The organism is Halomarina salina (genome assembly GCF_023074835.1).
Classification (GTDB): domain Archaea; phylum Halobacteriota; class Halobacteria; order Halobacteriales; family Haloarculaceae; genus Halomarina; species Halomarina salina.
This window is the reverse complement of the sequence record NZ_JALLGW010000005.1, coordinates 1-115,343: the sequence shown is the minus strand read 5'-3', so window position 1 is coordinate 115,343 and position 115,343 is coordinate 1. Positions and strand designations below refer to the sequence as shown.

The 115,343-nt window shown below is 61.3% G+C and carries 104 protein-coding genes and 2 pseudogenes (1 of these 106 running past the window's edge); 30 read left to right on the top strand and 76 right to left on the bottom strand.

Translation table 11 applies throughout. The features are described from left to right. Positions 1-346 carry the beginning of a hypothetical protein gene (locus MX571_RS21510; RefSeq protein ID WP_247421550.1) on the bottom strand. Its footprint begins 1,562 nt before the window's first position, so only the first 346 of its 1,908 coding nucleotides appear in the window; the start codon lies at positions 344-346; its stop codon lies beyond the left edge, outside the window. Positions 347-626: 280 nt separating this feature from the next. Here MX571_RS21510 and MX571_RS21505 point away from each other — a divergent pair, with 280 nt between their 5' ends. Continuing rightward, positions 627-1,067 carry a winged helix-turn-helix transcriptional regulator gene (locus tag MX571_RS21505; RefSeq protein ID WP_162498094.1) on the top strand — a complete coding sequence of 147 codons (441 nt, stop codon included), beginning with the start codon at positions 627-629 and terminating at the stop codon, positions 1,065-1,067. Between the two features lie 9 nt (positions 1,068-1,076). Here MX571_RS21505 and MX571_RS21500 read toward each other — a convergent pair whose 3' ends face one another. From MX571_RS21500 to MX571_RS21490, 3 genes are all read right to left on the bottom strand, one after another. Beyond that, entirely contained in the window at positions 1,077-3,446 is a 2,370-nt protein-coding gene (locus tag MX571_RS21500; RefSeq protein WP_247421548.1) for a heavy metal translocating P-type ATPase, read from the bottom strand. A 59-nt stretch (positions 3,447-3,505) separates the two neighbouring features. Next, entirely contained in the window at positions 3,506-4,255 is a 750-nt protein-coding gene (locus MX571_RS21495; RefSeq protein WP_092817285.1) for a helix-turn-helix domain-containing protein, read from the bottom strand. Positions 4,256-4,320: 65 nt separating this feature from the next. After that, entirely contained in the window at positions 4,321-4,608 is a 288-nt protein-coding gene (locus tag MX571_RS21490) for a DUF7967 family protein (protein WP_092817284.1), read from the bottom strand. Positions 4,609-5,095: 487 nt separating this feature from the next. Here MX571_RS21490 and MX571_RS21485 point away from each other — a divergent pair, with 487 nt between their 5' ends. Then, on the top strand, positions 5,096-6,322 hold the full coding sequence (locus MX571_RS21485; protein ID WP_247421545.1) for a tyrosine-type recombinase/integrase: 1,227 nt from the start codon (positions 5,096-5,098) through the stop codon (positions 6,320-6,322). A gap of 94 nt (positions 6,323-6,416) precedes the next feature. Here MX571_RS21485 and MX571_RS21480 read toward each other — a convergent pair whose 3' ends face one another. After that, complete coding sequence (locus MX571_RS21480) at positions 6,417-6,902, bottom strand: DUF8160 family protein (RefSeq protein WP_247421542.1); 486 nt, start codon at positions 6,900-6,902, stop codon at positions 6,417-6,419. After that, positions 6,899-7,705, bottom strand: coding sequence for a ParA family protein (locus MX571_RS21475; RefSeq protein WP_247421539.1), 807 nt, complete (start codon positions 7,703-7,705; stop codon positions 6,899-6,901). Before MX571_RS21475 ends, MX571_RS21480 begins: the two co-directional genes overlap by 4 nt. A 677-nt stretch (positions 7,706-8,382) precedes the next feature. Here MX571_RS21475 and MX571_RS21470 point away from each other — a divergent pair. After that, the gene (locus MX571_RS21470) at positions 8,383-9,576 is read left to right on the top strand and encodes a hypothetical protein (protein ID WP_247421536.1); all 1,194 of its coding nucleotides are present in this window, start codon (positions 8,383-8,385) and stop codon (positions 9,574-9,576) included. A 35-nt stretch (positions 9,577-9,611) separates the two neighbouring features. On the opposite strand, the gene MX571_RS21465 is transcribed toward MX571_RS21470, so the two are convergent. Both MX571_RS21465 and MX571_RS21460 read right to left on the bottom strand, forming a co-directional pair. After that, the gene (locus MX571_RS21465) at positions 9,612-10,040 is read right to left on the bottom strand and encodes a DUF8129 domain-containing protein (protein WP_247421533.1); all 429 of its coding nucleotides are present in this window, start codon (positions 10,038-10,040) and stop codon (positions 9,612-9,614) included. A 4-nt stretch (positions 10,041-10,044) separates the two neighbouring features. Further along, complete coding sequence (locus MX571_RS21460) at positions 10,045-10,455, bottom strand: hypothetical protein (RefSeq protein WP_247421529.1); 411 nt, start codon at positions 10,453-10,455, stop codon at positions 10,045-10,047. A gap of 102 nt (positions 10,456-10,557) precedes the next feature. Between MX571_RS21460 and MX571_RS21455 the strand changes: the two genes are divergently transcribed. Beyond that, positions 10,558-11,043, top strand: a complete 486-nt coding sequence (locus MX571_RS21455) for a hypothetical protein (protein ID WP_247421526.1) — start codon at positions 10,558-10,560, stop codon at positions 11,041-11,043. Positions 11,044-11,137: 94 nt separating this feature from the next. Here the strand turns inward: MX571_RS21455 and MX571_RS21450 are convergent, their stop codons facing one another. Both MX571_RS21450 and MX571_RS21445 read right to left on the bottom strand, forming a co-directional pair. Further along, complete coding sequence (locus tag MX571_RS21450) at positions 11,138-11,722, bottom strand: DUF7995 family protein (protein ID WP_247421523.1); 585 nt, start codon at positions 11,720-11,722, stop codon at positions 11,138-11,140. Positions 11,723-11,758: 36 nt separating this feature from the next. Continuing rightward, complete coding sequence (locus MX571_RS21445; protein ID WP_247421520.1) at positions 11,759-11,992, bottom strand: hypothetical protein; 234 nt, start codon at positions 11,990-11,992, stop codon at positions 11,759-11,761. A gap of 248 nt (positions 11,993-12,240) precedes the next feature. Here MX571_RS21445 and MX571_RS21440 point away from each other — a divergent pair, with 248 nt between their 5' ends. Beyond that, complete coding sequence (locus tag MX571_RS21440) at positions 12,241-12,777, top strand: MarR family transcriptional regulator (protein ID WP_247421517.1); 537 nt, start codon at positions 12,241-12,243, stop codon at positions 12,775-12,777. Then, positions 12,774-13,307 carry a PIN domain-containing protein gene (locus MX571_RS21435; protein WP_247421514.1) on the top strand — a complete coding sequence of 178 codons (534 nt, stop codon included), beginning with the start codon at positions 12,774-12,776 and terminating at the stop codon, positions 13,305-13,307. The genes MX571_RS21440 and MX571_RS21435 overlap by 4 nt, the downstream gene beginning before the upstream one ends. A gap of 18 nt (positions 13,308-13,325) precedes the next feature. Here the strand turns inward: MX571_RS21435 and MX571_RS21430 are convergent, their stop codons facing one another. From MX571_RS21430 to MX571_RS21355, 17 genes are all read right to left on the bottom strand, one after another. Continuing rightward, the gene (locus tag MX571_RS21430; protein WP_247421511.1) at positions 13,326-14,384 is read right to left on the bottom strand and encodes a DUF6610 family protein; all 1,059 of its coding nucleotides are present in this window, start codon (positions 14,382-14,384) and stop codon (positions 13,326-13,328) included. 77 nt (positions 14,385-14,461) lie between these two features. Further along, the gene (locus MX571_RS21425; RefSeq protein ID WP_247421506.1) at positions 14,462-15,865 is read right to left on the bottom strand and encodes an XF1762 family protein; all 1,404 of its coding nucleotides are present in this window, start codon (positions 15,863-15,865) and stop codon (positions 14,462-14,464) included. A 46-nt stretch (positions 15,866-15,911) separates the two neighbouring features. Then, entirely contained in the window at positions 15,912-16,208 is a 297-nt protein-coding gene (locus MX571_RS21420) for a hypothetical protein (RefSeq protein WP_247421504.1), read from the bottom strand. Beyond that, complete coding sequence (locus MX571_RS21415; RefSeq protein ID WP_247421501.1) at positions 16,208-16,672, bottom strand: hypothetical protein; 465 nt, start codon at positions 16,670-16,672, stop codon at positions 16,208-16,210. Before MX571_RS21415 ends, MX571_RS21420 begins: the two co-directional genes overlap by 1 nt. Before the next feature lie 172 nt (positions 16,673-16,844). After that, the gene (locus MX571_RS21410; RefSeq protein WP_247421498.1) at positions 16,845-17,153 is read right to left on the bottom strand and encodes a hypothetical protein; all 309 of its coding nucleotides are present in this window, start codon (positions 17,151-17,153) and stop codon (positions 16,845-16,847) included. Positions 17,154-17,225: 72 nt separating this feature from the next. Next, positions 17,226-17,975, bottom strand: coding sequence for a hypothetical protein (locus MX571_RS21405; RefSeq protein WP_247421493.1), 750 nt, complete (start codon positions 17,973-17,975; stop codon positions 17,226-17,228). 54 nt (positions 17,976-18,029) lie between these two features. After that, on the bottom strand, positions 18,030-18,494 hold the full coding sequence (locus MX571_RS21400) for a hypothetical protein (RefSeq protein ID WP_247421491.1): 465 nt from the start codon (positions 18,492-18,494) through the stop codon (positions 18,030-18,032). 143 nt (positions 18,495-18,637) lie between these two features. After that, entirely contained in the window at positions 18,638-19,579 is a 942-nt protein-coding gene (locus MX571_RS21395) for a hypothetical protein (RefSeq protein WP_247421474.1), read from the bottom strand. 63 nt (positions 19,580-19,642) lie between these two features. Then, complete coding sequence (locus MX571_RS21390; protein ID WP_247421471.1) at positions 19,643-20,002, bottom strand: hypothetical protein; 360 nt, start codon at positions 20,000-20,002, stop codon at positions 19,643-19,645. Positions 20,003-20,709: 707 nt separating this feature from the next. After that, positions 20,710-21,012 carry a hypothetical protein gene (locus MX571_RS21385; protein ID WP_247421468.1) on the bottom strand — a complete coding sequence of 101 codons (303 nt, stop codon included), beginning with the start codon at positions 21,010-21,012 and terminating at the stop codon, positions 20,710-20,712. Positions 21,013-21,014: 2 nt separating this feature from the next. After that, positions 21,015-21,362 (bottom strand): hypothetical protein, encoded by a 348-nt coding sequence (locus tag MX571_RS21380; RefSeq protein ID WP_247421465.1) that lies wholly within the window; start codon positions 21,360-21,362, stop codon positions 21,015-21,017. A 121-nt stretch (positions 21,363-21,483) separates the two neighbouring features. Then, positions 21,484-21,849 carry a zinc finger domain-containing protein gene (locus tag MX571_RS22945; RefSeq protein WP_438267252.1) on the bottom strand — a complete coding sequence of 122 codons (366 nt, stop codon included), beginning with the start codon at positions 21,847-21,849 and terminating at the stop codon, positions 21,484-21,486. A gap of 7 nt (positions 21,850-21,856) precedes the next feature. Continuing rightward, entirely contained in the window at positions 21,857-22,426 is a 570-nt protein-coding gene (locus MX571_RS21375; RefSeq protein WP_247421463.1) for an N-6 DNA methylase, read from the bottom strand. Next, positions 22,405-22,710: a hypothetical protein gene (locus MX571_RS21370; RefSeq protein WP_247421460.1), complete on the bottom strand. Its 306-nt coding sequence runs from the start codon at positions 22,708-22,710 to the stop codon at positions 22,405-22,407. The genes MX571_RS21375 and MX571_RS21370 overlap by 22 nt, the downstream gene beginning before the upstream one ends. Further along, positions 22,707-23,681, bottom strand: coding sequence for a hypothetical protein (locus MX571_RS21365; RefSeq protein WP_247421457.1), 975 nt, complete (start codon positions 23,679-23,681; stop codon positions 22,707-22,709). The genes MX571_RS21370 and MX571_RS21365 overlap by 4 nt, the downstream gene beginning before the upstream one ends. Positions 23,682-23,794: 113 nt before the next feature. Beyond that, positions 23,795-26,740, bottom strand: a complete 2,946-nt coding sequence (locus tag MX571_RS21360; protein ID WP_247421454.1) for a vWA domain-containing protein — start codon at positions 26,738-26,740, stop codon at positions 23,795-23,797. A gap of 649 nt (positions 26,741-27,389) precedes the next feature. Then, positions 27,390-27,737 (bottom strand): winged helix-turn-helix transcriptional regulator, encoded by a 348-nt coding sequence (locus MX571_RS21355; RefSeq protein WP_247421451.1) that lies wholly within the window; start codon positions 27,735-27,737, stop codon positions 27,390-27,392. A gap of 78 nt (positions 27,738-27,815) precedes the next feature. Here MX571_RS21355 and MX571_RS21350 point away from each other — a divergent pair, with 78 nt between their 5' ends. Then, positions 27,816-29,315, top strand: coding sequence for an FAD-dependent oxidoreductase (locus MX571_RS21350; RefSeq protein ID WP_247421449.1), 1,500 nt, complete (start codon positions 27,816-27,818; stop codon positions 29,313-29,315). Positions 29,316-29,318: 3 nt separating this feature from the next. On the opposite strand, the gene MX571_RS21345 is transcribed toward MX571_RS21350, so the two are convergent. Continuing rightward, positions 29,319-29,873 carry a helix-turn-helix domain-containing protein gene (locus MX571_RS21345; RefSeq protein ID WP_247421447.1) on the bottom strand — a complete coding sequence of 185 codons (555 nt, stop codon included), beginning with the start codon at positions 29,871-29,873 and terminating at the stop codon, positions 29,319-29,321. 133 nt (positions 29,874-30,006) lie between these two features. Here MX571_RS21345 and MX571_RS21340 point away from each other — a divergent pair, with 133 nt between their 5' ends. After that, on the top strand, positions 30,007-32,298 hold the full coding sequence (locus tag MX571_RS21340; RefSeq protein ID WP_247421445.1) for a heavy metal translocating P-type ATPase: 2,292 nt from the start codon (positions 30,007-30,009) through the stop codon (positions 32,296-32,298). Here MX571_RS21340 and MX571_RS21335 read toward each other — a convergent pair. From MX571_RS21335 to MX571_RS21255, 18 genes are all read right to left on the bottom strand, one after another. After that, entirely contained in the window at positions 32,280-32,486 is a 207-nt protein-coding gene (locus MX571_RS21335; RefSeq protein ID WP_247421442.1) for a heavy-metal-associated domain-containing protein, read from the bottom strand. The two genes, MX571_RS21340 and MX571_RS21335, sit on opposite strands and share 19 nt — an antisense overlap. A gap of 1,027 nt (positions 32,487-33,513) precedes the next feature. After that, on the bottom strand, positions 33,514-34,017 hold the full coding sequence (locus MX571_RS21330) for a GNAT family N-acetyltransferase (RefSeq protein WP_247421440.1): 504 nt from the start codon (positions 34,015-34,017) through the stop codon (positions 33,514-33,516). A 48-nt stretch (positions 34,018-34,065) separates the two neighbouring features. Further along, positions 34,066-34,698 (bottom strand): organomercurial lyase, encoded by a 633-nt coding sequence (merB, locus tag MX571_RS21325; protein ID WP_247421438.1) that lies wholly within the window; start codon positions 34,696-34,698, stop codon positions 34,066-34,068. 75 nt (positions 34,699-34,773) lie between these two features. Beyond that, positions 34,774-35,412, bottom strand: coding sequence for a helix-turn-helix domain-containing protein (locus MX571_RS21320; RefSeq protein ID WP_247421436.1), 639 nt, complete (start codon positions 35,410-35,412; stop codon positions 34,774-34,776). 6 nt (positions 35,413-35,418) lie between these two features. After that, a complete protein-coding gene (locus tag MX571_RS21315; protein WP_247421433.1) occupies positions 35,419-36,345 on the bottom strand; it encodes an ArsR/SmtB family transcription factor in 927 nt (308 codons plus the stop codon). 78 nt (positions 36,346-36,423) lie between these two features. Further along, positions 36,424-37,308, bottom strand: coding sequence for a CPBP family intramembrane glutamic endopeptidase (locus MX571_RS21310; protein WP_247421431.1), 885 nt, complete (start codon positions 37,306-37,308; stop codon positions 36,424-36,426). Next, complete coding sequence (locus MX571_RS22580; RefSeq protein WP_282594764.1) at positions 37,305-37,427, bottom strand: hypothetical protein; 123 nt, start codon at positions 37,425-37,427, stop codon at positions 37,305-37,307. Before MX571_RS22580 ends, MX571_RS21310 begins: the two co-directional genes overlap by 4 nt. A gap of 42 nt (positions 37,428-37,469) precedes the next feature. Next, positions 37,470-38,162: a class I SAM-dependent methyltransferase gene (locus MX571_RS21305; protein WP_247421429.1), complete on the bottom strand. Its 693-nt coding sequence runs from the start codon at positions 38,160-38,162 to the stop codon at positions 37,470-37,472. 31 nt (positions 38,163-38,193) lie between these two features. After that, positions 38,194-39,924, bottom strand: coding sequence for a S9 family peptidase (locus tag MX571_RS21300; RefSeq protein WP_247421427.1), 1,731 nt, complete (start codon positions 39,922-39,924; stop codon positions 38,194-38,196). A 369-nt stretch (positions 39,925-40,293) separates the two neighbouring features. After that, on the bottom strand, positions 40,294-41,466 hold the full coding sequence (locus MX571_RS21295) for an FAD-dependent oxidoreductase (RefSeq protein ID WP_247421425.1): 1,173 nt from the start codon (positions 41,464-41,466) through the stop codon (positions 40,294-40,296). Between the two features lie 197 nt (positions 41,467-41,663). Further along, on the bottom strand, positions 41,664-43,277 hold the full coding sequence (locus MX571_RS21290; RefSeq protein ID WP_247421422.1) for an AAA family ATPase: 1,614 nt from the start codon (positions 43,275-43,277) through the stop codon (positions 41,664-41,666). 178 nt (positions 43,278-43,455) lie between these two features. Then, positions 43,456-44,910: a hypothetical protein gene (locus MX571_RS21285; RefSeq protein WP_247421402.1), complete on the bottom strand. Its 1,455-nt coding sequence runs from the start codon at positions 44,908-44,910 to the stop codon at positions 43,456-43,458. Between the two features lie 668 nt (positions 44,911-45,578). Beyond that, positions 45,579-46,454 carry a DUF6166 domain-containing protein gene (locus MX571_RS21280; protein ID WP_247421399.1) on the bottom strand — a complete coding sequence of 292 codons (876 nt, stop codon included), beginning with the start codon at positions 46,452-46,454 and terminating at the stop codon, positions 45,579-45,581. 17 nt (positions 46,455-46,471) lie between these two features. Next, a complete protein-coding gene (locus tag MX571_RS21275; protein WP_247421398.1) occupies positions 46,472-46,726 on the bottom strand; it encodes a hypothetical protein in 255 nt (84 codons plus the stop codon). 1 nt (position 46,727) lies between these two features. Continuing rightward, positions 46,728-46,976, bottom strand: a complete 249-nt coding sequence (locus MX571_RS21270) for a hypothetical protein (RefSeq protein ID WP_247421397.1) — start codon at positions 46,974-46,976, stop codon at positions 46,728-46,730. A 64-nt stretch (positions 46,977-47,040) separates the two neighbouring features. Beyond that, positions 47,041-48,045, bottom strand: a complete 1,005-nt coding sequence (locus MX571_RS21265) for a DNA polymerase sliding clamp (protein ID WP_247421394.1) — start codon at positions 48,043-48,045, stop codon at positions 47,041-47,043. Positions 48,046-48,355: 310 nt separating this feature from the next. Next, entirely contained in the window at positions 48,356-48,610 is a 255-nt protein-coding gene (locus MX571_RS21260) for a hypothetical protein (RefSeq protein ID WP_247421391.1), read from the bottom strand. Between the two features lie 140 nt (positions 48,611-48,750). Next, positions 48,751-49,857, bottom strand: coding sequence for a transcription initiation factor IIB (locus MX571_RS21255; protein ID WP_282594763.1), 1,107 nt, complete (start codon positions 49,855-49,857; stop codon positions 48,751-48,753). Between the two features lie 116 nt (positions 49,858-49,973). Between MX571_RS21255 and MX571_RS21250 the strand changes: the two genes are divergently transcribed. Then, positions 49,974-50,597, top strand: a complete 624-nt coding sequence (locus MX571_RS21250; RefSeq protein WP_247421372.1) for a hypothetical protein — start codon at positions 49,974-49,976, stop codon at positions 50,595-50,597. Positions 50,598-50,778: 181 nt separating this feature from the next. Beyond that, the gene (locus tag MX571_RS21245) at positions 50,779-51,345 is read left to right on the top strand and encodes a hypothetical protein (RefSeq protein ID WP_247421370.1); all 567 of its coding nucleotides are present in this window, start codon (positions 50,779-50,781) and stop codon (positions 51,343-51,345) included. Positions 51,346-51,461: 116 nt separating this feature from the next. Here the strand turns inward: MX571_RS21245 and MX571_RS21240 are convergent, their stop codons facing one another. From MX571_RS21240 to MX571_RS21220, 5 genes are all read right to left on the bottom strand, one after another. Continuing rightward, positions 51,462-51,995: a hypothetical protein gene (locus tag MX571_RS21240; RefSeq protein WP_247421367.1), complete on the bottom strand. Its 534-nt coding sequence runs from the start codon at positions 51,993-51,995 to the stop codon at positions 51,462-51,464. 240 nt (positions 51,996-52,235) lie between these two features. Continuing rightward, entirely contained in the window at positions 52,236-53,162 is a 927-nt protein-coding gene (locus MX571_RS21235; protein ID WP_247421365.1) for an RPA family protein, read from the bottom strand. Further along, complete coding sequence (locus tag MX571_RS21230) at positions 53,140-54,093, bottom strand: replication factor A (protein ID WP_247421362.1); 954 nt, start codon at positions 54,091-54,093, stop codon at positions 53,140-53,142. Before MX571_RS21230 ends, MX571_RS21235 begins: the two co-directional genes overlap by 23 nt. A 215-nt stretch (positions 54,094-54,308) precedes the next feature. Further along, positions 54,309-54,590: a hypothetical protein gene (locus tag MX571_RS21225; RefSeq protein ID WP_247421359.1), complete on the bottom strand. Its 282-nt coding sequence runs from the start codon at positions 54,588-54,590 to the stop codon at positions 54,309-54,311. A 105-nt stretch (positions 54,591-54,695) separates the two neighbouring features. Continuing rightward, complete coding sequence (locus MX571_RS21220; protein ID WP_247421356.1) at positions 54,696-56,426, bottom strand: hypothetical protein; 1,731 nt, start codon at positions 56,424-56,426, stop codon at positions 54,696-54,698. Between the two features lie 296 nt (positions 56,427-56,722). On the opposite strand from MX571_RS21220, the gene MX571_RS21215 reads away from it, so the two are divergent. The 4 genes from MX571_RS21215 to MX571_RS21200 all read left to right on the top strand — a co-directional run bounded on the left by MX571_RS21215 (position 56,723) and on the right by MX571_RS21200 (position 61,284). Continuing rightward, the gene (locus MX571_RS21215; RefSeq protein WP_247421355.1) at positions 56,723-57,310 is read left to right on the top strand and encodes a DUF7342 family protein; all 588 of its coding nucleotides are present in this window, start codon (positions 56,723-56,725) and stop codon (positions 57,308-57,310) included. A gap of 3 nt (positions 57,311-57,313) precedes the next feature. Beyond that, the gene (locus MX571_RS21210) at positions 57,314-57,796 is read left to right on the top strand and encodes a toxin-antitoxin system TumE family protein (protein WP_247421353.1); all 483 of its coding nucleotides are present in this window, start codon (positions 57,314-57,316) and stop codon (positions 57,794-57,796) included. Between the two features lie 352 nt (positions 57,797-58,148). Then, entirely contained in the window at positions 58,149-60,410 is a 2,262-nt protein-coding gene (locus tag MX571_RS21205; RefSeq protein WP_247421352.1) for a hypothetical protein, read from the top strand. A gap of 352 nt (positions 60,411-60,762) precedes the next feature. Further along, entirely contained in the window at positions 60,763-61,284 is a 522-nt protein-coding gene (locus tag MX571_RS21200; protein WP_247421350.1) for a DUF555 domain-containing protein, read from the top strand. A gap of 607 nt (positions 61,285-61,891) precedes the next feature. Here MX571_RS21200 and gdhB read toward each other — a convergent pair. From gdhB to MX571_RS21185, 3 genes are all read right to left on the bottom strand, one after another. After that, the gene (gene gdhB, locus MX571_RS21195) at positions 61,892-63,190 is read right to left on the bottom strand and encodes a glutamate dehydrogenase GdhB (RefSeq protein WP_247421349.1); all 1,299 of its coding nucleotides are present in this window, start codon (positions 63,188-63,190) and stop codon (positions 61,892-61,894) included. A gap of 2 nt (positions 63,191-63,192) precedes the next feature. Then, positions 63,193-63,336, bottom strand: coding sequence for a rubrerythrin-like domain-containing protein (locus tag MX571_RS21190; protein ID WP_247421348.1), 144 nt, complete (start codon positions 63,334-63,336; stop codon positions 63,193-63,195). Positions 63,337-63,447: 111 nt separating this feature from the next. Further along, positions 63,448-66,327: a bacterio-opsin activator domain-containing protein gene (locus tag MX571_RS21185; RefSeq protein ID WP_247421559.1), complete on the bottom strand. Its 2,880-nt coding sequence runs from the start codon at positions 66,325-66,327 to the stop codon at positions 63,448-63,450. A 262-nt stretch (positions 66,328-66,589) separates the two neighbouring features. Here MX571_RS21185 and MX571_RS21180 point away from each other — a divergent pair, with 262 nt between their 5' ends. Beyond that, positions 66,590-67,828 carry an MFS transporter gene (locus MX571_RS21180; RefSeq protein WP_247421346.1) on the top strand — a complete coding sequence of 413 codons (1,239 nt, stop codon included), beginning with the start codon at positions 66,590-66,592 and terminating at the stop codon, positions 67,826-67,828. A 727-nt stretch (positions 67,829-68,555) separates the two neighbouring features. Here MX571_RS21180 and MX571_RS21175 read toward each other — a convergent pair. From MX571_RS21175 to MX571_RS21150, 6 genes are all read right to left on the bottom strand, one after another. After that, positions 68,556-68,783 (bottom strand): hypothetical protein, encoded by a 228-nt coding sequence (locus MX571_RS21175; protein WP_247421345.1) that lies wholly within the window; start codon positions 68,781-68,783, stop codon positions 68,556-68,558. A 404-nt stretch (positions 68,784-69,187) separates the two neighbouring features. Further along, positions 69,188-70,783 carry a hypothetical protein gene (locus MX571_RS21170; protein ID WP_247421343.1) on the bottom strand — a complete coding sequence of 532 codons (1,596 nt, stop codon included), beginning with the start codon at positions 70,781-70,783 and terminating at the stop codon, positions 69,188-69,190. A 428-nt stretch (positions 70,784-71,211) separates the two neighbouring features. Further along, positions 71,212-71,517, bottom strand: coding sequence for a hypothetical protein (locus tag MX571_RS21165; RefSeq protein ID WP_247421340.1), 306 nt, complete (start codon positions 71,515-71,517; stop codon positions 71,212-71,214). A gap of 166 nt (positions 71,518-71,683) precedes the next feature. Continuing rightward, a complete protein-coding gene (locus MX571_RS21160) occupies positions 71,684-73,891 on the bottom strand; it encodes a phage NrS-1 polymerase family protein (RefSeq protein WP_247421337.1) in 2,208 nt (735 codons plus the stop codon). 522 nt (positions 73,892-74,413) lie between these two features. After that, positions 74,414-78,775, bottom strand: coding sequence for an ATP-binding protein (locus MX571_RS21155; RefSeq protein WP_247421334.1), 4,362 nt, complete (start codon positions 78,773-78,775; stop codon positions 74,414-74,416). Positions 78,776-79,055: 280 nt separating this feature from the next. Beyond that, positions 79,056-79,397, bottom strand: coding sequence for a TrbC/VirB2 family protein (locus MX571_RS21150; RefSeq protein WP_128081500.1), 342 nt, complete (start codon positions 79,395-79,397; stop codon positions 79,056-79,058). A gap of 392 nt (positions 79,398-79,789) precedes the next feature. Here MX571_RS21150 and MX571_RS21145 point away from each other — a divergent pair, with 392 nt between their 5' ends. After that, positions 79,790-79,960, top strand: a complete 171-nt coding sequence (locus tag MX571_RS21145; protein ID WP_157837765.1) for a hypothetical protein — start codon at positions 79,790-79,792, stop codon at positions 79,958-79,960. A 185-nt stretch (positions 79,961-80,145) separates the two neighbouring features. Here the strand turns inward: MX571_RS21145 and MX571_RS21140 are convergent, their stop codons facing one another. From MX571_RS21140 to MX571_RS21125, 4 genes are all read right to left on the bottom strand, one after another. Then, positions 80,146-80,706 (bottom strand): hypothetical protein, encoded by a 561-nt coding sequence (locus MX571_RS21140; protein ID WP_247421333.1) that lies wholly within the window; start codon positions 80,704-80,706, stop codon positions 80,146-80,148. 99 nt (positions 80,707-80,805) lie between these two features. Further along, positions 80,806-81,378, bottom strand: a complete 573-nt coding sequence (locus MX571_RS21135) for an MFS transporter (RefSeq protein ID WP_247421331.1) — start codon at positions 81,376-81,378, stop codon at positions 80,806-80,808. A 451-nt stretch (positions 81,379-81,829) separates the two neighbouring features. Then, a complete protein-coding gene (locus MX571_RS21130) occupies positions 81,830-82,351 on the bottom strand; it encodes a DUF192 domain-containing protein (protein WP_247421329.1) in 522 nt (173 codons plus the stop codon). Positions 82,352-82,378: 27 nt separating this feature from the next. Next, a complete protein-coding gene (locus tag MX571_RS21125; RefSeq protein WP_247421327.1) occupies positions 82,379-83,638 on the bottom strand; it encodes an RNA-guided endonuclease InsQ/TnpB family protein in 1,260 nt (419 codons plus the stop codon). Between the two features lie 169 nt (positions 83,639-83,807). On the opposite strand from MX571_RS21125, the gene MX571_RS21120 reads away from it, so the two are divergent. Beyond that, positions 83,808-85,046, top strand: a complete 1,239-nt coding sequence (locus tag MX571_RS21120; protein ID WP_247421326.1) for an RNA-guided endonuclease InsQ/TnpB family protein — start codon at positions 83,808-83,810, stop codon at positions 85,044-85,046. A gap of 140 nt (positions 85,047-85,186) precedes the next feature. Here MX571_RS21120 and MX571_RS21115 read toward each other — a convergent pair whose 3' ends face one another. From MX571_RS21115 to MX571_RS21105, 3 genes are read right to left on the bottom strand one after another with little or no spacing between them, the layout of a single operon-like run. Beyond that, entirely contained in the window at positions 85,187-85,690 is a 504-nt protein-coding gene (locus MX571_RS21115; RefSeq protein ID WP_247421323.1) for a hypothetical protein, read from the bottom strand. Beyond that, complete coding sequence (locus MX571_RS21110; RefSeq protein WP_247421321.1) at positions 85,687-88,236, bottom strand: hypothetical protein; 2,550 nt, start codon at positions 88,234-88,236, stop codon at positions 85,687-85,689. Before MX571_RS21110 ends, MX571_RS21115 begins: the two co-directional genes overlap by 4 nt. After that, entirely contained in the window at positions 88,220-88,759 is a 540-nt protein-coding gene (locus MX571_RS21105; RefSeq protein WP_247421320.1) for a hypothetical protein, read from the bottom strand. Before MX571_RS21105 ends, MX571_RS21110 begins: the two co-directional genes overlap by 17 nt. Before the next feature lie 355 nt (positions 88,760-89,114). On the opposite strand from MX571_RS21105, the gene MX571_RS21100 reads away from it, so the two are divergent. The 10 genes from MX571_RS21100 to MX571_RS22865 all read left to right on the top strand — a co-directional run bounded on the left by MX571_RS21100 (position 89,115) and on the right by MX571_RS22865 (position 100,871). Beyond that, the gene (locus MX571_RS21100) at positions 89,115-89,720 is read left to right on the top strand and encodes a hypothetical protein (RefSeq protein WP_247421318.1); all 606 of its coding nucleotides are present in this window, start codon (positions 89,115-89,117) and stop codon (positions 89,718-89,720) included. After that, positions 89,720-89,974 carry a hypothetical protein gene (locus MX571_RS21095; RefSeq protein ID WP_042665991.1) on the top strand — a complete coding sequence of 85 codons (255 nt, stop codon included), beginning with the start codon at positions 89,720-89,722 and terminating at the stop codon, positions 89,972-89,974. The genes MX571_RS21100 and MX571_RS21095 overlap by 1 nt, the downstream gene beginning before the upstream one ends. Beyond that, positions 89,971-90,492: a hypothetical protein gene (locus tag MX571_RS21090; RefSeq protein ID WP_247421316.1), complete on the top strand. Its 522-nt coding sequence runs from the start codon at positions 89,971-89,973 to the stop codon at positions 90,490-90,492. The genes MX571_RS21095 and MX571_RS21090 overlap by 4 nt, the downstream gene beginning before the upstream one ends. Next, entirely contained in the window at positions 90,485-92,062 is a 1,578-nt protein-coding gene (locus tag MX571_RS21085) for a cell division protein CdpA domain-containing protein (protein ID WP_247421314.1), read from the top strand. Before MX571_RS21090 ends, MX571_RS21085 begins: the two co-directional genes overlap by 8 nt. After that, positions 92,059-94,380, top strand: coding sequence for a VirB4 family type IV secretion system protein (locus MX571_RS21080; protein ID WP_247421312.1), 2,322 nt, complete (start codon positions 92,059-92,061; stop codon positions 94,378-94,380). The genes MX571_RS21085 and MX571_RS21080 overlap by 4 nt, the downstream gene beginning before the upstream one ends. After that, positions 94,380-96,245, top strand: a complete 1,866-nt coding sequence (locus MX571_RS21075) for a TrbL/VirB6 family protein (RefSeq protein WP_247421309.1) — start codon at positions 94,380-94,382, stop codon at positions 96,243-96,245. Before MX571_RS21080 ends, MX571_RS21075 begins: the two co-directional genes overlap by 1 nt. 305 nt (positions 96,246-96,550) lie before the next feature. Further along, complete coding sequence (locus tag MX571_RS21070) at positions 96,551-98,146, top strand: ATP-binding protein (protein WP_247421306.1); 1,596 nt, start codon at positions 96,551-96,553, stop codon at positions 98,144-98,146. A 459-nt stretch (positions 98,147-98,605) separates the two neighbouring features. After that, positions 98,606-99,688: a replication factor A gene (locus MX571_RS21065; RefSeq protein ID WP_247421303.1), complete on the top strand. Its 1,083-nt coding sequence runs from the start codon at positions 98,606-98,608 to the stop codon at positions 99,686-99,688. Positions 99,689-99,693: 5 nt separating this feature from the next. Continuing rightward, positions 99,694-100,491, top strand: coding sequence for a DNA-binding protein (locus tag MX571_RS21060; RefSeq protein ID WP_247421300.1), 798 nt, complete (start codon positions 99,694-99,696; stop codon positions 100,489-100,491). A 176-nt stretch (positions 100,492-100,667) separates the two neighbouring features. Beyond that, entirely contained in the window at positions 100,668-100,871 is a 204-nt protein-coding gene (locus MX571_RS22865) for an HNH endonuclease (protein ID WP_368409090.1), read from the top strand. Between the two features lie 307 nt (positions 100,872-101,178). Here the strand turns inward: MX571_RS22865 and MX571_RS21055 are convergent, their stop codons facing one another. After that, positions 101,179-101,973, bottom strand: coding sequence for a hypothetical protein (locus MX571_RS21055; RefSeq protein ID WP_247421298.1), 795 nt, complete (start codon positions 101,971-101,973; stop codon positions 101,179-101,181). Positions 101,974-102,972: 999 nt separating this feature from the next. Between MX571_RS21055 and MX571_RS21050 the strand changes: the two genes are divergently transcribed. Beyond that, positions 102,973-104,259 (top strand): Cdc6/Cdc18 family protein, encoded by a 1,287-nt coding sequence (locus MX571_RS21050; RefSeq protein ID WP_247421295.1) that lies wholly within the window; start codon positions 102,973-102,975, stop codon positions 104,257-104,259. Positions 104,260-104,664: 405 nt separating this feature from the next. Here MX571_RS21050 and MX571_RS21045 read toward each other — a convergent pair. Continuing rightward, a pseudogene (locus tag MX571_RS21045) lies at positions 104,665-105,675 on the bottom strand (DNA polymerase domain-containing protein); the annotation flags it as partial. Between MX571_RS21045 and MX571_RS22860 the strand changes: the two are divergent. After that, a pseudogene (locus MX571_RS22860) lies at positions 105,664-105,870 on the top strand (SOS response-associated peptidase family protein); the annotation flags it as partial. The pseudogenes MX571_RS21045 and MX571_RS22860 overlap by 12 nt on opposite strands. Positions 105,871-106,059: 189 nt before the next feature. Here the strand turns inward: MX571_RS22860 and MX571_RS21040 are convergent. From MX571_RS21040 to MX571_RS21020, 6 genes are all read right to left on the bottom strand, one after another. Continuing rightward, positions 106,060-107,460, bottom strand: a complete 1,401-nt coding sequence (locus tag MX571_RS21040) for a hypothetical protein (protein WP_247421292.1) — start codon at positions 107,458-107,460, stop codon at positions 106,060-106,062. Between the two features lie 22 nt (positions 107,461-107,482). Continuing rightward, the gene (locus tag MX571_RS22575) at positions 107,483-107,605 is read right to left on the bottom strand and encodes a hypothetical protein (protein ID WP_008528531.1); all 123 of its coding nucleotides are present in this window, start codon (positions 107,603-107,605) and stop codon (positions 107,483-107,485) included. 153 nt (positions 107,606-107,758) lie between these two features. Continuing rightward, on the bottom strand, positions 107,759-109,006 hold the full coding sequence (locus MX571_RS21035; protein ID WP_247421290.1) for an SAVED domain-containing protein: 1,248 nt from the start codon (positions 109,004-109,006) through the stop codon (positions 107,759-107,761). After that, the gene (locus tag MX571_RS21030; protein WP_247421286.1) at positions 109,003-111,339 is read right to left on the bottom strand and encodes a ThiF family adenylyltransferase; all 2,337 of its coding nucleotides are present in this window, start codon (positions 111,337-111,339) and stop codon (positions 109,003-109,005) included. The genes MX571_RS21035 and MX571_RS21030 overlap by 4 nt, the downstream gene beginning before the upstream one ends. Positions 111,340-111,347: 8 nt before the next feature. Continuing rightward, positions 111,348-112,472: an SMODS domain-containing nucleotidyltransferase gene (locus tag MX571_RS21025; RefSeq protein ID WP_247421279.1), complete on the bottom strand. Its 1,125-nt coding sequence runs from the start codon at positions 112,470-112,472 to the stop codon at positions 111,348-111,350. Positions 112,473-112,496: 24 nt separating this feature from the next. Then, positions 112,497-113,525 carry a Cdc6/Cdc18 family protein gene (locus MX571_RS21020; protein ID WP_247421275.1) on the bottom strand — a complete coding sequence of 343 codons (1,029 nt, stop codon included), beginning with the start codon at positions 113,523-113,525 and terminating at the stop codon, positions 112,497-112,499. Positions 113,526-113,906: 381 nt separating this feature from the next. Between MX571_RS21020 and MX571_RS21015 the strand changes: the two genes are divergently transcribed. Beyond that, positions 113,907-115,055, top strand: a complete 1,149-nt coding sequence (locus MX571_RS21015; protein ID WP_247421272.1) for a hypothetical protein — start codon at positions 113,907-113,909, stop codon at positions 115,053-115,055. A gap of 55 nt (positions 115,056-115,110) precedes the next feature. On the opposite strand, the gene MX571_RS21010 is transcribed toward MX571_RS21015, so the two are convergent. After that, on the bottom strand, positions 115,111-115,343 hold a 233-nt coding region (locus MX571_RS21010), incomplete at its 5' end, for a hypothetical protein (protein WP_247421268.1).

Sequence of the window (115,343 nt, the reverse complement as noted above, 5' to 3'; positions counted from 1 at the left end):
GGCGCGTGTCCAGATCCTCGAACCGGTGTCGCTTCGTGTAGGAGATGGTCTCCTGCGACGGGGCACCGTCCAAGCCGAACCGCTGCTGGAGGTAGGGCCAGTTTTCGAGCTGGTCGGAGATGGCCTCCTGACTCATTCCGGTCACGCGCCTGTAGATGGCCAGTTTGAGCATCCCCTCGAAGTCGAAGGGGGTGTTGGTCTGGTGGTCGTGTCCGTCCGCGAGGAGGTGGGTCGGGAGGACGATCTTTCCGATGACGTACGTGAGATTGCCGTGTTCGGGGAAGAGTTCCTCCGCCTGCAGCCGCACGTCGTTCACGGCGTCTCGGAGGGAGTCGTCCAGCGGCATCTATGGAGGGTTCGAGACGGTGACGACTCGGTGTCTCCTCGGGTCGGCTGTCGCCGCGTCCGCCGCGTTCGCGAGCATCATTTTGCCGATCAATGGTATGATTTGTACTAAACTGAGGGCGTGTCGTTTCCGTGTTTCCGGGAAGCAGACCCCGTCGGTGACTGATGCCTGTGAAGTGGCGGGACGCGTAAACGCGTGTCGGTATTCTATCCGCTCTGCACCGTTCAGCGGCGGCACAATCCCCAAGTATTAGTATAGTATGTACTGTACTATTGGTGCCATGAGTGGTGAAGACGGCTCGGACGCACCCCTGTCGGCCTACCTCGAGGCCAAGGGCGCGGTCGAACTGCTCTGTGAAATCGAACCAAACGGGAGCCAGTTCACACGGTTAGTGGAGGAATCGACGGTCAGCCGGTCGACGGTCTCGACCCGCCTGCGGGAGGGCGAGGAACTCGGACTGTACGAGCGCCGAGAAATCGAGGGGCGCGGCACCTCCCACGCATACCGCCTGACCGAGGCGGGCGCAAAGCTCCGCCTCTACCTCGACCACACAGGTCTCACGGAGCGGTACCGCACGATCAAAGCGTTACGCCGGCACTTCGACGAAGACGTCGGGGAGCTGACGGAGTGGGCACGAGAGAACGAGGGAGAGTTCGATCCTCCAGTCGAGGAAGACGGCCTCCGGGAACAGCTCCGGGAGTACAGCAGACTTGGAGAGTGAAGGAGGCCGTCAGGTGTCGGAGAACCGGTCGGGCTCGATCCGTGACAGCCGCATCGCGTTCCCGGTGACGCCGAGACTCATCCCCATGTCGCCGACGACGACAGCGACGGCGACGCTGACGAGCCCAATCGGCACGCCGACGGCAAGCAGCGCCTTCACGCCGAGGCTCGTCCAGATGTTCTGCCGGATGACGCCGTTGGCCGTGTGCGACAGTTCGTAGAGGTACGGCAGCTTCCCGACGTCGTCGCCCATCAGCGCGATGTCGGCGGTCTCGAGCGCGGTGTCGGTGCCGGCGGCTCCCATCGCAATACCGACCTCCGCGGTGGCGAGCGCGGGCGCGTCGTTGATGCCATCGCCGACCATCGCCACCTCGCCGTACTCCGCCTGCAACTCCTCGACGGCGTCGACCTTCTCCTCCGGCAAGAGTTCGGCGCGGTACTCGTCGACGTCGACCTGCTCGGCGATGGCGCGGGCGGTGCCCTCGTTGTCGCCCGTCAGCATCACGACGCGCTCGACACCAAGCTCCTGCAGGCGCTGGACGGCCCGCTTCGAGGCCGGGCGCACCTCGTCGGCGATGGCGATGGCACCCAGCAACTCCGACTCCGTTCCGACGATAACGACCGTCTTGCCCTCCCGCTCCAGCGCGGCGAGCGCGTCCTCGGCGAACGGCCCGTCGTCGGACTCGGCCGCCTCTTCCGCCACGACGCCGCCGTCCGTCTCGCGGCGTGCCCGAGCGAGGTCGAAGCCCAACTCCTCGAAGAGTGCGGGCTTGCCCGCGTAGTACGTCTCGCCGTCGATCTCCCCGCGGATGCCCTTCCCGGTGAGGCTCTCGAAGCCAGTCGGGTCGGGCAGGTTGCCCACGCCCGCCTCGTCGGCACGGGCGAGAATCGCTGCGGCGATGGGATGCTCACTGCGCCGCTCCAGCCCGGCGGCGCGACGGAGCAGATCGTCCTCAGTGGTGTCGCCGACCGGGACGACGTCGGTGACGGCGAGTTCGCCCTTCGTGAGCGTCCCCGTCTTGTCGAGCGCGACGGCATCGACTTCGCCCATCGCTTCGAGGTAGTTGCCGCCCTTGATCAGCACGCCGTTCTTCGCGGCGCTGGTGATCCCCGACACCACGGAGACGGGCGTCGAGATGACGAACGCGCACGGGCAGGCAATCACCAGCAGGGTGAGTCCGCGGATGAACCACGTCTGCCAGTCGCCGGCGAAGGTGAACCCGTACCCGGCCACGTCCACCGAGACGGGGTCGGCGATGACCAACGGTGGAATGGCGGCGGTCAGGATTGCCAACACGACCACGACCGGCGTGTAGTAGCCCGAGAAGCGGTCGACGAACTGCTCGGTGTCGGTCTTCTTCGCCTGTGCGCCCTGCACCATCTCGATGATGCGCGAGAGCGTCGAGTCGCCCGCCGTCGACGTGACTTCGACTTCGAGGTAGCCCTCCTCGTTGATCGCGCCCGCGTACACCTCGTCGCCGGCGGTCTTGTCGACGGGGACGCTCTCGCCGGTAATCGGCGACTGGTCGACCGCGCTCTCGCCCTCGACGACCGTGCCGTCCAACGGAATCTTGTCACCGGGGCGAACGACCACGGTCTCACCCACCTCCACTTCGTCGGCGGGCACCGTGACTTCCTCGCCGTCGCGCACGACGGTGGCCTCGTCGGGCGAGAGTTCCATCAGCTCGCGCAGGGAGTCCCGCGCCCTGTCCATCGCGTAATCCTCGAGCAGCTCGGCGATGCTGAACAGGACGGCCAGCGTCGCCGCCTCGACGAAGTAGCCGATACCGGTCGCCGCGATGATCGCCGTCCCCATCAGCAGGTCGATGTCGAGGCTTCGGTTCTTCGCGGAGTAGTACCCGCTGCGGACGACGGGGATGCCGCTGGCGGCGACAGCGCCGAGGAACAGGACGTCGGCGATGTGGAGCGGGTACTCGAGGACGCTCGCCACCGTGACGTTCTGCCCGGTGAGGAGGAACTCGAAGAGGAGGCCGAGCGTGACGAACGCCGCGCCGAGCCACGTCTTCTTCGCGCGAGGACTCGTCCAGACCTCCGACGGTGGCGCGATGTCGGCGCCACCGGCCGCATCCTCTGACTCATCGTGGTCGGAATCCGACTCTCTGACGACCTCGTAGCCGGCGCCTTCGATTGCGTCGACCACATCGGCCTCGCTGATGCGGTCTGAGTCGTACGTGACGTTGGCCGTACCGGTGGTCGGCTGGAGCGTGGCGTCAACGACGCCGTCGACGCGCTGGAGGCTCTTGTCGACTTTCTGGGCGCAGGACGGACAGTCCATCTCGGGGACGACGAGGCGGGCGGTCAGCTCCCGTCGCTGCCCGCCCCCGCTCGTCTCCCCCGCTGCGTCCGGATTCTCTGTCATCACCTCACAGTAGGGGCGTCAGTTCGATAAGCCTTTGTTGGAATATTCCAAATCGAGGTTCAGCGTGTTGCCGGGGGATCTTCGGGCAACCGTTCGTCGGCGACGTGCTGCTTCGCCAAGTGTTCCTCCGCCCGGCGGAGTCGGTAGGTGAGCGTCGACCGCGGCACGTCGAGATGCTCGGCCAGTTCGCCGACGTCGACTTCGCGTGGGGACTCGTAGTACCCGTGTTCGACGGCTGCCCGGAGTGCGGCCTCCTGCTCCGGCGACAGACCACTTTGCGTCTCGTCGCTTCCCCCCACCGACGCAGTCGTGTCCGCGGTTCGGAGCATCTCCATCCGGGCGCAGTCCCCGACGGCGACTTCGAGGGCGTCGAAGAACGCGGCCACGTCGCCCTCTCCGGAGTGGATGAGTCGCCACGTGTAGTGGCGGCCCTCGTGACGGGTCTCGAACAACACGCTCTTGCCGAGATGGTCGCGGGCGATGTGGGGGACGGACGCGCAGGAGGGGGTGCGCTCCCAGTCGGAGTACAGGACGAGCGTGTCGTCCGTGCGGTCGAGGACGCGAGTGGTCTGTGTGGCGCCGCAGTCCTCGGTAGCCAGACAGTCGGCGTAGTAGTCGCTGGTGAGAAAGGCGTCCTCGATGGCGTCGAGTGCGTCCGGAATGCCGGTCGCGTGGTCGACTCGCCAGAGCTGCTCCGCAGTGGCGTGCAGCGAGAGCGAGCGGACGCGGGCGTCGGGGTGGTCAGCGAGGGCGTCCGCCACCCTGTTACACCCCGGCTCGTATTCGAGGGCGAAGACGAGTTCGCGCATACCCACGCGTAGAGGGCGGCTGGATATAACACGTGGGCTCGGTGCTGCCATCGTGTCGACTGGAGTCAGATCACGTCGTCGGGGTCGTGTTCCTCCCGCATTCGCTGGGCCTCGGCGGCGTACTGCTCCTGCAGATCGGCGTCATTGACCGAGCCGAGATTGTCCGGGTCGGCGTCGACGGCGGCCGTCGTGTCGCGGACGTCGGTGAAGGAAGTGAGCGCCCGTTCTTTCCGGAAGTATCGTTCACCGTCTGGGGTTGCATAGGTGAGGATGATGAGATTCTGCTCGTCGTCGGAGTACGTCCGCTCGACGAGCCAGACGCGGACACCGTTCGAGTCGGAATCGCTGGGCATGGCTGTTCGTTCTCTTCCGGGTCGGAAAGGGGTAGTGTTGGAAATGTGGTCGACAGTGACTCGCTTGCTGAAAATCCCATATCTTTGTCATAGACGCGACTCCCTCATATTGTCCCGAATACAGGCGTCAGATCAAGTATGAAAAGTGCCGAACAGAGACGAGAGGATGGATTCGAGCCGATAGAGGTGGAAACCAAGCGATTGGTAGCGTTCTACTTTCCGATACTGTGGGACCTCAGGAGAGTCAGAAATCATATAGCAATATATGATTTATGGATTTTTTGAAGTCGGATATTCGCGGTTTTCAGGGCTTCTACTTGTCTAATTGGGTTGTCTGGTGGCATCGTACAGCCGCTTACGTTTAGCGCGATAAACGTAAACAGATTCAAGGAGATGGCCGCCGTCTGCCACAGCCAACACCATGTCGCCGCCCAAACCCCGGGATACAGACCCTCAAGACACCACTCAAGAGTCACGGTGGGACGCGGTGGCCGTCCTCGACGTCCTCGAGGACTACCTAACTGACAAAGGGAAAGGGCGAGATGGCGAGAGCGGACAGTATCGACGACACGCCGACCGCGAAGTGAATCGTTTCGTCGAGTTCCTCGCCGGCGACCGATCGACGTCGTCGGTGACCTTCGAGGAGCTGACCGTCGAATCCCTCCGGGAGTACGCTCGCTACCTCTCTCGACAGGGCTGGACTGAGGGCACAGTCCGGAACTACTACGCCCACGTCTCCGGGTTCTGTGGGTGGGCGGCACGTGAGGGCTATCTGTCGGGGAATCCCGCCCAACGCCGTCGTGCGAAAGAGCCACTTCCCGAGGACACCGGGCGAAAGAGCGGGGAACAGCAGGCGTGGACGGCCGAGCAGCGCGAGCAACTCCTCTCGTACGTCGACGAACGAGCACACGAGGCAATTGACGACGTCGCGAGCGACCGCCAGGCCGCAATCAAAGCCTGTCGCGACCGGGCGCTCGTCTACGTCCTCTGCTTTACCGGGGTTCGGGGCGCGGAGATACTGGCCGACGACGGTGATGATCGACGCGGTCGGGATGGTCTCCGCTGGGCGGACGTCGCCCTCGAGGACAACAGTATCCAGGTCCTTGGGAAGAGCGGGAAGTGGGACGATAGACCGCTTCCTGAGCCAGCAGTACCCTCGATTGAGCGCGTTCGGAGTGTGCTCGCTCCTTCGAGTGAGGACTGGCCGGTGTTTCCGACGCTCGATTACCCGACGCTCGTACAGACGTTCACACAGGCGATGACTAGTCGGGGATACGACATCGGGGAGGTCGAGAACCTCCGCCGAGAGCAGGTGAACGACGGTGAGGCGTCCGTTATCGAACTCCTCGCGGACTATGATATCGCACCACCGGCGTTGACGACCCATGGCGCTCGGACGGTTCTGAAGCGTCTCACGGACGAGGCGGGCATCGAACTGGACGACAAGCACGGGTATCTCGCGCCGCACGGAGCCCGCCGTGGTGTCGGTGAAGTCCTCGTCAGGGCGTATGGCCACGCTGAGGCGGCTCGCTATCTCGACAATTCCGAGGAGATCGTTCGCGAACACTACTCACATATCGAGGCCGGAGAGCTGGCCGACCGCGCTGAAGCTGCCTTCGCCGAACACCGTGAGAAACAACGACCCCCCGTTAAGGAGGGAGATGAGGAACACACAGAGGACGGTGGGGTGGATACAGAGTCGGAGACAGGGTAGGACATCTCATAATTCCCTCTCAACCGTGTGCAACGGTCGGTAGCCGTTTCCCCGTTCTTTGGATCAGGATTTCCCGCGCGTTCCGTTGTTCGTCTCAGTAGCGCTCGAGCAGTTCTTCGATGTACGCGTCGAGGTCGTCGTGGTTGAGTCCGGCTCTCATGACTGCTTCGAGGAAGTGCTTGTGTTTCTCGATCTCCCCCTTGTCTTCCATGACTCGTTGGGCATTCGCTTTCGTGTATGCCTGGTTGAGCTCCTCTTGGAACTCTTCAGTGAGGTACACAGCGTACTTCGTCCGGGTTCTGCGGGTGCTGTTCGGGTCGGGGTCAGGGCCGCGAGTCTTCTCAGTAGAACTTGTCTCACCCTCGGAACTTGTCGAACTCGCGGAACTCGTAGAACCCGTATCACCCGTGTTACCTGTCTCATTTCCATCTCCTTCATCACCGGCTTCATCATCGGTCTCCTGGGGCCGCTTCCCGACTCGACCACTGAGAGCGTTGCCGAGAGCGTCATCAAAATCTCCGCCGGACGGTGGATCAGCGTCTTCGGATTCGGTTTCGTCTTCGGGTTCTCCGTCAGTCATGCGAAGTAATCCTCCACGGCACGTGCGAGGCCGTTGTAGGTCTCACGGACTTCCTCGGCCTTCTGTTCCCGATGGCGATTCTCCGGTTCATAGGTGTAGATACTGTGGTTTTGAGCAAACGCGCCTTCGATGGCGACTGTCTCTGGTATGGTGAACGTGTGCTCTTCTCCGATGTTCTTGTGGAACCACTCGAGGCGGTCCTCGCTGATGTTGTTCCGGGTTACAGCATTGACCACCGCTCCCACAATCCCGATATCTGTTTGGAACTCGCGTTCGAGTTGGTTGATCTCCTGTGTAAGGAGATTCATCGAGAACGTCGCGATTGGGTCTGCACGTGAGACAAACAGGACGTTACGGGCGGCTAACAACGCGCCGTCTGCGAGTGGTCCCATGTTGGGTGGTGAATCAATGAGCACATAGTCGTAGTCGTGCTCAATCCGGTCGAGTACCATCCCCAGGCGCTCCTGGGTCCTGCTGAGTGACCAGAGCTCACGTTCGAGCTGGAAATTGCTCCCGTGGGCTGGTAGGACGTCGAACTCGCTGTGTGAGACGATGAGGTCATTTACCTCGTCGAATCGATCAATATCTGTCATAATGTCGTAGAGGGACCGATCCTCACTCACGTAGTATTCGCGCAGACCCAGCGTGATGGTGATGAATCCCTGGGGGTCTGCATCGACGACGAGCACGTCGCTATCCTCATCAAGTCCCTCAGAGACGGCGAGCGCTCCTGCGAGATTGATCGTCGTCGTACTCTTTCCGACACCGCCTTTTTGCATCGAGATCGAGAGTCGATGTGTCATGGGTATCTCGTGTTATCTGTAGAACCTGTGTGATACGGGTACTGCCAGTTCTACAGGTTATGTGGCGAGGTACTCGTAGAACGCGTATAAATCTACGTCAGACACGTTCTTTGGGTTATATGAGTTATACAGGTTCTACGGGTTTTACGAGTTATACGCTAAGATTCGTGTTCCTCCTTGGCCCTACTACCGTGGTACAAAGGTTCCACACAGAACCTGTGTTCTACAGGTTCTTCGACCAGATGCGTTTCTGCTGGCTCATGGGCCGAGTGGCTAAACGAATGTAGCGTAGTCCGTCGATCTACCCCATCACCGAAATGATATACGGCCTGAGTCCCTATTTCGATTGGCCAAGACTTCGACACCCGGATAGGAGCGTCTGTGCGGACAGGTGACGAGGCAGAGATTGCCCCAACATACGGGGTGACCTCCCGCTGTCACGCTGACATCTTTAGGAGGGTGTTCCAGTGGAATCTCACGGGTGGTGCCGTGGGAAGCCACTCCGTTGCAGATGCCCCGGTAAGTGCCGTAGTCTGACCATCCCCCAGCGCGTCTCGCCGTGAATACGCGGTTTTGTGGGGGGAGAGAGCGTGAGGGTCCAAATCCCTTTTTGTCGCCTCGTCGCGTAGAGCATCTGAGCGGCACGCGACCGCCGCCCCCCTCCGAAAACCTCCACCATGCCTTACCTCGCGATGCGTCCGAACGGCGACCGGGTTCTTCCTCTGGACGTCGGAGACGACGACACGATTCTGTGCCCACTTTGCGAAGAGTCACTCGGCGTTCGCCGGTCGCACTACAACCGGGGGTGCTTTGTCTCGAAGCATTTCGTGCATCCGCGAGGGTCGGAGTGTCCGGGCGAGTCGAATCTCCACGCCAAACTCAAGACCATCGCGGCGATGAAGCTGCGTGAGGTGTTCGAGACGGCGTCCGTAGATCACGAGCGGCAAATCCCCGGGACAAATCGGATTGCGGATGTCGTCGCGACGTTCTCCACCGAGTTGTACCCCTTTGGGAAGGGGCTCATCGTCGAGATTCAGCACAAGCACGCCGAGAAAGAGATTGGCCCGATCACTGGGGAGTATCTAAACGCGGGCTACTCGGTGTTCTGGGCGTACCAGTCTGATTTCGAGGGCCACGACATGGCGTTCGCCGAACACCGCGTCAAGCGGCCGTGGCCTCACGCGGTCCCTCTCGTCGGGGGAGTGGACGGCTATCCTGACCCCGTGCAACGATTGTTGGACCCCGAACCGGCTGAGGAAGTGCGCCTGGAGGTGCCGTTCCCGACGGAGTATCTACGGGCCCACGCGCTCGAGGTCATCCCGCCGCTGCGCGGTCACTACGATGAGGGGCGGTCTCAGGAGGGCTGGGAGCGAATCGACACAGTCTCGCTCCACGGCAAGGGCCGCGAGCGAGCGTGGGTGAACGTCCTGCGCTCGCCGTCGAATCACATCTTCCTTGAGTTCTGGAAGAAGGATACCAAAGACGGCGAGTCGGAGTATCTCATCACCCACATCGGCAGTGAGTTCCCTGAGCGGTTCGAGGAGTTCATGGAGGATGCCAGGACGTGGTTTTCATCGGAGGACGTCGACCAGCAGGTTGCACACTGGGTGGGTGGTGCGTCGTTGAGTTTCCGAGGGACGGCGTTGTGCGAGTCGTGGTTGTCGCTGGTGAAGGTCCCGTTCGGCCCGGTGAAGTTCGTGGTCGCCCGCCGAGACACGAAGGGGAACACGCGGACGTGGGCGGTGAACTACCGGAGCGGCGATCTCGGTCGCTTGGCGGCGTTGCGGCATCCGATTCGGCGCTTGTTCGGAGACATCACGGACACGGGCGCTGCTGTGACGGAGACGGGGGAATCGACGGTGGCTCGCTAATGGATGCCAGGCAATTCGCCAGACGTAGTTCACGACTAGAGCTCGTCCCAGGCCGGTGGTTCGGATGACCCGGCGACACCTGTTGGCCTGTGTTCGTGGACGAGTGCGAGGGCATCTGTCGATGGCGACGGTGAGATGCCCGACGCACGCAATTCCGTTTCCGTCTGCGTCTGCGCGTCGGACTTGATGTGAATCTGGACCGGGGGTTCGTCCGGATTCTCGGTCGGGATCTCGACGTCGACTGGTAGCGTCTCCCCGCGCTCCTCGTAGATGGTGTCGCGGCGCTCGGTGAGTCGGCGGATAATGCCCCCCCGATTTCGATTCGCTCGTTCGTACTCGAGGTACTGTTCGACGGTTTCCACTTCCCCCATCATCGTGATTGCTGGGGTGATGACGCGATAATTCGATGTATCGAGAAGTTTCTGTGGCGGGAGCTGTTCAAGGACTGCGGCGTCGTGGCTCATCGCGTCACACCTGTATCCGCTCGTGTTCGCCGTGGGTGTTCGCGTTCTCTGGTCCGAAGCGTCCCCACGCATCGAGGTGCGAGCAGGCATCGTCGACGACGTGTTCGATTGCGCCTTTGGTCGAGTCGTCTTCAGGTGGGCGTTCGACGATACGTGCGAGTTCGAGAGCGTCCTCGAGGCGGATGTGTGGGTGTTCTCGATAGAGGGCTTCGACGACGGCCTTCGCGAGGGCTTCTAGGTCGTCTGTGTGGCGGTGTGCCTCGTCGAGGCGTGCCCTGACGACGGCACTGAGGTGTTGCACACGGCGGGTGCGGGCGATGCTGGCGTCTACGGAGTCCATGTCCGGAGTCGGGGCGGGCGGCGTCGGCTGGTGGTCGGTCGTGGTTCGGCTGGCGGTGGCGATTTCGGTATCCATCGGGCAAGTCCCTCACCGATTCCGGGGGCGACAAACGGGGCGCGAGTTCGTTTCCTACGCAACAATTATACTGAGTCCATACGTTGTGTGTTGCGTAGGAAAATGGCCTCGGACTTCTCCGACAGCACCGACGAAGATTACCCTGAGCCCCCGGATGAGCTGGCGAATTGGGTCGTGGACCCGCTTCAATCCCAGAGCATTCCGAAGCTCGAGCGCGTGATCGAGTACGCCGAGGAGTTGATTGCCCACAAGTCGCGACCCGTCTCGGTTGCGGGGGCGGACGAGAGTGAGGACGCAGACGGGACTGCTGAGGATCGGGGCGGTGAGACGGTTGATACGCTGCCACAGAAGGACCAGCCTGCTCCGGAGCGCCGTCGTCGACAGAAGGAGTTTGAGGAGATGCCGAAGTCAGAGCGGATTACACTCTCGGATGAGGAGTTGCGGCGATACGGGACGGTCGAGATACGGAAACTCGACTGTGGCCCTGGCTGCAAGCAGTGTCCACACGGCCCGTATCGCTACTGCGTCTTCAGGAATAGCAAGGGAACGGTGACCTCGAAGTACGCGGGGAAAGCGAGCGGCGAGTAGGCGCCATCTCCCCCACTCCCGAGTGTACTGATCGGTAAATCCTGAGCCATTCCTCCGAGGTCGCGGCCTTGCTTACTCGCCGGATTCGTAGAAGTCAGTAGTGGTCGTCGACGGGCGTGACGAACCACTGCTGGTCGTCGTCGCTGTCGCCGGTTGAGATGGTTTCGAGGAGATCGCGGTATTCCGAGGGGGTTCGAATGGCCGTTCCGTACTCGTCGTAGAGGTAGTACATGGGGCCGCCGTATTCCCCGACGCCGTACATCGCGTACCGGATATCGCCGGTGTACGTGTCGATGTAGTCGTCTTCGTCGGTTGCGAGCCCGAGTGGATTCCAGGGTTCGACACTGGCTTCGACGCTCGCGCCTTCGAGAATTTCTTCATCGGAGAGCTGCTCGAAGCCGGCGCGGATGACGGCGAGTTTCCGTGAGAGTTCGTTCATCGTCGAGTGCCACGCCTCCTCGATGAGTCCGTTCCCGGTGTCGCTGTCCGCGGGGACGGAGCCGATGTCTCGGAGCTCTTGGGGGAGCGAGTCGCTCCATCGACCACCGTCGATCATGAGCGTGCCGTAGTCGAATGTGGGATACAGCGGGGCGTCGTAGCCACCGAAGAGGCCACGAGCGATTCCGGTTGCGTCCTCGGTGCAGTGGGCCTGCGAGATGACGCGGATGAGCATATGCATGGGGAGCTGAAATTGGAATTGGATTTGAGAGTCGGGTCAGGGCGAGAGGAAGAACGCTTCATCGTCAACGCCGATACCGAACAGTGCGCCGGGGCCGTTTCCTTCGGGGTCCATTGAGGGATAGAGGATAGCCCCGGATTCGAGTTCGATGACAGGCGGCGAGTTCCCGCGACGAGCAGTCCAGCCTTCGCGTTCGAGTTCTGTATCGCTCATCTTGCGGATGGCGACGATTCGCTGTCCTTCGATCTGGTCGTCTGTGTTGGGTTCCATTTGGGGATGGCCTCCGCTACGCGGGGCCGGACAAATGAGCCCAAATTAGGCGTCGCCGTCGGGGAGATGCACAGTATCGTGACGGGAGCGGTTGTCTCTCTTGAGATATGGGTGTCGACCGTGAACGGGGTCGATGTGCTGTTCCACAGTATCGCTTAGGGGTCGCCAGAACCGAGTTCAGTCCGACAGTGGTTTGTGGCGTGGTTGCCGGAACCCTTATCACGAATTATCCATAATTCACAATTGAGATGGCGCACTCTCCCTCCCGATCGGGCCGACCGCCTATTCAGCAGTTGCAGACGGTCGCTGACCTTCTCGACAGCCCAGCGCTCGCCCGGCTGTATGCCCACATCTTACAATATGGCCCAATTACCGTGTCTGAGATCGTCGACACGCTCGACATCCCCCAAGGGACTGCTTACGATTACGTCCAGAACCTCGAAACCGCTGGTCTAGTGGAGAAATCCCGCGAGCAACGTCCCTATGAATACGACGCGGAGGCGATTGCACTCACACTCTCGACGGACGGAGAAACCCAGACGATTACCCCTGCCCTTATCGCAGCTGTTGCCCGCCGCGATGAGGACGAGGACATCGATGTCTACATCGAGCGACATGGCCTTGACGGCCTCGCTGCCGCCCTTGAGTACGCCTACGAGTACATAGACGGTACAGTCAATCATCGAATCGCGGCTCGGGAACTTGACCTCTCACCGCTCGAGGCCGAAATCATCCTACAGGCGCTGGAACCAGTCGCCGCTGAATATGCCGACGCGGCTGCATGACGACGGTTTATCTCGCTGATACCGGTGTGTTCGTCCGATGTGGTGGCCCGGATAACGACAAATTCCAACGGCTTCGCCGAGCCGTTCGACAGGCAGGTATCTCACTCCGTATTCCACAGCGGGTTTACGAGGAACTTGGCGGCGATCCCGCGGCGAACGAATACCCGTCAGGGAGCATTCCGTATCCGAAGGGATTCGAAGAGGGATGGATCGTTGTCGCCGATGATCTCGACTACACCAACCCACTTGTCTCGACTGTGATGGATGAGGCCCGCCGCTTCATCGCGAACGAAACCGACCGCGAGGAAGACCTCATCGAGAAAGCGGATACGGCGCTTGTTGGCCTTGCTGCCCAGATACTTGACGCTGGAGAGGTAGACCATATTGTTCTCTTGACGACCGACAAACCAGCAGGCAAGGCGGCCGAGGCGATAATCCCTCGACACGGCTTCAGCGATTGTATCGAATTTCGGTATGTTAGTGTCGAGTACCTCGAAACGCTCACTGCGGGCGAATTCCGCACGCGTTAATCCTTGCGATGGGATTAGCTACACTCGCTCTTCGACGACGCTGTCCCACAGTCCCTCGTAGTATTCGACGTGGTCACGCTCGGTTTGCGAGCGGTATGCGAGGGTCCGACCGTCGTCGTAGGAGACGACGATGGCGTGTTCGAGTGGGGAGGTTTCATCGTCATCGTAGTCGACGCGTGTCTCCCACTCGTCCGGGCCGGGGAGCGCGTCGGGTTCGTAGATGTCACCGCCCGTCGCCGCCCACACGGGGTCGTCTGGTTCTCTGACGGCGGGCCCGTAGCAGTCGCGGAGCGTGGGCATCGTGGGCCATACGCCCCGGTCTTCCCAGTAGGCTCGCATCTCTCGGAGGCTTCGACGGACGGTGCTACGAATGGAGAGTTGGTCGGCGCGTTGCCACCCGTCTCGCGACCAGGACTCGCCGTTGTAGGCGACTTTGTGCGGGCCGTTCCAGTCGAGGCCGACGATATCGGCGGGTGGATCGCCGGTCAGCGTCGGCTGGGTGAGTTGCTGGATGGCGTTCCACTGCTTGGGTGGACTCGCGCCGAGGAGATGCACACGCTGGCCGCGCCAGTTAGCGTAATCGGAGAACTCGTTCGCGAGGATATCCGAGTAACCCATCGAGTAGCCCAGGACGAGCGGGGTTCCTGGGACCTCGGCGTCCCCGATGATGGCGATTGCTTCGTGGCACTTCGGGACGATGATGAGCGTCGCGTCTGGGAAGTCGGCTTTGAGCTCGCGGGCGGCGTCGACGTAGCGATGAGCGGCGTCGGGAGTCGGTGCGTCGCCGATGACGCCGATTTCGGGTTCGTGGGTTCGGAAGGTTTCGAGATACCGCTTGAGGTCGGGGTTTTTGAAGTCGTTGTCGAGCATCCCGAGTGGGATGTCGACGTTGCGGAGGTGGTCGGTCTGGAGGCGACAGTCCTCGCGGATGCCGGTGACGAAGCCGAGTTCGTGGGCGTCGGTCGCGAAGGGGTGTCGCGAGAGGAAGGCGACGTACTCAGCACGTCGAGCAGTCTCGATATCCTGGACGTGTATCGACGAGTCGGGGCTCGTGTGCTGTGGTTGGGCGTGTGCCATATCTCGAATCTGCGGTGAGAAGGTGGTGATCGGCTAGCGGCGCACGGCGCCGCCGCGAACAAACGTGCTCCTAGTGGTCACGCCGACGAGGGGGGCGTCGGTGACGCGATTTCGATTGGCTTGGCCGAGTCTGCCCCGGCCTCGACGAGCGTGGTGAGGCCGTTGAGGGCGTTGACTGCGATGGGATTCTCGAGGCGGGTTTCGACGGTGGCGTATCCGTGGAGGGATGCCCACTCGACGGCGTCGGCGATGAGCCCACGAAGTGTGTTCACGGGGTAGGCGAGCAGCGGCGTTTGTACGGCCACAGATGCCAGCGTGACGGCCGCCGAGTTGTTGCGAGGGTTCGGCTCTCCGGAGTGATCACGGACGGCGAGCGCGGCTACCAGGGCGTCCTCGGGGGTTCGATACCCAAAGCAGGCGACGAGTGGGGCAGGGGTGGTGTCTCTAATGGCCTCGTCCACGCCGAGGCTATATTTCTCGAAGAGCGCCTGTGCGTCCGGTGAGAGACTGCCTCCTCGACGGCCGAGCGTGTCTTCTCGGGTTTGGATCAGGTCGCCCTGTGGGATGTCCTGCAGTGAGGTATCCCCGCCACCGTGTGCTGTGCCCCGGTCGGTAAGGTGGGACTGTTCGGCGTCGACACGACCGGCGGGCCGCCGGGCTTCGAGTGAGTGTTTGGAGAGGCAACGTCTGTAGCGACGTCTCCGGTAGGTTCCTCCACCGACGCGCCCGCTGCGAGAGTGCCACTCGCGCAGGTCTGTGGTGGTGGTATCGAGGTGTGTGAATCCGGCAGCTCGGTACATCGTCCCCTCGTTATCGTTTTGGACGCCTGCGTAGGTGAGGAGCCGGTCGTAGCCTTCGAGCGTGGCCCACCGGCAACACCGCGAGAGGAGCCACGACCCGGTGTTCGCGGGCCGGTTGGGATGGGCGGCAAAGCGGTACAGTTCGAGGGTCTGTCCATCGGCGTTGTGTCGTCCACTGGGGCGGCCGAGGACGGCCATCGCAACGTCTCGCCCCTCATAGACTGCGGTGAGCGCGATTCGGAACGGCTTGGTGACGGGGTCGTGCTGGTATTGGACGGTCGGATGTTTGAGGAAGCCGTTGACTCGCGAACGAGTCCCGCCTCCACGTTCGGCACGGAGTTCGAGGTGGCTGGTAGTGGGTGCTCCGCCGGGCGCGACGAGTCGGGGGTCGCAATCGCGATAGGTCCGATGGGCGTGATAGGCAGCGAGGGAGTCGAAGCCGGTCTCGACGATGACGACCTCCCCGGAGTCAACCATCGTGTCGATCTCGTCGTCGTCGGCCGTGGTGAGAGTAGCGGGATGCCCAAAACAGAGTGGGCCCCCTGGTGGGACGTACCACTCGAACATCGGAGTGGCGTCGTCGCCGACGTAGCGACCGACGGCATCGAGGTAGGGGAAGGCGACGATGTCGCCGGGACGAAGCGGCCGTATCACTCTGGAGTCGGGGTGGGGGAGATGCACAGTTCCGGGTAGGGTGGTGAGGTGTGTTGTTCGCGGGCCGGGGGCGTCAGGCGCTCGCCCAGCCGAAGAAGAGGTACGTGTTGTCGCCGAGGTAGATACACCCGGCGGGTCCCCATTTGCTGTCGATACGCGGGTCCTGGTCACGGATGAGCTGGCTGGCGTATTCGCCGGGGTCGGTATCTCCGACTTCATCGGGGGGTATCTCGGTGAACGACGTCTTCTCGGCTATCGTGCCGGTGTAGCCGGCGTGTCCGTGGCGGTATTGCGCGTCCTCGACAGCGTTCTGGAAGCCACTTTTTGCGTTTTCTCCGCTCGAACGGGTGTAGAACGTGTGTGCTCCCATTAATGGGCCTCCTCGGTATCTTCGGGAGCGGAGCCGACGAAGAGTCCGGCAGCGTCGTCGGGCGGCCAGTTGTCGCGGCGTGCTTCGCTGGTGGCCCAGAGTGCGAATTCGATGTCGGAGACGCGTTCGCTCCCAGCCATGTGATGTTCGTGGCTACGGCCTATCGTTTCGAGATCACGGCTGAGGTGGAACCAGGCGTATTCGGTGACGACCCGTTCGGGATTGTTGAGGACCGCTGGCGGGACGGCGAACGCTTCGTGGTCCCAGAAGGCCCACATCTCGTCGCCGGAGCGTATCCCGTGGTCGCCCGTTGACTGGTCGATGAGTCTGATTTCGTCGGCGGCTTCATCGACGCGGATGACGCGGAAGATGTGGCCCCCGTCTCTGGTGACGAAGAACATTCCCGGGTGGAGTTGCGCGTAAATGGGTTCCTCGTCGTCGAAGACGTGGCTGGGGCGGGTCATCAGTGGAACTCCACGTTGTGGCTTCCACACTCGTCACACCAGCAAGCTCGCGTCTCGAGTTGTTGGTGCTCTACGCTGTCCAAGTAGCCTTCCCCGTCGTAGATTCGGGTTTCGGTTCCTTCGACTTCGTGGTTGAATGCGACTGACTGCCCGCAGTCGAGACACTCAGGCATCATCGCTCCCCCGTGGTGGCGACGCGGTCCGCAAGCACAAGGTCGTCGTAGGGGCGGTCTTCGCCACACTCGACGCAGAAGACGCCGTTCTCGCCGATGTCTGACCCCGTGATGGGGCCGTCTTTGCTGGCCTCAACGTCCACGTGGCCGTTCTCGAAGCGATGCACACCGCCGAATTGGACCTGGTGGATGATCCAGGAGAAGCGCTCGCCGCCGCACTCGGGGCAGGCGAGGAAGCCACTTCCGTGTTGGTTCGTATTCGTATTTCCGATGCTGTCGCTGTGTGTCATCTCGTGGTTGTCCTCCACCGGCTACGGGGAGCCACAAACAAGCGGTGACTTCGCGGCCGGAGACGGGCAACGTGGATTCGCAGACGGGCTTCAGGACGTCACGATCGGCGTGATCGTGTAGGCGAAGCCGGGCACAATCCAGAGTTCTGGTTCTGCGCTCCCGTATTCGGGTGGCGTGTACTCCTCTGGACTGTCGGGGACGTGATACCCATCGAGGAGGTCGACAAAGTCGCTGGCCGTAGTGACTGGTGCGCCAGCTTCGTCGTTGAGATAGAACCACGGTGCGGCTGGGCGGTCCTCGAGTGGATTGTCGAGCCAGTCGGTCCGTCTCCGCGCTTTATTCAACAGGCGAAGGCCGTCTTCGCTGGCGACAGGCACGGCATCGGGGAGCGCGCCCCGTCCGACGGTGAACGGTCGGATGTCGGACTCTGGGGCTTCGTGGATGAGGAAAAACGTCCGGCCGTCGAATCCGGTCGGGAGATCGGGGATGGTCTCGCGGTCGTGGAACGCGTGAGTGGCCTTGATGATGGCCTCATAGCGCGAGCAGGCGGGGACGACGGCGAACGCAATGTCGTCGACGGTGGGTTCGTAGCCGATGGCGAGCTCGTCGAAAACGGGCGCGTAGGCGTCAGGGTGGGCGTTGGCTTCCTCGAGTTCGCGTTCGCAGTCTGCACAGAGGTCGTCGCTTGCGGTAATGGGCCGGTCGCACTCGCTACAGTCAGTCTCGGTGTTATACGGGCCCGAGTCGCTATCGGGAGTTCTGGGGCCGTAGTGTTCGTTCTCGTAGTAGGTGTCGCCGAAATCCTCGGGGCTGTAGTAGTCGCGGTCGTCGGTAGGCATAGGAGGGCGTCTCAGGGTCTATACACCACTGTCATATTTAAGAGAGGTTGGCGTTCAGGCCTCGTCGTCCTGGGGCTCCTTGCGGGAGCTTTGTCGGCGCTTCTGGATCTCGAACATGAAGCGGGCGTTGGCTTGCTCGCCGTTGAGTGTTCGTTGGTCGAGTGCGGTATCGGCGAACAGCGTCCCCTGCTGACCGGGGGCGGTCTTGAGGGGATCGGTGGTGGTCCGTCCCGAGCGGATGGCTGAGAGTGGCCGGTCGTCGATGAACTCGTCGCTCCCGCCAGTCTCGATCCGTGAGGTTCGCTGGCGGGTATCGATGTCGACGCCGTGATGGAAGAGTGTGGTCTCGAACGGTTTGTCGTCGAGCGCGAGCAGGCCGTGTTCGTCGATGGTCTTCGTGCCGGGCGTGCGGTCGGTATCACCGTCGACATCAGCGTCGGAGTCGATTACGAAAACGGATTGGTGATGGACGGTAAACGTGCGGTTCTGCGGGCTGGCGCTGGCTGTCTCGGAGTTCATGATATCGTCGGGGTTCGTGGGTGGTGGTCACGTCATCAGGGACACAACAGGACGGGAGTGCCTTTGGTGACTGATCCCGCGCTTTCGACGGGGGGCACAAACAGGGTGACAGGCGGCAACCGCGCCCCTTGAGACGTGGCCGTCTATATGTGGAAGTGCCAGTTCGCGACAGAGCGCCACGGGCCGCCCCAGTCGCCACCGGATTCATCGAGTTTGTAGGCGTGGACGCCGCTGAGGAAGGTGACGATGAGGTGGTCAGCGTCCATACTCGGATCGAGTTTCCCAGTGATGGTGATGGGCCCGTATCGTGCGCCGAGACGTCCGGGATGTTCGGGCGTACAGGTGGTCTCGTCAATGTTGTATGCGAGTGCGATGATGGCTTCGCCGTCGATCGCGTCGAGATAGTTGATGCCGTAGTAGCCACACGCATGAGCGTAGTGCATCGCGCCCGTAATGGAGAACGTCCTGTCAGATTCGATAATGGGCTCGTCGAGGTAGTCGACATCGAGGCGCGCAGGCATCGGACTGTTCTTCCGGTCGTCGTGGGGGGTATTCGTGACGGTGATGTCTTGGAGGCCGTGATTCGCGGAGGTTAGTGGTCCCACCCAGGCACGGTGGTCGGGCTCGTGGAACGATTCGGAGTCACCGCGTCCCTGTTCTGGTTCGATATCGGCGGGAAGGACACCGGGGCCGACAATCGACGTCGGTGCCTCGGCCGTCGGCGTCTGGTCGGCGTCCGGTATCGATGGCCCGTCGTGGTCTCCGTGGTCGTGGTAGTCGTCGCCGTCACTGCCTCCCACTCCCGGGCCGGTGCTTGGCGTGGGGGTTGCGGTTCCGGGAGTGGCCATCGGTTGGTCTGCGGCAACGGGTTCTGCGCCGAGGAGTCCGAGACACCCGGAGAGACTGCTTGCTGCGAGGAGGCCAGCACCGGCGAGGGCGCTTCGGCGGGTTAGGTTGCCTCTCGGCGATCGAGGTTTCTGGGGGTATCCAGCCGGAGCTGTATCTACATCGGTCGTCGATGAGATCGCCGGCGTCCTGATGTGGTCGGTCGGTGCTTCGTTGCTGGTGGTGGTTGGGTTGGTCATGGAAGGGTGTTCTCTTGGTTTTGAGGCGCGGATTTGACCCGTATCGAGGGGGGCGAAGACTGGCTAGGTCGCTCCGGTGCTGTCCTCGGTGTTCCTTCCGTCGGGCAGATCTGTCCGCTTGCGTCGGTTGGTGCGGAGCTCTCGTTCTTCGCATTCTGAGAGGGCTTCCTCGGGAACGCTGAGGTATTTGAGCGCCCACTCCTCGATTTCTGGGAGCGTCATCGGATGGGGGAGTTCGTGATGCCCGACGGGGCGGGCCAGAAAGGTTCCGTCAGCGTCGCGGAGGTCTTCGTTGAAGTACCCGAGAAAGTATCGCTCGAGGCCCTTCACACCCGGGCCATCCATGATCGTAATCATATCATATGAGTCGAGAGCCACCTCAGATTCCAAGCTGAGTGTCGGGTACGTGGAGGGAATATTCACACACGTTGTAGGTGGAGTTCAGGCATAACTACGCGCAGCCCACATTGAATGTGGAAATGTGGGGACTGTAGCCAATACACCGAGACACGGGTTGCAGAAGTATCGGGTTCTGAGCCCGAGTGAACGTTTACCGAAGAAGCGCCAATCGGCGACGTCGGCTCGGTTCCTATGTACAAGGGAGCCATCCGGATTCAATTGTTGCGTAGGATCGAAATTGCAAGCAGTTGGTTGGCCAGATACCCCCCTTTTTCGAGTTGTAACGGACTTTGGACCCCCCTATTTCGTGTTGTAACACACCCCCTTTTCGTGTTGTAAATCGCCCGAATACTGGCGAATATAGGCCTAGTGACCCGAATCCGTGGTTTCAGTCTTCTGTTTGCGACGTCGATGCTCGGCAAATACTTGGCAAAAGTATTGGCGTCGGCTCCGAAGATTCGATTGGGCGGTGCGGGCCTGGCGTGCGCGGTCGAACGCGAAGGGGTCGCGATATTGTACGTGCGTCGGGATCGACACACGGGCGAGGTCGCCACTTGTTGAGACGCCGAGTTCGCGAAGGTAGCGCCTGAGAATCGCTTCGGTGGAGTCGATTTGCGACCGGAGTGAGCGGAGTGTCCGTTCGTGGCCGGTCGGGTTCTCGTCGCGGGCTTCGTAGTCGATATCGTTGGGGTCGATGTCTTCCCAGCGGGGGATGTCGTGGGGCGGCACAGTTACCGTGGAGTGTGCTCGTTTCCGGCCTCAATCTCGGTCTCGTTGACAAGTTCGTCGATGGTCACATAGAAGAGGCCTGACCAATTCCGTGCGATGTCGGGGGCGTCGCCGCCCCGAGCGAGTTGGTCAGAGCCATCCGTATCGTCGGGGACGAGTTCGCCGTCGAGAGTGAGCGCCTGCTTGAGGGAGACGAGATATGTTTCGGTGTCGTCGCTGGTGACGGCACAGCCGTGGTGCCAAATTTGCGGGTGGAACGTCACGCGAACGTTCGTGGCGTCCGGGTGGTCCTCGAGGACACCCATCGTCAGGCTCCGGCCTCGGCGGTATCAGTGGTCACGTCGGTCGACGGGCGGGGAACAGTTGCGCCGACAGCCGGTGGGTCCGGGTCGCGGTCCTGGTCGTGGGACGTGTCGTCCCGAGCGTTAGTCGAGACCTGTTCTATCTCGTCGCTGTCGTCGTTATTGTCGTGTTCGTAGTCGTGGTAGTCGCCAGCGACGTAGAGCGCTATACGGCCGGAGATCGTACCGTCGGCGTGGGCGGTGAACAGGACGTGTTCGGTGTCGTATCCGAAGTGGTTGACAGCGAGTTCGTGGAGCTGTTCGGCTTCGTAGCGGACACGCTCGGGTGCGTCCGTCTCGATATCGAATGTCATGATTCGAGTCCCTCACCGACTCGGGGGCGACAAACCGGCGCGGGAACGTGTGTCCTACGCAACAGAGTAGAGTCAATCGACGGTTCAATCGTTGCGTAGGACAAGCCGACCTGTCCTCCGATCAAAGTTCCTCAAACGTGAGCTGGCTGGTCGAGTCTGCGGTCTTGCCTTCACGCCTGTTCTCACTCTCACTCTCATACCCGGCTTCGAGAGTGGCGTTGCTGCTCTTCGAGCCCCCGGTAGCCGCTTTACTCGGCATTTGGGCGAGTGATTCGGCGCAGATTCCCAGCGGGCAGTGGCCATAGTGTCCGTCAGCGACGGCGAGCCGGTCACGAGCGGCGTGTGGGTGGACGAAGTTCCCGCCGTGTCCGGAGGGGCGCTTGCACTTCGTGCCGATGTCGGCCCCACACGTGGGACACCGGATTTCAAGGACGGGATCGCGAGGCCACGTTCGGTCGCACGTCTTCCGATTGCAGGAGACGGTCATCGGAGCGTCACGCGAACTCGTCGAAGCCGACCTGAGCGGTGTTCTCACCGTCGAGGGCGACATCGAGGGCAGATTCAACACTCGTCGCGTGTGCCGTGGGCGGTTCGGTGACGCGCTCGTCGTCGAGTGGCACACCGAAGAAGCGAGCTAACACGCGGTCGCGCCCGTCGGCATCGAGGGCTTTCACCGGGTGGTCACCACGGGCGAGTTGGGCGACGCTGACGAACCAGACGCGGTGAGCCTCGAGTTTCAGGGCATCACCGAGCAAGACGTACCCGGTGAGGTCGTTGAGGACGAAGTTCAGAACCGCCATTTTCGCGCAGATCGGGTCTTTGTCGTAACCTAGGAAGACGGCGGGGGCCTCCGGACCGATTTCGCGGAGGTGGTTCGCGGTTTCGACGATGAGTCGGCCACTTCCACAGCCGGAGACGTCTCCGATGACGAGCGGATCTTCGGGGGTGGCGTCGCGGAGGTCCTCACCATTGGGGAGATTCATCGCTGCCATCGCGCGGCTCACCGCCCCCGGCGTGAAGTACTGGGCGAAGTGACTGCTCGTCAGGCCATAGTGTTCGTACACGCCGCCGAGGACGTCTTCGTTGGTCTGTTCATCGCGAGGACGAGTCCCCCGAGGGCGTTTGCGTGCTGAGTTGCGAGCTCTCGGACGGTGTCTTCATCGCGACCGTCGTTCGCATACCGGGTGACCGGTTGTTGATACGCGTCTTCGTCGCCGCTGAAACTGGCGAGGGCGAGGTCGATCCAATCCGAGAACACCTGATACGGCGAATCGCCGGTCTGCTGGCTGATGGCGTCGAGTGGGTCGGTGACGAGTTTCCGATGTTCGCGTTCGAGCAGCGTCGTCATCGGTGATAGCCCTCCGCTCGGGAGTGGTGTGAGACCGCGATTTCGGGGCTGACGAAGCGCCGCGCTCGGTGCGGGACGTCTATGCCCCGGGAGACGGGGAGGAAGATCGAGTCGCGGCCACCGCAGACGACGCTCGCGAGCAGTTCGTGTTTGCACATCACGCGCCACGGTGCGGACTGTTTGTACGGACAGGCGCAGGTCAGGGCGTCGCCCCACGGGATGAGCGGGTACTGGCTGGCGCTTTGGTATTCGCCGACCAGGAGCGGGGCGGGGAGGTCGATGCCGTAGTCAGCGAGTCGGACGGGGTCATCGGTCTGGGTATGCGAGAGCGCGGATTCTCGAAGGACGTACGTTGAATCGAGGGTGCGGTCGCGAGCGAAGGCGTCGGTGTCGGTGTCGTCGTCGACGAGGACCATCCCGACGAAGGCGTTATGTTCGAGCAGCCGGTCAGTGTCGGGTGCGGGCCCGATACACGCCTCGATGAGCGTGCCGTACGACGAGTCCTTGAGGACCTGACTGAGGTTGGGCCCGAGGATGAGTTCGCGATACCATTTTTCGCGGCGCTGGCGTTCCTCTTCGAGGGCCTGTTCTGGATCGGGGGTTTCGCGAGCGATTCGGAGTCGTGCTGCGAGGAATGCCGGTGCATCCTCGAGGGTGGCGTCATCGTCGACGTGGTCGTAGAATCGTTTCTCCTCGTGGATGCGAGCGGCACAGGAGGTTTCGGCGTAGGCGAGGCCGAGTGGTTTCTGCTTGACGCCCTGCCAGGGGAGGGTGGCGGGATCTGTCGGGTCGTACTTCCAGGGATTGTAGCTGCCGAGAAGCTGGTCGCGGCGGACGGGGCCACCGCGGATGAAGTCGAAGCGGATCTGGTGTTCGATTGGTTCGATATTGGCCGGATCGCGTTCGACGTCGTACTCGTATTCTCGGTCGGTGTGGGCGAGCGCCCCGGGCGGGAGGACGAGGTTGGGCACGTTGCCGTCGGCTGTATGGAGTGTTCGACAGGACATAAATCAGTGACTGGTGCGGGCGTCGGAGGGACGCCCCGCTACCGTTTCGGGGGCGACAAATTGGCCAGGAGTGACCCTCAGAGACCGGCGAGGAGACTGGCGAACTGGTCGAGTCTGTCGTCGAGACGCTCAGGCGAATAGACTGTCTCCTGACGCTCGTAGTAGGTCGCGAGTTCTGAAGCCGAGCCTGAGAGCGTGCCGGGGTCGGTATCGGTCGCGATGGTGAGTGAACATACGGGGGCGTACGCCCGGCGGATAACGTCTTTCACGGCGTCTGCCGAGGTCTGATCATCGCCAACGCTGATGATGAGCGGGTCGTCGCGCTGGGCTTCGACGAGGTCGTTCGCGAGGCCGATGGCCTCAGCGAGTGGCGTCCCGCCGCCACAGGACGTATCGAGAAGGGATGACTGGATGTGTCGCGTCTCAATGCTGAACGGCTTGATGAGGCGGGCGTTGCCGTGGATGAAGTCAATGACCGCGACGCGGATACCGAGATTCTCGGCGGCGAGGGCGAATCGAGTGAGCGCCTGGGTCGCGACCTCGATCTTCGCGGGTGACCCGCCTCGCATCGACCCCGAGCGGTCGAGGATGAGGACGAGGGCATACTGTTTTTCGTTGCCCATCGTCCGGCTCTTACAGACCCGAGGGTCACCGATGGCGAGGCGGTGGCCGGCGCGCGTGTCGTAGGCTCCGGCTGAGAGCCCGCGTCGGGTACTCTTGCGGCGGTCGAGTCGGAGGTACATTTCGAGCGTGTCGGCAACGCGGCCAGCGCCGTCTTCGATGGCGGCCCACTCATGGGGTGGGACAAGATCATCAGCCACCGGGAGGATTTCGAGGTCGGTGAGGTTCTCCGGCGAGTATCCCACCCCTCCACGCTGTCCGCTGTTCTCCTCACCGCCGGTATCGTGAGAGTGCTGTCGGTGTTGGCGTTCGAGGTGGTCGCCGAGTGCGTCGAGTTCATCTTCGAGCGCCTGTTTGTCGATTTGTTCGCGGTCGGCTTCGGTACGGGCTGCCCGCTCGTCGCCGGCGAGGGCGTCTTCGTACGCTGCCTGCTCTTCGCGCTGCGACCGTGAGGAACTCTGTGCGTGGGCTGGCCCGTCGGGGAGATCCTGCGTCTGGTCGGCCACACTACTCGCAGAACTCGTAGAACCCGTAGAACCTGTGTTCTCCATACCTTCCGTGTCTTCGGTATCCTCACCGTCATTGACCTCGACATCGCGACCGCCATCGCCACCGACGCCAGGGGAACCGCTTTCGCTCTCACTCTCTCCTTCGTTCTCACTGGACGACGGTGATTCTTCGAGGTCGTCCTTGGTGCGGGGTTGATTTTCTTCCTCGAAGTTGGCTAGTGTGAGCTGGCTACTCTGCTCTCGTGGACGGTCACCCCCAGCCGAGTCGCCCGCTACGTGTGAGTCAGTGGGAGTGGGCTGCGCTCCTGACTCGTTTCCAGCGCTGGGTTCTGTTTCTGTCTTCGTTCCGTTAGCGCCTCCCGCTTTCTCGCGTTCTCGGGTCCGCTCGGTGGCTTGGGCAATCGCCTGTACCCGAGTCGAAGATTCAGGTGCAGAATCGCCACTGGAGGGGTTGCTAGCTTCGCCGTCACCCCTCTGGTCGCCATCTCCGCTGGCGTCAGCCCCACTGTCACTGGTTCCGGGCGAGGGTGCACCGGCCTCACCGTCAGCGTCGGTGTCGCTGATGCTGTCATCCGCGTCGTCGGGGGTCGTTCTAGAGGAATAGGCGTCGATATCATCCGGATTGGGGTCGGCTGTGACTTGCGGTTGCTCGAAGATGTTCTGATGGGGGTCGTCGGTCGCCTCTCGTGAGAGCGTAACCTCTCTTGGATCGAAATCTTCGGGCAGGGATGGCTCGGCGTTCTCACCTGGCGTGGCTGAGGCGTCCTCTGTGGCGGTCTGAGGCTGTCCGTTTCCACTGGAGATGTCGCCGACACCGTCGGGGTCGGATGCCGACTCGGAGCGGCCTGTGGCGTCTCCGCTGGACTCCTGCTGTTGACTCTGCTCGTCGCCGTCACGCTCCTGAGATTGCCCCTGGCCGTCGCCCTGTGCGTGCTCGTTGTCCTGGTCCTGCTGTTGGTCTCGAGTGTCGGCCTCGAGGACGGGCTGGATATGGTCAGTCCAGGTCTGGATGACGCGACGGGCGCGACGGACGGAGGCGGTCTTATCGTGGGCGTGGGTCGTGTCGTCGCGGTCGGCACTCCGAATCGCGAGTGCGTCACGCGAGAGGGTACACAGTTCGGTGTGGATGGCCTCGAACGCGGCGCGGTCGGCCTCGCTCTTGAAGCGGACTCGGTCGTCGTCCTCGTCGAGGAGGACATCCGTGATACTCGTCGGATAGATGGCTTCGTCGTACAGACACGAGGTGACGGCGTCCCAGAATGAGTAGCGAACCTCCTGTCCGTTGGGGATGTCGTCGGGCGTCTGTGAGTGGAGTCGTCGGGTGAGTTCGAGGCGGATGCCAGCGTTGTCGCTGAAGTTCTCGCCGCGGATGGCTTCGCTTTCGATTGCGCCGTCTTCGATGATGTTGATGAGGTCGTGAACCTGCGCGTGATACTGCGAGTCGATTTCGGTATCGAGTAGCTCACCGATGGCGGTGATCGCCGTCTTGAGGATGTGGAGGAGTTCGTGGAAGGCGAGGCCGAATTGGTGGGCATGATCGGCGGTGACCTGGTCGTTGAGCGGGATTCGCGTAAGGTCGGCTTCGTTCCCGGTGACGAGCACGAGATAGTCAGCGTCGACGCCGGCGAGGAATCGTTCGGCCTGGGCGCGTTCGATGTCGGTGGCGTCTGAGGAGACGATGGCATCGACGTCGGCCGGGAGGACAGCGGCAGTCTGGACGCTGGATGTGATGACGACGTCGACGGTTACTTCACCGGGGAGATGACCGAGGATGAACTCGCGGAGTCGGTCAGCTCGCTGTGTGGAGATACGGGCTCTGGTCGCGGCCTGTGGCGTGAGGTCGTCGACGATCTGTTGGTGATTTCGGTCTCGGTGACGATGGCTGAGTAACATGGGATGTTAGGGGACGAACGCCCTCGCTGACGCGGGGCGCACAAACCGACGTGGCTCTGTTGAAATCCTCAGTAACTGATAGAACACGCTTGCGAGATACAGAGGGTGAGCCTTGTTTAGACGCTCCTGAAGGCGTCGGTTAGTGCCTCTACTGGGTGAGTAGAATCAGTCTGTGAGGGTCTCTCTACTCGATTTCGTTCTTTGAGCAAAGGCGTAGTGGACGATCTGCACCGCGTCTAAACAAGGCCCAGAGGGTGTATTCAGCACGGACTCAACCTCGCAGTCACGGCTTTACCGGGAGGGTGTAGTTAGGGTCAAGTGGACAGACTAATAATGATACCGTCAATTATTGGGCATTTTTGCTAAATCGAGCGCCATTAATCAGACAGATTATTAACGGATCGGTATCTGGTATTGGTCACGGTTCGGCCCTCCTCAATATTAGTAGAGCACCTCTGTATGCACCACGATTGCTGAGAGCTACTCAGATGCTGTCAGTAGCGGCGTGAGCGATACAGAGGGGTATATTCAGCAAACCCCCAATCCGTTCCCACCAATCGCGGTTAGTAGCCGTCACAAACTGCATCGAGTAGTTGTGAAACGCGTTTGCTCTTCATTCGAGAGTAATTGGTTCGGTTCCTCTGCTGGACTACGACTGCTCCTCGGCCCACTGGAGAAGCGGTTCTAACCGCGCACGCACTTCGTGTCCATCGTCGGTCAGCGCGTACTCCACACGCGGTGGAATCTCGTTGTACTGCGTCCGCGAGACCAGTCCAGCCGCCTCGAACTCGGACAGTCGTTTCGAGATCGTCGAGGAGCTGGCGCTCGTGAGATGCGCTTCGATTTCGCCGAAGCGAAGCGAGTCGTGCGCACCGACGATACTGACCAGTTGCATCGCGTACTTCCGGCTCAGCGTGTCGATCACGCCCGTCAGCGGACAGTAACACGTCCCGTCCACGTCGCACGTCGGTTCCGGGGGAGATGTGGCGTCTGCCATTACTTCGTGGCCTCGTACCTACTTCATCGCTTCGGACTCCACAGTACAATAGCTTCGCGTTGTAAACCGAAGGTATCGATGGTCACTGACCAATCCTACGACCTCGTGATTCTGGGCGGCGGCGCGGCAGCGTTCGCGGCCATCACAGAGGCCGACCGCCGTGACCTCTCGACCGCGCTGGTGAACACGGGACTGCCGCTCGGCGGTACGTGCGTGAACGTCGGCTGTGTCCCGAGCAAACACCTTCTGGAGGTCGGCAAGACCGCGTTCGAACCGCCGCGCAACCCCTTCGACGCCGTGGCGTACGACGACGACCAGCCGAGGACGGACTGGTCGGCGGCGATTGACCAGAAGGACAGCATCGTCACATCGCTCCGCGAACAGAACTACGTCGACGTGGCCGATCACTTCGGGACCGACATCTACGAGGGCTTCGGACACGTGGTCGAGGACACGGCAATCAGGGTCGTCGATGGCGAGGATGCCGGCACGACCATCACGGGAGAGAAGCTGCTCGTCGCGACCGGCAGCTCGCCACACATCGCGCCGATCGACGGGATCGAGAGCGTAGACTACGAGACCAGCGAGACGATTCTCGAACGCCACAATCTCCCCGAGAGCGTCGTGATGATCGGTGGTGGCTACGTCGCGCTGGAGTGGGGCCAAATTCTCCATCACATGGGTGCGGACGTGACGCTCCTCCAACGGTCGAGTCACGTGCTCTCGGGGATGGAGGGCCAACTCGGACGTGAACTCCAGCGATGCTTCGAGGATGAAGGAATCGAGGTCGTCACTGATGCCACGGTCGATCGAGTGCGCGAGGGAGATGGAGGTACGTCCTCGGGTGGGGTCTCGGTCGACGTGACCGTCGATGAGCAGTCGCGCACGTACACGGCCAGCGACCTGTTCGTCGCCACCGGGGTCAGCCCCAACACGGACGACATCGGACTGGCTGAGGTCGGCATCGAGACCGACGACTCTGGAGCCGTCGTCGTGGACGAGATGTTCCAGACGGCGACCCCCGACGTGTACGCCGCGGGCGACTGCATCGGCGAACCGATGCTGGAGACCGTCGCCGCAAAGGAAGGCAACCACGCGGTGAAGAACGCCTTCGGCAGCGCGGAGCAAAGCTCCGCAGGCCGTTCGAGCGGGCAGGGCCCGCGAGAAGAGGACGAGGGCGCGACCGTCGACTACCACGCCGTCCCGAAGGTGGTGTTCACGAGTCCCGAGGTGGCCGCGGTCGGGACGACGGAACTGGAGTACGTGGACGAACACGGCACCTGTACCTGCCGGACGGTGGAGATGGAGGACGTCCCGAAGGCGAAGGCTGTCGAGGACACGCGGGGGCTGGTGCAGGTCGTCAAGCACCACGAGACCGACGAGATCGTCGGTGTCCACATGGTCGGGGCTCGGGCAGCCGATATGATTCCCGAGGCGACGCTGGCCGTGAGGTTCGGGCTGACCGTCGACGACATCATCGACACGATCCACCCGTTCCCGACGTTCTCCGAGGCGTTCAAGCACGCCTGTCAGGCGTTCCGCCGTGATACGTCGAAAATGAGCTGTTGCGTCGAGTGACCCTCAGTCGCTCTCCGCGAACACGCCGTCGAGGACGCCGGTCTCGCCCAGGTCGATGAGGGCCCGATTCAACAGTTCACGGAGGACGAACTCCTCGTAATGCTGGGTCTCGCAGTACTCGCAGGGTTTCATCTCGCGGGCGACCGCCTCGATCTCGTCGCCGTGTTCGGCGTACAGCGCCTCGACCAGCGATTCCAACTCCTCGGTCGCCGTCGCCTGTGCCCCCGCGAGGGTCTCCTCGCTGTCCTCGGGCAAGTCGTACGAGAAGACGCGCGTGTTCGACTTGTAGTACTTCCGCGTGCCGCCGCCAGCCTCTTCGAGCCGGGCGATCTCGACCATCCCCGCGTCCTTCAGCACGTTCACGTGGTGGCGCACCGTCGTCTCGGCCTTCTCCTCGCCGCGACGCCACAGCTCCTCGTGGATCTCCTCGATGGTGTGTTCCTCGTCGGCGAGCATATCCAGGATCTTCGCCCGCACGTCGTTCTCGAGGGCCTTCGCCTTCTCGGGGTCGGTCGTGACGACCTCGCGGATCGGCACGTCGGATTCAAGCAGGGCCATTTCCTTGCCACTGGATAAGAGAACAACGATGGTAAGAGTACCGCCACATAGACGACTACGATACAAAGTATCTACAACCGCTATAATTTTCGTCGTAACGGTTATGGACGTCCCGCGACAAGGACGACCCAGGATGGGAACGACACGGAGACAGTTCAACGTCGGCGGGATGTCCTGCTCGTTCTGCGCCGAGAGCATCGAGAAGGCGTACCGCCGCACCGACGGTGTCGCCGACGTGGACGTGAGCCTCGCCCACGAGGAGGTACTCGTCCAGTACGACGACGACCGGATCAGCGAAGTCGAGGTGAAGGACACGCTCCGCGATCTCGGCTACACGATCCGCGACCCGGACAAGGAGAAGCGGTACGAACAACAGCAGGCCGAACTCGCCGATGGCAGGCGTCGCCTCCTCCTCGCAGGGAGCGCCGCCATCGTCGTCGCCGCGCTGATGGGCTGGATGATCGTCGTGATCGGTCGCTTCGAGTCGGCGTCGCTGGCGATGGATCTCTTCGCGCTCGCGCTGGCACTCGGGACGATGTTCGGCCCCGGCCGCTACATCATCGACAAGGCCTACCAGAGCCTCCGTCGCGGCATCCTCAACCAGCACGTCCTGCTGGAGGCGGGCGCGTTCGGCGGGTTGCTCGGCGGCTTCCTCGGTCTGTCCATCTTCCCAGGGTTCCCGACCGTCCACTTCTTCGCCGTCTCCGTGTTCATCACCACCTACCACATCCTCTCGGAGTACACCAGTCTCACCGTCCGGACGCGCGCGTCGCAGGCCGTCCAGAGCCTGCTCGACCTGCAACCGGACACCGCACGTCGCGTCAGCGACGACGGTGAGGTTGAGGAAGTCCCCGTCGACGACCTCGAAGTCGGCGACCGCGTCCGCATCAAGCCCGGCGAGAACGTCCCCGTCGACGGCACAATCGTCGACGGCACCTCGACAGTCGACGAGTCGGTCGCCACCGGTGAGTCCATCCCCGAGGAGAAAGCGGCGGGTGACGCGGTGATCGGTGGCAGCGTCAACGAGACGGGCACGCTCCTCGTCGAGGTGACAGCGACGGGCGAGGATGCGTTCCTGAATCAGGTCGCCCGCGAGATCGAGGAGGCGCGGGCGATGAAGCCCGGCATCATCCAGCTCGCCGACCGCGTCCTCAGGTACTTCGTCCCGGCCGTGCTGACCATCGCGGCGCTGGCCTTCGTGTTCTGGCTGGTCGCGCCGCTCGCGTGGGGTGCCGGCCCGAACGTCCAGCGCGGCGCGTTCGCGGCGCTGGCCGTTCTCGTCCTCGGGTATCCGTGTGCGCTCGGGATGGCGACGCCACTGGCACTGATTCGCGGCGGCGGGAAGGCCGCGAACCACGGCATTCTGATGCGCTCCGGGGACGCCTTCCAGATCTTCCCCGACGTCGACCGGATCGTGCTGGACAAGACCGGCACTATCACCGTCGGCGAGCCCGCCGTCAGCGAAGTCGTCGCGTTCGACGGAACGGAGGATGACGTACTGGCGGTGGCGGCGAGTGCGGAGGCGTTCTCGGAACACCCGCTCGCCGACGCCATTCTCGACCGTGCCGACGAACGCGGGGTGGCGTACGCCGACCCCGAGGCGTTCGACTCCGTCACCGGCAAGGGCGTCCGGGCGACCGTGGATGGTGACGACGTGCTGGTCGGGAAACCGGGGTGGCTCGCCGACGAGGGCATCGACCTCTCGTCCGTGGTCGACGAGATCGAGCGCCTCCAGCACCGGGGGCTCACGGTCTCGGCCGTCGTCCGGGACGGCGACCTCGTGGGCCTGATCGGCATCGGCGACGAGATCAAGGTCGACGCCGCCGCGACCGTCCGGCGAATGCACGACGCCGGCATCACGCCCGTGATGATCACCGGCGACAACGAACGCACCGCCGAAGCGGTCGCCGAGGAGGTCGGAATCGACCGCGTGATGGCCGACGTACTGCCCGACGAGAAGCGCGAGGAGATCGGTCGCTTACAGGATGAGGGCCACCGTGTGGCGATGGTCGGCGACGGCATCAACGACGCACCGGCGCTCACGCAGGCCGACATCGGGATCGCAATCGGGGCGGGAACGGACATCGCCATCGAATCCGCCGACATCGTGTTGATGGGCGACCGGCTCGGCGGCGTGATGGACGCCCACGAGATCGGCCGGGAGAGCTACCGGAAGACCCGTCAGAACCTCGGTGCGGCGTTCGCGTTCAACGGCATCGGCGTCGCGGCGGCGACGACCGGGCTCGTCCACCCCGTGTTCGCGATGATTGCGATGGTGCTGTCCGTGTCGGCGGTGCTGGCCAACAGCTTCGCCGGCCAGCTCCTCTCCGGCGAGGGCGTCAACACCGACTTCACCGTCGAAGGCAGTGACACGGACGGGATTATAGAAGAAGGAGTGACTGCCGATCAGGCCGTTACGTCGTAGCCCGCGTTTTCAATGGCGGCTTCAATGTCGTCGTCCGCGACATCGTCCTCGGCGACGAGTTCGACAGTGTCGGTCTCGTGGTCGGCTTCGATCCGGGTGACTCCTTCGAGGTTCCGAAGGGCGTTTTTCACGTTCTCCTCGCAGCCGTTGCACGACATACCGGCGACGGGGATAGTTCTGCGCTCCATACGCGAGTGTTACGGTGCCAGCGGCAAAACCATTACGACATCAATCATAGTGCTACGAGAATAGTACTGCGCTCCGTGTCGATGCCTGGTTTGGAAAGATGTTAATTCGGAATCACGAGCTTCAGTACGGTGTTTTTCTCCTCGTGAACAGAGCGGTAGACGAGGCTAGAGTTGACCCCGGAGCAATGTGAATCAATTAGTAGGCACAACAGGTGAAGACGAATTGTTATCGAACGCGTCTTTGTCGACTCGCCTTATTGCTGTACTCGCCCCCAGTATACAAAACGGGCCGCCCGAACTATTCGAGTTTCGTCAGTATTGACGTGACCGACTCAGAGGATGTAGTCACCGCTGACGAGTAATTGTTTCATTTCATTATCGATATAACCTAACACCGCCACGCTTTCACAGAGTCTATGTCAAGGAAGTCATCCAGTAAGTCTCCCAGTTCACGATGGTGGTATGGCGTCGCGTTTTTTATCGGAGTTTTAGGAGTAGTGTGGGCTTCGTACGGTATTCTTCACTTAGTTAGCGAACCACAGGCCAGTTCTCCACCAAGCCTCGTGCCTTCCGGTTCAGAGACTGGCTTAGTATTCTTGTTCTCCATACTCACGGTAGCAGCGACAGTTTTAATCGGGAGCCTCCTAGCACCACTGTACTCGTTGTGCCTCTATCTCGATGTTAGAGAACTCCGTCAGAGCAACAGCAATTGGATACCAAACCGAATGCTGTGGGGCGCTGTTGCCATACTGCACTTGGGTTCGTTTGTGTTTTCGGCTGTGCAACTGATCACGATTCCGGCAGGTGTAGTGTATCTATACAAACGCCACAAGAAAATCGGGCTAAGATAGTCATACCATCTCATCCTTGGCATGACCGACTAGCGCTCTGAGTTCAGCACGACCACGGAAACCTCACCAAACACTGTGAGAAATGGCGTGCAACACTCAGAGGGTGTATGCAGCAGAGACTCATCTTTCATTCCAGGAGGTCAACAACGAAACAGTCGTTAGTCATGGGTGCGGATCTATCGAATCGACTGTTTTTCCATCTCGACGAGTGTGATCTCGATACCGTTCTGGTACTCGTGACGATGATCCGTTACACGTTCGTAGCCCTGAGCCTCGTAGAAGGGCACCGCGTTACGTGAGGCCCACAAGCCCAACGAATCGATGTTCTGTCGAATTGCTTGTGCCTCTAACTCGGTGTAGATTCGAGACCCGACTCCATGTCGAGTGGCAGACGGGTGGATGTATATCGCCGTAATCTCCCCTTCGACTTCGGTCTGGAAGTACTCGCCCGCATCTGGTTCCATCCATCCGAATCCGATCACCGCGGTCTCGTCCTCGGCAACAACGAAATACGTGTTTTCGGAGTCGATTGGATACTCGTCTGGATCGCGGTCGTGGGCCCATGCTGCCACCTGCTCCTCGGTGTAACTCTGGCTGCCAAGCCCCTCGATCGAGGCGAGATGCACGTCACGAATCCGGTGAGCGTCTCCAGCCACTGCCTCTCGCACGGAGAATTCCATGCGGCTGTTTTCTGAGGACGGACTAATGATTGCTTGCCTGGGGAGCAATTAGCAGGAACAGTCGCCCCCAGAGGCGTTCCGTGACTCCGTGCTGTCACCGAAGGGTTCGACATCTCTTACGAGGCGAGCCTGTAGATTCAACGACTCGTCGAGGGGCTGGACGTCGGAAACTACCTCCGGGTTCGCCGCGACCCACTGTTCGTATTCCTCGTAGGACGCGAAGGCCTTGCTGTACGGACAGAAGCGTCCGTACATGGCTTCGGGCGTGACGGGGCCGTCCGGGGGGTCGACCGACCGTTCGACGCCGAACGAGAGCACGGCACCGTCCGGCGCGGAGACGACGCCGTCAGCGTCGAACTCGACGACGAGTTCCGTCTCGGAGACGGGCGAGACGGTCCGGGCAGTGACGTCCTCGTCGAGGTACATCCCGAGGAGGAACGCGTCGGTGACACACTGGTAGTAGCGGGTCTCGCCGTTCACAGTGGCCCAGTGGGGTGACTCGTCGGTCGTGCAGAGGTCTTCGACCGTCACGCCACGGTCGAGCGCATCGGCGAACGTCCGCATCATCTGCTGCCAGAACGCCTCGAACGTCTCCGGTGGGTCGTCGAACTCGAACGCTCGCGCCACGTGTGTCTGGAGCTCCTCGTCGATTCGGTGAGACTGAGTGTCGGTCTCGCTCATCGCATTCACTCATTGTACGGGACGGCCGATCGAGCTATCTCCCACATCCGTGGGTGGGTTTATATGAAGCGGTCGCTACGCCCCGTCGAGTATCTCGGTCAGAACGTTCCGCTGGGCCCGCTGGAGGTGTTCTCGAACGGTCGACGGATCGAGGTCGAGTGCTCTGGCGATGTCGTCAGTCGTTGCTTCCCTGGGCACGTCGAAGTACCCCATGCCGAAGGCCGTCTCAAGCACCTCCTGCTGGCGCGGCGTCACCGCATCGAGTGGGTTCTCCGGGCCGTCGTAATCGGTCAACGTCCGGAGAAGCGGGTCGGCACCCGTGTCACCGTATTCACGGACGCGTTCGGAGAGCGCCTCCTGGCTCCCGACCATCGTCACGTCGACACCGTCGCCAGCACTCTCGACTGCACTCTGCGAGACGCTCGTCTCGTGATGCGGAACGAATCCCTCGTCGAAGGCCGGGACTGCGAGTTTACAGAGGTACGTCACGCCGTCGTCGCGGTCGATCTGTTCCCACCACTCCAGATTCTCCAGCGTCGAGAACTGAGCGGCGGGAATCGGATCCCTGACCTCGATCGCGAGGAGGCAGCCGGGCCGCTGACACTGGAGTTCGTTGACCTGCTCCAGCCCGGCGCTCTGAATCACCGAGACGAACTCCTCGATGCCGAACGCCGCCAACTCCTCGCCGGAGAGGTGGATCGTCACTTCGCGCATACGTTCTTATCTGGATCGGCGGTCGTTCTGATCTCTCTGTTTGACGTGCTCGGTTCGCGTGACTGCAGCGTCCTCGTCGAGGTACAATCGGAGTGACGCGCTGTCACGTCGCAACTCGACCCGGTACTCGTCCGGATCGGTATCGACGCGGTCAGCGGTCCACTGCCCGTCGTGGAGGTGGTGGTGGAACTCCCACAGACCGGTGCCCATGATATCGACGCCGTGTTTCCAGTGGAAGACGACTGATTCGGGGTGGTAGGCAGCCGCGTGCGTCAGCGGGAGACTCAGAAATCGTAGACACTGCTTGCACTCGCTGCTCGTCGCAAACGACGCCGGAACCGTGTTCCCGACCGGCACCTCCCTCGCATCGAACACCTCGGTGTCGATGCGGCCGGCACAGTCCGGACAGACGCCCTGGCGCATCTTGAGCAGGTCGCCAGCTAAGTCCCCGATTACGGCATCGATCAGGGCTGGGCCGTCGTGAGCCTGCACCTGAGCTGGCGTGACGTTGTACGAGAAACTCGGTCGCTCACAGGCCGGACACTGGAGCAAAAAATACTGGTCGTGGAGCGTGGCGTGGAGGCCGGCCTCACCACAGTGCAAGCAGGTCCCGTCCGTCTCGATCGGTCCGACCGCTGCCGGGTGGCGGTAGTTCTCGGCGAGGACGAAGCGTACCAGCTGCTCACCGGCGTGGGTGAACGCGTAGCCGTTCTCGTGTTTCCTGAGGAACGTTCCGGTCAATTCCCCGAGATGGTACGACAGCTTGGAGGTGCCGTCGACGTCGACACGCTCGTAAATGTCCGAAAACGATAGCTCGGTGACTCCTGTCTCCCGGTTCTCGTGCTGTGCTCTGGCGACTGTTCGGAGGATATCGAGGCGTATCTCGTCGGACAACAGTCTGAAGACGTCGGCCGCTGTCCGCTCGGTATCCATACCTGACGTATCAGTGGCACGATTATGAAATTACGGCTGCCAGCCTGAGTTTCGACACTCTCGCGTTGAACGCGCGTATCAGACCTCCGTGCCGACTCTCTCGGGAGACTGGAACACACCGCCGTTCCACTGCCGATACAGTACCACGACGAGGCCGTACAGGATGAGAATGAGTCCCCAATTGGGCCAGGCACCCACTCCGGGATCGACGACCAGTGGCCAGAAGTTCCCGATACCGTGCAGGAAGGCGACGAGGAACAGGTTGTGCGTCAGGGCGTAGATCGTCCCGAAGGCGATACCGGAGAGTGTGAGCATCACGAGCGAGCCGACTGCCTGCCCGAGCGGTACCCCCTCGACCAGCACCAGGGTCGGGACATGCAACACGGCGAAGACGGCGGCCGTCGCCACGATGGCCACGGCGGTCCGGAACCGAGCGGAACGAGGCCCGAGGAGGTCAGTCAGTTTGTTCTGCAGGTAGCCGCGAAACGCCAGCTCCTCGACCGGGCCGACGAACACGTACTGGGCCACGCCAGCCGCCACGAGCGCAGGTACGGAGTACTCTAGGGGTGGCGACCGGTAGAGTCCGAACGGTACCACCGACAGCTGGCCGCCACCGAGGACGACGAGTCCGGCCACGGCCACGTTCACCGCGAGTACGAACCCGGCAACTGTGACGAGGGCCATTGTGAGCTGTCGTCGTCCGAGCCCGAGGTCACGAAGCCGAACCCCTTCGAACCGCAACACCAGCAGGACGAGCCCGAACTGGACCATCCCCGAGGGGAGATTCCACAGTGATTCGGCGACGACTGATGGATTCGACCCGAACACCCAGCTAAACGAGACGTTCGAGACCATCACCCACAGCGAAAACGCCACGACGAACACGAGCGGGAGCCAGCTCCGACCGTGGAACGCGGGCGGCCAGCGGACGCGCTCGTCCGAATCTGTAGTCCGGGCGGTCATTCGCTATTCGGGCTCCGCTGGTCGACTGCGTCGCGGAGTTCTCGCAGCGTTCTGATACCGTACCAGGCCAGTGCGTACCAGACGACCGTGCCGACGACGCCGAGGGCCGCCAGTACCATGGCAATCGTGGTCTCTGTAGGTGCTATCATCATCGGAAGTCCTCATCTCGGATCGATTTCGAACGTCGTGATGGTACCGAACAGCCCGGACGTCGTGTCCCGGACCGACAGGCCCGCATCTGCGACGACCGCGGTCGGTTCTTGCGTCCAGCGACAGCCCATCTTCGCGTAGTGGGCTTCGGCACGCCACTCTTGGTATCGCGCGAGCGGTCCGACGTCACTGCGCCCGTGTTCGACGAGCCGGATCGTGCCCTCGGGCTTGCAGACCCGTTCCATCTCCTGCAGCGCCGCAACGGGGTCCGGAAACGTACACGTCGACAGTGCCGAAATCACAGCATCGAAGCTGTCGTCGGGGAACGCGAGCTCCTGCGCGTCCATCCGCTGGAGCGTGCCATCTCTCTCGAGTGCGGCGAGTTGCTCCTCCGCATTCGCCAGCATCTCCGGACTGATGTCGATCCCGACGAGGTCGACGGTCTCGGGCAGATACCGGAAGTTCGTCCCCGTGCCACAGGCGACGTCCAGTACCCTGCCCGATACGTCGCCGAATCGATCACGGCGGTATCGACCCGTGACGGCCCGGTCGACGAGTTCGAACCGATGGAGCCAGTCGGCGTACTCGGCGTACGACGCCTGAATCTCCGGGATCGACATCGGTTGGTTCGCTGCCGGACCGCTCCCGCTGGACGGTTCGTCGTGGGGGGCTTGTAGCCGTTCCGTGTGATCGGTCGAAGGCATTGGTGTGGAGTCGTCTCGTTCGTATCGTGATTCAGATATGTGCGTCGAAGAACTCGACAGTCTGCGTGATGTACTCGATACGGTTCTCGGTCCGAACGACACCGTGGCCTTCGTCGGCGAAGAGTAGGTACTCGTGATCGATGTTCCGCTGGGTGAGCGAGTCGACGAGCTGTTCGGCTTCGCTCTGGGGGACTCGTGGGTCGTTCGCCCCCTGGACGACCAGCAGCGGCACGTCGATGTCGTCGACGTACGTGATCGGCGACCGCTCCTCGTAGAGTTCGGGCTTCTCGTCGGGCGTCGCACCGAGCTTCCGCATGAGGACGTCACCGAGGTACTCCCGCGCGTTCTCGACGGTGGTCTCCCAGTTGACGACACCACAGACACTCGCGCCGGCGTCGAACGCGTCGGTCGAACCGACGCCCATCAGGGTCATGTACCCGCCGTAGGAGGCACCGAGCAGCCCGACTCGCTCGCGGCCACGGTCACGGAGATACGCCGCCCCGGCGACGACGTCCGTGAGGTCGTCACCACCGAGATCGGCATCGCTCGCCTTCCGGAACTCCCGGCCGTACCCGAGACTCCCGCGGAAATCCGGGGCCAGGACCTCGAAGCCGGCGTGGACGAGCGTCTGCGTGATCATATCGAGGCGGTTGTAGTGTTGTGCCTCCGGGCCGCCGTGGGCCTTGACGAGCCCGCCGATCGGATCGCCGGCGGGCCGGTAGAGACGTGCCGCAATCTCCGTGCCGTCGAACGATTCGTACGTGACCTCCTCGGGGGCGACCGTCTGGACGTCGACCCAGCCCTCCTCGACGACGGTCGTCTCGTTCCGGCGGACGTCACCGGCAGTGGCGGGGCTCCAGTGCTTGTAGTACACGTCGCCGTCGACCGCCTGGACGTCCATGTTCATGCCAGTCCGTTCGATGATGGTGGTCTCCCCGTCGCTGAACCGACGCACCTGTCGGTCACCGCCGTGGGCCTCGAGGAAGACGATGTCCCCGTCGTCGGTCCACTGTGGGTCGTACTTGTCGCGGTTGTTCACGTACCGAAGTTCGTACTCACCCGCCGCGTCGGCGACGGCGAGTTCCCGATAGCCGGTCTCGTGGTTAGTCGTGAAGACGAGCCCCGCCTCCGACCACGCGCCAGCACCGTCGTCGGTGAAGACCAGCGACTGCTCTGAGTCGGGTTCGTCGACGAAGATGTCGTCTCTCCCGACGCTGGGGATGACGACACGGATCGTCGTATCTTCGAAGGTACCGGCCTGGTAGGCGAGGCGCTCACCGTCCGGTGACCACGCGTACCCCATGACCGGCGCCTCGGCCTCGGAGTGCTTAGTGAGCGCCCCGTCGTCGAGGTTGAGCGTGTACAGATCCAGCGACCGATCGCGGTTGGAGACGAACGCGATTCGGTCCGGCTCCGTCGGATGCTGCCGGGCCTTGAGGTTCATGAACTGGTCGTTGAGGAGCGGCGTGATGGCCCCCGTCTCCGGATCGACTTCGAGCAGGTCGTACTGTTCGTTGCCTGCCTCGTCGCGGTACGCAAGGAGTGTCCCTCGCTCCTCCAACCACTCCGGTTCGGTGATATCGCCATCGGCATCGGTCAGGCGGCCGTCAGGCGTGTACAGGTCGTAGCCTCCGTCGTCGTAGGCTGCATAGACGACGGTCCCATCCGGCGTCAGGGTGTAGCCGGACACACCGTGGGTCTCGGCGAGGCGATTCACGTAGTCAGCGAGCGATTCCGAATCGGGGTCGGTTGTCGCCGTCATGGCATACGGCCCATCTCGCTTCCCACTGATAAATATATTTCATATTTGACAATTTGTCTGGCCCATTTCAAAATCACGCTTTAGCATTAGGTCGGTAGATGGTGCTCAAATCGCCCCTGTTTCGTGCGTAGCAGCGAGAGTAAGTGGATTCACTCAACCACCATTTTGAAAGACTTCTATCAGGAATGTCGGCCCGGTAGTAACTGGGTCGCGGACGCGCTCGGTTCCCGACCCGATCGCTCCCGGACGCGTGGCCGTCGGTTCCGAGTGCGACAGCTGTTCACCGTCTCGTCGGCGCGTGATGGTCCACTGTCCATGGCCGTTCAACGTAATCTGACCGACCGGACACGGGAATCACCGGCCCGTGTCTCACCGAGTAGGTGACCGAACCGTGTTTAGCTCGGTCGCCTGTCGCTCGACGAACAGCTCGAACAGCGGCGTGTGTTCGACGAGGGCGTCGCGCAGTCGGCGGAGCCGATCGGATTCGAGGAACGTCACGGCAGCCTCGAAGCGTGCTGCCCGGCGGACGTCGGCTGCGTCCTCCCGGCGACGCTTCTCGAACCGTGCGAGTGGCCCGGATACCTCTCCGGGCAGGCCGGTCGCGAGTTCTTGGGCGAGCACGCGGGCGTCCTGCAGGGCGAGCGAGGCCCCCATCCCGGAGATGGGGTGGACGGCGTGGGCAGCGTCTCCCAGCAGGACGACTCGGTCGGTCCGCCACCGCTCGCAGGTCACGTCACGTACCCGGTCGAAGAACGGGTGGTCGTCGGTCCCGTCGAGCAGCGCCGGGAGCTGCCATCCAATCGCTTCCGCGTGGGCCCGCAACGCCTCCCGTGCCGGCGGCTCGGGCGGCTCCTCGAGCCGCGCGGCCAAGTTGAACCCGACCCGATCTCCGATTCGTGCCACGAACCCCTCGCTGCCGGGGCCCCAGACACTCACCATGTCCCGGCCCACGTCGATATCCTGGGCCGCCCAGAGCGACCAGACATACGTGTCGTACTCGCGGGGCGTCCAGTCGGTGAAACACTGCTCTCGGACCGTCGAGTGGACGCCGTCGGCCCCTACTACGAGGTCGAAAGTCTCGGTAGCCCCGTCCTCGAACGTGACGGCAACGTCGTTCGCTCGCTCCTCGATGCGTGCGGGCGCGGTGTCCATCCGAATCCACTCACTCGGGACGCGTTCACGGAGGATGGCGTGGAGGTCGGCCCGATGGATGGCGAACAGCAGCGTCCGTCTCGCAGGAAGCGTCGTTCGGGCGAGCACCCCGCCGCCACTCGTGCGTACCTCGAACCCGTCCGGGTCGGCAGCCCGGTCGCGGGCTGCGTCGAGGAGCCCCAGTTCGTCGAGGACGGCCAGCCCATCGGCCCAGAGTCCGATGCCGTAGCCGCTGGCACGCCACTCGACCGCCTGCTCGACGACGGTCGGCTCGCGGCCCTGCCGGGCGAGGTATGCGGCGAGCGTGAGGCCGCCTAAACCGCCGCCGACGATGAGGATATCCGTCTCTTCGGCACGTGTACCTTGGGTCCGGAGGTCACTACCCGTCATCGTTGGTGCCGGACTGTTCCCGCTCCATAGTGTATCTCCCAATCGAGTCAGTTTCAACTTTGCCCCGCAGGGGTTGGATACGTTCGCCCACTCTCAGCACACTCTACGATGCCCGACTCGCGCTGTGTATTCAGCATGGCTCCGACAAACTATCAACAACCGAGGATTTCAACAAGGCCACCGACGTGCAGATTCCTTCAGAGGAAATCGTTGAGCGTTTCGTAGGCGTCTTCGGGATACTGGTTCGGTTCGGCAACTGCCCAGAGCTCGTTTTTCGTCGCGGCCTTCGGCGACACTCCATCCTCGATGTGCTCGCAGAGAATGGTGAGATTCCGGGTGGACAGTGTCGGCCAGGACTCGTTCTGTCGCGTCTGATGAGCGAACTGGACGATCTTCCGGAGTGTCGGGCGGTCTACGACGACGTCCGTACTGTTGACCTGGCGGTCGAGCGTCTCGACTTCTTCCTCAACGTCCTGGATGTAGGGTTGTTCGAAGGCTCGGAAACGGCCACGGGTGGCGGAGTTCATCGGCTCGGAGTCACGGTACTCTCTGGTGGGTGGGTTCATCGTGATGACGAGGCGGGCCGAAGGGTGCGGCTCGACGAGTTCGCCGTGAGACTTGACGAGGAGCGTCCCCTCGTTCAGGAGCCGGTGGAGGGCGATGGCCGCGCCAGCCTGCATGACGGGGAACTCGTTGATTACGATGGTATCGCCGTTCAGCAGTCCTTGTTTAACGGCGCCGTTGCGGGGCACGATGACGTCGCCGTCGGGAACGAGCGGCCCGAAGAGGTCCTCGGGTTCAGTCGCTCGATCGACGTCGATGGACTGGTAGCCACGGTTCGTCTTGTGGCAGAGGTACTTAAGCAGGTAGTTCTTCCCCGATCCCCGGGGGCCAACAACTCTAACGGGGACGAGTCCTCGGGCGAGTTTCTTCGCGATGAGTTCGTCGAGCGGGAGCTGGAGGCGTGGGTCGATGGGGACGGCGGGCGGGATGACCTCGCCGTGTTCGTCGACGGGGAGGGCATCGTAGCTCGCATCGGGATGGGTCGCGGCCTTCGGGACGCTGGGATGGTCGGGGTTGTCGAGGATGTGGAGACCCGTGGGGACGGGAGTCCCGGCGTTCCGTCCGATGTTGGAGACGTACATCCCACGTTCGTCGTCGGGGTCCCAGCCTTCGGCTAAGAAGCGCGGTTCGCCGACGGATTCGGTGACGAGCGAGAGGTCGGTGACGCGGGCTTCACCGAGGCCGGTGTCTGGATTGCTCCGTTGGCTGTAGTAGGCGGCGGCTCGCTGTGCGAGGCGGTGACCGACGGGGACGTGTCGCTGGGCTTCTTTGAGGAGATTCTCTGCGCGGCTCTCGGTGAGGGTTCCGGTGAGGCCGGCGATGTCGTCGGTGCTGGCGCTCGCGAGTGCGGTGAAATCATCGTACCCGGCGTCGTGGAGGGCGTCGTTTATCGAGTCTGTGACGACGCTGATGACGCGGAAGTCTGCGCCGGTGTCGTGTTGGAGTTCGCCGAAGGCATCGGTGATGACCTGTGGTTCGGGCCCCTGTGGTGAGACGCCGACGATGGTGGCGCTCCCGCTCTGTGACCGATTCAGCGTGTAGATGCCTGCGTCTGCGCCGTCGTCGATGAGGTCGGCGGCGTCCTGGTCGGAGAGGTCGGCGTAGTCGGAGACGCGGAGGGTGACGCGTTCGACGGGGATGTTTCCGCCTTCGCGCTGTAGGAGTCGATTCACGAGGTGCGAGAGGATGACCTGCTCCTCGGGGCTGTCTGGACTGTCGGGACTACCGGATGTAGTGGTTGAGGACATGGTGTTGGGCTTGCGAAGCCGAGTCTGTTCGGCTCCTCCACGCTTCCGGGAGCGACAAACAATACTCAAATTCGCACCCGTCCATGTGCAACGGTCGGTGGCTGGGGGCGGCCTCCGGTGACTCGAGAGAGGCCATCTGCGGTACGTTCGAGACGCTTTCGGGCCCGCTGTGAGTGGGCTAGGCGTCGCCAAGCCGCTGCTGGAGTCGGTCTTGGACGCGCTGGGCCTGCTGGTCGGTGAGGTCGGCTTCGGTATCGACGCTGATGCCGGGAATATCGACGATGTCCTCGAGAGCGTCTGAGAGCGTCTGTTGACTCTCAGGGAGGACTCGTTCGGCATTCGTATCGGCTCGCCGGTCGTGTTCCTGCATCGCCAACTGAATCATCATCGCGGGCTTCCTGAACAGTTCTCCGGCGACTTCGAGGTATTCCTGGTAAGAGTTTGAGGCCATCGAGCCGTCGTATTCCTCGAGGAGTGCGATGAGCAACGAGATCTGAATGTTGAATACGGTGGGGCGGCGTGCGGGCTTGGCGATTGAGGTTGCACGCTCGGCGGCTCGTTCGGCGTATTTGAACGCGACTCCCCAGTAGGTGTAGCAGTCTTCGAGCGAGAAGGGGAGGTCGTCGAAGTCGTAAGCGATGGCGCGAGTCCGTCGGATGGCGGTATCGACTTCGACCATCCGCGTGTCGATGTCGTCGTAGATGTTCCGCCACCACTCGCTGATTGGGACGCGACCCTGTTTGCGCTCGTGGGCGGCGTTCGTCGCCTGCCCGTAGTGGCGTCGAGTGTAGCGCTCACCCATATCGGGGAGGACTGTCCCCGAGTCGGGGAAAAACAGGATGGGTCGCGCCCAGAGTGTTTGCGTGCCTCGGAAGTCGTATCCGGTCAGAAAGCCGCCGTAAACAACTGTCTCCGGGGCATCGGAGTCGGAGTCGGTCTCGGCATCACTTGTGTCACTGTCGGTCTGAGCGGCGCTGACGACGCTCGTGATACCATCTTCGTCGACGGCGTCCTCGAGGTCTGCTTCCTCACCGGAGACGACGTGGCGGAGGCTGGGACAGATGACGACCATCTTGAGTAGGCCACCCCAGTCGCGGTAGGACACCCATCCGAAGGCGTCGGTTTCGCCGCGTTGCTGGAGCGCACTGATGATGGGGAGATACGCGTCCTGTGGGTTGATGATGCTGTAGGAGTCGCTGGCGATCTGCCAGCGGAATTTGACGTCGTAGCCAAGCGCGTTCAATGCTTTCCGGCGGTCGTCGACGATATCCTTGTGATCACGGACTCGGACGACGGCGTCGGCGCTACTCCCAGCGGCGAGGTCCTCAAGTGAGCGACCAGTCGCGGCTTCGAGGGCGTCGATATCGAGGCCGTGCACATCGCGGATGGCGGTGATATCGACGCGGCCGCTCGTCTCGACGAAGTCGTTGGTCGCCCAGAGTTCACCCGGACTGGCCTTCGGCAGCACGCGAATCGCCTCTTTGAACGAGCGAGGTGAATCGGCGAGACACCGGGTTTCCGATGGGATTTCGTCGGGATACGACCCGCTGTCGGTCTCGGTGAGGCCGGCGAATTTGATGTCGGTCTCTCGGGTGAGGAGATCGGCCAGGGCAACGGCCGGGCGGTCGGTCACCCCGGACGCGTTCCCGCTGTTCGCGTGCTGGGTATCGTTCGTGTTCGTATTCTTGCCCTCGGCCGTGGCCTTGGTCTCGGTCGAGGTGGGCGATTCGGTATCGGACGTGGTGGTGGGTTCTGTGGACATTGGAGTGGAGTGTTTCCTCGTACGAAAAGTGGCAACCACCGATGGGTGGCACAGCAGTTGTCCGGAGAGACCGGAGAACGGAGGTGGAAGCACGGTCGGGGGCGGTGCAACGGTTCGAGAAGAGGTGAGCGAAGAGGGAGGTCAGGACAGGAGCCTCAGCGGAGAGGGGAGAGGAGATCAGAGTGAACGGGAAAGTGGTGCCTCTGACAAGTGGCGTGTCGGTGCGTCCTCTGTAGGGGAGAAAGAACGGAGGGTGTTCCATTCTGGGGATGGAGAGCGAATTGTGGCACGCCCACGCGGAACCGCGCTGGGCTGTTGGTGTCGACACAACGCGCTAGGAGCGCTCCGTGTGGGTGTCCGCCCTCCACCGCTCCCGGGGGAGACAAAACGAGTCCTACGCAACGGCTGGACCGACCGGCGAGTGTAGTCTGTTGCGTAGGAACAAGCAGACCGTAGGCCGCGGAGGAGAGGAAGAACTCAAGAGAACATGTAGAACCCGTGTTCTACGGGTACTGTCGAGGTGGGGGCGAGCTGTGGCGTCAGGCATCGGTGCTGTCTGCGAGGGCGCTCCGGAACGTCTGTTGGGCGCTTTCCCCGCCCGTGGCTTCCGAAAGCGTCATCTCCCGGCCTTCGTGTTCGGGGATGTACTCTTCGCCGCCGAAGTACTGGACGAGACCGGGGCGAGCGGCGGTGAGTTTCTTCGCGGTCGCTTTGCTGATGCCGTTCAACCGATCGTGGTGACGACCGAAGCAGATCCAGCCGGCAAGGTCGCCCATCGTGTCGAACTCGCGGACGAGCGTACCGCGGGCGTTCGAGGGAATGGAGAGACCCGGAACCCGATACAGAGTACTCGAGGAGACGGAGTCGGTACTCGGGTCTTCCTTACCGTTCCAGATGGCGAGGAGACGACGGAGGTTGTCGCGCCGGTTGCCGCTGGGCCAGAGGACGTCGTCGTATTTCTCTGCGAGTGCGATCTCCTCGGCGTACGTGATGGCGTCGAGGTCAACGTCCTCGAGAGCGGGCATATCCTCTGGGCTGGGGGCGGTATTCGCTGGGTAGTCGCGACCGTCGATGGCACGGACGTAGTCTGAACTGCGGAAGTCACTCCGCTTGATTTCCCAGGTGTCTTCGGTGAGTTCGCGCCGGACGAAGTTCTCGGCGAACAGGTGGTGGTGTTCGACGGCGTAGTCCACGCCTTTGTACGGGGCGAGGAGCGCGATGGCGAGTTGGCAGGCTTTCTCGTCGGAGGCGTCGGGCCCCCAATCGAAGCCGCCGGGGGCGACGCGATGGACGAACAGATGCTTATCCAGGAGGTTCTCCCCGGAGTAGACGAAGTTGCCCCCGATGGAGCGTTCGCCTCGGTACGGTTCGGTCTTCCACTTGGTCTTTCTGGAGTAGTCGGTTTTGGCTGGCATAGTGTGGGGTGAGGTGGTTAGCCGGTGGCGTGGTCGGATGCAGGCGGGCCGGTCGGTGCGGCGCCGTGGTCGCGGTCGTGATAGATGAGGTACTCGTCGCTGCGGAGGAACTCAAGGACGCAGTAGGCACATCCGGCGTGGTCGGCGGGCCAGCTGTCGAGTCGGTACAGCGTGTGCGAGTTCCACCGACAGTACGGACATTTGCGTTGGTCGCCGGACTCGGCCTCGGATTCAACGAGCGAGAGTGGCGCTGCGTAGCGGTCGAGAGCCATCTCAGCCGAGCGCCCCGGTGAGATCGGTGTTGTTCTGGGTGGATTCGCTCGGCGTCCTGGAGATGGAATCGTCGTCGAGAGTGAGGTTGAGGTGGTGTTCGCCGACGGGAGTCTCGGGCGTGTCGGGATGGAAGACGCGGATGGTGATGGCGTCCTTGCGGGCGGTGCGGTCAATGGTGACGATGAAGTTGTCCTCGAAGCGAACGTCGGCGTAGGTTTCGCCGTCGCTGAGGGTGGTGAGGGAGTTCATGAGAATTTGGGGAATGCACAGAGTGTGGTGGTTGGTGTGCGATACGACGGGATGGGCGCGTCGACTAGTCGCTCTGGATACGCGGGGCGAGCATCGCGAGGACGTCGCATTCGCCGTCGCTAAACTGGTACTCGAACATCATCGGGAAGTCGCCGCCGAAGGTGAGCGTGATCTCCGTGCTCTTAGGGAACTGTTTGGAGATGTCGTTGACGTAATCGAGGCTGTAGAGTGCGTTGCCGTCAGCGGCCGTGAGCGCGACGAGGTCGTCATCTGCGAGTTCGACACTGACGTTGTCGGTGTCGCCTTCGGCTTCGATATAAACGGTGGTCTCGGCCTCGTCACAGCGGAAGCGGATGTGGTCGGAGACCATATCGGCGGCCTTGACGCCACGCGAGATTTGTGCTTCCTCGAGCGTGAGGGAGATGGGCAGGTCCATCTCGGGGATCTCGGGCTCTTTGCGGATGCTGTCGGGGTCGATGAGGGCCATCGTGAACTCGACGCCGTCGATGTGGATGACGAGCTTGAACGACGTGGTGTTGAACGAGAGCTGGACGAGGTCGTTTTTCTTGGCGAGTTTGAGGACTTCCTCGAAGCGTTCGAGGTTGACACCGAGGACTCCCTCGGTAGCGTCGTAGGACTCGAAGGCTCCGGCGGCAAGGGTGACGTCGTACATCGCGACGTTGGCGGGGTCGACGGCTCGGGTGTGGATACCGTCTGGGCCGACGCGAATTTTCGCTTCGTCGACGATGGCGCGAAGCGTGCTGACGAACTCTTTGATCGCTCCGCCCTTGATGGCGGCCGTGAACTGCTGGGGCGGGCTCATGACGATCTCTTCTGCGTCGTCGTCACCCTCACTTTCGGGTTCGCTCTCGCTTTTGGTGTCCGTCTCGGCGTCTCCGTCGGTGTCGGTGTCGGTTTCGACGTTGGGGCCGGATTCCGGTTCGGCTTTTGTTTCGACCTCGGGTTCCGGTTGGGTGTCGATCTCGGATTCGGATTCGGCCTCAGATTCGACGTCGGGAGCGGTCGCGGGCTGTGCGTCGGCGGTGTCGGATTCGGTGTTGGTACTCATCGGTTTCGAGCGTGTTCGGGGGTTGGTCTGCGTCGGTACGGTTCTGGGTGCTCGACCGTGCTTCAGTGGTCGAACTCAGCTGCTCGTCGAGTCGGGCGAGGAGTTCGCGAGCGAGCAATGCAGTCACGGTGTGGATGATGCTCATCTCTGTCCCCTCACCGCCCTTGGGGGGCCAAAACTGAGCGTGGGTATCCAACGGGAGGGGAACCGTCGATGTTGAGGTGGTCGCGCAGGACGATACTGAGGCGCTGGTCTGGGTTGATGGCTGCGAGTTGTCGACTCTCGGGGACGGGGTGTGTCGAAGTCCTCGTCATGTTTGAGACTCGGAGGTGGAGTTCGAGTGTGACTGCGCGTTCGTCTCGGGAAAGTCGATGGCGTCGGGGTCGGTAGCGAGGGCGCGGGCGGCCCGGTCGAGTTCGACTTCGTCGATGGCGATGCTGACGAGCGCCTCGAGTGCGTCGTCGTAGGCTTGCTGGGCCACGTTCGGGTCGGATGCTGCCTCGAGACGCTGTCGGAGTGAGGTCTGGAAGCGATTCGCTGCACGTTGGTGGCTGAGTGTGCCCATTCTGGGTGTCCTCCACCGATTTCGAGGGAGACAAACGAGGCGGGGGTTACTTCTACGCAACAGAGTAAATTCGGTGGTCGGTTCAGTTGTTGCGTAGGACGACGAACCTGCGCGGAGCGATGCCGCGCCGACCGACCGGCCTACCTGAGGTAGTCGTCAAGATTGCCGTCTGGATCGGGGAGATCACCGGCATCGTCGAGCGAGAGAAGTTCCCGGCGGATGTTCCGGATGGTCGTTGGAGTGGAGAAGCCTGCGTCGCCGAGTCGCTGTTGCGTGAGCCGGAGGTTGGTGAGATCGCTCTCATCGTGAGCGTGATAGAGGCACGCGGCGGCGACGCCGGCGGGTTGTCGGCCGTTGGCGAGGACACCGACAGCGGGGGCGGTGACGAGTTGGTGGGCTCGTCGTTCGACCAGGGGGTGGGCGTCGACGGCGTTGGCGAGTCGAGGGAGGAAGTCCTGCGGGAGCGGCGGTGGCGTTGCGAGTTCGAGCTCGCGATTCAGCAGTCGATAGGCGCTTTTGATATCGGATTCGTCGACGCGGGCAACGGCGGCAAGTTCCTCGAGGAACCGTGGCAGGCGTTCGAGGCGACAGGCGGCGAAGATGCTGGCGGTCGCGATGGCTTCGATGGAGCGCCCACGGAGGAGATTACTATCCCAGGCGTCGCGAAAGAGTCTCGCAGCGCGGTCGTGGATCGGTGCGGGGAGTTCGGCCGCACTCACGAGACGGGCGATTTCGCCAAGGCCGGTACGGAGCGACTGGTCGTGAGTGGTGCTCGCCTTCGCGCGGTCGTCCCACTTCCGAAGGCGTGTGAACTGGCGCTGTGTCTTCGATGAGAGTTCGTTTCCGTAGCCGTCGCGGTAGGAGCCAATCTCGGTCGGGAGTCCCTTGTCGTGGCGTCTGATGGTCGTGGGAGCGCCGCCCCGAGCAGGTTGTCTTTCGCCATCGGCGGTTGTCTCCCACTGGAGTTCCCGATCAAGAAGGTCTCGGGCGACCACGAGGCCACACGCCTGACAGAAGGTTTCAGTCTTGTCGACGACGAGATGTTCGTCAGTCGCACACTCGGGGCAGCAGTGGTCGGGGTGTCGGTGCTGGCGTTCGGTCTCGGAGGCTGTTGGTGTTCGTTCGTCCGAGTCCGGATCGTCTTCGGGCCTCAGAGCTCGTCTGGGGCGTGGTGTGGTCGTCCGAGACGGGTGCGGGATAGTGGCGGAACTGGTGCTGGCGTCGCCGGTGAGAGTGCGCTGGGACATGGAGAGTACGGTGAGAAGGGGAACGAGACAGCCCCTCTAGCGAGGCGGGGGCGACAAACTGAGCGCCATCAATAGGCAGCGCGAACCAGTCGTCACCGAATCATCCACGGGAGTTCGTGGAGGTTGGTGAACAGGCGGATGGTCTCATCGAGGGCTTCATCCCCACCGTCTTGTGCAGCGGCGTGGGCTTTCGCCGCGTCCAGGAGTGTCTCGAACGCCGGGCGGCATTCATCGTCGATGACGAAGTCGTCGTAGTCGAGGAAGGCGCGCTTGCGGAACTGGAGGTCGTCGTAACGCCAGTCCGACCAGAGGTCGGCGAGTTCGACCTCGTATTCCTGGCCGTTGTATTCGTCGTGGAGACGAACGAGTCCCCGGTCGGTATCGCAGGAGACGATACGCCGGACGTGGCCCGTCCCGTCGGTGATGAATACTTTGGAGTACGGAGCGACCTCGGCGATTCCGAGGTCCACGGCCATCGTCTGGAAATCGAGTTCGCCATCTTCGGTGTGTGGGTAGCTGGCGCGACAATCCAATCGGTACTCGCTCGTTCCTTCCACGTCAACATCGGTAGTTGCCTGGATGCTGTCGGTGGGCGTCGGTTCATCGTAATCGTTAGACTCGAGGTCAGATTCGTGAAGCACGCGGCGGGTATCCGAGTCGTGGACGCGGAGTTGTCGTTCGTAGCCGTCGTCGACGTTTTGGCCGCCGAGGGCGAGGACGAACCACCCGGAGTCGGGTGAGCCACGCGTGGCTTCGAGGACGCGGTAAACGCGGCCGGTCTCTTCGTCGAGGAAGAAGACTGCCGGGGGGGTTTCGTAGTCGATTTCGCGAGCTTTCGAGAGGGCGTGGAGAACGCATCCCTCGTCGAATCGCTCACGAAGGTCGGCAAACGTGTCTGGCGTATCGGTTGGATTTGAGTTCATGAGTGGCTGGATGACTGGCTGGCTGGTCGTGGAGATGCACAGTTACCGGGCGCTCCCCGGGGTGTCACTCGGGCGGGGCGGAGGGGGATTCGAGGATTTCGTGGACGTCGGGGTCGTACCGAGCGTGGAACGCGTCGAGTACGTCGCGCTGCCACCGTTCGTGGCCCGGATCGCCGAGCCTCTTGATGCCGAGGCCGTTCGAGCGCGCAACCTGTTCGAGGTCGATGCACTGAATCGAGGAGACGTCGCCGCCGTCGCCGGCGGGGATGTTAGCGGCGTCCAGGAGTGGGGTCTCGACCCAGGCGTCGAAGCAGTTGTCGCTCGAGGACGTGACGACGACGCCGTCGGTAGCCCCGGAGAACAGTTCGGTGGTGATTCGACCGAGATTTTGGTAGACGCCGGGGGGATGACGAGGAGGTTGCGTTCGTTGTCGATGGTGGATTCGGCGCGAACCTGCCGGGGGTGGCCTTTGAGGAGCCACTGTTCGTCGGTGTTGAGCCAGGCGCCACGGATGAGGTGCTGGATCGCAGCGTCGAGGTGGTCATGCGTGCGGTACGTGAGGTAGCCGGAGAGTCGAGCGTAGAACGTCATGAGAGAGTCTGGTAGTGACGTGAGTCATGTGTGAGTGGGACTCGAGAGCGTCCTCGAAGTCTGAGTTGCGGGCCCGGGGGCGACGAGCACTCAAGCCAGTGAGACGTGGGTGATTTCGCCGTCGGGGTCGACCGTGTACTGGTAGCCGACGAGCGGAAAGCGGCATTTCTCGTAGCCGGCGGTCTGGACGATGAACAGTTCAGTGAGGTATTCTGCGAGTTCGCGCAGGAAGTCCTCGGTGTGCTCGTGCTGGTAGTCGTACACGAGGTCCTCGGTTTCGGCGTCGATGAAGGCGTCGCGGTCGTCGTCGCTGAGGCCCTCGAGATCGCCGTCGGCGTCGAGGTGGTCCCGAGCAGCGTCACGGACGGTCGGGCGGTGTGCTGGCCCGAAGGAGGCGTAACCGTACAAGACGAGATACGGTGATGGCGTGTCGCCAGTCTCGGTATCGCTATCCGTCTCGGCGTCTTGCTCAGGTTCGGGTTCGGGTTCGATGACGTCGGCGGTGAGGTCGTCGAATGGGCCGGTTCCGAGGAGCCACTCGGTGAGGAAGGAGCGGAGTTCGTCGACGCGTTCGTGGTCGACAGTCGGTGCGTTTGAGGCGGTGCTGACTTGGAGTGTTGCCATTGGTGATTCGGACGGGTGCCCTCCACCGATTCGAGGGAGACAAAGTGGGCGTGCTGGTGGGGCGGGGCGACTCAGATTGAGGAGCATCGCTGTACAAAAAATGGGCGTCGCGTGTGGAGTGTCACCCGCGTTCGATTCGGTTACTCGAACGCGGATGAGACGTGGGTGGGATGCTTGCGTATCCCCCTGAGAGAGAACGACCGTGCCGGAGTGCTGTTGTGGAAGGCCTCTTGCGACGAATCACTCCTCCAGGCCGGCGTTGGCGACGGCCGAGGCGAGGGCCGCTTCGTCGATGGCCCCCTCTTCCGTCAGCTCCTCGGGGTCGGACTCGCCGTTGCTGTCGATATTGCTGTCAGTGTCGTGGTCGCCGTCATCGCTCTGGTCGGCGTCGTCGGCGTCGTAAACGCGGGTGGAGCCGCCCTTGGTGTCGGCCTCGACCTCAACCTCTCCCTCGGTGTCGTCGTCGTAGGGGACAGCGTCCATCCCAACGTCTTCGCGAGCGTCGTTGAGGGCATTGCGGTAGACCTCGAGTGAGAGGTTGTCCCCGTACTGTTCGCGGCTCATCGCGATGTACGGGGGCGTGCCGTTGCCGTCGTCGTCCTCGTAGGCGTCGAGGCGGGCAGCCGTCCGGTCGATGGTTTCGCGCACCCACTGGTTGCGGGTGGCTTCATCGACGCGGGTGATGGTCTCGGGGCGGAGTGAGACGTTCACGTTGCCGTCGTCGGTTTCGTACGTGCTGGGCTTGGCAGTGATGGCGACGTACGCGGGGGGTTCGAGGCCGGAGAGAAACGCGGTGACGTCGGGCTGGTACTGACCAGCGTAGACGAACACCGTGCCCGTGGGATCGACGATTCGGGCCTGCCAATATTCGCTGTCCTTGCCAACGTCGTTGACTTCGGTGACGGTCCCGACGAGGAAGTAGCGGTTCGCGGTCTCGCCGCTTGGGAGCAGCGCGAAGTTCGGGGCCCGCTCCTCGTCGCTCTCTTTGAAGACGTGGGTTGCGTCGTTGAGTTCGACGGCGAAGGCGCGCTTTGCGACCTGTCGGCCCTGTCGCTGGGTGCTGTTGCTGTCGGTACTGCTGTCGGCTGTGGATGCTGAGTTACTCATTATAGTGAATTGGAGAGGGTAGTGGCGGGGCGTGGGCCTACGGGAGTGGGTCGGCCTCATCGACGAGCAGGTATTTCCCGATGACGCGGCCGCTGACTCGGTAGTAGCGACCGACGAGGGCGTCGGTGAGGTCGTTCGCGACGACGCTCGTATCGAGAGCGTCCATCGCTTGCTGTTTGGCCTCCTCGATGGTGATGTCGGCTAGGGCTTCGGTCGCCTCCTTGTCGAAGATGGCGTGCTGGACGCGCACGCCGTCGTCGAAGACGGCCTTGATTCGGAGGTCGAACTCGCCTTCGACCGTTCCGTGTTCGGCACACCGGCCGTTCTGGAGGACGCGCGTACAGCCGTCGTGGAGACAGCGCTTGATGAGCCCGCTTCCGGACTGGATCGCGACCATCGGGGCCTCGATGGTCAACTCCTCGGCGTTGTTGCCGACTTCGATATCGTCATCCACGGGTTCGATGACCGATCGGGAGTTGAGGTTGATGGAGTAGCGGCCTTCGTACTCGCTGGTGACGACGTTGTAGAGACGGTACACGCCGTCCTCCTTGAGTTCGGGAAGGTCGGCTTTCGCCCACTTGGTGAACTTGAGTCGGCCGCTCTCGTCGCCGATGAGTCCGACCTGGGCGATGCTGTCGCTAGTCGGCTCCCATAGGTCGACGACTTTGACGGTGACGCTGACCCACTGGCCGTCTGTGTTGATTTCGTCGAGCGTCGTGTCGCCGGCACTCTGCGAGGGGAGTGCGAGGTCGTCGTATTCGATGCCTAGCACGTCGAGGTAGTGGTTGCGCGTGGCGCGAGTAGCCTCCTCGAGCGGCACGTTGTAGCCGTTGACCATCTGGTCGAGCCGGGTGACGATATCGTCGACACTCGGAAGGACTTCATCGCCGGCATCGTCGGGGAACTGTTCGATGAGGGTGGTCGCGGCCGTCGCGAGGTCGTCGCTGGAGGCGTTGACCGCCGAATCTGCGGGTGTTGCGTTGGTGGACATTGGTTCGAGTTTTGGTTCGATGGCTGTTTGAGGTGTCTTCTGGGGGAGTTTCTCCACGAGGGAGACGGGCCGAGAAGCGTCGGAACGAGGCACACGAGAGCCGTGCGAGACACGGTATCTCTCGTCTCTCCTCCGATTCCCCTCATCCCCCGTGGGGAGCAAAAACTCTGGGAGGGTTGCTGGTCGCGACGGCCTGCGAGTCCTGTCCTGCTCGGTCAGCGAGCGTCTTCGAGGCTTATGGTTTCGTCGGCGCTGATCCATCCGCCGAGGGCGGCACGCTCGATAATGGCGAACGACCCGTCTTGGAGCGTGGCGAAGCGCGTCCCGACGGTCGGGCCTGGCCCCGGCGAGTCAGGCCGGTATCGGTCGTCGGGATTGACCGCTCGCGAGGGGTCTTCGCCGTCGACGATATAGAGGTCGAACAGCTCCTCGTTGGTGGGAAGGGATTCAGGTTCGATGTCGTTGCTATCGCTGTCGGAGTTGGTGTTGGAGCACATGGGGGTCTGGTGAATCGTGGTGTGGATGGTGCGGAATCGAAGCGAGTCGAATCGAGGCGAAACGAGGCGAGCGGTATCGAATCGAACCGAATCGAACAGTGGTGGTTAGCTGTCATCGCGCCAGCGCTGGCCGCAACTGGCACACGAGAGGAGTCTGGTCGGTGGCTCGTCGATAGAGCGGAGTTGGACGAGCCGGTAGTGCGCCCGGTCGTGGGAGCACTCGGGACACCGGCAGGTGGTCGTGGGCAGGCCGAGGCTCGGCTCTGTCGTCGCCGTTGTCTCGGGGGTGTCGGGAGTCGTGACGCCGGTAAGCGCGTTCGTGCTGGCGTCCTCGGTGGCTTCTATGGACTGGTCGGTAGCGTCCGAGTCCTCGTCCTCGAGTGCGGTTCCGAAGTGGTCGAGGTTTCGCACGAGCGCCCAGAGGCGGCGCTTGCCCTGTGGGACGGGATGGTCTGGGACGGACGTCGAGTCGGGCTGCGAGGTGGCGATGACGTCGTGGACGGCGGCGTGAATCGCGTCACGGTCGGCGTCGACGAGGACGGAGACGACGGTGGCTTGTTCGCGCCACCAGGTCGGGAGTGGGACGTCGCCGTCTTCGTCGAATATCTCGGTGGCTTTGAGCCATTCGTGGGCGTCCATCTGCCCGCTCTGTTCGGCGTCGAGACGGTCGACCGGCGTGTGGACGGGACGAGAGACTTCCTGCACACCGGGTGTCCCAAGGGCGGGGATCGAGCAGCCGCCGTGTCGCTGGAACGGTTGTTCGATGCCGCGTTCGCGATTTCGTTTGGCGTATTTCGCCCAGTCGACGTTGGGGATGTCGCCGCGTGGCGCTGGCCCGTCGCCGGCCTCGATGACCGTGATGCGAGTCTCGGAGTCGGCGGCGAGCGTCGCCTGTCCCTGGTATTTCCCGACTTTCCCGGCGACAACGCGCACGAGGTCGCCTTCGTGGAGGATGGTTCCCTGACTGGATTTCGTCCAGACGGTGAATTTGATGGTCCCGGTGTCGTCTTCGATGAGGCCGACCTGCTGTTGGGTGCGGGACTTGGGTTGCCAGAGTCGCGTGACGGTCCCCTGGATGTCGGCTTCGAGGTTGTACTTCGAGGGGATGATCGGCACTGAGGAGATGGGCTGGATGACGCCCGCTTCCTGGTAGAGTTCGTCGAGGACGTTCGATTGGGCGGTGAAGAGGTCCTGCCCCCGGGCGACCTTGCTGCCGAGGCGGTGTTCGATGATGGTCTTGTTCGGGGGCGTGACGAGCCGGTCGGTGATTCGGTCAGCAGCGTCGTGAACGCGCTGTGTGGTTTCCTCGTCGAGATGCTCGAAGGGGTCGTAGGAGTGGATGTTGTCGCCGATGACGCGGTCGTTGTAGTCGGCACGGCGCTCGCGGCACTCACTGAGGAGTTCCTCCCGGCGCCGTGTCTCGCGGTCGATGCCCGCGACGTGGGCGGCGAGGGCTTTCGCTCGCTGGCGTTTCCGCTCTTCACGAAGTCCATGGAGGCGTTCTTGGGCTTCGAGTGGGAGTCCGGTGAGGTCCTCGTCGGTGAGGTCCATCGGATCGATGTCGCGGGCTTGGGTGGTGCGGAGGCTTGCGCCGACCCAGTAGGCGTCGAGTGCCTGTTCTCCGGTACCTTCGATTTCAAGGCCGAACTCGTCGTATTCGGGCTGGGTCCGGGCGGCCATCATGAGCTCACCTGCGTTCTCGAGTCGGACGCCGAGGCAGTCGCTTTCGAGATGGGGGCTTTCGTAGAGCCCGCGTAGCCGGAGTTCGTCGAAGCGGTCGTCTTGTTCGACGTCGCTGTTCGAGAGGCGTTGCTGTCCGTCGTGGTAGTATGTCATCGGTAGGTCACTCCGTGGTGGATGATTCGGGAGGCGGACGGCTGTCGGCCATCCTCCTCTCGAACTCCCCTCGGCCCCCTTGGGGGGCCAATACTGAGCGAGAGCTAGCCGAGCCCGGTCTGTGGAGGCGGAGTTCGATTACCAGCGACACAACTTGGTACAGTCCTCACAGGGCTTCTCGAACAGCGTATGTGACGTGGAGCCCGGAACGACCGAGAGTGGACGACAGGATGCGGAGGTTGGGTAACATAGTCCCGTGGCAAAATACTATATTCCCGCACCACAAAGGAACCAGTATGAGTGATCGAGCGCCGGCCGAGTTCGCGGATATCAACGAGGAGGTCCGAGAGGATTGGAAGGAGGAGACGACACCTTACGAGCGTGTCCGCCACGTTATCGCCCACACGTATTCACCCGTGTCGGCAGACACCGTCGCCGAGGACGCTCTCACCTCGCCGAAGACGGCTCGAAAGCACCTCAATGCACTCGCCGACGAGGGATTCGTCGTAACGGCTACCGGCGAACACGGTGGCACAACTTACCGCCGGTCCCCTGAATCGCTCGTCGTTGAGCAGGCGGCAGATATCCTCGAGCACGTCTCGACGGATGAACTCGTCACGCGTATCGGCGAGATGCGCGATCAGCTCAACGAGTATCGCTCTGAATACGGCGTTGATTCGCCCGAAGAGCTAGCCGTCGAGCAGACGAACCAGACACTCGGAGACATAGCCTCGGATCAGCAGGCTATCGATTCGGAGACGATTCAAGAGTGGCAGACGCTCCGGCGCAACCTCGCGTTCGCAAACGCAGCCCTCTCGATCGCGAATGCTGAACGATTCGTCGATGGCGATCGTCGCTCGACCGACCGCAGCATTTCGGCCTAGTCGATGTCGAAGCCAGCTGGAACGGAGGAGAGCCACTCGCTCCGTGGGCCGATTGACCGATCGGCCCTGATCACAATCCGCGATATTATCGACGAGACAGAGCCACTCGCGAAACCTTCGCTCGACGACTATCTCAACCCATCTGTACTTGAGATCAGCCTCGAGGATGGCCTTTGTGAGGCCGAGAGTGGTCGAATTGACGTTCAGTGGACAATCCGTGGAGACTACAAGTTTCACTATACCGACTCCAAGGGCGTGAACTTCCGGTGGGGAAAGCATCCACACGATGGAGACTATATCCACGTGCCTGGTCTCGAGCATTATCACCCACCACCTAATGCGAGTTCAGACCCGAACGAGGTTGAGGAGTCCTGCATCAAGCAGTCACCGGAGGCACTGGTTACTCGTGCTGTGCTCAAACTCTGGCGCGTCGCCTACCACAACCAGTCATATGACCCGCTGAACGCTGGAAGCAATCCTCCTTGAGACTCGACTACCAACAGAACCAGCGATGTATAGTTCCATCTTCGAGGTCCCTCGACGATATCGTTATATCCGGGCGTAGAGTAGCTACATTGAGCCTTGAACGGCTCATCATAACAAGCTCGGAAAGGCAAACTCGCCTTTCCACTCTACTTTCGGCGAGCGGGAGCGCCGTTCTATGAGCGAGTATCCGTCCTGATCGCTTCTGTTCGACGTGGGCGTTCGCGGGCGGTCGTCCTTCGCGCACCGGAGGCCCGTTGAATGTACGCGGAATTGCGGGGGTCTTCAACAGAAAACCGACAGACAGCGCAGGGATACCACGATACAGTTATCATCGCTGTTCGCGTCTCTGAGAGTGGAAAGCACGGCGCTTTTCGAGCTTGTTATGAGTGGATACACCGACAGGTCCGACCTCACCGAGGACGGACAGCAGAGCGGCAGTACCGAAATCGAACACAACACCGAAAATGAGCACCCCACCCACACTGTTCGCCTGGTCTCAAAGGCGGCAGACCACGGATTCCCGGCGACGGTTCGCCTCTCCACCGAGGAGATCCGCCGTCTCGACGACGGAGTGGAATCCCCGACGATTCGTCGGTGGCTCAACCTCGATGCAGACACGAACGCAGACGCGAGTTCCCACTCGCCGTCCGCACTCTCGACAGAGCGTGAGTTCCGTGGCACTGTGGATGGACAACACTCGACCACCGAATCTGACTCCGAATTCGACACCGATGTCGACGTCCTCGTCGATGTCGATGCCGGTGTCGACTTCGAGCGTGAGTCCGAGCGTACTGGTGCGCACGAGTCCGGTTCTGAACTCGAACTCGAACGTGAATCCGAGGGCGTCTACGGCTGGTACGATGACCAACCGATGGTCGCGTCTCGGAGTGATGAGCGGAGGACTGAGATGAACGCTTGCGGACGACCCGCTGATGCGCTCTCTGAATCTGATGTCATCGCACGTGGGCAGTACATCTACATGGGCCACGACCGCCTGACCGACCCGACTGGCGATCAGTTGACGGGCACGGCGTCTGGCTTCGATGAGTACGACCCCATCAGTTCGACGGATGTTCCGGTGCGCCTTGGACGAACACTCGTCCCTGAAGACCAGCTGGATGCACACACTCGCCGACTGCGTGCGCTGAAGATCATCCCCGAGGATGAGCAGACGCCACGCGAGGCAGAGGGTGTCGGAACGGACGACCTGGAAGTGACGCTTCCCTCTGGGGAGTTAGTCGCACTCCGGACTCTCGTTGCGAATCCAGCGGAGTACTCTCGGTCGTCGATTCCTGGTATCGAGCGCCGACTGGCGTTGGATGCAGAGCTGAAGAGAGTCTCTGCGGGAATTGACGCTGCTGGACACCTGACTGGCCTGGCTGCGACGTTGGATGCACACACCGAATTGCTCGCTTGCTATCGTAGCGCGTGTGCTGGTGTTGCTCCTGAGCGTCGTGAACAGACCGTCGCCCAGCAGCTCTACGACCTCGCCGAGCCCCTTCGGGAGCTCGCCGCCGAGGATTCCGAACTTCGTGAGGAGGTCTTGGCCGAAGCACGCAGATTGCTACAGGCTGAGACCGTCCACGAGATTCGTCGCCGACCCGTCGAAATCGCGTCTAATCTTGCACAGGGTGTGTTGGATGGACAAGATGTGACGTCGGCCTTCCTCAGACTCCTCGAAGACGAAGCAACGAACCCGAGGAATGTCCTGCGAATCAACGCGATTCTACAGGCGAACCTCTGGTCCTCAAAAGGCTATCTCACCACGCAAGGCGTCGTGAAGAAGGTCTACCATGCTGACGTCCCTGGATTGAAATTCGGGATGATCGTCAAGGATGGAGATCGCCGCGAGGATGAAGTTCGTGTCTCTGTCTGGGAGTCAAGCGAAGAGGAGATTACTGCATCAACGGCCGACCCGGATGACGCCGATGGAGAAGTAATCATCTCGAAGAAGATTCTCACCGAGCCGAACGAAGGTGACGTGGTCCGCCTGGTTGACTTCAAGTTACCGTACAAGAAGTCCAACCAGACGTATCAAGGTCAACCGAAGCTCGACTCGCGTTGGGAATCCGAGATTCAGATTCTCGAGCGTGCACCGGTCACCCCATCGACTCGCTCGACGCCTGCGACACCTCAGCGTGTTAGTCAGTCGTCGCAATCGTCTGATGCTGGTGAGGCTGTTCCCCGGAGTTCCGCTGCGAAGTTCTCTGGTGACGTTTCGACAACCTGGCCTTCGCCAGTGCTGGTCGAGACGCTCATCGAAGACGAACTCGCTCGTGTCTCCGACCGTGTTCAAGCAATTACTGAACGCAAACAGCTCGCACATCAAGAGCGTCAGATGAAGCGAAATCGCCGATTCCTCAAGGACCACCCTGAGGCACTCGGTCTCTTCAAGGCAAACGCGTTGATGAGATTCGTGAACGGCGACTCGTCTCGTGACCCCTCGTCGTGTTGGGTTTGTGGTGTCCGGAATGAAGACATGAACTACGATCCGGTCGTAGCGTCTCGATTCCACCCACTCTGCCTGGCACGCGCTGGTGTTGAGAGTTGTAAGGAATACACCGAACAGCGTCTCACCGAGTACACCGAGTCACTCGACGGAGGAGCTGCCTGAGTATGTGTATGAGCACAGCTGATACCCGCACTCAGGTTCGGATTCAGGCTCAGATTCGACAGACCTCGATAACGGTACTCCCCGTTACCCGGTTGTGTCCTGAACTGTAACGAACCCTAGCACCCCCGAGTTCCCTACCGATCGAACTCAGAATTCCAACTAAACTCTCTTTCGAAAACTGGACATGAAGCCGCCGAGCAGCGCCTCAGCCTCCCGAACCGTCGACCACGACCCCCCAGAAGCAGCCTGTGCTCCGGTCGATATCGTGCGGACCAGAATGTGGTGGATGTAGTTCCACATTCAATGTAGTCAACGAGTCCTCATACGGGTGAGACGCATATGGAACAACAGTATGACGACGTCTCGGCACGGTGAGGAGGAGACATGGTTTGAGGTACAGCTGTCGGTTCCATGGGTGGTGGCGGGAACGACGGGCGTCCAGGACGTGATCAACATCGCGGTGTCGGAGGTGGGCAAGAGGGTGAATCAGACGTCGGCGCGGTACTCGGAGATCGTCGTTCAGGACGTTGCGTGTCCGTCCTGCGGGTATGAGTATGAGGCGGCGCTTTCGACGACGGATTTCGCGTTGGTGGTCTTGACGGTGTTGGCGCAGTTCGAGGCGTTCTCAGCGGAGGAGAGTTCGCGCATCGCGAAGCGGGAGTTGGGTGTGCGAATGAAGGATATTCCGTTGACTGTCTTGGGGGTTCGGCGGGCGTCGTCAGGAGTAGAGGAGCCAGCGGTGGAAACGGCGGCGGAGCCGGACGCGGTGACAGACGCGTCCTCTGGGGACGGGTCGGAGATTGACGTCTTGAGGCTGGAGGAAGCGGCGGCGGGCGAGCGAGCGAGGAGCGCGCGAGGCGGCGAGACGAAGTAGGGATACACAGATGGTGCGTGGGTCGGGGTCGTCCCCACGTTGTCGGGGTGTTCGGCAGGGTGACTGAGAGTGCGGCGGCTTCTGGGTGGTTCAAGCTGGTCTGAGCAACAGCAGTTCACCACAATCTTCCTAGGTATTCGAACCCAGTATTCTGATTGTGACCCCGAAAGTCATAATATTTATTATGTTAAAGAGACAACTGATGTCGTGCCCAAAACACCCTCCAGGGACGGACGACCCCCCTCCACAGATGGGCACACATCCACCGGGGATTAGGACAGTTTCCCACGTCTCCTGCCACGAGCGAGCGAAGTTGCTCGACCAGTGCCGAGCGTAGGATCAGCGGAGCAGTCTCCGGCGGCGAATTCGCCGCGGATGACTGTATCGCCGAACCCGATAGCAAAGCCAGTCCCGATCCCACTGCCCGTGGAAGCACGGGAACTCGGCCTCTTACGGAAGGATGGCCGGGGACACCCTCCTTGCGAGAAAGTACCATAAGCCTCTGGTGAAATCCTCAGAGCTTGACAGGATATGCGTGCAAGATACAGCGCGCGAGTCGGTCAGCGTCAATGAGAACAGGCCCGTAGCGTGGAGCAGCGAGGGCAGGTTACGGCCACAACCCTCGCGCTTCATGCGCCTCGGCAATCCGGGACAACGCAACGATATAGGCTGCATCACGCCAAGTGACGTCGCGTTGTTCGAACTCTGATCGAACCGCATCCCAGGCAGCCCGCATCTCCGCTTCGAGTTCATCGTTCACCCGTTCGAGCGACCATGCTCGCCGATTGATATCCTGGAGCCACTCGAAGTAGCTTACCGTCACTCCACCAGCATTGGCGAGAATATCGGGAATCACTGCGACACCTCGCTCTGCAAGAATAGAATCCGCGGTCGAGATCGTTGGGCCGTTCGCACCTTCGACGACGAAATCCGCTGCAACCGCCTTTGCATTTTCCTCGGTGATCACGTTCCCCAGTGCTGCTGGGATGAGCACATCGACATCGAGCGTGAGTAACTCGTCGTTCGAAATGACGGTGTCCGCGTACTTGGTAACTGCTTCCGGCTCTTCGTCGTGTGACGGGACTGAAGCCGTGTCGACCCCTTCTGGTTCGTACATCGCTCCATTCACGTCGCTGACTGCGACGACAGTCGCGCCCCACTCGTCGAGCAGTCGAGCCGCATTCGCGCCAACGCTCCCGTATCCTTGGACAGCAACCGTCGTCTCCTTGAGCTTGCGGTCGTAGTACTCACAGACCAACTTCGTGATGATCGCTACGCTCCGTCCGGGGGCTTCTTCACGGCCTTCACTACCACCGACCACCGGCGGCTTGCCGGTGACAACACCCGGTGTCGTCTCGCCTTCCTGCATCGAGTAGGCATCCATCAGCCACGCCATCGTCTGAGGGTCCGTCCCCATATCGGGAGCAGGGATATCCTGGTTCGGGCCGATGACGTCGCGTATTTCTTGTGCGAACCGGCGAGTGAGCCGTTCTTTTTCGGTCGAACTCAAATCCTTCGGGTTGGCGGCAATGCCACCTTTTGCCCCGCCGAAAGGCAGATCCATAACGGCACATTTCCAGGTCATCCACATACCGAGGCCGACACACTCGTCTCGGGTCACGTCAGGGTGGTATCGAAGCCCGCCTTTGAATGGACCTCTGACACTATCGTGTTGGGCTCGGTAGCCCGTGAACACTTCGACGGTACCGTCATCCCGCTTGATTGGGACCGTTACTTCGTGGACCTTCTTCGGATATTTGAGCCGTTCGACGATACTCGGGTCGATGTCCAGGTGATCAGCAGCGTGGTACAGCTGCCGGCGAGCCGTTTGGAGCGCCGATTCCGATTCGGACGACTCCACGGCATCACCTGGTTCGTCACGGAGGGGGTCAGTTTGGGATGCCATGGTTATTCCAGTGGGACCTGCCGATTTCGCATCGAGCCACTACAATCGGGACACTGGCCGGGGCTGTTCTCAGCGATGATGATGTTGCCACACGTGAAGCACTCGTATGGGGTTTCTCCGTCGGGTTCGGGGTCGACATCTCTCATGGAAGTTCACGAGTGCCAGCGTGGAATGCGGGGCACTCTAATCAGTCTAATAAGTGTATCAGCGAATAGCTGAAGGTTAACAGCCAAACAACCTCTTACGAAAGGGGTTAGTTATTGAACCTCGCCGGTTCCAGGAATCGAGAAGTTGTTCTCCTCGAAGAGCGTCTCGAACAGTTTGCGTTGGACGGTCCGGGCGTGCTTATAGAACGCCGGCGGGGATATTCCGAGTGTCTCCGCAACGTCTTCGCCGGTGCTTTCGCGGGGCGATTCGAAGAAACCGCTGTAGTATGCCGTCTGGATCACCTCAAGTTGGCGCTCGGTCAACTTCTTGAGGAATTTCGAGTACAAGTCGTGTTCGGCGGACTGATCCAGCGTCTGCTTCGAACGGAGTTCGGCAGTAGAGAACGTCTCCCGGACGAGTTGCGTGACCGTTCGGACGTCGATACTATCTGGGATGTCGATGACGAGTATCGTGGACGCTGGGTCGGCAGTCGCCTCACGGAAGACGGCACCGTGATCGGCCAACTCCATGGCGAGGAACGGCTGCGTGAGCCGAAGCCGTAGAACACCCCCTTCACCAGCCTCACTAATCTGTTGCACCTCGTCGACGCCGACCAGCTGCGAGGCCGCGTCTGCGACATCAGTTACGGCTCCGTCCTCGACGGTCACGAACACGTAGCTTCCCTCTGTGGATTGTTGGACTCCCCCCTGATACGAGAGTGTGCACGCTGCGTCTTTCGCGAGCCGAGTGAGGACGAACGCCGAATCGTCGATGGCAAATTCGACACGCGTCATCGATGTCGTGAGCAGCGCGTTCTTCCGCTCGATTGCACTGAGAGCAGACGCGATGGTTTCGCCGAGTTCGCCTAATACAGCCTTCGTCATGTCGTCGAACGCGTCTTGGGTCGGGGCGTAGACAGTCAACACCCCGTGCGTGAGATCGTTGTAGACGAGGGGGATGCTCAGTACAGAGAGGTAGTCACGAGCGAGGGCCTCCTTCCGCCACGGGTCCTCGCGGAGTCCGGCGGCGACGTTCGTCACCATCGTCAGGTCGCCGGTAGCGGCGGTCTGGCCGGCCGGCTCTGCACTGGACATATCGATAGCGAACGCTTGGCTATCCAGATACCCCTGTTCGCTGCCGGCCCAGGCCCGTGGCTCGACGACGTCGGTCGTCATGTCCACCGTTCCGATCCAAGCGAACCGGAACCGGTCATCGGCGGTCAACAGTTCGCAGACCGTATGATCGACCTCCTCTCTCGTTTCGGCTTGCACGAGGGCTTGGTCGATTTCACGGATCGTCTCGTTGATACGGTTCAGCGAGGTGAGCTGTTCGTTTTGCGCCTGAAGCGTGCGATCCTGTTCGCGTAGACGAGACTCCCGTGTGACTCGGTCGAGGGCAGCCTCAGCGGTTGCAGCGAGGAGATCGGCCAGTTCTCGGGTCACATCATCGAAGGCACCGACCCGGTTCGAGCCAACGACGAATACGCCGTGGTTGCCGAGTGGGATATACGCTGCACTGCGAAGCTCAGTCGCCCGGTTTTCGAGACGGTCTGCCTGGTGGACGTCATCGAAGAACAGCGCTTCATCCTCGACGAAGCTATAACTCGGAAGCGTTTCTCCGTCGGCGTGGACCGTGGGGAGCGGCCCGTTGAGTTCTCTCATCGTTGTCGAGCGGGCCGCGGGTCGGAGATCGTTCGAGTCGGCATCGAAGAGATAGACAGCACTCGCCTCCAGATCGAGAACACCTGGTGTATCGTCAACAACGTGTTGGGCTATCTCCTGATGGGTTTCGGCGTACAGGAAATCACGGGCGGTCCCTTGGAGTGTCGCGAGCGCTTCCTCACGTTGCTTGCGTTTCGTGATGTCTCGACAGCTGAAGAGAAGCGTGCCGTCCTGAATCGAGACCTCGCGAACGTTGACCAGAAGCGTGTGTTCACGACCTGCCTTGTCCGTCGCGGTCGTCTCGATGTTCTTCAGCACGCCCTCAGCCCTGAGCTCGTCGCGGTCGAATAGATCCGCACCGAGAAGATCGTCGATCGTCTCTCGATCGTGGATTTCGTCGGCCGTGTAGCCGAATATGAAGTGAACGTTGGGACAGACGTAGGTGTACTCACCGTCTTCGTTCGTGATGAGGACGGTGTCGGTCATGTTGTTGAGCGTAACTCGATGGAGTTCCTCCGATTGACGCAGGTCACGTTCGAGGTCGACGCGCTCAGTGATGTCGACCCCCTCGACGAGAATCGAAACGATGTCGCCGCGTTCACTCTCGACTGGGCGCACAGAGAGATCGATGACGCGTGGTTCCTCGACGTGTGGTGGCTGTGTGACGACCGCGTTGCCGAATCTCCCATCGAGTGCTTTCTCCACGATCTGTTGTACGTCCGTGTTCGTCGTACCGGGGTCTGTCCACCACGGAAGCGTCCAGAAGGGTTCACCAACGATTGACTCGGTTTTTACGTCGATCATCTCTCGGGCAGTCTCGTTCACGCGTTCAAGCGTGCCATCCGTGGCAAGAACCCACGTCGCGGTCCGTGAGTCGTTGAATATCGCGTCGAACTGTCTAGCCCGCTCCCGTTGCGTGCTCGCTCGCTGTGCGGACCGAATCGCCCGCTCAACTCGCTCGGTGAGTTGGTCGATCATCTCTTCGGCCGGGTCCGTGAGTGCGATGTAATCGGTGACGCCGGCTTCGATTGCCTCGCTAGCGATGGCTTCGCTCCCGTCGGCGGTACAGAGTAATACCGGAAGCGACGTTGTTTCAGTCCGGATCTCCCTGAGGAGTTCGAGTCCGGTTGCCCCTTCGAGCGCGTACTCGCTGATGAGACAATCTGTGGTTCGCTCTCGAACGATTTCGAGCGTTTCCACCTTGCTTCCAACTGTCTTCACCGTCGCGTCAGTCCGAGCCTCAAGCGTCGCGGCGAATCGCGTGAGCCAGTCGTCGGTCCCGACGAGCAACACCGTCGACGAATCGGTGACGGGGGAGGAAAGAACCATTATTGGGCCACGAAGGTACGGCAGACGCTTTTCTCGGCACGGACTCGAACTCTCCCCCAGTTCTGCTGCTGCTGCCACAGGCTGGAATGTGCGTGCATGACTAGTTAACTATCGAACCCTCCGTGAGCAAAGACGTTTGTTATCTAACCCGCAGAGGGATGGGGAGCGGTACGTAACATGGACACACGATGTTCGGGACTCGTCACGGTTTCCTGTCGGTTCCCGATTTCCGCACCTCACTGTCCGACCACACTTCCGAGTAATGTCTCCCCGACCTACCACCACCGATTCCGAAACAACAGCCAGTAACGAACCGCAACAGAACTATCAGTCGATATGGCTGGTCGTAGCTGGAGCCAGTCTCATCTCGACAGGGTTGGCTGCCTACGAGATCGTCCCTGCGAGTGTCACCCCACTCATTCGTGACTCGCTGGGTATCGGCTCGACGATCGCGGGCTTCCTCGTCGGCATCATGTTCGGCACCGCAGTAATCGCAAGCCTCCCAACTGGAGCGGTGCTCGACCGGACGGATTCCAGAACTGCGATGGCCCTTGCAGTTCTCACCCTCGTTGTTGCAGGGACGTGGGGATGGATCGCTGGCCAGCGAGGGGACTACCGGTCAGTGATTGCATCACGAGCCCTCGGTGGGGTCGCCTACGTCGTCGTCTGGAACGCCGGCATCGATATCGTGAGTCGGGCAGCGACCAGCGAAAACCGGGCAACTGCTGTCGGCATCTTCACCGCTAGTGGCCCGATCGGATTTGCGCTCGGGCAGGGGACTGGACCACTGATTGCGCATCGATTCGGGTGGCCCGCGATCTTTGTCGCGTTCACGGGCCTCACGCTAGTCGGGTTCGTCCTGTTCTGGCCGGCCAGTCGAGGCCTCGGGGCGAGCAGTGGAGACGCGCCCTCGATTCAGGAGTTCGGCGCGGTTCTTCGAAACCGGAAGGTGTGGTCAGTTGGGTTGCTCGGCTTTCTGGGCTATTCGTTATACCTGTTCGTGAATAGCTGGGGTGCGTCGTATCTCACGACCGAACTAGGCCTGTCACTCGCAGTGAGTGGGCTGTTGGTGGCTGTGTTCCCCGCAATTGGCGTCGTCTCCAGAATCAGTAGTGGACTCCTGTCTGACCGAGTTTTCGGTGGTCGCCGCCAACCCATCGTCTTCGGTTCCTTCGTGGTTGCTGCGCCACTCGTACTCGTCTTCACTCGGTTTCGATCGCTTCCACTGCTCGTTGGGCTCCTCCTTCTCACCGGGTTTGCGGTTCAGCTCACGCTGGGGCTGTCTTTCACATACGTCCGAGAAATCGTCGATTCCCGGGTCGCTGCGACAGCCGTCGCGTTCCAGACGAGTGTTGGGCTAGCGGGAGCGTTTCTCGCACCGATTGCAGGAGGTGTCGTCATCGATCTTGCAGGGTTCGATACGGCATTTCTATTGGCTGGATGCCTCGCGATCTGCGGAATCGCGGTCGCATGGCGAGCACCAGAGCCGGCCTACTCGTAACTGCGAACCCAAGATGTGCGACCCCGGATAGCACAGGTGTGCTGCACACACCCTCTATATTCAGCACGGCCCAAACAACCCATCAGCGACCGAGGATTTCAACAGAGCCTACCAGAACAAACAGTGCGCGAGGTCAATGGCCTAGTGTCTGGTCAGGGAGTGCATTCAGCCAATTCAAATTCGCAAAGGAGGTTTCGAGTGGGGGGTCACAGCTGTCGAGGTACCGAAATCCGTGGACCTCAGCACGCCCTCAAGGACATGAACAACACGGGATGTTAGATGCTGTGACATCGCGCGAGCCAGGGTGGGGCGGCGTGGGAGTGCGATGCTGGCCGCCGTCCGTGGGGCGACGGAGCGTGTCGCTCAAGGCGGCTGTGGCTCGATGGTGGTGCGCCCGGCATTGCGACGGCGCGTTCGCTCGGGATGAGTGGATACACCGGGAGTGCTCACGTGCAGTATCGGGACGTCGGTTGGTTGCGAGGGCTAGCGAAGCGAGGCGGCGCGAGACTCGGGATCGTCGACGAGGTCGATGACAAGTCGCCGGCGTCGACGAGGTGAGTACTGGACAGTCGAGTCGCACCCTCATCCCCTTTCGGGGGGGGCGAAAAATCTCGTCGTAGAGTGTGGAGTCGGGGACCGGAGCGATGCAGCCGCACCGCCTGAGACCGGGTGAACCGCCGTCGCGCCAGGGGCGCTCGGCGGGGTTTCGATGCACAGCGACCGCCGGTTACCAGGACGATCGGGTGAACGCGTGGAGGATGCGGCGGCTCGTCGAGATGACGATGTATGCGGTCGAGACTGCGAAGCCACCGACACAGACGGTCCAGAGGCCGGTGGTAGCGAACTGTGGATCAACGGCGAGGAACATCATCCCGACGTAGGCGGTGATAAACATCGAAAAGACGGCGGTGGTCAGGAGCGGTACATTGACTGGGGTTGCATATCGGATGGACATGATTCGTGGTCGGAGTCGAAGGTGAGTCGAGACTGATCGGCTCGGTCCGGTCGGCGGCGCACGGTCGCGCCGCGGACAACATCGAGATCGAGCTAGAGCTCTGGCTCGGAATCGGAATCGGAATCGGAACGACGCGAGTGTCGTCGACGTCGCGGCGACACGCCGCGCTGCTCGACTTCCTCACCCCCTTAGGGGACCAATACTTGGCCCGAGCGTGACCGTCCATCCGGGGTGAGTCGACCCGCGCCGGTAACCGGCCGAGCGAAGCGAGGCCGGGAGCGGGGCGGCGGAACGGGGCGGGGCGGAAGCGACAGGCCTCTCACAACCGTGGGAGCGCTAGCCGAACCGGATCAGGGGCTTCGAGCGTCAAAAAACGCCTCGGAGAGGTGGGGACGGCTCGCCCCTTACTGGGCTTGAGCGAGACTCGCTTCCGGCGCGATGTCCTTGATGGCCGCCTCGACTGCCGCTTCGATGTCGGAGACATCCGACTGGTACACCGACTGGACGGCGTCGGTGGCGTCGGAGTCGCGACTGGCGAGCGCGCCGAGGCGCTGCTGGGTCGCGTCGATGGTCTCGGCCACCCACGAGTCACGGGCCTCGCGGTCGACGACCGTGATGGACTCAGGTTGGATGGACACCTTCACGCCGTAGTCCGTCTCGTAGTGGTGGAGTTTGCCGACCACGGCCACGTACGAGGGCGTCTCGGCCGACCGGAGCACGTCCATTGCCTCTGCCTGGTACTGCCCGGCGTAGAGGTTGGCGGCCTCACGAGCGGCCATCACGCGCCCCTTCCAGAACTCGGAGTCACTGCCGACATCAGCCGTCTCGATGAGCGTCCCGACGACGAACACGCGGTTGGCCGCCTCGCCACTCGGCAGGAGCGTGAACTTCGGCGCTCGGTCATCGCCCTCGTCTTCGGGGCGGGTGAACGAGTGGGTCGCCTGGTTGAGTTCTTCGGCAAACAGGCGCTTGGCCGGCTGGCGCTGAGTGACGGCCGGGGCGATGCTCGCGTCGTTGAGGCCGGGGTTGTCAGCGGAGTAGCCCGTCTCGACCGCTTCGTCCACGAGGAAGTACTCGCCGACGACCGGGCCACGCACGTCGAAGGTCTTCCCGATGAGCGAGGCGCGGAGTTCTGCGCCGACGACGCTGGCGTCGAGGGCATCAGCGGCCATTTCCTTCGCTCGCTCAAGCGTGATGCCACTGACAGCGGTGGTCATCTCGGCGTTGAACAGCGCTCGGACAGCGCGCTCACCGTCGTCGAGGATGGCTTTCAGCCGAAGGTCGAACACACCATCAACTTCGCCATGCTCGGAGCAGCGGCCGTTCTGGACGACGCGGGTGCAGTCCTCGTGGGGACAGCGCTTGATGAGGCCACTCCCGTCTTCGAGGGCGACGAGCGTGCCCGTTGCGCGCACTTTGCCATCGGTGGGTTCGACGGCGTCCTCGGCGGCGGCCTCGGTGACCTCGCTGGCCTTGTTAAGCGAGATGGAGTACTTGCCTTCGTACTCGTTGGTGATGGCCGAGGCGATGTCGTAGGTGACGCCCTCCTCGAGGGCAGGCAGGCTCTCGGTGTTCTTCTGCCAGACGACGAACTTCATCTGGGCGCTCTCATCACCGATGAGGCCGACCTGCCGCATGGAGTCGTGCTTGGGCTCCCAGAGGTTGACGACCTGCGCTCGGACGTCCACCCATTCCTCCGGGCCGACGTCTGCGATGTCGCCGAGCATGACGCGCTCGAAGGCGTGCGAGCCGCTCGCGTCGCCACCGAAGCCCGCCAGCGCCGAGATGTCCTCGGACAGGTCGCCGTCATCGAGGTCGTACTCCGCTGCGAGGTTGCGAACAGTCGTCGTGGTCGCCTCCTCGAGCGGGACGCTGAACTCCTGCATCGCCGCGATTCGCTCCTGGACGGTCGAGGCGGGCACGTCTACGCCCACTTCGTCGAACTTGCCGCTGATGTCTGCCGCACGCTGCTCCACGCTGAGGTTGGAGTTTGCACTCATTGTTGTATCTCTGAGGGGGATGTTCACGAGGCAGGACAGAACGAGGACGCTCCTCGCCCCACCCGCTCTCCCTCACCCCCCTTTGGGGGCCAATACTTTCGGGAGTCGCAGGCAGGACAACCGCCGGCGGCAGCGCGTAACGATCGCACCGCCCCGAGTGTCGGGAAATCCCCGAGGGGAGTCTCCGTCTGTGTCCGTGAATCGGGACAGCTCGCACGCTCGTGCCGACCGACGGGGATCGTCCCTGTCGCTCGTGAGTTCGATGTCGAGACGACGAACAAGACTGATGTCTTCATCGCCCTCTCACACGTCCCTCACCCCCCTTCGGGGGCCAATACCCACGGTGGAAGGAAGAAAGAGGGACCGCGAACATCGAACGGGTCTGTTCTGTCGTGTCGGTTCGGTGGTGCTCGTTCTCGGGTCGACCGTTAGAACGAGTAGTCGTCGCGAACGACTGCGTCCGCACAGGCTTCACAGAGGACATCGAACGGGGGCCACCCGGTGAGGCCATCGGCGTCCTCGAGGAGCGCGGTCGGGACCAAGCCGCTTGTCCCACAGCCACCGTCACAGGAGGTGAACGAGTGGCTGACTGCGGCGAAGGTCTCGCCGTGCGGGTCGTGGTCGGGCTTGCGGAACTCGGGTTCCTCGCCTGTCTTGAACACCACGCTGACCGGCTCGCGCTCGGCCGTGTGGTAGGTGTCGGTGCGCCGCTCGTCGGACTGGATGGTAGTCATCTCAAATCCCTCACCCCCATTTGGGGGCCAATACTCGCCAAGCGACGAGGAGGGGCACACCGCTGGCGGGTAGGAGAGACACTGCCGAGACGCGCGGCGACCACCCCACCAGCAGAGCGGAGGCGGAAGAGGACAGAGGAGGACGGAGGAGTGCGAGGCGGCTGGATTAGCCGAAGAAGCGGGAGAACATTCCCCGCTGTTTCCGGCGTTCGCGTTCGTCGGCCTGGATCCGCTCGTTGGCCTCCTCGTACTCGCGAAGGACGGCATCGAGGCCTGAGAGCGTCTCCTTGGCCGTCGCAACGTCTTCGCTACGAACCATCGGGCGGAGAATCTGCTTGAGCCGCTTGACGGAGTCATCCGGAAGGTCGGCGTCGGCCGGCGACAACAAGCCGGCCCGCGTGAGCTGGCTGCGGTAGCGTTCGCGTTCACCCATCAGCTCGTCCATCGCCTTCAGGTAGGTCTCGGCGGTGAACTTGTAGCGGTCGCGTTCCTCCTCAACATCCGCGAGATCGCGGAGCCGCTCTTCGAGGCGGGTCTGATACCTCGCAAGCACGCGGTTGTCCTCGCGAGCGACCTTCATCGCCTGCGCCGTCGGCGTCCGACCCTCGATAGGACCAACGGTCCAATCCGTAGGATGCTTCTCGGAATCGTCGAGATGCGGATTCGTCCGCGACCATTTACCACCGGCTCTCATGACGGACTCGGTCATCATCCGTTGCGTACTCTCATCGAGGTCGGAGTCGATGTCCGTCCCGTCGGGAGCAGCGGGCGAGACGCCCTGGGGAGTGACGCTCCCACCAGGGGTCGACTCGCCCCGGTCGTTCGAGGCGGGGGAAGCGTCGCGCATGGCCGTCGACGCTGACTGTCCAGTGGGGGCGTTCGCAGCCGCGTCCGCAGCAGCGGCCGGGTCCACACCCATATCCACACCCACATCTCCGTCGTCGGCCCCACTGTCGCTGTCGTTGTCGCCGTCGAGGTCGAGGAGTACGTCGGGGGAACTCTCGGCGGCAGTCACGGCGTCATCCGTGTGCAGCGGACCTGGGGCGCTCGGAGCGGCCTCGGCCGATGCAGACGTGCCATCACTCACGAAAGAACCCCCGGCCGCACCAGCGGAGTCCTGTGGCTTCTGAGCGGATGCTGATGATGCCACGTCATTCGCGGGGATATCCGAGGCCGAGGTCGAGGGAGAGGACGATGCCGTTGGCCCGTCGGCCTTCGAGAACTTCACCCCATCGTCACTCGGGAGTTCGTAGTGGTCATCCACTCGGAGGAGCGCGCGGGCGAGAGTGACGGCGCCATAGGTCGCACCGCTCGAGTAGTGTTGGCCGTCCCACTTGGGTCGCATCAACCCGGAGGTACGAAAGAGCGCGTCCATCCGATCGGGGTCTTTCCCCGTCCAGAACGCAAGCGTATGAGCGAACGCCATATCCGCTTCAGACTGACTCGGATAATCGGCATCGTGAGACCCCCACATCGAAGAGTCGCCTTCGTAGAGGCGGCGTTTCCGGTCGCCACCTTGCGAGTCGTACATCCGCTTCAGAATCTCGCTATCTGATAGCTCGATACCGGGCCCTGCGAGGTCGGCAAACGTACTGGGGCACACCGGGGGAAGGTACTTCGTCTGGACCCGCTCGAGGGCTTCTCGGATGGCCGGGTCACGGATGTTTCTGAAGGTGTCACCGTAGCGCTCGACGAGGGCGCTTTCACTCTGCCGACCAGGGACTTCGGTGGAACGCCGACCGCCACGATTACCTCCACTTTCTGAGGTATCGCTCACGGCGGTATCGGCGAGACTCAACTGCCTATCCGAGCTGGACTCACCACGAATGTACTCACCGTGAACGGCGTCTAACTCGTCCTGACATTTCCGAATCTCCGTGGGCGTGTCCTCGAGGTGCGCCCCGGTCACGGTGAAGTAGCGATCGGAGTCGTACATCTCGACGCGACCCCGGCGATTCCCGGTGGCGGTCAGTTCGCCCCCGACGAGGATATGCACACCCGTGCCGGAGGGAGACACTTCGGTGTATGAGTCGAGTCGGTCGATGATATCTTCGGCCCAGTCTTCGAGCTCGCCTGTATCAGGGTCACGACACTTATCGAGGTCGACGCCGGTGATGGAGACGTTGTCGGTGAAGACGAAGCCAAGGCCATCGCCGGGCACGCGGGAGTCGTTGAGTGCCTCCCACGCAGTGTCGAAGTCGCGGCGCTGTTTGGGGTTGGTGACGTCGCAGTTGATATCACCGCTGGTGCGATACGGTTTAGTCGGGATTTTGGTAGCTTTCCCGTTGCGCTCTCCCTCACGCCAGAGAATCCAGTTCTCGATAGAGCGGATATTGGCCGGGATTGCGTCGTTTGTTACGTCTATATTCGTCATAGATTCATCGTGATGTTTGGAAGGGTCGTCGCCACTCGGCGGCGGGCGAAACAAACCCGGATTGTCGATCTCGACCCGATTTGAGGGAAAATCGACACCCTGCGCGCGATTCGCGCAGAACTGGAGACCCCCTCTAATCCAATACTATGGTATATAGCATCGAAGGTTCCGAATGGGGACACCAAATTGCTCGATAGAGTCTCTAGGCAGTTTTGCGCGTGTGCGCTAAGTTGTAACGGTAGGGGGGTTGTCTCAGACCCAGATTCTGGGTTTTCAAGGCTCGTACCCACTGTGCGCGCCGTGCGCGGATTTTGCGCAGATTTGCGCGCACTCGAATCGCCCTCAATTTGGCCGGGGGAGAGCAGAGCCACGAGCGCGCTTTTTAGACTTTCTAGGCAGTTTTGCGCGTGTGCGCTAAGTTGTAACGGTAGGGAGGTCGGCTCAGACCCTGATTCTGGGGGTAGCAGGCTCGTACCTGCTGTACGCACCGTGCGCGGACTTTGCGCGTACCCCTGGAAATGGCTACTGGAGTTCATCGAGGAGATTTGAGGCGCCAACGAACTGCCACTCGCTGTCGTCGCCCCAGGTAGCCCGAGTTATGTCGTCGTAGGAGCGACTGTTTCGTTCGGCGGGCATTTCGTCAATCAGCCCTGCGTTGTAGAGGGCACGTAGGATATTCTTTGCTTCTGAGAGATTCGGGACGACCCAGATTTTCTTCTCTACGTCGAAGCGGTTGAAGTCCTCATAGTGTTTGACGATGTGCTCGTGGGGGACGTTCCAGATTGCCTCTCCGATCACAGCTGGCTTATCGTCTTTGTACGCGACGACATCTGGATTCACGTCGGTCCCGAAGATTGGGGTGTACCGCTTGACGAAATAGTGATAGGTTTTGTCGGCCGCGAGTGTGCGAGCGAGTGCCTCGACCATCACCTTGTGATAGGTCTTCTCGTTGACGTCACCCTGGTCTTCACCGAAGGCGACGCGAGCGCCACACGCACGCTGACCGTCCTCGGTGACGGTGTAGTAGACGCGGAGATTCTCGGTCACCTTCTCGAGGTAGCCGAGGTCGATGAGCCGGTCGGGGTCTACCTCAGAGAAGTGACTATTTATCGGCTTCATCGTTTCGAGCATATCGAACTTGGGATGCCGACCGTTCACAGTCGTCACGACGGCTGCGAGAAATTGGCGTTCCTGAACTGTCAGATTCTCGTCTATGCCTGAGCCAACGCCACCGACCCAGGTATCGTGCCGGTCGGCGTGGTCAGCGTCCGAAGGATTCTCCGTGGCCGCCCCCGCTCCATCGGCGCGGGTCGTATCTCCCTCCACGCCACCGTGTGCAACGGCGGTAACAGTCTCGTCCGTGGTGGTTGGGTCGGTCCCGTTGTAGAGGAAGTCGTTGATACGATCTTCCAGATTGCTTACCGAATCTTCACCGCCACGTTCAGCGGGGGATTCGGCCTGAGCACCACCGTTTCCTTCGCTGGCTGCTCGGCGCGAACCAAAGTCGTCCGTGAGGTCGTCGGCGGGCCGGGTGACAGGCCTCGACGGGCCATTCTGAGCGCCACCATTTGCGGGTTGCGTCCCGACCTGAGTTGCTACGTTCCGCCGACTCTCCCAGACGTCTTCTTCGGGCTCCGAGTCGGAGTCGGAGCCGGAGCCGGGCACATCGTTGTGGTGTGCGTTCGGATCGGTGGTATCGACCCCAGAGCCGGTGTGGGATGCCGAGAGTTGCTCGGCGGAGGGGTCCGTGTTGCTTCCGGGGATGAGACAGTAGTCGTCCCGCGTTTGGCGTGTCTTCTTCGCGTCGATCCCCCCGAAGGAGTCACCGTAGGGCGAGACTGAATCCTCGTTCACGGGGTCGTCCGAGTCCCGGTGGCCGGCGGGGATGCCGACCGGCAGGAGCGTGACAAGTTCGGGAACGTCGGTCATGAAGCCCGTGTCGGGGAGTTGGGCGACCCATTCTCCACGCGGGAGTGACGTAATCCGGTCGACGAGTTCCTCGTCTTCGATGCCCTCGTGGAAGAGTGTCATCACCAGCTCGTCGTCGACGGCGAGTTTGCCGATGAGTTTGGTGTTGATGTTCCGTAGAATCTCCTTGTAGGAGGAGACGTCGAGGGCGTCGGATTTTACCTGCTCGGCGAAGTGAACGATGACCTCGAGGGCGAGGCCGAACTCCCGGCCATCTGGTATCATGTCGTCGCGGACGAGTTCGGACTGGAGGAGCGGCGCGGCCTCGTCGATGATCAGGTTGATCACATAGCCATCGCTGACAGGCGGTGTCTTGCCGAGGCGATGGCGGAGGCGAGCGCCGGACCAGATGTAATCGAGCAACATGAACGTGAAGAGGTTGCTCGAGGCGGGCCGGAGGTCGCCGGTGTCGATGAGAACGACGCGCTTGCTGGCGAGGATGTCCTGGATGTCGAACATCGGCGATTGGTGGGCGTAGTGCCCGTTCTCCTCGTCCCATTCTGGGACGAAGTTGAGAATCCGCCAGATGAACGACCGCTCTGCGAGTTTCGTTATCCGATTCATCACCGCGTCGATGGAGGTCATGAACCGCTGGCGGTCAGCATCGACGTGGCGCTGAAGGGTCCGGTGGAGCGTGGCATCGCTCACGAGTGGGAGCTTCCCCTGGGCCTTCGTTTCCTCGTTCATGCTCCCAAGTTTCTGCATGTCCATCGCCGCAGTCAGGAGGTCGCTGATGGGCCATGCATCCTGGCCGTGAACGGGGTCGAACATCGCCTTGATGAGGCTGTTGAGAATTTCCTGAGCGACGAACGCCTGGTCAGCCATTTCTCGACCGAGGACGTACACGAGCAGTTCGTTGTAGCGGTCGATTTTCTCTTGGACAGCGACGGTTCGACTGACGCCGGCGGCGAGTTGCGGGCGAATATCGAAGTAGGGGAACGCGAGGACCTCGTCGTTCGGCCCCGGGACGGTGATATGGACGACGTCGTCGAGGTTCCCGAACTTCTTGAAGTGGGCGCGCTTGTACTGGTCGGCCATCGACCCGCCCTTCTTGTCGAAGACGAAGATTGGGCCGTCGAACGACTCGTAGGCGCTGAGGGTGTCGTTAATCATCGCGGTGGTCTTCCCGCCACCCGTCGTGGCTGCGCGCATCACGTGGTGGGTGAGTTGTTCGGCGCTCAGGCGGATCGGGATGTCCGGCCGGTTGTCGACGGCAGTCTCGGCGTACCCGATACACATCCCGTGGTTATACTGCGAGAGGAGGTCCTCGTCAGTCGCAGTGAGTGGCGAGCGAGCGTCGGGTGAGCCGCCGGAGGATCCGCGACTCGCGCGGGGGAGTGCGTCCGTGTGGGGGACGACGACGAAGTTCGCGAGTTCGTCAGGCGAGGCACACAGGATAGGGTCGCCTTTGCTGAAGCGCCCGGAGAGCCCGCTCGAGGTCGCAAGCCGGGCGTGACAGAGCGCGGCGAACTCTTTGTCGCTGATGCCGAGGAGGTCGCCTTCGATGCCGTAGTAGGGGCCTGACAGCGAGGTGAAGGCGTTCGAGATGCTCTGGATGGTCTGTTCGTTACAGGCGGCCCGGAGCGTGAGGTCGAACGTCGTCGTGGGCTGTTTGTGGTCGATCTGGGCCATCCGCGAGCCGGTGATTTTGTTGCTGTCACCGGCGGTGACGGTCCCCCCGACCTGTTCTGAGATATCGCCTCGGTGGATGTTGCGGCGTTCCTGTTCCGAGGTGCCGAACATCTGGCGGGCGAACTCGTTTTTGAACGCGCTGAACGTCCCGTGGTTGCCCATCTTGAGGTTGCGCTTGTGAACTTCGGCTTCACTCGTCCAGTCGGGTCGTGGTTTGAACACGGTCTGGAACATGAACGGGTCGTCGGCGTGCACAGCCTGCTCGAGGAGGACGCTCAGGGGCGACCGATACTGGTCGTCGTTGTCCGTCGCGATGTCGCTGAACGGCCGTAGGAGCGTCATCCAGTCGTTCTTTTTCGACGAGATGCCTTTCCAGCGAACCAGCGAGGGACGTTTCTCCTCGGGGACTTCCTCGGGACGGAGGGGGACGCCTTTCTTGATGAGTTGCTGCTCGGCTTCCTCTGGTGAGGGCCCGTCGCCACGGCCGATATCATGGTCCTCGAACACGGCGGGGTCCTCGAACCCGCTGAGGCGCTCGAGGTCGCCAATATCTTCGAGGGTCGCAATCCGTCGACCGCCCACCTGTGCGTTGCCGTTGTCGCTGGCGAACGCGGCCACGGGGTTGAACGGGACGATCTCGAACTCAAAAGACTCGGGATACATCGCGGCGATGTTGGCAGCGAGTGTCTTGAACGCGGTTGCGTCGTAGGGCGTTACCGAGACGTAGAAGTCGAAGCGTTTGGTGTCTCGCGGCTTGTGAATGACGAACTCGAAAGATTTCTTCGTGTCTTTGAGTCCGAGGCGGCCCGCGAGGTTGAACCGCCCAGTGTCGGTGACGCCGGCTCGATAGAGGCCGAAGAGTCCGGCGATGATGTTGCCGGGCGTGACCTGCTCGCGAGCGGGGGAGATATGGATGTACGGGCGGGCTTCGATAGGGTCGCCGAGTTTCTTTCCGGGGCCGGACCCGACTTCGACGTCCTCGTAGGCGGCGAGACGGTCCTCACGTGACGCATCCTGGTCGCCTGCGGTTGCTGGCGTCTTGACGCGGTCAAGGTCGGATGGCTCTGTGCCAGTCTCCGCGGGGAGTTCCTCCTCTGTACGGTCGTTCTGTTGCTCGCTCGCGTCCGTCGTGGAGTTCGGAGCGTCGGCCCGGAGATGCGAGAGGTCGAGGCCTTTCCGCTCAAATACGCTCTTGGGGGGCTGTGAGCTCTCTGGAGCGTCGGCGTCCGTGTCGACGTCGGGGTCCTGGTCGAGTGATTTGCGGTCTGAGGGCGTTGCAGTCATCGCATCACCTCTACGCGGCCGGGGAGAGGTCGCCCGGTGGGGCGTGCGATGGTCGCGAGAGTCCCGGTGGACGGGACGATTCGATTGCTGTTGGTGTGCTCGGTCATTATCGTGATTGGCGGGTGAGCGTCTCGTCCGGGGACGCCGGTGTTCCACGGGTAGTGCCTCGGAAGCTGTCGCTCCCGAGCTGTGAAACGAGCCACTCGGAAAGGGCCCGGTTGGTTGTTCGGGCACGAGTGGGACGATGATTGAGGTGTGTTTCCTATCCGTCCCTGCCGGGTCAGGGGGTGGCGATCCACTCGAGAAGCGCCACGAAGACGGTGACCCCGAAGTAGAAGATCGTCATGCTGGCTCCGCCGATCATGAGCCACATCCCGTTTTCTGCACGGTCGGAGTTCTTGCGGGCGGTGAACCAGACGATTGCGCCTAGCGCGAGGCCGACGAGACCTGCGTACTTGAGGACGAGCAGGACGGTGTCGTACAGGTTGGTCATGATGCCTTCCAGACCACTCGTGCCGGTCTGTGCCGCGACAGGCTGCACGAAGAGGGTCAGTGCGATGAGGCCCATGAGGACGGTCATTCGGTGCTTCTTCAGGTGTTTCGTTACAGGGAGGGTGTTCATGTGATTCCTCGAACACGAATACGGCGAGAACGAGAATAAAGAAGCGCAGCCCACATTGGATGTGGTAATGTAGCGGATGTAGTGATGTGGTCAGAGCAGTAGTCGAGGACCGCTTCGTGAACAGTCTATGCGGCTGATTTCGCCGTTTCGAAAATAGACTCGGATTTGCGGGGGATTCGCAGAGGGGCGGGATTGTGGGGGTGACCGCTCAGTTTATTTTCATGCCATACGTAAGCGTCTCCGGATAAGGGAACACCCTCCTCGTAGACCCAGTCCATCGAGTGATTGAAGTGTCAGCCAAAAACACCACACCAACCACGGGTACTGCTACCGACTGTGACGAACCCCGGACGACGATCAACGTTTGTCTGCACCGGAATACGCACACGCGTTTGACGGCCTACAAGAATTACAATCCGCTCGCGAACAAGACGTTCGACGAGGCGGTCAACGAGATTCTGGACTCGGTCGGATTCCCCGAGGCCGATGTCTTTGAGAACCCGGCGTTCCCAGTTCTCTCATACACGGGTGACCAGCCATTCTCGATGCCTGGTGACGACTGAGCAGAGCCACCCACGCGGTCTTTCCCGCCGGTCGCTCTCCACAATCAAATAGCTGGCTCTGTTGAAATCCTTAGTCGCTGATAGTTCTCAGCAGCCGTGCTGAATATAGAGCGTGTATCCAGCAGTCTTCCACCCTTCGTTTCGCTCCTGAGCGAGCGAACTAAGTAATAGAGACCGTGTTGGGGTCAGTCGCCGGGCTCAGGCTCACCGCTACCCGTCACGCCGGGGCGTTCGACGGCCACCAGCGTCCCACCAGCGAGGAGGAACACCACGCCGAGCGCGCCCACACCGGCTACCGGTCCGGCGAGGTCGGCCACGCCCCCGGCCAGCAGCTTCAGCGGCACCCGAATCAGGGCGAACACCATCGCGGCAGCCGAGAGCGTCGTCGCGCGGCCCACGCTCTCGACCCGGTCGTTCAGGAACTGCCCGGCGACGGGTGCCACGGCCGCTCGCCCCGCCTTCAGAACGAAGAACACCGGAACCGCGGTGGCCGTCGCCGCCAGCGGGAACAGATAGCAGACCGCGACGACGGCGGGGAGGATGACGACCGCACCCGTCGTCCCGAGCGCGGATTCGACGCGACCGGCGTTGTCGCTGGCGACCCCCGCGACAGCGGTGAATCCGGCGTACAAAAATCCGAGGAGCGCCTCCTCGGGGAGCCCCGAAGCGGCCGCCGGGAGCACGGCGAGATAGCCGTCGAACGCATCGACGGCGATGGGCTGGATGAGGTCGTCAGCCGCGCTCACGACGCCGTAGAACAGGCCGACGTAGAGGACGAGCGACCTGACACCGGGACGCGAGAGCGCGTCACGAACGACCGGAATCGCCTCGGTGACCGAGAGCGGTTAGTCCCGCTCGCCGTCGCCGCCGGGCTCGGGCATCGTCAGCAGGACGCCCACGCTCAGCACACCGACGGCCGCCGCCGCGAGAAACGGCCACTCCACGTTACCGACGTAGAGAAAGCCCGAGGCGACCATCGTGGCGGCCATCGCCCACGACCCGATGGCCCGGCCGCGACCCCGGACGCGGGTGAACTCGTCGGCGTCGAGACGGTCGTCGAGCGTCTCGTACAGCCACGCTTCCTCGGTGCCGGAGGCGAACGTGAACGTCAGCGCCCAGAGCGCGTAGAGCGCGAGGAAGCCGGGGAACGTCGTGACGACGAGGAACCCGAGCAGCGAGGCGACGGCCGCAACCCGACCGACGACGAGGCTGTTTCGCCGGCCGATGCGGTCGCCGACGTAGCCCGTGGGCACTTCCCCCACGACGACGAGGACGGCCATCGCGGCGCTCAGTGTGGCTATCTCGGTGAAGGAGAGCCCCCGCGAGAGCAGGAACAGCGTGAACACCGGCCAGACGAACCCCGAGGTGTCGGTGGCCTCGTACAGGTAGTACCGTGTGACGACACCGGGGGTACGCATCGACTGTAGTTTCGCCCCGGCGTGAATGAGGGTTTCCTGAACCAGATTCTTGTAGTTGGGTTGCTATTTTGGCTATGTTCCAAGACGTGCTGACCGAATCAACAAATGGGGGGACTGAAACGGGCCGACCGTTACGCGAAGCACGGCGAAGTAAGTACTGCAGGGCCGAAGGCCTGAGGAACGCAGCGAGCCGCGCGAGTGTAACGACACCGCGTTAGCGCTCCCATCTCCCCATAGACCACGACCGGCGGGTGACCGATATGCGCACTGTATCTTGCACGCACTCTCTGTCAATTTCTGAGGATTTCAACAGAGCCTGACGCACTGTGCGTGTTCGCTGGCGCGATTCGACCGGTTTCCGTGAGACATCGCCTCCGAGAATCCTACGCAACAATTGACCTCCAAATTGATACACTGTGTTGCGTAGGAACAACAGCTCCCGTGACTAGACTCAAGCGCTCGATCGGGGAAAACTCGGGGAGCGGTGCGGCTCGGGGACGACCACATCGGGTCCGTGTTCGTCCTCGATGATAGCGACGACAGTCGAACCGCCGCTGCGAACTCGCGGTGGCCCCCACTCGAATTGTACTGTGTCGCCGACGGCGATGTCGTTCTCAATCGTCCACTGGTATGGTACTTCGAGGACGTACTTCGCTCGCCCCCGATATTCCGTATAGGGTTCGCCGTCGGTTTCGGGTTCGACGTGGTGGATGGTCGTGATGGTCCCGTCGGCGTCGATGAAGATGATGTCGATGGGGAAGGCCATATCCCGCATGACGTAGGCACGCTCTTTCTCCTGTTTGTGGCGGAAGAACATCCCGCGGTCGGGGTCGAGCGACTCGATTTCTGAGAGCCCGATGGCCAGTTCGCGCCACGTCGCGGCGACGGGGCCCTCGACGGATTCGAGATAGCCACCGTTTTCGTCGTAGATGGTCGCTGTCGCGTAGTTCGGCGAAGTCAGATCAGAGTACATCGTCAACTACCCCGCCCTGACGCTCGCTTACGCTCGCGTCTGAGGGCGGGGCTTGTCCGTGGACTCCCGGTCTGCCGACCCGGAGGGGTCGTCGGGGGTGTAGTCCCCAGTCCCGTTCAGCGTCCCGGACTTGAGGGCGAGTTGACCGTCGCCCAACCCCGAGGGACGTTTGCCCTCGGGTACAGTTATCAGTCGCTTGCCGATGTTCTTCGCCGCGTTGTAGTCGCCGTCGAGTTCGTATCTGCACTCGTTGCAGGCGAACCAGCCGTCCGAATCGCGGTTCGTACTCGACTGGTGGCCGCACTTCGAGCAGGTCTGCGACGAGAACGCGGGGTTCACGTCTTCGACGCGGATGCCGTACTCAGCGGCCTTGTACGCGACCATCTCTTGCAACTCGCGGAATGCCCAGTTGTGCATCTGGCGCTTGATGCGGTCGTTCCGGTTTTCCATCCGGTCGCGGATGTGCGTCAGTCGTTCGACGGCGATATACGAACAGTCGTGGGAGACGGCTTCTTCGACGAGTCGCCGAGAAATGGTGTGCAGACGGTCCAAGACGAAGCGGGTTTCTCGCCCCGACACTTGCCTGAGTGTCTGCTTGGCGGAACGAGTGCCTTTGTCTTGGAGGCTCCGGCGGACTCGGAAGTAATGGTTCTGGCCCCACAACAGTTCGCCACCATCGAAGAACTGTCCCGTGCTTGTCACGGCGACGTTCTTCAAGTTCAAATCGACGCCGAGAACGCGGTTGCCGTCGCGTTCGTCTATCTCTTTTTGGATGACGATGTGGAGGTAGAACGCATCTTCGTCGTCGCGGTAGTGCAACGTCCCCATCCGGCGCTCGTACTCGTCGTCGTCCAAGTACGACCGCTGGTAGTCGCCAAGAACGTACTCGGCTTCGACCCGTCCGTTGACCGTCGAGAGTGTTGCACTTCGGTCGCGGATGGTCAACGTCCGTTTGTCGTACACGGCGGACGGTTCGTTGAAGCGCGGAAGGGGGCGGCTGTTGCCCTTCTTCCAGTCCTCGACGGTGGACTTCATCGCTTCGACCGCCTTCGAGTAGGCGCGGATGCAGAGGTTCGACGGCAGGCCCGTCCGGTCCCGAAGGTCGTAGTACACCTCGTCGTGGATGTTGGACTTGTTGAGGATGAGGTAGCCGTCGTCGTTGCGTCCGTTCTCGACCGTGTAGTTGGCGGCGTCGTTGAACTGGTCGATGGTGGTATGGAGGTCGTCGCGCCGCTCGTCGGGCACGTCGAGTTTGACGGGGACGGTGCGCTTGACCTCCATCTGCATACTCACATATGGGCGGGCGTCTTATATACGCTTGGGAGTCGGCCTGCCAGCGTCGCGCGGTTCCGTGGCAGTTGTCGGCTCCTCCCCTCCCTACTCGCTTGTGCTTCCGGCGCGGACGCCGGAACCCCGGCGCTCGTTGAGGAAGGGGCATCCGCCTTGACCGCTTTAGGTGACTGAACTCACGAAGACGCTGGAACTGAAACTGGTTCAGCCGAACGCACACAAGCGGAGGAAACTCTGTAAGACGCGCGAGGCGTACCAGCAGGCACTTCACGACGCCTTCAACGCCCGATGTACCACGCAGACCGAAGCGAACGACGTGGTGGTCAACTACGACCTGAGCGGGTACGCGAAGAACGCTCTCAAGAAGTACGTCCCGCAACTCACGACGACCTACAACGCGGGCGAACTTCACGACGACCACCCTGTCCGCTTCACGAACGAGGGGCTACGTCTCGACCACAAGCCCGAGAACGCAATCGAGTGGTACGTCAAAATTCCGCACCACGAGGACTACCACCTCTGGATGCCAGCCCAGCCGAACCCCGAACAACAGGACTGGCTCGAAGCGTTGAACGCTGGCGACGCGGAGATGGGTGAGAGTCGGCTGTTCGAGCGGGATGGGACGTGGTTCCTCCACGTTACTGCCACCCGAGACGTAGGGGTTGGTTCCGAGGCGTCCGCCGAAGAACGGACGCCCATCGGTGTCGATATTGGGGAAGCGTCACTCGTCACGGTGTGTCACCGCGACGACCACGGTTCTCCGACCGCTCCCGAACTGTGGGCCGACGAGGGGAAGACCGTTCGTCGGCTCCGTAAGACCTACTTCACCGCCACGAGGCGGCTTCAGACGCGCGGTAGCGAGTGTATCGCAGAGTCGTTCGGTGACGACCTGTGGGACCAGATAGACGACGTATTCCACCGCGTCACCCGCGAAGTCGTGGAGTACGCCGAGTCCGTCGAAAACCCTGTACTCGTTCTCGAAGACCTGACGTACATACGGGAGTCGATGGACTACGGCGAGTACATGAACCGCCGTCTCCACGGATGGGGGTTCGCCAAACTCCACGCGCAGATACGCTACAAGGCCGTTGAGATGGGTATCCCCGTCGAGACGGTGAACCCGCGCAACACCTCGAAGGAGTGCCACGCTTGCGGTGAGGTAAGGTATCGTCCGCGGCAGGCGACATTCAAGTGTACGAACGACGCTTGCTGGATGGGCGAATACCAAGCGGACGTGAACGGAGCGGTGAACATCGCAGACCGCTACCTCAGCGGAGAGAGTCGTTCCAGAGAACACCCGAACGACGATGACTCGGCTGAGGATGGGGCGCGTTTGACCGCGCCACAAGACAGCCAAGCCGATGCTGAAGTCCAGCAAGAGACGCTTGGAACGTATGCGTCTTGAAACCGTAGGGTCGGGCGAACGCTCGGCCTGGAATTCCGTGGCGGGATTCCCGCGTCTTCAGGCGCGGGAGGAGGTCAATGTCGGTGTCTGTGCGGTCTGGAGTGTTTGAATTTGAGTCTGTGGTCATGGAGGTGAGACGGTCAGAGGAGAATCCAGGCGAGCGTGCTGAACACGTTGCCGCCGATACTCGCCCCGACGAGCGTGAGGCCGATGACGATGCCTCGTCGCCCTCGGGCGTCGGCGAGCGAGTCGCGGCTGCCGAATGCCCACCAGGTCACCCCGATGATGAAGACGGCGAGGCCAAGCGCTTCAAGTGCGAGACTGAGGGCAGTTGCGAGTTGTGAGATCGAGCTTGCCTGTGGACCCGTGACCGCGCCGTATGGCCAGCCGGTGGGGAGGAATCGAGACCCCAAGATGAACACGAGGACGTCGTAGAGGACGTCGAGGCCAGTGATGGCGACGAACCCACTTGCGCCGCCGACAGCCATCCCTCGGTAGCGGTCCATCGAGCGGGCGTCCTTTGAGGCGTAGAACCATCCGGTCACGCCGACCACGAGTGCGGTGAGCATCCCGTAGCGCCCGAGTACCTCTGCGAGCTGGTAGATACGGAGGAAGGGCTCGACGAAGCCGCCGACGCTACTCATGCTTTCTTCCCTCCGCCGCGTTTGGTCGTGCGGCGGCGCATCCGCACGTACCAGAACGCGAAGATACCGAGGGCGAGCCACTCGACGAAGATGAGGGTGTTATTGATTGCCCCGGAGATGTACTCGCCGACGGTGCCGGCGGCTACGAAGGCAACGTCTCCCGGTGGTAGGAGATAGAGGATGCTGTCACCCTTGTAGTATGGGTTGTCCGGGCCGGTGTCCCATACATCGCCGTCGTACCTGGCTCGGAGGGTCATCCCGTCCCACGTAACTGAGGCACGCCCCTCAGAGTCGGTGGTGACGGTCCAGTTCGTCCCGTCTGCTTGGGTGACGGTGATGGTCTTGTTGTCGAGGAAGTTGCTGTTCGTATCGGTCAAGATGAGTGTGCCCTCGTGCCCTTCGCCGGTGGGTGAGCGATCTATCTCCATCAGCCGAAGAACGGTTGGAGAGTAGGGTTTAGTAGAGACGTTGAGTTGGTCGTCGAGACTGCCTCCGAAGGGGTTGTCGGCAGTCGCCGTGGCCGTCTCGCCAGTTTCGAGGTCGTTGGAGTTGAGGGTCACGACGTACTGCGTGTAGAGTTCGGTTGGTGCGTCGTTGTCCGTGTCGCTGACGCCGGCAGGGAGCGGTGCTCCACCGGGTCGGGCTGCGACTTGCGTATCGACCGTTCGGAGGTAGCCCCAGCGTTGGGTTTCGACGGAGTCCTGTTGACGTGGGAACTCCATCGTGACGTTGGCGACGCTCGTTTGATAGTGGTAGATGGCTGGCCAGCGGTCGCCTTGCGTGTGGGTTACGTCGTGTGTGTTCGACCCGCTTGCCGTCCGGACTTCGACCGCGTCGTTCCGCGAGACACCGTAGAAGCGCCACGGTGAGTCGATATTGACGACTTTCCCGTTGACGTCGACCTGAATCTGTCTCCACGGATCGTGTGGAAGATCCTGGTCGCCCATCCACGTGATGAGCAGTCGGTCGTCGCCTTCTCCGTCGATGTGAACGACGCTGATGTTGAGATTGGGCGAATCGAAGTCGGTGATCGTCACGGGGACGCTGTATTGCGTCGTGTGAGTGTACGTGCTCGTACTGGATTTCGACCATTCGTTGCACCGCGAACTCGTGATGCCCCAGCGACTTTCGACCTCGCTGGTCACCCGGAGCGTGGCGGTGAGGGTGTATTCCCCTCGGGGGTATTCGAGGGACATACTCGACGGGTCTTCGATAGCAATCCAGGTTGTGTCACCGAATTTCGCCCAGTCGGATTCACCGCTGAATCCGGGGCGGTCAAGCTGGACAGAGGTGACTTCCGCACTAGAGTTGATGAGTTCGTACTCGGCCCACTTCGTCCGGTCGTAGTAGTGCCAGTGGGTACTCTTGTGCGTGTGCGTAGAGTTATCGTGGGTGTGCGTTCGGCGGTGGATGTGCTTTATCTTACACTGGTCGTCGTAGCTGTAGTCCGGCGGTGTGATGGCTCGGTGGTCGAACGGAACGTAGGCTCCCCGCATGGGGGTTCCGCCCACGACGTAACTATCGCGATACCAGACGCCACCGAAGACGTGGTTGATGCCAACCCACGCATCGCGGACGGTGTCGAAGTTCGACTGCCCCCACTGTCGGGACATACTCGCGCCATCGCTGGTCGGATAGAGTTCTCGGCCATTCACCGTCGGGATGGCGACGCGGTCGGAGTCTTGGGCGTACCGCGAGTACTGGCCGGCGGCGTGGAGGTTTCGGTCTATCGTGTTCGAGTAGTACGCGGTGTGGATGAGCGCTTCCTCTGGGTTTGCCACGTAGAGTTCCTCCGCATTACGGTCCCACCTGACCTCGGCATTATAGACGGGTTGCCATTCACCGTATTGGCTGGTGACGCGGACGAACCACTTTCCGTCGGTGCTCGTCGGGCCGTCATAGGTGTTGTTGCCGTGGACGAGGAGGAACTGCGTCTCCTGGTAGGAGGTGATATCGGCATAGTGCGTCCACCGATCTCGATACGGGACGGCTTGGAAATCGCTGAGGTCTCTGATGTAGAGGTCTTGCGTCGCGACGTATCGAAGCGTCTGAGAGGGAGATTGCGATTTGGCTTGGAGCTCGACCGGCCCATATGGATAGTCGTTCTCGAAGTAGCCGTCGTAGGAGATGTCACTCGGGTCAACGTCGTCGTCGTTGTTCGCGAGGATACGGTAGGTATCGTCGTAGAACTTCTCGACACCGGGGTCGGGGGACGGGATTGCGGTGATAGCCCCCAGGCCAGCGGCGGCGACGCTGACGGACGCGAGCAGGAGCGATCCCACGAGCGCCATCGTAATGCACGCGTGGATGTGCTGTCCGTACCGCCCGTCGGTGCGCTTGAGCCGGGAGAGACTGAGACGTCGCTCGGAGAGTCCGGTTCGGAATGCGCGACCAGCCGACGTGACACGCCCTCCCAGCGTGGTGTCGTCCTGGTGCACTCCGGTCCCAGTCCCGGTCTCGGTCTTTGACTCGTCCTCGGTCTCGGGGTCGGCCCGTTGACTGTCAGTACCGGCCCCCTTCTGGGGGGAGTCAGCCTGAGAGGACATGGTCAAGCAGGCTGATGAAGACGGGGAAGGCGAAGCCGATAATCGAGATGACGATGCCTGTGGTCGCCATCATGAATCCGCGCCGTCGGTTGTTCAGAGAGGGGCTGATGAAGTACGCAATGATGCCGACAATCATCGTGATGAGGCCACTCCACTTGAGGAGGGTTCCGACCCAGCCGGGGACCCTGATTGCATCTTTCAAATCGGCAACGAGCGTGCTGAGGTCCGTGCCGGATTGTAAGGGAAGGACCGAAGCTCGCTGTGAATCCGGGGTCGAAAGGAGTGCGTCCGGGTAGAGTACTTGTGCACGCGTGAGCGTCTGTATGAGGTTGAGGTTATTACCGAGTCGAAAACCGCCAGATCCAAAGCCGAATCCGAGAGGTTGGAGCGGGCCGCCAGCTGCTCGAAGCGACGGGGCGACCGAGGAGGCCGCGTCGATGGCTGTACTGGGTAGTGAGGGAGGCCCGGCGAGGATGAGCCACCGGCTGGCGACCTCGATGGCCTCTGGTTGTAGTTCTATCATGGGGAGGGTGTTCTCTCCACGCACCGTCTGGTGTAGCGACGGTGGTGTTTGGTACAGCACGGGAGGCCGTCTGCGGGTAAATACCCTCCTCGGTCACATCGGATGTGGTGCTACAGGGACCACATTGAATGTAGAAATGTGGGCGTGATAACATCTTAAGGTCGGCTGGCTTACGGATGTCGATGGAAAATCCCGGTCATAACCAGTCGGTCGCCCACAATTCGAGCGACTGCTCGCCCGCCCGAAATTGGCGCGAGTTTGCGGAGCGTCTCGAGACGCTCGGTGGGACTCGCGACGCTCCGGCGAGCGCCATCCGGGACTCTGTCCACAATCCAAACAACGGGAACACCCTCCTATGCCTGAAATCCAAGTTGATTGGCACTCTCAACAGGAGGCCGACCGCCTACGCGATCTCCGTGACCGACACGGGATGGTGTGGCGCGGCGTCCTACTCGAGGGGGCTAAACACGCAGAAAGTGTAGATTTGCTTAAGGCGCTCACAGAGCTCCACCCAGCACTCGCGACAACGCTCCCCAACCCGACCGGGGACGGCGCGGCCCCGAGCCGGTCGGAGCTGACCGAGGAGTTGCGAGAGCAGATTCGTGAGCAACAGCGCATCCGAGCGACGGCAGAGATCCCACTCTCTGCGTTCGATGATGAAACGGACGCCGACACGCAACGACAGCGTGAGGGCAACATCGAGAGCCACCCCACTCCCGAAGTAGCGGGCGTGGAGGCACAGCCGTCGCGTGTTGATACCGACCGAACGCGGGCGTACAAGCAGTGGGACGTACAGGAAGCCCGTGCCCTCGAAGACGGCGAGGTACTCCATCTCGATGCACACGCGGACGTGGGGGATGTGCTTCGCCACGAAGGGCAAGAGGCCGACCACCCTGATGACGAACTCGAGGAGTGGGAGATCTATGACGACCATCTGTACGATTATAGCGGGGACTACTGATGGCGGGGAGTACCCGAATCAGAATCACCTCGCAAGAGGAGTACGAATGGCTCGACTCCGTTCGTGTAAAGTACGGACTCACCTGGCGTGGGATGCTGTTAAAGGCCGAGCAGCGGTTGCTCGCCGCCGAGCGTCACTGGCCGGAAGAGTTCCAGACACCAGAGCACCTCCGCGCGGGCGGCGTCGCCAGCGTTGCGAGTGACGCCGATGTTGAAAGGGACGCGTCGGCAGAGACCGACGAGGTGGTTGAATGAGCAAGGACGTCCCGATGGCGTCGCATTTGCTTTCCTCGAAAGTGTTCGGCGTCTCGGCCCGGAAGTTGGCCGAGTCGTTGGGTCCGCCGCTCATCGTCCCAATCATCCTCTATGCGATTGGATTACCGCTCCTGGTCACGGCGCCGTTCGTGATTCTCGGGGGCTTCGCTGGAATCATTATCTACACACGGACGCCGGAAGGACAACGCCCGATTCGGTTTGCAGCAGCGATGGCTCGCCACTTCCGAGGGCGGACGGAGTACCTCTGGAAGCCTCCCGAGGCTGGTGACCACGATATCGCCTCGCGTGAGCCCTTCGAGGGCTGGATCACGGAGCGGCCAGACCCGGCGGCGAGCGAGAGTGAGAGTGTGAGTGAGAACGAGGGCGGGAACGAGAGTTACCGCTCGGATACTGTGGACAGAGAATTGACGGTGAATACGGATTCGGATGCGGATGCTGGGCCCGCTTCGGAGTGGCCCGCTGCGACGACAACGCTCGGAGAGACCTACAATGACTGAATACGAAGACGCCGGTTCGACGCTGGACCTCATGGACTTCAAGAATGTCCGTGACGGCGGTGTCGTAGAAACGCCAACGACGTACGCGATGCTCATGCGGGTCCAGCCCCGCGAGTGGCTCATCCTCTCAGAGGAACGCCGGGAGAGCCTCTACTTGTCGTTCATGACGTTCCTTCGCGGGCTACAGTTCCCGGCGCAGATCCTCTCGGTGACGACTGCGTACGATCCTGAGCCCTACCTGGGACGTTTCGAGAACGTCGACCGCCCGCTCATCGGGACGAGCGAGGACGGGGCTGGCGAAGAGGAAGCGCTCGACGAGTCGCCGTTGATGGATTACGGGCGACAGTATCACGCTGAGTGGCTGCGGAACGTCGTCGACGTCGCGGAGATTCGTGACCGCGATTTCTACGTCGCGGTCTCGGTCGCGAAGGATGGAGAGGCCGACGATGGCGTCATGGCCCAAATTCGTGGGTTCCTGCCGGGTGGGAACGATGTCGAGACGGACAGCGAGACGGAAGCCGCGTGTCTCGAAGAAGTGAAAGCCCGCGCCCAGCGTGTGGCCTCGAAACTCCCGCAAACGCAGGTGAAAACGGAACTGCTCGACACGCGAGCGTCTGTCTTGGAAGTCCTCTATGAGGTCTATCACGGGCAGAAGCCACCGATCTCGTTCACGCAGGGCAACTACACGCGCCCGGACGACCGCGCTCAGGATGTTGCTGACGCGGCCTACGATGTCGAGGCGGCGGCCCAGGCGGAAGCGAACGAGGATAGCGACTTCGAGTTCGACCGTATCTCCGAGGAGTACCCCGAGATTGAGATTGAGTCGGATGCCGACCCACTCGCGGCCGTCGGTGATGGTGGCTATGCCCACCCCGAGTTCGTCGAACGGGTGGCGAGCTCGCGTATCCTTCGATGGTACGCACGGAACATCGGGCCAGTGGGCCACGGTCCCCGCCCGGTCGTCCCGCGAGCCATCTACGCGGGGGTCAGCGTCGGCCTACTGAGTTTCCTCCTCGGCGCCGTGACGCTGGGGGGATTCGTGTGGTCGATGGAAGTTCCCCAACGCGGGTCGGACATCTACTGGCTGGCTCGAACGGCCTCGTTCGCGACCGGCGCGGTGGGCCTCCCTGCCTTCCTGTTGAGCCTCGTCGTTCTCTTCCCTTCGGGACGAAAGACGAAGGCGCTCTCGCTGGTCGGCCTCGGCGTGGTCGGCTATGCGATCAGCCTGTTCCTCGAGGCGTACCCCTATGAGTGGGACTCGAATGTGGCTGTGACGACGCTCACGGTCGAAGTGTACGCGGCTGGACTGGCCGCGTTACTGCTCTGTGTCGCCCTCGCAGTGCGGTCCCAGCAGAAGGTGGACCTCTCGAATCTCACCACGGTGCCTGTCGGTGGCGTCGACGGCGAGATGGACGTTGACCCTCTCACCGACGGCGGCCGTACAGAGGTAGACACTGACGAAACGAACGGCGACGCGGTTGCTGACGACTCGCTCACGGCGGCAGACGCGGACACGGACACGGACGCGGAAGTGGACACGACGGACGAGCGAAACGAGGCAGACCAATGAATCCCCTACACAGACTCCTCGGGCGAGACAGTACCGAGGATGACGAGACTGAACGGATCCCGATTGACGACCTCACGGGCGAGGAGACGCAACTCGCACTCGAGTATCTGAATCTGCTCGACCGGGACGCAACTCGGAAGAACATCGAGTGGGCGGCCTACCAGTTACAGGCCGAAGAACTCCCGTTGGTCTCAGCCATCGAATCCCTCGAAGAGCGCGGGAAACTCGACAAGAAGCTCGTCGCGCCCCGTGCGATGGAGCGCCACCCCGAGTTCCAGATTCGCAACGAGAAGGTGACGCAGATAATGACCGTCACGGGCTTCCCCCGGAAGGTCAATCTCGGCTGGCTCGTCCCGCTGACGATTGCGGACGTCGACCTTCGACTGTCGTTCCACATCACGCCGCGTAACCCCGCGAAGACTCGCCAACAACTCCAGCGACGCTACACGCAAACGACGACGTCGCTGGCGCTCAAGAGTCGCAAGGGCCGGACGGACACTCACCAAGACGAACTCGAACGCGAAGACCTCCTGCGCATCCTTCAGGACGTGGTTCGGGGGACGACGAAGGTGTACGACATCGCGATCTACATGGAGTTGATCGCGGATTCCCACGAGGAACTCGACGAGATGCGCGAGCGCGTCGACACCATCCTCGCCGAACAGGACGTCGAGACGACCGTCCTTCGCCACCAGCAAATCGAGGGTAACGGGACGATTGTCCCGCTCGCGACGGACACTATCAAGAACGTCCACCCGATTCAGTTGGAAGCGCTGGCGACGCTGTTCAACCTCGTCGAGCCGCCGATTTACGACGCGGACGGCATCATGATGGGGTTCGACGACACGAGTCGGCCGGTCATCATCGACCGCTATGCACACTCCGGGTACGGAATGGTCATTTCGGGGAAGACGGGGTCTGGGAAGTCCTACGCCCGGAAACTCGAGATTTACCGCCGCTTGCTGGCGGACCCGACGGTCCAGTGTGTGCTGTTCGACCCGGCGGGCGACGACTATCCGTTCTTCGCGGAGAAGCTGGGCGGGGAAGTCATTCGCTTCGGCGGCGCACAGAAGGTGAACCCGATGGATATCGAACCGCCGTCGGGCGGCCTCGGTGCGGCCGAGGATACCTACCCGCTGACGGTTCGCTCGGTCGTGGAGATGCTGAACACGCACTACGAAGACCGGGGCGGCCTCCCCGCTGCGGAAGAGGGAATGCTGATCCAGGCGGTCCACTACGCGTATCTCTCGAAGGGGATTGTCCTCGGTGAGTACGAGACGTACGCGAACGAGTCGCCTATCATCGACGATCTCATCCGGGGCGTCGAGGTCATCACTCACGGTGGCTATGAGGCGGCGCTCGAGGAGGGCCTCGTCGACGAGGCCGAGTTCGATCACTTCTGCGAGATGGGCGTGCTCTCTGAGGAGGGCGAGCCAATCACGGACGCCGGGATTTCGGTCCCGATGGCGGTGTTCACGCCCTCGGAAAAGCACCAGGAGGTCGCGAAGTCCCTGGAACCCAAATTTGAGTCGTTCAAGCCAGGCGGTATCAACTACAACCTGAACGGGACGACGAACCTCGAGTTGAACTCGCGGCTGGTCGTGATGGACATGAGTTCCTTCGCGGACACGGGCGAGATGCCGCTTATCCTCCACGCGATGTTGCAGTGGGCGTACCTCGAGGCCAAGCGGTCGCCGAATCGCTTCGACGTGACGTTCGACGAGGCCCACTATCTGTTGGGTCGGGAGTCGACGCGGGATCTCATCAACCTCTTCATCCGCCACGCCAGGCACTACGATGCCGGGCTGACACTGATGAGTCAGACCGCACACGAGTTCCTGCGGACGGAAGAGCGCCGCGAGATTTACGAGAACTGTGACATCAAGATGCTGTTCTATGCGCAGTCGGTCTCGGACGCGACGAAGGAGTACTTCGACCTCTCGCCGGCTGAAGTGAAGTACCTACAGTCAGCCCCGCGCGGGCAGGAATCCGGGTACTCTGGCTGTCTGCTGTCGACTACCAAACACGGTCGTCGCCGGCTCGAGGTTCACTCTGGAGACTTTGAGCACTACATGATCGACAACAACCTCGACCCGTGGACGTACATCGAGGAGCGCGAGGGAACGCGCCGCCCCGAAGATGCCGGACCGGTCGAGTCCGAGCTGGACCTGACTGATATGCCGGACATCACGAACCGCGAGTTGGATATGCAACTCTCTGGTGAATTCGCACAGGACCGGGCCGCAGCAGAGCCGTCGCCGGGATCGGACTCCGTCGATGGCGCTGTGTCGGACGTCCCGGCGTCTGGTGAGCGCTGATGGACCCCACGCTGCTGGTCCTGATGGTTCCGCAGCTCGCGGTGGGGTCGGTAGTGCCGCTCCAGATTCTCGGGCCCGATTCGGTCGCAGAGGCAATCTGGGGATGGCTCATTGATACGCTCAATGCGGCAGCGTCAGAGATGTCGTCGGCGCTCACTGACGAGCTCCTCAAGGGCCTCCTGAAGGTCCCGAACCCACACGGTTCGACGGCGGCGAACGGAGCGTGGACTGGGATATTCGAAATTTCGCTAGTCTTGCTCCCGATAATGATCGCGTTGGCGCTCATCGCGTGGCCATTCAGTGAGGACCGCGAGTCCGGGTTGATGGACCTCGTGGTCCGGACGGTGATGGTGCTGTTGTTCATCGGAGTTTCCCAGCCTGCCTGGGGATTCGCGATCGACGCGACGAATGCCGTCACAATGGCGATTCTGAACCTCGACCCCGACCCAGGAGTAGCGAACTATGGGTACGGTAACGGTCTCGTCGGCGCACCCACGACGTTCGCCACGTGGACGCTGAAGTTCATCGTCTCGATAGTCGCCGCGATTCTGGCGGTGCTGTCGCTCCTACTGGCGTTATTCTTCCTGCTACTGCGCTGGTTCATGATTTGGATGGCCTACATCGGGACGCCGTTTTTCGCGGTCGTCTGGTTCGTGGGCCGTGGTCCCTTCAAGTCGGTGGGGAGCGTCGGAGCGACGTTCATGCGGATGGGCGTCTTCGCGCTGTTAGCCGGCCCGATCATCGCCATCATCGTGTTGGCCTTCCAGGTCATCGAACACGGTGGTATCCTCCAGGCCACGGGCGGGAGTTCCGATAGCGCCGGGGCGATGATTCAGAATGTTGCTGGCGAAACCGGCCTGATCTTCGCCGAACTCGCGTTGATGCTGCTCTTCCCAGTTGTGCTCATCGTGGCGATCTGGAAGCTCATCTCGTGGGCGGGCCAGCCCATCGGGGTTGGTGAGGCGGCAGCAGTCGCGACGATGGCTGTCACGGCCGCTGTCGGCGGCGCTGTCGCTGGCGCGGCCGGTGGTGCGGCTGCTGGTGGGTCCGGCGGTGCGGCCTCCGGTGGCGCATCGGGCGGTAGCGCGGCGGGCGGTTCGAGTGCCGCGGCCGCGGGCTCGGGAGCGAGCGCGGGGAGTGCCGGGAGTGCGAACGTCGGGGCCGGCGGGTCCGGCCTCTCGAGTCGCATGACAGCGCGGGCGAAAGGCGCTGTCAGCAGTGTCAAGCAGAGCGCACACCAGCAGGCGACCAAGCGTATCGGCCACTACGGGACGTCGGGAAAGTTGGACTCGGCACAGGCCTCGTTGTCTGAGGCGCAAACCGACCACAAAACCGCGTCGTCGCAGGCGAAATTCATCCAGAACGCGATGGCGAACGAGGAGATAGACATGGCCGAGGCCAAGAAACAGGGCTTCCTTGACGCCGAGCCGATGGAGAACCAGAAGCCGGAGTTCAAGACCAACCCCGATACCCTCGACCGGAAGATGTCGTATATGGGGACGGATGGAGCGAGTCGGTCGGTCAACCTCTCGCGGAAGTTCCGGGCGGCCAAGGCCGACCAGCAGGATGCCAGCGAGCGCATCACGACCGCCGAGAGCGACATCGCAACGAACGCTGTACGGAACCGCCGTGTGGAGACCGGCAAGAAGGGTGTGAGAACCGGGAAGAAAGCAGGGACGTTCACGGCGAAGACTGGCGCGGCCGCGATGATCGGCGGGGTTGGTGGCAACTCCTACCTCGCGTATTCCGCGGGCCGCCGGGCAGGTGGGCCGATGATCGGCTCGAATGGCTCGGAGTTCGGGAAAGCAGCGGGCGGCCAGAGCAAGCCACCCAAGCCCGACGATGGAAACGGGCCGGAGGTCTAGACTCAGCATTGAGTCGAGGGGGCTCTGAGCCGCTATGTCTTCGCTCCCGCGGAGATTTATATACGGGAATGGGGCTAAGAGGTGTGTGATTGAGAGGGGCCGTCCCGCGATGCTGCGAGAGCCACAGACGGACTGTGGATTCATCTCGCGTAATCGCAGTCGGCCCTCTCGTCGATTTACACCATACAACATCGCATCACTTCCGACCCCGCCTTCGGGCGACGCATGGCCACCCACTCACCCATCGACATCACCAACAACAAACAATGTCACCACCATATTACGGGGACCTCGCCACTGGAACTGTGGCAATCATCATCCTCGACCTTGCATACGTCTACGTCCGCCCCCGCTTACCGACCTCCGATGGCGGTCGTCGCGAGCGCGCACTCGAAGCGGCCATCGTCGCACTTCTCGTTTCGGGCTGGGGATTGCTCGCATATCCGTCGTTGTTCACTCCAGCGTGGCACGGAGCAGCGGGAATCGCGATGTACGGACTTCTCACGGTTCCTATCGTGGGCGTCCTCTTCTTCCTCGGGAAGCCGCTTATCCCGCCGATTGGAGCTGGCAGTGTGGTATTCATCCTGATGGTGATCGGACTCGCATTCCTGAATATGCTCCTCCCGGGGACCAACGGGGGGAGAGAGCTCTCGAATCTCCTGTCCGCACCGTTCCTGCTCGCTATCCCGGTTGGGCTCTTCATCGGCGTGTACGTTGTAGGGATCCTCCAACAGAAGATTGCTGAGGACGACGAGCCAGAGTATGACCCAATCGGCTTCGCAGGGGGACCGACCTCTGAGACGCCGGACTCCAACAGCACGGGCGGTCCGTCCTCGAAAACCTCTCCCTCGTCCCACACGCCGAGTCCGCCGAAGCGCGTCTCGATTGACGAAGTCCCAATAGACCTTCGAGAACAATTCCAGCTCGGGTATTCGTCTCCCACAGAACGAATTCCGCTGGAGGAGTACCGCTATGACTGGCGATATTCAGAGACGTCGTTCGACAATATCGGCGGCTACTACGACCTGAAGGACGCCCTCCGCGAAGACGTGCTCAAGCCACTCCGAGCGGCACAGCGAGGAGATGATCGCTACTCACGATTCGGTATCGAACCGGAGCGCGGCATCCTCCTGTATGGTCCTCCGGGGACAGGGAAGACGATGTTCGCTAGAGCGCTCGCCGGAGAACTAAATATCCCGTTCGTGGAGCTGTCGCCGGCGGACGTGACGAGTATGTGGGTCAACGAAAGCAGCGACCAGGTCAAGACGCTGTTCAGCGAGGCCGACGAGATCGGGCAGTGTATCATCTTCCTCGACGAGGCGGAACATCTCTTCGGCGCTCGCGAACACACCGCCAAGAGTGCCCACGCCGAAGACCGGAAGGTCACGAGTGAGTTCCTTGCGCAACTCACGCGGGATGACCGAGAGGCGATTGTGGTCTCGGCCACGAACCGACCGGGCGATATCGACCGGGCGATTCTCCGACCGGGTCGCCTGACCGCACACTTCGAGGTTGGCCTCCCCGACGAAGAGGCCCGCCACGCGATTCTCAAGACCCATCTCAAGGACATACCCTCGAGAGTGTCGGGCGATGAGTTCGCGGCGCTGGCCCGCCACACGGGTGGGTTGACTGGCGCTGATCTCGCGAATCTCGTCGGGCAGGCTCGCCGGAGTGCGGCACACCGGGACGCGAGCGCGGTCACTCGCGAGGACTTCCCTTCGGAGGACGCTCTCGAGGAGCTGTCAGCGGAGTTAGCAGCGACGCACGAGACGGGGGAACTCCCAGACGCCGACGACGGGTCGGATACTGAGACTACCGACTCTCCGGAAGCGAAAGCGGGCGTGCGAGCGGATGATGAGGGAGATTCCGGACCCGACGGCCCTGCTCGCGGCTACCAGTAGGGAAGACGCTCTCTCACAACGCCGGGGACTCGGAATGGCGGTGACGGGATTTCTGTGGCGTAGCAGCGCGAGGGCGGCCAGGGGGTTAATCCTACGCAACAACTGGACCGGAGACTGACTTCACTGTGTTGCGTAGGAATCGCTGACTCGCCGTTCCCCGCCCGGCGGCTCTGTTCGCGACGTCGGGGGTCCCACGGTTCGCATACTCCCCCACCAACCGCTGTGCAACGGTCGGTGGCAGTACGGTACTCCGGCGTGGCTGGCAACGAGGCCACGTATCCCGATGCTTCGATCTCGTCGTCGACTTCACTTCGATAGAGGAGTGTGTGTCCGCATTCGTGGCTCGTGACGCTCGGTGGAGATATGCGGGATTGCGGGGAATAGCGACGTATACCGCCCGATTACGGCCGATTTCGCTGGCTCGGTTTATAGCGAGATAGAGCGTATAGTTGAGTGGACATGAACACCCTCCATGAAGATGCCCAACTACTCCACGAGCAGGTGGCTCCCCACCTCTCGGACGACCAGACAGATGAGTACGACGTCGACGCTCTCGAGACGCTTTTCGACGCCTACGTGAACACGTATCGAGTGCCGAGAAGCGCGGCCTTCGACAGCGTCCGTAACCACGTCCTCAAAGAGGCGGATGTGGATACGGAAGCGTTCTGGGCCTCACTCCGAGGCGGCGACCAGGGAACGACCGAGGAACCGCTTCCGCTCGCTGAATGCACCACCGACGGCGCATGGGTGACGGTGCGAGCGAAAATCGTCGAACTCTGGGACCCCCGTGAGGACTCAATCCACCAGGTTGGTCTCGTCGGTGACGAGAGCGGCCGGATGAAGTTCGTCGCGTGGACGAAATCGAAGCCCCCAGTCCTTGAGGAGGACACGACGTACACGTTCAAGGACGTCGTCGTCGACGAGTACGACGGCAATTACTCGCTGAAGATTAATTCGCGGAGTGAAATCATCGAGCACGCGAGGGACAGTCCCGAGGCCATCGGCACGGTCGGGACGATGACGACCGCCTATGAGGGTGTGTTCGTTGCGATACAGAGTCAGTCGGGCCTCATCAAGCGATGCACAGATCCGGAGTGTACGCGGGTGATTCAGCAGGGCGAGTGTAGCGAGCACGGCCCGAACGAGGGTGAGTTCGACCTCCGAATCAAGGGCGTCCTCGACGATGGGGAGTCCGTTCAGGAGTGTCTGTTCACCGCTGGAATGACGGAAGTCGTGACGGGCATTGACCTGGAGACGGCGATGGAGATGGCGTCGGACTCGCTCAACCTCACTGTGGTTGAGCGGCGACTGACCGAGATGCTCATCGGCCGCCGATTCACGGTCGAGGGGCCGCTTCTCGGTCGGTATCTCCTCGTCGACGAGGCGACGGATTCATCGAACCGGGCGTTCGCTCAGGGCTACCACGATGCGGTTGATGACTTGCTTTCTGAGTACGGCTATGATGGGCCGGGCCTGACGGCCGAGAACATCGAGGATCTCCCGCAGACCTATGACGCGCCGGTCGCGGCGGGAGGGAACTAAGACCAATGGCAGCAGCAGACACCACCCCCCAGCAGACGGACGTACCGACTCGCGAAGTCGCCAAGCGCGTCTTCGCCGCAGAGCTGAATACCGCGACCTACACGTTCAAAACCTCACAAGATGAGCGCGCCCCGGTCTACGTTGCGCTCCCGACGGGCGAGCGGGCCAACCGCATCTGTATCGCGGGCACGGTCACGGATATCGAAGACGTCGGAGAGAGCGCAGAGTACCTCCGCGCTCGCGTCGTCGACCCGACCGGGACGTTCTGGGTGTACGCTGGCGAGTATCAGACAGACGCGCTCAAGCAACTCAAGAAGGTCCAGGCGCCGGAGTTCGTCACGATCGTCGGCAAGCCACGGACCTACAAGACTGACGACGGGTCGGTGAACGTCTCGGTTGTTCCCGAAGACGTCGGCGTGATCCACCTAGAGACGCGGAACGCGTGGGTGTACGAAACAGCGGCGCGGACTCTCGAGCGCGTTCACTCTGCGCAGGAGACGTCTCCGAAAGTAGCAGCACTTGCCCGCGAACAGTACGGCCACGATGGGTCGTCGTTCGCGCACGTCGCGGCGTTCGCCCTCCAGGACCTCCTCAATGTGAGCGGTCACGACGCGGTGAGCGGGACGAGTCTCGACGAAGAGGCGTTCGAGAAGCGTCTGCTTGAAGTCGAGTCTGAGGACTCGGCCGAATCCTCCGGCGACGACGTCGACGACGCTGCGGATCTCGAGAGCGAGTCGCTGTCACCGGAGGAGCTGGGGAAGCAACTCGGTGACCCATCCGGCGTCGACAGCGAATCCGGCTAGTCATGTTCGGACGGCGTTCCGGAATCAACGGTCGGTTTGATGACCCGGGAGCTCACGACGGGAAGTACCCGCCGGACTGGGATGCTCGTCGGAAGGCGGTCTATGAGCGCGATAATTATACCTGCCAGTAGTGTGGGCGACGAAGTGGTCCCCACGCCGGTGATGGTGGGGTCGTATTGCACGCTCACCACCGGCAGTCTCTTCGTGGCGGTGGCTGGCATCATCTCGGGAACTTGGTGACGGTCTGCCAGTACTGCCACGATGGGATTCACGGTCACCCGACGGGGAGTGGCTACGGTGTGGGTGGGTTCAACGGGCTGCGCGTCCTTCGAGCGGCCGGTCGAGCCTTCCTGCGAGGCATCCGGTGGGTGCTGCGATGACCGAGACGGTGACCGCGATGTCCGATAGGAAGCTGGGCGTCCTGGCACTAAGCGTCGTGGTCCTGCTCGTGGGCGCGGTGCTCGTCTGGTATTCGTATCAGTTCACGGTCTGTCTCCTCGGCGACGCGGGACCGAATCCCCCCACCGGGACGTGTGCACCGAACATGCGCTTTCGTCCTAGGCGTCATCGCGATAGTCGCCGGCGGTGCCGGACTCGTGTATAGTCTCGCCTCGAGATTCGCGTAGGAAGACACCACAGAATCCAGATTAGGATTCTCGACTAGGCCGTGAACTGGTTCTCGCTATGTCAGGCGACGCGTGTGCCGCCAGGGAGTGGCACAGTTCGTGGGCCGGGTTCTGCTATCACGATGTCGTCGTGGGGTGCTGACCGGACGGCGAAGGTACAACCGACGACGGGGTCGAGTTCGTTCATCAGGCCCGGTTCTGTTCGGTAGTAGGCGAACGCGAGTTCTGCAATCTGTTGAACCTCGGCGCGCATTACTTGCGAGTGTATCCCGGGAAGGAGTCGGTCTTCGTCGAGCGAAGAGATCGTGAAGTCGATATCGAGGACTTCGGCGATGTCGATGTCGGTATCGGCGAACGCATATATCGGGCGTCTGTTCTCGTTCCTGTCCCCGGCTCCGTCGGCGTCGTCTTCGGTGACGTTCTCGTGGGCTCGCTGCGGGTGGTCGTCGTCGACGCCAAACGATGAGGGCGACATTGGGTAGGGGTGTCCCGTGGCAGGGCCCTCGAACTCGGGCATCGCGATGCCGATGGCGTCGGTGAGGATCGTCTTTGCGTAGGGCCCGCTGAAGAACAGGAGGTCCTTGAGGCGGGTTCGGCCGGAGATGCGGTCGACGTCGAGGATCTCGAAGCGGTCGGCCTGGGGTTCGAGCTGGTCGAGGAGGAAGTGGCCGTCGTTGGCGGCGGAGATAGCGAGTTGAAATTCATCAAGAGCTCGAGCGACGGTGGTGACGTACTCGGGAGGGTATCCGAGGTCGGTCACGGCGTGGTAGATGTTCGTGGCGGTGACGGGGGAGTACAGGGGGGTGGTGGATGGCGAATCGGTGTCGAACAGGTCGGTTGGAGTGGGGGCGGTCATCGGCGAGCGGTCTAGCCGCGTAATCGCTTATAAACCTCAGCAGGGCAGAAAACTCGAACCAGAGTGGGAAGGTTGTCGGAAGTGATGTCGATCGAGGTCGGACACCCCCACCCCTTTTTCGAGTTGTAACAGAACGAGAGTGGGTGGGGGTCACTGCCGCGTTTCGACTCGAACAGGCGGTATCCCACGATCCCAGCGGTTACAGACACCGTACCATCCATTTCCAAAAGTGTACTACAATAAAGGAAACTTTATGTAGTACGGTAGCATACCATAACCGCACTAGACAATACCTACGAACGATACGTAAGCTTGCTTACGTATCCGTGAGTAGTGAGGTGATCGTGGGTTAGCCTCTGAGAACCGCGCTCTGACGACCTCTCCCGTTCGTCCTTGGTGTTCTCGTCGTGTTCGACAGCTTCTCTCCCCGTGTCATCGCTGTCCGTTACAACTCGAAAAAGGGGTGGGGGTGTGGGTTGATTCCTCGAGGACGCTTCGTGATCTCCACCGGGTGCTGTCCGTGGTTTGCCCTGTGGTCCTATACTCGAGGCTCGTGTGGAACTCGTTCATCTTATTATCACCATTTGATACAATCGTCCATCGCGTAATTCTCAAAACTGTGTTAGAGGCTACCAAGACGTTACAACTCGAAAAAGGGGTGTGTCTCAATATTCTATTCTGTCTTTGACAAGACGTTACAACTCGAAATAGGGGTGTGCCGCTCCGTCGACAGCGGTTCGAGCCTGGAAAAGAAGAGATAGCCGACTCAGTCACTCCGTCGGTTGAACCTTCGCGTTTACAAATCGAAATCGGTGCCCTTCATTTATTTATACTAGGCCTACAGAGGATGGAGACATGGGTGATGGACCGCCGGATATAGATAATCAGACGGAACAGTCTGGTTCTATAGACGAAGTTCCGAGAGATGGGGGGAGCAATTCTGACGGGTCCGACACCAGCCAATCTACATTCGGTGATTCGGGGAGCGGCATCTCGATCATGGATGAACTCCAATCCGAATCTGTCGAAACTGTCTTCGAGAATAAGGATCTGGTTCGCCCCGACACCATCATCGACGAAGATCGAATCGTTGGTCGCGATGACCAGCTGAAGACCGTCATCACGAATCTAAAGCCCGCACTCCAGGGTCAGGGGATTCCGGATATGTTGTTGACCGGACCGTCTGGAACCGGGAAGTCGCTGATTATCCACGCGGTCTGTAAGAAAATCGTCGAGCTGAGCGAGGCTCAGGGAATGCGGTTCGGTGTGTTTTCGATAAATTGTGAGGGACCTGGCACCACCAGTCGCGCTGTCTATCGTCTGATCCAGGAAGCGACGATGAATATCGAGGATGAACCTGGTGTTCCCGAGAGTGGTGTCTCGACAGACCAGAAACTCGAGCGCCTCTGGGAAATTATGCGCGAGCACTACGATGGCGTCATCTTTGTTCTCGACGAGATCGACATGCTCGATGGTCCATACTCTGAACCAGAGTACAATTCGCTTCTCTACCAGTTGTCGCGGGCTCGCGATCTCGGTCGCTTCGACGGCCCCGTCTCTGTTACCGCGATAACCAACTACGTCGATTTCATGTCTGATCTCAACAGCCGAGCAAACAGCTCGTTCAACCCTGACGAGATTTTCTTCGAGGATTACGACGCGACGCAGCTCCGACATATCCTCCGAAACCGCGAAGACGCATTCAAACAAGAAGCTCTCGCGAGTGACGTCGTTCCGCTCGTGGCTGCGTTCGGCTCGCAAACCCATGGTGATGCACGGAAGGCTATTGACCTGCTTCGGTGGTCCGGCGAATTAGCCGATAAGCAGGGGGACGAACGGGTGTTGGAAACCCACGTCCGGACCGCCCAAGAGCGATACGACTCTGACCGGAAACTGCGCCACATCGGGGGGCTGTCGACGCAGAAGAAACTCTGTATCTTCGCCGTCGCTGCAACGGACTATTATTCAACTGCTGGTGTCGACTGGATTCCAGCCGGTCCTTCCTACAGCCTCTATCAGTACGTCTGCGACATCCTGGATGCCGATTTCTACGGACGAGAGACCTTCGTCAATCACGTCACCGAACAAGCGACCTACGGTATCCTCGAGTTCGACCGACGTGGTCGGGGGAGGGGCAAGGGTATCCACATGCACTTCGATCTCGCTGAAGACCCCGAGTCGATCATGGAACGGATACTGGAAGACGACCGTTTCGCAGAGTTAGAGCGCGAAGAAGAAATGATGCGATCGGTCGCCAAGTCGCAGATGAACTCGTTCCTGAACTAGCGGGTCGATTGACCGAGTCGGACTAGACCTCCCCGCGGTTTACAACTCGAAATAGGGGGGTCTCCTGATATTGGCCTTCAATGTTCAAGGCGAGTATTGCGTTACAACTCGAAATAGGGGGGTCCACCCGCATGTCCGCTGTTCTCGTGGCCGATCTCGTCGCTTACAACTCGAAATAGGGGGGTGGTTCATTGAACAGCCCAGTGATCGAACAGTGCCATCCGTTCACTAACCCCTTCGTTTCCACTCTGGAACCCGAGCCAGTACCTCCAAAACCGGATATTAGCTATAGAAGAGCTATATCGACTGAAAAGACGACTTTTACAACTCGAAAAAGGGGTGTCTTACAACACGAAATAGGGGTGTCTGGTCTCCCCCTAATCCATTCACAACGCGAAATAGGGGTCATCTGGCCAAGTCGGTGATACCGATTACTCGTGTTTCGCCGAGCTGTCGTCGAATATCGTCTCGATTCCACCCGATGGGAGATAGAACACTCTCGACAGTTCTGATAAGCTGAGTCTCGTAATAGGAGGCGTCGTAGGTCTCGACCTCTTCGTGGGCGGGGGCGACGCGGTCTCTCGACTGTTTCTCGTCGTCGACGACTATGTATTCGAGATCCTGTCCGGGATGGACGGCCAGGTCCTGGTCACGAGCCCGCTTCAAAGCAGCTACGTTCTGCGTATTCTGTGAATATCCTTCGAGTGGCTTTGAGACACAATTCCGCTCAACGAGTTCATCAACCGGCACCGTTCCGGCGTGAAGCTGGTTGATAGCATCCTGGAGATGCTCAAGTGCGGCGTCCGCCGACCGGCTCTCGTCGAGCCGTTCGAGACACTCACGCTGGATCGTCTCGATGAACGGCGGCGTTGAGCGTTGCCGCGCTTCTATACCGCGTATCTTGAACTCGTCTTCATCAGCGACTTTTCCGAAATACTTGGTCAAAGCACCGGCGCTACTCTCGCGCTGCGGCACGAACGCCACCCAGTCCTAGTGGGCTTCGTGTTCGAGCCGAATCTCGACGCGTTCCGTGATTTCCGTCACGAGCGCCTTGAGGCCCTCAAGGTCATCGTCGTCGACGTCGGGGTCCGGAGTCACCCAGATTGAGTCGACGATACCGTGGACGACCCGCCAGCCGCCGTCCTCCAGTCGCTGTTTGGCGGTAAGCAGAATATCGCGAGCGAACGCGTTGATTGCCTCGTGGCACTCAATTCTCTCATACTTCGCGTTGCTGAATCCTTGATACCCGAACCAAGCGACGAGAATCCACTTCAGCGCTCCCGACCGCCCCTCGAGTTCCGCCAGTCGGTCCTCGTCGGGGTCATCCCGCTCATTTTCGCGACGGATGGCCGCCTTGATCTCGTCGCGGGCGTCGATAATCGGTTACAACACGTCAACGAGGTAGCCCCGGTCGTCCTCCCGAGGGACGCGGAATCCGACTGGCTCGCCGCAGATCTGGACACCCGAAAGGAACTGTGCCAGCCGTACCCGAAAGACGATCTGGACGCCTACGAAATCTCGACGCGGGTCAACAATCCCGGCAACGACGATCCCGAGGTCATCGAGCCGCTGGACCACGAGCAATCGGGCCTCGGCGAGTTCAGTTCCTGATCGGTGACGGGGTCACGGTCACTCCATTGGCGACGCAGCTGCCGAATCGACGAGCGAGTACTCTCGATTCCGGATGGTACCTTCTGCCGTGAGGCGGTCTTCGAGATGCTTACGCTCGGTCTTATCCATGTGTACCTTCCGCTGAGAGAGCATCACGTACTATGCGACGATGACTCGTCTGTTATCAGGCTAGCACCTATCCTGATCATCTGATGCCGTGTCCGATGGCCATGTTGGGCCCTCTGGGCGGGGGATCTCCTCAACCAGATCCTTCTCGAACTGCGAAGCTCTCCAGGCTATCACGTTCTCCTTCCGCTGGACATACTTTTCGTCAGTATCCAGCCACCGGGCAATCTCCTCGTAACTGTGACCAGCACAGAGCAGCACCATCACTGCGAAATCGAAGCGATCGAGATTGCTCTCGTTTGCATCGGCATCAATCCGGTCGAGGAACGCCTGTGAGGCATCACCGACGAACTCCATCAGTATCTCATACAGCTCTTCGTCATCAAATCCATCAAACGTGAATCCCTCCGTGATGTTGTTCCCAGGGTCACTCTCTTCGGTATCCCAGCGAATCTCTTCGATGGTTGCTCTTTCACAGTCGTGCAGTCTCGATAGGCGCTCTGGATTCTCCTGTTCCCAGGTTGTGATTGTGTCGGCTACTGCCTCAGATTGAGCGTGTTCGATATAGGGCTCACACCCCCGCTTCGCGATGACTGACTCGATGTTCTTTCCCGAGATCGTCAATAGGACGGACGCACATCGATCAGTCTGTTCGAGAATCTGTGCGACTTCACGACGCGATTCGAGTTCGTCAAGGCCTGCACGCTTCTGCGCGTCGTGGACGAGGTTGTTTCTACGTCCTTTGACCTCGACAAGCGATCCATGGTCACCTCCGGTCAGTATTTGGATATCACAGAGTTTCTCTAATCGCTTCGCGTGCCCCATACTCCGAACGTGCTCTGTGATGCTGTCGAGACGAGCTTCCTCGCGAAAGAGCTCGTTGAGGACCGTTTCTGTCGTCAACTCTTCGATGAGTGCCGAGGCGAGGAGGAGATACGAAAAGAATGACCGCTCAACGTCGCTGTCGATCTCGTCGGCGGACCGGAGTTTTTCAGCGATTTCAGTACGCTGTTCGAGATAATACTCGAGGACGTTGTCTGAGTGCCCGACGAGAGAGTTTTGGCGTTCTACGTAGGCAACTTGGAGGAGTAATTCCTTCTCGAAAGGGGTGCTCTCACTCAGCTTCTGGCACTTCTGGAGCGAAGTTGTGGGGAGATGGCGAGTCAAATAATCGATGTCGTCGTAGACGAGCGGCGTATTCGTCGGGCAATTGTCTACGATTGACTGAAAGTCGTCGTTGTCAGCGAGTTCGCTGAGTGCAGCACGTATCTCGTCGACGCTAAGTTCCCGGACATCTTCTGACGCGTCTGATTCCTCACCGACCGGAACGACGCGGTACGACGCATCTCCAACGATGACGACCGGCCCTTCCAGGTCGAGAACCTGATATTCCCCGATAGGGCTCAGAGAGACTGTCTCTGCATCTATTGCGAACGATAAGTCGAAATCAGTGTCGTCGCCCACGCGTCAAAAACAGCAAAGAGCTCTATTCGACTTGGGCTTCGTACTCGTCCCAAAGCGTGTCGATGTCCGTGCCGGTTTCCTCAGAGATATGGCGCAGCAACTGCGCCCTGTTCTCGAACCGACGGAGCTGGCCCTTTGCGCTCATAGTAGGACATAATCGCTCCTGCAGTAATAAATCACGGGGGTGCATTCTCTCGGTCAACAAAACACGACCTACCAGTCCTTTAATCACCTCGTAGACGACGCGCTGGTGCGAAATGATCGAGTCGATGCTCTTCTGGCAATGGGCACTGATTTGCTATTGCTCTTCTGAGGCGGTGCCTGAGCAGTCTGAGAGTGACTGATCCTGTAATCGACCAGCAGGATAGTACCGACCCTCGTCTTTGCTATAGAGGTAGGTCTGGATCGGTCTAAGAGTGTTTGAGTTTCGCCCGAAGAGAAAGGCGAGCCCCATCGGGCCAGCTATGAAGAGATGAATGGTCGATGTATTTGGCAGTTCTTTGATCGCGTCTCGTACCTTGGTACGGAAAACATCTGCAGCATGGGCTGCCTGTGCCGGGGACAATTCCACATCAGGCCCATCTTCCGGTGTCAATCTGAGCACACCGTTGAAATCCGGAAGGTTGTTATGCATCTGGTCTATCTCCGGTTGCACATCGGCCGCGATGTTGACGAGCACCGCAAGCTCGGATCCGTGATTCGGTTGTCGCTGGAGCTCTCCTTCTAACCCGCTTTCCTCTTCGTCGATATCGAGTGCCCATTCTGTCATCCCGGCAGGGTCGGTGGGTTGCATCCACGTTGCTTGGATACGACGTGTGGTTGGGAGACAGTAACCGACCGCAAACGCAGCGGGAAGATGCGTTCGGCCACGGAAGCGGAGGGGACGCCCCGATGTGTTTTGAATGAGGCAGTCCGTCACCGTGGTTAAGGCCGGGAGTAGACGCTGGTTCCATACTTCTTGGGATGGTGGGCCATGTTCGAACGATCTTGACCAGTCAATAGCAATCGCTGGATCGATGTCGTGAGCCGGCGATTCGTAGGTGTCAAGTGAACATTCGAGAGGCTCACCGTCCGGTAAATACCCATCTATCCGCTCGATCCGCTCTGATAAGACGGTCTGGACGATCTCTGTAGCTTTGTCAGCCGTGGTCTCCTCCAGGGGGAGCATTTTCCAGGCGGAAAAGTCGTGGAGGATCGGTGCCTCGTTGAGTATCGATTTGGCTTCTCCAACGCTGACATCGGGACATGGCACAACGACCACGAAAAACTCATCATCCCCGTCCCAGCGCTTGTTGAATCCCGGCAACTCGTCGTTAAGAATGATGTCGGAGTCGGCTACGCCCTCACTGACGAGCGCAATACCACTGGCCGTTTCCGGGTTCTCCAACTGGTCGATGATTTCGTCTCTGAGTGGCTCCGGCTTCAAATCGAAGATATCCCGCCAAATCGGCACCCCGTGTCGCTCCAGTTCCGTTTGCAGGAAGTTGGCGACGTTCGTCTGTTCGTGCTTATAGCTGAGAAATACACGGCCAGTTGGATCAGTCATATATCGTCACCGACGTTGAGAGTTGAAGCAGCATCTGGGTTGTCAATCCGTTCTAACTGCTCGTATTCCTTACTATCGTGGAATAGATAGGCGTTAATCGAGAACTGACCCTCTTCGTCCTGACCAACGATGAAGAGGAGCGGATGCGGACAGTCGTAGCCGTCGTCGTTGGCGATTTCATTCATCGCAGTTCGATCGTCCCGACTGAGATTGGGTGATGCGCCGGGATGGTAGTGCCATTCCCCGAGATAGTCGATGCCGATGCTCTCTCTGGCGTCTTTGAGCCACTCCTCGACTTTGTCGGTTCCTCGGAGGAATCGAGTTGGTTCTTGAATGGAGTCCCGCGGTGGGTCTCGGGCATTAACCACCAGTGCTGGTCCATCGAGACGGTCGGTACCAGCCAGAATCCCGCCCGTTTCACATGGATGTTCCTTTCGGCAGCGATCATACATCGCTTCAAGACACGTGGCCGGAATCTGTACGGTGATTGGTGATTCCGGCGCTCGCCATATTGTTCCGTCCTGGTAGGGAGGTGTGGCCTGTGAAATAGTCGGCAGCTCGTCGTCACTACCGGTCTCGAGTACGGTGAAGTGATTCTCGCGCAGACTCAATGCCGTCGCCTGATCAAGAAGCCGTGTCACTGTCCCAGCCCACGTCATCACCCGGTCCGTTCGGATAACTGATGCTGGGTGCCAGCAGCCCACTCGTTCGGGGATGGCATCCTCGTCTTCGTCCCATTCGATCTGTTCTTGCAACCGCCATGGATCGAACGCTTCGTTGTAATCTCTGTACGGAAACGTATGTGAGTAAGCTGTGAAGCAGAACAACTGGTTCGCTCGCCGACCCATCGCAGCGGAGCAAAACACGACCGGGTGATTCCATCTAATCGCATCCAGAGCGCGACGAACTCCCCGTGACGCGGTACAGTCAATTACTACCTCCGCTTCTCTAATTGGCTCCGGCAACTCACCGCTCGGTGGAAAGGCGCTATCCACATCAAAGACCTGGGCGTACGGTGCAATGGATTCGAGCCGGTCCGCGATTGCTGTCGCCTTGTTTCGCCCCACCTCATCGATTGTTAGTGTGTGACGAGCCACGTTGCCGATCTCATACGTATCATTGTCGACGAGGGTAAGCTGTTTACAGCCGGCTCGAACGAGGTTCTCAGCAACCATACTGCCGAGCGCTCCCGCTCCGATGAGTACGATGTTGCGATCTAGAAACCACTCTGTCATATGCCCGCGTCTGGTGAGCTGCTCATGCGACCAGTTGTCCGAGTCCAGCCACCGAATCTGTTCCTCTCCGGCTTCCCGCCGTTCGGCTATCTCAGGCCCCTTTCCAGTATCTCGAAATCCGCCGGAGAGGTCATTCGGATCTTTGAACTCTTTTATTTCGATTGGTTGCCAATAGATGATCTCGGGGTCGCCGCCAACCGTTGCTGGGATGGGGAATCCAATTAGAAGGACCTTGACCGGCTCATCGTCTAAGACGGGCTTAATATTCGCCCGTAGTTCGTACGGGTCGGTCTCGGTACCCTCGAAAAATACGTCTAACTGTTCCCACGTCTCTGGGGCCTCCCACGGGGGTTCAATCGGCACCTCTTCTAACAGTGCCCACGCTCCGGAAACAGAGTCATCAGGATTCGAATCGATATATCCGCCCCATTGTGGCTGATAGACGACTTCATCGTCGCTATCTTTGAACGTAACAGTCGCGTATGTCTCTTCAGCAGTTGGCAACGAGCGGAGATTGACTGTCCCCCACTGTCCATACGCCGTCCTCCAATCTGAGAACGACTCCTGCGTCTCGTTGAATGCGATGGTCGGGGCCGAAGCCGAGTTCGTATCGAAGGCCGGGATTTCAAACGGTTCGTCTGGTTCCCGGAGTTCCCCCTTCGCAGCATTACTTACCCACCGCAATGCTCGGTCTATATGCCAACAGAGTCGATCACGGCTTGTGCTGGGTTCGCCGGTGGCTCCCGTTTGACTGAGGGTGTGCCCATACCGAGCAACACAGATATCGCCTCTTCGCCATGCAGTATCGTTGCTCCCAGCCACGTTCAGCTTCTGGTGGGGGAATGTGGCGGTAATGGTGTTCCCTTCTTGATCCGCAGGGTAGATCCCAATTGAACCGGCGGGGTATGTATCCCGTAGATGGACATACCAGTCCGTCTCGCGTGGCACGTCCGGATGGGGTACTAAGTCGTCGGGACACAGTCGGATTTTAACGATCCACCGTCCGTTGCTATCGTCTCGATATGGGTTTTTGAGGACGGTGACTCCGTCTCGTTCGGCAATAGCTGCGATGGCTTCTGTAATTTCGTGGGGAGGCATTTGTTACGTCAGCTGTCCGACTTGGCGAACTGGTGGTCAGATGGATCCTCTACCTGTGAGGACGACCCCACTGACATCGCTTTCTCTCCTCCATCGTCAGTGTCGTCGTCACTTCCGAACGGAGGGAATTGCTCACCGAAGAGCTGGTACCAGTACTCCCTCGCTGTTTCTTTGTCCTCCTCATCCAGCGCTGTTCGCGCGAGCTCTGCGGCATCCTCTGCCTCATCGTAGAACGCCGCGAAATCGTCCCCGTCGATTTGTTTGAGGACGTCATTCTCGGGGTTTTCCGGGAGCCCGTGAGCAGGCAAGACGGGGGTTTCCTCAGCCAATGCGTCGGTCTTGAACCGCCGTGTGAGTTCTTCGAGCGTCCTTGTTACGCCTTCAGCGACGCTGTCGATATCATCAGGACAGCACTGGCCGACGATGTGTTCGAGGGGATAGCTTGTCGGCCCTTCGACGTCGGGTGTCTTTGTTCGCCGCCACCATTTGATGGCCTTGACGACGTTCACGTAGTGACCATCCGTGATATCGTTCTTATTAACGGTGAAGGCGATAGTTGCAAGGGGATGGGTATTTTCCCACTCGTTCTCATCTCGATGTGGGATTTTGAGCGGTTCGTCCTTCCACTCGTCGTCGCCATCTGCCGACATATTGAGGGCCTCCGCCACGCTTGAAAGGTCGTCCGGACTCAGGGCTGTTCCCACGTCCAGTGAACCCAGCGATTTGACGACGTCGCGTGTTGCCTCGCTGGGTGCCGCTGTCAAGACCAGATCGATCTCCACCTCCTCTTCCTCGATTTTGTAGGAGTGCGCATTTGGTTCCCACTGTCCCTCATAGTGTTCATCCAGGAACGGCTCGCATTTTCCTAGCGCAACATCGGTATCGAGATTACTGCTGAGATCAGAGACAAAGACCACGTCAACGTCGGATTTCTCGTCTTCCTGCGGTCTGAGTGCCGTCCACCGACGATAGCTCCCCTGTAGAAAGTCTGCAATGTAGAACTCGTCGATGTCATCGTCACTCTGCAAGTGATCGCGGAGGGTCTCGTGGCCCTCCTTGTAGGCATCATTGTGCTCGTCCTGCGGGCGGATCTTTGACAGGAAGGTCTCGAACAGTGTGGGGAGTGTGGTCATGGTGTATCGATGTTCTGGAACGTTTTAAGTGGTTGTTGCAGCTGGCGGTGACTCAATGATCGCGTATTCTCGATCCCGGCTCGTGCCCTCGGCCTCGAGGAGGTTGTACTGAGCCATTTTGGAGAGATAGGACCGGACGGTCCGTTTCGTCCGGGGATCGTCCACCTCGTCCGTATAGTGGTCATGAATCTCGCCTGGGCCGAGCGGGCCGTGCTCACGAACGATGTCGTAGACGATGCGCTGGTGTGGCGTGAGTGAATCGATGCTCTTCTGCTTGATCTGGGCCCGAGCATCCTCGGCGGCGTCCAGGAGAATGTCGTCGGTGATGCGCTCGTGGTTCTCGCGATCTGCTTTGCCGGCGGCCGTACGAAGGATGCCGATTGCGAGGCGGGCGTCGCCGGCGGCCGCGTCGGCGATCCGGTAGAGCTGGTCGTCGGTGATGACGTCCTCGTCGAGCCCCCACTTTGCCCGAGCACTCAGGATGTCGTACAGCTGCTCGTCGTGGTACTTGTCCATCCGGACGTGCTCGCTGGAGCGCAGTCGGCTCACGAGGCGGTCGTCGACGCGGCTGAACAGCTCCTCTTCCTTGTTCGCGATGCAGATGATCGCGAACTGCGGGAGGCTGTGGAGGTCGTAAATGACGCTGGGGTCTTCGAGCTGGTCGACCTCGTCGAGGATGATGACCGTTCGCGGGCCGTCGTGCTGCTGGAGGCGGTCGACGAGTTCGTCATGCGGCGTCGACTGCCGGTGGATGTCGATGGTCGCGCCGAGGGCGTCGAGGATCTGGTAAAGCGTGCGGAACCGCGTGTAGTTGCGCCAGCAGTTGACGTAGGTGGTCTCGACGTCGAGAACTTCTTCCCGAAGTCGTTCCGTGACGAATTTCGAGATACAGGTCTTCCCCGTTCCGCTGGGTCCGGTGACGATAGCTGTGTCGGCTGGTTCTCCGTTCGTGATGGGCTCGAGAACACTGGAGAGGTGGTTGACTTCGGCCTCGCGATGCTCAACTTCCCGAGGGACGAACCCGGCGCGGAGAACGCGAGCATCGCGGATCATTTGATTCTGATAGTCTGATTTTCGGTCAGGTCATAAAAGCCTGACCGGGTTGTTTCCGGAAAAGCTCTTACTGCTGTGGAGAGTCATCGCTATCGCTTTGCGTCCCCCAAATTTGACTGCGGAAAACAGCTTTTCCGGAAACACCCAAGACCCACTCACTAGTGTGGTGCCCATTCTACGATATCGAAGATATGGATTGCTTCTTTTTGTTTCATATTCCTGTGTATATAATTTCCACACCCTTCTCGACAGCCACGATAACCCGTAGATTTCGGGACGCTCTTCGACTGGTTTTCGCTCCTCGAAAGTCGTGACACCGAATGTTCGTACCCGGCCTCATCGTCGTCGCCTACAAGTAGTGAAGAGGATAATTCGAAGGAAATGACATCAGGCGATCCCTCCCGCCGCCCGGTCACCGGCAAAGACACCGAATGGATGATACCCTCAGACCAGATGATCGTCCGGCGCTACAAACCCCTCCGACACTTCGCCGACACACTCGAAAACGGGTTCCGCGCTGGCCAAGCCGAGGGATACGAAGAACGCGAGGGCCAGGCCTCTGAACCAGCCCGTGAACAAGAGGGGCAGCGTTCGGAGCGGACCGAATCGATGATTCTCAACAACGGCGAGGAGATGGATCTTGCCAGCGGAATAGAACAGGCACGTGAAGCGGCCCGTGAGAATTACTACGCGAGCTGTTGGCGGCTCGGGACGGATGAGGACCCAGAGATCTGGGAGATGTACGCAGATGGTCGAGGAGTAGCGATCGAGACCACGTACCGGCAGATAGAGGAGTTCATCGCGCCCGATCAAGAGGATCTGTATATGGGTATTGTCCGGTACTTGGATTACGAGGAGGAATTTACGCCGACCGGGATTCCATACGTCCTGTACTTCTACAAACATCGAACGTTCGACAGCGAGCAAGAGTTCCGGCTGCTCACGAACCGGGGCGGCAACCCGATAATCCGGACGGACGGTCAAGAGATGCCACCCGAGAGCAGGCCGGACAATCCGTCCCACGTCAACCTGTCTGCGAATATGGATACGCTGATCAATCGCGTCATCCTTTCGCCGGGAGCTGATGATGAGCTCCGGGCAGAGGTCGAGGAGACATTAGATGAGCACGACGTGTCGGCGCCGGTGGTGCCGTCTCGACTGGATGATCCGGCACCGCATCACGAGACGTATGATACTGAACTCGGTGGGGCGGCTAACTACGAGGCCAGCGAAGAGTACCTGGACGATTTGATTGACCGTTTTGTTGGGGAGACGGACTGGGATGTCTGGAACACTGTGGACGTCATCCAGCTGAATCAGCGTGAGAAGCTGCATCCACGCACGGTCTTTGTTGAGTGTTTCCGGTACGTGGATGATCCGCCGGATCGATCAGAGTATGGCCAGGAGCATCTGAACTACGAGGTCCGTGCGCACCGGGTCGTTGACGGTGAGTACCAGGACACGTTTTTGAATGATCCTGCGGAAGAGACAGATGAGGAATTGGTTGAGGCGGATAATCCGTCTGAGTGACGCCTCGGGACGGGTTCCATTGGAATCGAGGGGTTAGATCTCCGAACGTTCGGAGCTACGACTGTTCGGCGGCCCGCGCCGTCTCAGCCAACTCCTCAAACTTCTCGAATACAGATTCAAAGTACTCGTCTGTCATCAAGCGGGGATTATTTACTTTATAACGCTCTTGCGAAGTAGATTGTTGATAGCGAGAGCTGCGGCTGAAAGTCGAAGAGGGCAAGGGCACCGCGCCAGCGGTGCCCGATATGTTCCCAATACGCCGGTTTGTGTCGGAATCGGCTGCAGCGG

Excerpts from the sequence above, each read along its gene's own strand:
- MX571_RS21210 (WP_247421353.1), top strand. The coding sequence starts at position 57,314 with ATGTCGAAGCCAGCTGGAACGGAGGAGAGCCACTCGCTCCGTGGGCCG.
- MX571_RS21200 (WP_247421350.1), top strand. The coding sequence starts at position 60,763 with ATGACGACGTCTCGGCACGGTGAGGAGGAGACATGGTTTGAGGTACAG.
- MX571_RS21370 (WP_247421460.1), bottom strand. The coding sequence starts at position 22,710 with ATGACGACGCTGCTCGAACGCGAACATCGGAAACTCGTCACCGACCCA.
- MX571_RS21235 (WP_247421365.1), bottom strand. The coding sequence starts at position 53,162 with ATGAGGCCGACCCACTCCCGTAGGCCCACGCCCCGCCACTACCCTCTC.
- MX571_RS21125 (WP_247421327.1), bottom strand. The coding sequence starts at position 83,638 with ATGCAGATGGAGGTCAAGCGCACCGTCCCCGTCAAACTCGACGTGCCC.
- MX571_RS21130 (WP_247421329.1), bottom strand. The coding sequence starts at position 82,351 with ATGTACTCTGATCTGACTTCGCCGAACTACGCGACAGCGACCATCTAC.
- MX571_RS21170 (WP_247421343.1), bottom strand. The coding sequence starts at position 70,783 with ATGAGTGCAAACTCCAACCTCAGCGTGGAGCAGCGTGCGGCAGACATC.
- MX571_RS21395 (WP_247421474.1), bottom strand. The coding sequence starts at position 19,579 with ATGACCAACCCAACCACCACCAGCAACGAAGCACCGACCGACCACATC.
- MX571_RS21100 (WP_247421318.1), top strand. The coding sequence starts at position 89,115 with ATGCCTGAAATCCAAGTTGATTGGCACTCTCAACAGGAGGCCGACCGC.
- MX571_RS21305 (WP_247421429.1), bottom strand. The coding sequence starts at position 38,162 with ATGCCTTCGACCGATCACACGGAACGGCTACAAGCCCCCCACGACGAA.
- MX571_RS21320 (WP_247421436.1), bottom strand. The coding sequence starts at position 35,412 with ATGCGCGAAGTGACGATCCACCTCTCCGGCGAGGAGTTGGCGGCGTTC.
- MX571_RS21135 (WP_247421331.1), bottom strand. The coding sequence starts at position 81,378 with ATGCGTACCCCCGGTGTCGTCACACGGTACTACCTGTACGAGGCCACC.
- MX571_RS21060 (WP_247421300.1), top strand. The coding sequence starts at position 99,694 with ATGGCAGCAGCAGACACCACCCCCCAGCAGACGGACGTACCGACTCGC.
- MX571_RS21080 (WP_247421312.1), top strand. The coding sequence starts at position 92,059 with ATGAATCCCCTACACAGACTCCTCGGGCGAGACAGTACCGAGGATGAC.
- MX571_RS21175 (WP_247421345.1), bottom strand. The coding sequence starts at position 68,783 with ATGTCCATCCGATATGCAACCCCAGTCAATGTACCGCTCCTGACCACC.
- MX571_RS21435 (WP_247421514.1), top strand. The coding sequence starts at position 12,774 with ATGACGACGGTTTATCTCGCTGATACCGGTGTGTTCGTCCGATGTGGT.
- merB (WP_247421438.1), bottom strand. The coding sequence starts at position 34,698 with ATGAGCGAGACCGACACTCAGTCTCACCGAATCGACGAGGAGCTCCAG.
- MX571_RS21090 (WP_247421316.1), top strand. The coding sequence starts at position 89,971 with ATGAGCAAGGACGTCCCGATGGCGTCGCATTTGCTTTCCTCGAAAGTG.
- MX571_RS21500 (WP_247421548.1), bottom strand. The coding sequence starts at position 3,446 with ATGACAGAGAATCCGGACGCAGCGGGGGAGACGAGCGGGGGCGGGCAG.
- MX571_RS21495 (WP_092817285.1), bottom strand. The coding sequence starts at position 4,255 with ATGCGCGAACTCGTCTTCGCCCTCGAATACGAGCCGGGGTGTAACAGG.
- MX571_RS21340 (WP_247421445.1), top strand. The coding sequence starts at position 30,007 with ATGGGAACGACACGGAGACAGTTCAACGTCGGCGGGATGTCCTGCTCG.
- MX571_RS21245 (WP_247421370.1), top strand. The coding sequence starts at position 50,779 with ATGAGTGGCTGGATGACTGGCTGGCTGGTCGTGGAGATGCACAGTTAC.
- MX571_RS21420 (WP_247421504.1), bottom strand. The coding sequence starts at position 16,208 with ATGGGAGCACACACGTTCTACACCCGTTCGAGCGGAGAAAACGCAAAA.
- MX571_RS21385 (WP_247421468.1), bottom strand. The coding sequence starts at position 21,012 with ATGGGTGTCCTCGAGGACCACCCGGACGCCACGAACGTTCGCGTGACG.
- MX571_RS21300 (WP_247421427.1), bottom strand. The coding sequence starts at position 39,924 with ATGACGGCGACAACCGACCCCGATTCGGAATCGCTCGCTGACTACGTG.
- MX571_RS21415 (WP_247421501.1), bottom strand. The coding sequence starts at position 16,672 with ATGACCCGCCCCAGCCACGTCTTCGACGACGAGGAACCCATTTACGCG.
- MX571_RS21335 (WP_247421442.1), bottom strand. The coding sequence starts at position 32,486 with ATGGAGCGCAGAACTATCCCCGTCGCCGGTATGTCGTGCAACGGCTGC.
- MX571_RS21185 (WP_247421559.1), bottom strand. The coding sequence starts at position 66,327 with ATGGTTCTTTCCTCCCCCGTCACCGATTCGTCGACGGTGTTGCTCGTC.
- MX571_RS21105 (WP_247421320.1), bottom strand. The coding sequence starts at position 88,759 with ATGATAGAACTACAACCAGAGGCCATCGAGGTCGCCAGCCGGTGGCTC.
- MX571_RS21290 (WP_247421422.1), bottom strand. The coding sequence starts at position 43,277 with ATGTCCTCAACCACTACATCCGGTAGTCCCGACAGTCCAGACAGCCCC.
- MX571_RS22945 (WP_438267252.1), bottom strand. The coding sequence starts at position 21,849 with ATGACCGTCTCCTGCAATCGGAAGACGTGCGACCGAACGTGGCCTCGC.
- MX571_RS21115 (WP_247421323.1), bottom strand. The coding sequence starts at position 85,690 with ATGAGTAGCGTCGGCGGCTTCGTCGAGCCCTTCCTCCGTATCTACCAG.
- MX571_RS21020 (WP_247421275.1), bottom strand. The coding sequence starts at position 113,525 with ATGATCCGCGATGCTCGCGTTCTCCGCGCCGGGTTCGTCCCTCGGGAA.
- MX571_RS21265 (WP_247421394.1), bottom strand. The coding sequence starts at position 48,045 with ATGAGTACCAACACCGAATCCGACACCGCCGACGCACAGCCCGCGACC.
- MX571_RS21050 (WP_247421295.1), top strand. The coding sequence starts at position 102,973 with ATGGATGAACTCCAATCCGAATCTGTCGAAACTGTCTTCGAGAATAAG.
- MX571_RS21180 (WP_247421346.1), top strand. The coding sequence starts at position 66,590 with ATGTCTCCCCGACCTACCACCACCGATTCCGAAACAACAGCCAGTAAC.
- MX571_RS21190 (WP_247421348.1), bottom strand. The coding sequence starts at position 63,336 with ATGAGAGATGTCGACCCCGAACCCGACGGAGAAACCCCATACGAGTGC.
- MX571_RS21355 (WP_247421451.1), bottom strand. The coding sequence starts at position 27,737 with ATGGCAGACGCCACATCTCCCCCGGAACCGACGTGCGACGTGGACGGG.
- MX571_RS21480 (WP_247421542.1), bottom strand. The coding sequence starts at position 6,902 with ATGACTGACGGAGAACCCGAAGACGAAACCGAATCCGAAGACGCTGAT.
- MX571_RS21315 (WP_247421433.1), bottom strand. The coding sequence starts at position 36,345 with ATGGATACCGAGCGGACAGCGGCCGACGTCTTCAGACTGTTGTCCGAC.
- MX571_RS21490 (WP_092817284.1), bottom strand. The coding sequence starts at position 4,608 with ATGCCCAGCGATTCCGACTCGAACGGTGTCCGCGTCTGGCTCGTCGAG.
- MX571_RS21330 (WP_247421440.1), bottom strand. The coding sequence starts at position 34,017 with ATGGAATTCTCCGTGCGAGAGGCAGTGGCTGGAGACGCTCACCGGATT.
- MX571_RS22575 (WP_008528531.1), bottom strand. The coding sequence starts at position 107,605 with ATGAGCGCAAAGGGCCAGCTCCGTCGGTTCGAGAACAGGGCGCAGTTG.
- MX571_RS21035 (WP_247421290.1), bottom strand. The coding sequence starts at position 109,006 with ATGACTGATCCAACTGGCCGTGTATTTCTCAGCTATAAGCACGAACAG.
- MX571_RS21460 (WP_247421529.1), bottom strand. The coding sequence starts at position 10,455 with ATGGATACCGAAATCGCCACCGCCAGCCGAACCACGACCGACCACCAG.
- MX571_RS21280 (WP_247421399.1), bottom strand. The coding sequence starts at position 46,454 with ATGCCAGCCAAAACCGACTACTCCAGAAAGACCAAGTGGAAGACCGAA.
- MX571_RS21505 (WP_162498094.1), top strand. The coding sequence starts at position 627 with ATGAGTGGTGAAGACGGCTCGGACGCACCCCTGTCGGCCTACCTCGAG.
- MX571_RS21475 (WP_247421539.1), bottom strand. The coding sequence starts at position 7,705 with ATGACACATCGACTCTCGATCTCGATGCAAAAAGGCGGTGTCGGAAAG.
- MX571_RS21360 (WP_247421454.1), bottom strand. The coding sequence starts at position 26,740 with ATGTTACTCAGCCATCGTCACCGAGACCGAAATCACCAACAGATCGTC.
- MX571_RS21155 (WP_247421334.1), bottom strand. The coding sequence starts at position 78,775 with ATGACTGCAACGCCCTCAGACCGCAAATCACTCGACCAGGACCCCGAC.
- MX571_RS21110 (WP_247421321.1), bottom strand. The coding sequence starts at position 88,236 with ATGTCCTCTCAGGCTGACTCCCCCCAGAAGGGGGCCGGTACTGACAGT.
- MX571_RS22580 (WP_282594764.1), bottom strand. The coding sequence starts at position 37,427 with ATGGTACTGGCGGCCCTCGGCGTCGTCGGCACGGTCGTCTGGTACGCA.
- MX571_RS21430 (WP_247421511.1), bottom strand. The coding sequence starts at position 14,384 with ATGGCACACGCCCAACCACAGCACACGAGCCCCGACTCGTCGATACAC.
- MX571_RS21065 (WP_247421303.1), top strand. The coding sequence starts at position 98,606 with ATGAACACCCTCCATGAAGATGCCCAACTACTCCACGAGCAGGTGGCT.
- MX571_RS21165 (WP_247421340.1), bottom strand. The coding sequence starts at position 71,517 with ATGACTACCATCCAGTCCGACGAGCGGCGCACCGACACCTACCACACG.
- MX571_RS21270 (WP_247421397.1), bottom strand. The coding sequence starts at position 46,976 with ATGAACTCCCTCACCACCCTCAGCGACGGCGAAACCTACGCCGACGTT.
- MX571_RS21445 (WP_247421520.1), bottom strand. The coding sequence starts at position 11,992 with ATGGAACCCAACACAGACGACCAGATCGAAGGACAGCGAATCGTCGCC.
- MX571_RS21440 (WP_247421517.1), top strand. The coding sequence starts at position 12,241 with ATGGCGCACTCTCCCTCCCGATCGGGCCGACCGCCTATTCAGCAGTTG.
- MX571_RS21405 (WP_247421493.1), bottom strand. The coding sequence starts at position 17,975 with ATGCCTACCGACGACCGCGACTACTACAGCCCCGAGGATTTCGGCGAC.
- MX571_RS21470 (WP_247421536.1), top strand. The coding sequence starts at position 8,383 with ATGCCTTACCTCGCGATGCGTCCGAACGGCGACCGGGTTCTTCCTCTG.
- MX571_RS21225 (WP_247421359.1), bottom strand. The coding sequence starts at position 54,590 with ATGTGCTCCAACACCAACTCCGACAGCGATAGCAACGACATCGAACCT.
- MX571_RS21465 (WP_247421533.1), bottom strand. The coding sequence starts at position 10,040 with ATGAGCCACGACGCCGCAGTCCTTGAACAGCTCCCGCCACAGAAACTT.
- MX571_RS21450 (WP_247421523.1), bottom strand. The coding sequence starts at position 11,722 with ATGCATATGCTCATCCGCGTCATCTCGCAGGCCCACTGCACCGAGGAC.
- MX571_RS21055 (WP_247421298.1), bottom strand. The coding sequence starts at position 101,973 with ATGACCGCCCCCACTCCAACCGACCTGTTCGACACCGATTCGCCATCC.
- MX571_RS21230 (WP_247421362.1), bottom strand. The coding sequence starts at position 54,093 with ATGTCCACCAACGCAACACCCGCAGATTCGGCGGTCAACGCCTCCAGC.
- MX571_RS21260 (WP_247421391.1), bottom strand. The coding sequence starts at position 48,610 with ATGGGCACACTCAGCCACCAACGTGCAGCGAATCGCTTCCAGACCTCA.
- MX571_RS21275 (WP_247421398.1), bottom strand. The coding sequence starts at position 46,726 with ATGGCTCTCGACCGCTACGCAGCGCCACTCTCGCTCGTTGAATCCGAG.
- gdhB (WP_247421349.1), bottom strand. The coding sequence starts at position 63,190 with ATGGCATCCCAAACTGACCCCCTCCGTGACGAACCAGGTGATGCCGTG.
- MX571_RS21220 (WP_247421356.1), bottom strand. The coding sequence starts at position 56,426 with ATGACATACTACCACGACGGACAGCAACGCCTCTCGAACAGCGACGTC.
- MX571_RS21075 (WP_247421309.1), top strand. The coding sequence starts at position 94,380 with ATGGACCCCACGCTGCTGGTCCTGATGGTTCCGCAGCTCGCGGTGGGG.
- MX571_RS21215 (WP_247421355.1), top strand. The coding sequence starts at position 56,723 with ATGAGTGATCGAGCGCCGGCCGAGTTCGCGGATATCAACGAGGAGGTC.
- MX571_RS21400 (WP_247421491.1), bottom strand. The coding sequence starts at position 18,494 with ATGAACTCCGAGACAGCCAGCGCCAGCCCGCAGAACCGCACGTTTACC.
- MX571_RS21030 (WP_247421286.1), bottom strand. The coding sequence starts at position 111,339 with ATGCCTCCCCACGAAATTACAGAAGCCATCGCAGCTATTGCCGAACGA.
- MX571_RS21015 (WP_247421272.1), top strand. The coding sequence starts at position 113,907 with ATGACATCAGGCGATCCCTCCCGCCGCCCGGTCACCGGCAAAGACACC.
- MX571_RS21160 (WP_247421337.1), bottom strand. The coding sequence starts at position 73,891 with ATGACGAATATAGACGTAACAAACGACGCAATCCCGGCCAATATCCGC.
- MX571_RS21025 (WP_247421279.1), bottom strand. The coding sequence starts at position 112,472 with ATGACCACACTCCCCACACTGTTCGAGACCTTCCTGTCAAAGATCCGC.
- MX571_RS21085 (WP_247421314.1), top strand. The coding sequence starts at position 90,485 with ATGACTGAATACGAAGACGCCGGTTCGACGCTGGACCTCATGGACTTC.
- MX571_RS21255 (WP_282594763.1), bottom strand. The coding sequence starts at position 49,857 with ATGTCCCAGCGCACTCTCACCGGCGACGCCAGCACCAGTTCCGCCACT.
- MX571_RS21240 (WP_247421367.1), bottom strand. The coding sequence starts at position 51,995 with ATGGCAACACTCCAAGTCAGCACCGCCTCAAACGCACCGACTGTCGAC.
- MX571_RS21095 (WP_042665991.1), top strand. The coding sequence starts at position 89,720 with ATGGCGGGGAGTACCCGAATCAGAATCACCTCGCAAGAGGAGTACGAA.
- MX571_RS21350 (WP_247421449.1), top strand. The coding sequence starts at position 27,816 with ATGGTCACTGACCAATCCTACGACCTCGTGATTCTGGGCGGCGGCGCG.
- MX571_RS21455 (WP_247421526.1), top strand. The coding sequence starts at position 10,558 with ATGGCCTCGGACTTCTCCGACAGCACCGACGAAGATTACCCTGAGCCC.
- MX571_RS21150 (WP_128081500.1), bottom strand. The coding sequence starts at position 79,397 with ATGAACACCCTCCCTGTAACGAAACACCTGAAGAAGCACCGAATGACC.
- MX571_RS21380 (WP_247421465.1), bottom strand. The coding sequence starts at position 21,362 with ATGACATTCGATATCGAGACGGACGCACCCGAGCGTGTCCGCTACGAA.
- MX571_RS21295 (WP_247421425.1), bottom strand. The coding sequence starts at position 41,466 with ATGACGGGTAGTGACCTCCGGACCCAAGGTACACGTGCCGAAGAGACG.
- MX571_RS21345 (WP_247421447.1), bottom strand. The coding sequence starts at position 29,873 with ATGGCCCTGCTTGAATCCGACGTGCCGATCCGCGAGGTCGTCACGACC.
- MX571_RS21310 (WP_247421431.1), bottom strand. The coding sequence starts at position 37,308 with ATGACCGCCCGGACTACAGATTCGGACGAGCGCGTCCGCTGGCCGCCC.